The following is a 111,806-nucleotide window of genomic DNA, read 5'->3' as shown; positions in this document are numbered from 1 at the left end:
ACCGGAATGGTTGGCTGTAAAAGCAACTCATGCGTGGCCCGGGTTTTGACCGCGAGTTGCTCTGTTGCCGTACCGGATGCTGACCCGATACGCGTGCCGTATTCGGCAAACTCACTGATCTTCAGGCCAGGCTGGCCCGCGGTGGATTCCAGTCGCTGGCCCTGACTAAGCAAGGCGAAGCGCTCGTCGGCGCGTACTTCAAGTCGCGCACTGCGTGCGGATGTTACCGATTCCTTGGTGCCGCTGTTGGCTGCGATGAAAATGTTGTTTCCCGCTTGGGTGTCTGGACTGTCCTTGTCGATAAAGAACACCCGGCTGCCGTTGGCTGATTCCTGAAACTCGCCCGGCGCAATACGGTCAACGTCGCTGCGTTGCTCGTAACGCGTCTTGAGCTCCTGAATCTGTGCGTTGGCCCATGGCCAAACCCCCAATGACAGGACAGCAATAACCGCCATCACAGGCCACGCAAAGCGCAACAGGGGACGCAGAAGGCTCACAAGTCCCTGGCCACCGGAGAACCAAATAACCATTTCGCTGTCGCGGTACATGCGCGAGAGGACGCTCACCACGGCCACGAAGAGACTCAAGCTGAGGATGGTTGGGAGTTGTCCCAACACCGTGAAGCCCATGACCAGCATGACATCAGAGGGGCTTACGCTGCCGCGCGACGCTTGACCGAGGGTGCGGATCAGCATCATGGTCATGACCACTGTGACCAGCACCACAAGCGTCGCGCCAAAGCTGCGCGCCAGCTCTTTGCGAATGGATGAATCGAATAACATTGGCTCGAAGGAAAGCACCGATTATGAACTTTGATCTGAAGACTCTGGAGTTGCCGGCAGCGGCTACTGAAAAATGCGACCTACTGGTCGTTCTGGTGCCCGAGGGCTTCAAACCGGGGCAGGATGCCTTGTCGGTGCTCGTGGCCCATGCGCTCAAATGCGGCGACCTGGAATCCAAAGCCGGTAAGCACCTTCAACTCTATCTGGCACCCGCTGTCAGCGCGCGGCGCGTGGTTCTTGTGGGTGCGGGCAATGGTTCTGCCCGGGCCATCCGTCAGGCCGTGCAGGCTATTGCAGCAACCTTCAAGCTGTCGCAGGTCAAACGTGCGGTGGTTTGCTTTGCCGGCGAAACCACGGCCGATGGCGTTTGCGCCGCTATACAAGCAGTCGCTGATGCCAGTTATGTTTACACGACTACCAAGCCCAAGGCGGATGCGCGCACCTTGAATCGGGTGGTGATCGGGGTCGCTCATGTGGAAGCGGTGCGAGAGGCGTTCGCGCAAGGGGTGGGCCTTGTGGAGGGCGTAGAGTTCGCCCGAGAGTGGGGTAACCGTCCGGCCAACCACGCTACTCCGAATCTTTTGGGCGAAGCCGCCAAGTCCCTTGGCAGGCACCCTCGCGTCCAGTGCAAAGTGCATGGCCCCGCCGAAGTGGCTCGTCTTGGCATGGGCGCATTCATGGCTGTTGCGCGAGGCTCCGAGGAGCCGCTGAGGCTGATCGAACTGCGATACAGCGGCGCAGGCAAGTCAGAGACCCCGGTAGTGCTGATAGGGAAGGGCATCACTTTCGATACTGGCGGAATTTCCATCAAGCCTGCTGCCGAGATGGATGAAATGAAGTTCGACATGTGCGGTGCAGCCAGCGTCCTGGGGGTGTTTCGTGCTCTTGGAGAATTGCAACCCGCTATCAATGTGGTGGGCCTCATCCCGGCCTGTGAAAATATGCCTGATGGTCGGGCCGTGAAGCCCGGTGACGTTGTTACCAGCATGAGCGGTCAGACCATCGAGATATTGAACACCGATGCGGAAGGTCGACTGGTCCTTTGTGACGTATTGACCTATGCCGCGCGCTTCAAACCTGCCGCGGTGGTGGACATCGCCACCTTGACTGGTGCCTGCGTGATTGCTTTGGGCGCAGTCCGCAGCGGACTATTTTCAAACAACGATGCGCTGGCCTCTGCCCTGTCTGCGGCAGGGGATGTGGCTCAGGACTTTTGCTGGCGCATGCCGCTGGACGAGGACTATGCCGAGGGATTGAAGAGCAATTTTGCAGACATTGGCAATGTGGCAGGGCGAGCGGGCGGCTCCATCACGGCGGCCAAGTTCCTGCAGCGATTCGTGGGCGCGTTTCCTTGGGCGCACCTCGACATTGCCGGTACTGCCTGGAAAGGTGGAGCGGTCAAGGGGGCTACCGGCCGACCGGTAGGCCTGCTGGTGCATTACCTGCTGAGCCGTGTTCAGCCGTTATCGGCAAAAGATGCGGTGAAGAAGTCTTCTCCCGCAGTGTCGGCAAGGCCCAACACTCGTTCAAAACCGGCCTGAATTCGTCATGACTGAAGTCGCTTTCCACTTCAATGCACCGGACAAAATGGCCTATGCCTGCCGGTTTGCCCGCAAGGCGCAACGCAGCGGCGCACGGCTCGTCATTACGGGTTCTGCGGACACTCTGGCAGAGCTGGACGGAATGCTTTGGAGCATGCTGCCGCAGGATTTCGTTGCCCATTGCCGTAGCGATGCTGAGGATGAACTCTTGCAATTTTCATCGGTGGTGCTTGCTGTAGACGTGTGGCAAGCGCCCCACCAAGAAATGCTGCTGAATATGGGGAGCGTTGTGCCTGAGGGGTTTGGCAGTTTTGGCCGCTTGGTGGAGGTGGTGAGTGCCACAGATGAGGTAGACCGCAATGAAGCGCGTGTCCGCTGGCGTCACTATGCATCGCAGGGCTATGCCATCACGCGCCATGATCTGGTCTTGAAAGCCGACTGATGTCCCTTTCGCCCAAGTTGATCCCCCGTTTTGTGCCGACCCTCACTGAAGTGGTGCAGGAGCCCGATGTGCTCCCGTTTTCAGTGCCTCAGGCGCAATCTGGACCGTCGTTTGGGGGAGGATGCTCCACCAGCATCGCGCAAACTGAGCCATCGCTTCAGGCAGGGGTCTCAATTCCTGCTGCGTCCGTCCGAGGCACTTCCGACACAAAGCCCGTCCTAACATCGCCCAACCCGCGACGCCCTTTGCCGCAGGGCATTGAAGAGTACATGGTGCACCGAGTGATGCAGCGCGTGGATGTGGTGCTGGATCAGCGTTTGCGCGAGGCGATTGCACTGGTGATACAGGAGCAGACCCGCTCCGTGCTGCCCCGTCTGCGTGAAGAAATTGAGTCAGTGGTGCGGCATGCGGTCTATGAGGCCGTGGCCGACGAATTGGCGAACGAAAATTCCCCTGAGCCAGGAAGATGACAGGGTATTTCCCCGTGGTTTCCTTCGGATTTACGCGTGTTCCCTAATGATCTGGCCCGTAAATTGCGATAAGTTCGCCTGCGTTGAGACACAATAATTATTCTCAGCGTTTATCTTTACTGGAGATTGATATGCAATTGAAGTTGAAACTGACCGTGGTTGCTGCTATCGCGGCTGTTGCTGGTATGGCCTCTGCACAAGAGCAAGTGGTCAAGATCGGTCATGTGGCTCCGGTTTCCGGTGCCCAAGCCCACTACGGCAAGGACAACGAAAATGGTGCGCGCATGGCCATTGAAGAGTTGAATGCTCAGGGCATCACCATCGGTGGCAAAAAGATCAAGTTCGAGTTGCAAGCCGAAGACGATGCTGCAGATCCCAAGCAGGGCACCGCTGCTGCGCAAAAGCTGTGCGACGCCAAAGTGGCGGGCGTCGTGGGGCACCTCAACTCCGGCACGACCATTCCCGCCTCCAAGGTCTATAACGACTGCGGTATTCCCCATGTCACGGGGGCAGCTACCAACCCCAACCTGACGAAGCCTGGCTACAAGACCACCTTCCGTATCATCGCCAACGACAACGCCCTGGGTGCTGGCCTGGCTTTCTACGCTGCTGACACGCTCAAGCTCAAGACGGTTGCCATCGTCGATGACCGTACGGCCTATGGCCAGGGTGTGGCTAACGTGTTCAAAAGAGTTGCTGCCGAAAAGGGCATGAAGGTGGTGGACGAGCAGTTCACGACCGATAAGGCCACTGACTTTATGGCCATCCTGACGGCTATCAAGTCCAAGAATCCAGATGCTATCTTCTTCGGAGGCATGGATCCTCAAGGCGGCCCGATGCTGCGCCAGATGGAGCAACTGGGCATGGGCAACGTCAAGTACTTTGGCGGTGACGGTATCTGCACTTCCGAAATCGCCAAGCTGGCTGCCGGTGCCAAGACGCTTTCTAACGTGGTGTGTGCTGAAGGTGGTGCATCGCTTGACAAAATGCCAGGCGGCAAGGCATGGAGGGCCAAGTACGATGCCAAGTACCCAGGTCAGTTCCAGGTTTATAGCCCCTATACCTACGACGCTACGCACCTGATTGTGGACGCCATGAAGCGTGCCAATTCGGTGGATCCCAAGGTCTATACCCCCGAGTTGCTGAAATCGCAGTTCAAGGGCGTGACCTCCACGATCGCATTTGAGTCCAATGGCGAAATGAAGAACCCCGCTATCACTCTGTATGTATACAAGGATGGCAAGAAGACGCCTCTGAACTAAATTCAGAGCGACCTTTGGCTGCATTCGTGGATGCAGCCCCCATAAAAAATGGCTTCCTACAGGAAGCCATTTTTTATGGGGGCGTCGCTCAATGCACAGTTGCGGGAGTGGTGCTCCGCGCCAAAGCTCAGCGGCGGACCTGCAATGCGCCCGGGTTCACGATATTCGTGGGCGTGCCCTTGATGTAGTTCACCACGTTGTCAAAGGCGGCGCCAAAGTACAACTCGTAGCTGTCCTGCTCAACATAACCGATGTGGGGCGTGCAGATGCAGTTTTCCAGGCGCAGCAGGGCGTGGCCTTGCAGGATGGGTTCGCTTTCAAACACGTCCACGGCGGCCAGACCGGGGCGTCCACGGTTCAGGGCCGCGATCAGGGCGTCGGGCTCAATCAATTCGGCGCGCGAGGTGTTGACCAGCAGCGCGGTGGGTTTCATGCACGAAAGATCTTCCAGTGAAATCATGCCTCGGGTCTCGTCATTGAGCCGCAGGTGAAGAGACAGTACATCGCATTGCGAGAAGAACTCTTCCCGGTTGGTGGCAGCCTGGTATCCATCGGCCAGTGCCTGGGCGCGGGAGGCCTCACGACCCCAGACGCGCACGCTCATGCCAAATGCGCGGCCGTAACCCGCCACCAGTTGCCCGATGCGGCCGTAGCCCCAAATGCCCAGTGTTTTTCCCCGCAACACGCTTCCGAGGCAGAAGTTTGGTGGCATGGAAGCCGCCTTCAGGCCGGACTGTTGCCAGGCGCCGTGCTTGAGGTTGGCGATGTATTGCGGCAGTCGCCGCATGGCGGCCATCACCAGTGCCCAGGTAAGTTCGGCCGGGGCCACTGGCGAACCCACTCCCTCGGCCACCGCAATGCCGCGTTCGGTGCAGGCGGTCACATCAATGTGGCTTCCGATCTTGCCGGTTTGGGCAATCAGTTTTAGCCGGGGCAGCTTTTCAACCAGCTGGCGCGTGATCTGGGTGCGTTCACGCACCAGCACGATGATGTCTGCATCCTTCAGGCGCACAGCCAGTTGCCCCTGACCTTTCACCGTGTTGGTGTACACCTTTGCCGAATAGGGGTCGAGCCGGCTCGCGCAATGGAGTTTGCGCACCGCATCCTGATAGTCATCCAGAATCACAATGTTCATCCCGCCATTGTGCCTTGGCGAGAGCTGGGCGGCGACTGCGCAGCTCTGACGGCCTTGAGCAGAATGCAACGCTTTGTGGCACCTGTGGCACCACAGCCAGGGGCGCAGCCATCAATGGCGCCATGTCTCGCATGCCGTCATTCGCTCCAGCTCTGCGCAGACATCGGCCATGCGGCCCGAGATGACCATGCGCCCGACCTCTGTGCGTGATGTCGCATGCAGAACGCGCACCGGGCGCCGGGCGCTATGGCGGCTGCCAGTGGCCGGCCCGCTGAAGCCGGAAGGTGCACTTTGCACGCGACCAGCAGCGTGGCGGTGGGTGCCGGCAGCCAAGGCCGGTGGTTGGAAATGTGGCCTCGATGTCGCGGCGGTGCTGGGCACCGCGCAAGATGAAAGCCCTTCGGGGGCGCTGCCGGCGATGCGGGCCGCAGGCACAGCACTGCGCGAATCATCCGTGTATCGCCCGGGTTGCAGCCAGTGCACCAAGGCGTGAAGGGGTTGGGAAAAGGCAGAAAGAGCGAACAAGGCAAGTCCCATGTGAAAACTCCGTGTATCAGGGGTTGAGCACAGGCAGGATTGCAACGCGATGCGCACTCTCAGGGCTGGAAAACCGTTACCGATTTGCCAAACGCCCGCCACCTGAGGTGCGCAACTGAGATCGCAATTACATGAGGATGGTGTTTCGGATCAAGCCCACTGCCAGGCCTTCGATCTCGAACGGCTCGCCCGGTTGGACAACGATCACGGGGTAATCGGGGTTCTCGGGAAGCAACTCGATGGTGCCGGCTGTTCGGCGCAGACGTTTGACGGTGACATCATCACCTAGCCTTGCCACGACGATCTGGCCGTTACGCGCTTCGCGTGTGGATTGCACGGCGAGCAGATCGCCGTCCATGATGCCGGCGTCGCGCATGGACATGCCGCGCACCTTGAGCAGGTAGTCGGGCTTGTGTTGAAACAGGCTGTTTTCCACGCTGTAGGTCTGGTCCACGTGTTCCTGCGCGAGAATGGGCGAGCCAGCCGCCACGCGACCGATCAAGGGCAAGACCAGTTGCGACAACCCTGGCATGGGCAGACTGAACTGGGTGCCGCGCGCTGCATTAATGGAGCGCACTGTGTCGCTGCGCAGGCGGATGCCGCGGGATGTACCGCTGACCAGTTCGATAACGCCTTTGCGCGCAAGGGCTTGCAGGTGTTCTTCGGCCGCGTTGGCTGATTTGAAGCCCAGTTCCGCGGCGATTTCAGCCCGTGTCGGTGGCGCACCCGTGCGGGAAATGGCCATCTGGATCAGGTCCAGGATTTGTTGCTGGCGTGCAGTGAGCTTGGGGTTGTCGAGCATGGCATTTCCAGTGTGTGTCACCAGGGTGGCGGGTAACCGTGTATTTACTGTGTATTAATCCAGTAGCTGTATTTTTCACCAGTTTTTCAAAGGATGCAAGTGAGCGCGCAAAAAATTGTCGTATTGGGAACGGGTGGAACCATCGCTGGCAAGGCTGCAACGCAGGGAGACAACATTGGCTACACCGCCGCGCAAGTGGGCGTGGAGCAGTTGTTGCACGCTGTGCCCGGCTTGCAGGCGGTAGCCCGTGGCGGTCTGGTGGCTGAGCAGATCGCGCAGTTGGACAGCAAGGACATGGAGTTCAGTGTGTGGCGCTCGCTTGCGCAGCGTTGTGCCAGAGCGCTCGCTGATCCCCTGGTGCGCGGACTGGTCATCACCCATGGCACCGATACGCTGGAAGAGACTGCCTGGTTTTTGCACTCGGTGCTGGATGCCCACAAGCCCGTGGTGCTGACCTGTGCGATGCGCCCTGCAACGGCTTTGACGCCCGATGGTCCGCAAAACCTGCTCGACGCCGTCGCCGTGGCGATGACAGCGGGGGCGCGGGGCGTTGTGGTGGTGGCTGCCGGCGTGGTGCACGGCGCACAGCGTGTCCAGAAAGTGCACCCCTATCGGGTGGATGCATTCAGCTCCGGTGATGCCGGACCGTTGGGCTGGGTGGAGGAGGGAGCGGTGCGTTTGGCACAAAATTGGCCTTTAGCGCAAGCAGGGCAAGCGCAATGCGCTATTGAAAATATAGTGAATTGCGCGCAATGGCCGCGCGTCGAGGTGGTCATGAGCTATGCGGGTGCCACGGGAGCTCTGGTGGACTCGCTGGTGCGCGATGGTGTGCAGGGCATCGTGGTGGCCGCAACGGGCAATGGCACGATTCACCAGGCCCTCGAATCGGCACTGCTGCGCGCGCAGGCGGCTGGTGTGAAAGTGGTGCGTGCCACGCGCTGCCCGGAGGGTCAGGTGCTGCCCAAGCCCGGCGATGCTCTACGGGACTCCCGGGGCCTGTCTGCGGTGAAGGCACGCATTGCGCTGATGCTGGAGCTGCTGCCTTGATTAAACGGTGGCCGAGTGGTAGTGGTGGGCGGCCACGGGCCGTTGCTGGCCCATGCCGCCACGCTTAGCTGGACAGGGCCTGTAGTGCGCGCGCAGTGATCTCCTCGACGCTGCCCGTGCCGCTGATGGCGCGGTACTTGGGGGCTGCGCCAGGCTCGGTCTTGGCCCAGTTGCTGTAGTAGTCCACCAGGGGGCGCGTCTGGTCGCTGTACACCTGCAGGCGCTTCTTGACGGTTTCTTCCTTGTCGTCTTCGCGCTGGATCAGTTCTTCGCCCGTCACATCGTCCTTGCCTTCCACCTTGGGCGGGTTGAACTTGACGTGGTAGGTGCGGCCGCTGGCGGGGTGCGAGCGGCGGCCGCTCATGCGTTCGATGATGGCGTCGAAGGGCACATCGATTTCCAGCACATAGTCGAGCTTGACGCCGGCTTCCTTCATGGCATCGGCCTGGGGGATGGTGCGGGGGAAACCGTCAAACAGGAAGCCGTTGGCGCAGTCGGGCTGCGTGATGCGTTCCTTGACGAGGCCGATGATGATGTCATCGCTGACCAGGGCACCCGAATCCATCACGGCCTTGGCCTGCAGGCCCAGCGGCGTGCCGGCCTTGACAGCTGCGCGCAGCATGTCGCCGGTGGAAATTTGCGGGATGCCGTATTTCTGGCAGATGAACGTGGCTTGCGTGCCCTTTCCGGCACCGGGGGCGCCCAACAGAATCAGTCTCATGGAAATCCTCGAAGGTTAGAAATCAGCTGGCACTGCTGGCAAGGGGGCGCAGCCAGGCGCCTGTGACGCAGTGCTCTCTTTGCGGTCAAGGATAGCATGTGCATGCCTTGCCCAGGCTTACGACGGCGCCCGCGAATGGGGCGGCCACGCGCTGGTTTTCAGGCCAGCAGCGCCCGCACCCGGTCCAGGTCTGCCGGGGTGTCCACGCCTGGGCCGGGGGCCTCGTCGGCAATGTGCACGGCGATGCGGTGGCCATGCCAGAGTGCCCGCAATTGCTCCAGCGCCTCCACCGCCTCGGTGGGCGCCTGGGCCAGGCCAGGAAACTGGCGCAGAAAACCTGCGCGATAGCTGTAGATGCCGATATGGCGCAGCGGCGCAAATCCGTGCAGGGCGGCCACGCCGGGTGCAGCCTGCGCCGCGGCACCTTGCCACCAGGACTGGCCAGCGTGGTCGCGGGCGTGCGGAATGGGCGCACGGCTGAAATAGTGGGCCAGGCCGCGCGCGTCCAGCACCACCTTGACGACGTTGGGGTTCTCGTAGTCTGCCAATGTGTGAATGGCATGGGCTGCCGTGCCCATACTGGCTTCGGGGCGCGCAGGCAGCAGGGCTGCCACGGCGTTGATGAGGGCCGGGTCCATCAGGGGTTCGTCGCCCTGCACGTTGACCACTACGGCGTCGCCGTCCAGGCCCAGCTGCGTGCAGGCCTCTGCCAGCCGGTCGCTGCCGCTGGCGTGGTCGGTGCGCGTGAGCAGGGCCTGCACTCCGTGGGCCTGGCAGGCGTGCAGGATGCGCGGGTCGTCGGCGGCCACCACCACGCGGGCTGCGGCGCTTTGCGCGGCGCGGCGGGCCACATGCACCACCATGGGCAGGCCGGCGATGTCGGCCAGGGGCTTGTCGGGCAGGCGGCTCGATGCCATGCGTGCCGGGATCAGCACCGTGAAGCCCGCTGCCGTGGCTGGGCTCACGCCTGCAGCTCCTCGTCGGTCAGGGTGCGCGCCTCATTTTCCAGCAGCACCGGAATGCCGTCGCGCACGGGGTAGGCCAGGCGCGCGCTGCGCGACACCAGCTCCTGGCGCTCGCGGTCATAAGTCAAGGGGCCTTTGGTGACAGGGCAGACCAGCAATTCAAGCAGTTTGGGATCCATGGCGGCGTTTTCCGGAAATCAGGCAGGGGGGGGATGATAGCGGCGTGGCCTGCCACGGCGCGAGCCGGGCATCCAGTGCGGCGAAGAAGGCGGGATCGACCTCCAGCGCCAGCGGCACCGCCAGCGCATCGGGGTGCAGCGGCCAGAGCTTTACGGCGTCTTTTTCCGTGCAAACCAGCGTGATGCGCTTGTCTGACGGGCGCTTCCAGCTATTAAAATCATAGTGATCTGGCAGGGCCTCGGTGTTCGACAGCTGCAGGCCTTGGGCCCGCAGCATGGCAAAGAACTCTGCGGGCCGGGCGACGGCCGCTACGGCATGCACGGGGCCGCCACGCAGGGACGCCAGAGGCACTTGCCGGCCGTCCGCGCGCAGCGCATGGGGCGCCAGCCGGCGCTGAAGCGCAAAACTGGGGTTGCGCCCGGCGGGGCGCGTGCCGGCGTGCAACACCCAGTCCACAGGGCGCGGCCAGGGCTCGCGCAGGGGGCCTGCGGGCAGCAAAAAGCCGTTGCCCACGCCGTCGCTGTTGAAGACGCAGATTTCCAGGTCGCGCGCCAGCGCCAGGTGCTGCAGGCCGTCGTCGCACACCAGGACGTTGGTGCCAGGGTGCGCGGCCAGCAGCGCGCGTGCCGCGGTGATGCGCTGTAGCGCCACAAAAACGGGCGCATGGGTGGCGCGGGCGATCAGGGCGGGCTCGTCCCCCACTTCCAGGGCGGGGCTGTCTGGCAGCACTGCGCGGCAGTCATGGGTGCTGCGGCCATAGCCGCGCGAGATGACGCCCGGTTGCCAGCCCTGCGCCTGCAAATGCCGCACCAGCGCAATCACCACGGGGGTTTTGCCCGCGCCACCAGCAATCACATTGCCCACCACGATGACGGGCGGGCCGGGGTGTTCGCTGCGCAGCACCCGCAGCCGGTAAAGCCTGCGCCGCAATGCCACCAAGGCACCGTAGGCCAGAGACAGCGGCCACAAGGCCCATGCCGCAGGCCCGCGGGAGCGCCAGATGCGGGCCAGGCCGGTGGTCTGATGGCTGCCGGAAGCCGGGGTGGTGGCAGAAGGCGAGGGCGGCTGCGGCCCGGCGGCAGCCATTGCGTCTAGCGGCCGTTGCCCGCGCGGGCCGATGCCGACGACTGCGTGGCAAACGTGATCTGGTTCAGGCCCACGCGCCGCGCAGCCTCCATCACGGTAATCACCGACTGGTGCGGCGCTGTGGCATCCGCACTGATGATGACCACGCTGCCCTGGCCCGCATTTGCCGCCTGGCCCAGCGCACGGGCCACGGCGTCCACGCTTTTGCCGTCCACGGCGGTCTTGTTGATGGCATAGCGGCCATCGGCCGCCACGGCCACGATCACCTCCTTGGGGTGGTCGCGCTGCTGCTCGGCGTCGGCCACGGGCAGCGTCAGTTGCAGTTCGGTGAACTTGCTGTAGGTGGTGGTCAGCATCATGAAGATGAGGATCACCAGCAGCACATCGATGAACGGGATCAGGTTGATCTCGGGCTCGTCCTTGGCACGGGGGCGGAAATTCATGCGATCCGTCTTTCAAACAGNATCAGGTTGATCTCGGGCTCGTCCTTGGCACGGGGGCGGAAATTCATGCGATCCGTCTTTCAAACAGAGGGAGCCACGCGCAGCGGGCCGACCGTGGGGGCCATCATTTTGCCGCCGGGCCGCCCCAAGGCAAAATGCGACCCCCTTGGGGGGCAGGGAGCCACGCGCAGCGGGCCGACCGTGGGGGCGCTCATTTTGCCGCCGGGCCGCCCCAAGGCGAAATGCGGCCCCCTTGGGGGGCAGGGAGCCACGCGCAGCGGGCCGACCGTGGGGGCCATCATTTCAGCTTGCGCAGCCGCAGGATGTGGCGCACAAACTGCTCGGAGGCCAGCTCCAGCGTCAGCAGGTAGGCGTCCACGCGGCTGCGGAAATAGCGCCAGAAGATCAGCGCCGGAATCGCCACGATGAGGCCAAACGCCGTGTTGTACAGCGCCACCGAGATGCCGTGCGCCAGCTGCGCCGGGTTGCCGCCGCCCATGGCCTGGCTGGCGCCGCCGGTGCCCACCTGTGAGCCAAAGATTTCGATCATGCCGATCACGGTGCCCAGCAGGCCCAGCAGCGGCGCCGCCGAGGCGATGGTGGCCAGCGCGTTGAGGTATTTTTCGAGCCGGTGCGCCACCGTGCGGCCCGCGCCTTCCATGGTGGCGCGCAAATCGGCCTCGGTGCACAGGGGGTTGTTGTTGAAGGCGCGCAGGCCGCTGGCCAGCACCTCGCCCAGCGCCGAGTTTTGGGCCAGCTGGTTCACCACGTCGGGCGTGGGAAGGGTCTTGGTCGAGACGGTGATGGCTTCATCCAGCAGCTTGGGGGGGGCGACGCGTGCTGTTTTCAGGGCCACGAAGCGCTCGAAAATCAGCGCCAGTGCCAGGACGGAGCAGGCAATCAGTGGCCAGATGGGCCAGCCTGCGGCTTGTATGATGGACAGCAATTCTCTCTCCGCACGGGTGAAGGCAATGGGCGATTATGGCCCAGGTGCTCCGGCATTCCATGACACAAAAGTTGGCGTGAATGTACCGGCTGTTTGCCTTTTTCTCACCCACAAAATCTGTGGATAACTTTGTGGGCAACTGGGCTGCAGGGCCTCGCAAAGTGGCGCCACACCGTGGGTTCAACAGATTGATGAAAAATTAATCAGTGAAAAATCGTTATAAATCAAGAGGTTGCACGAACTTTCGTGTTTTCCGGCCGGTTTTGGCCTCATGCATGGGCCGGTCTGCCGCTCCCGCTGCGCTGTGGAATAGTCGCCTGGCGCATGGCCTGCAAACGCTGATGCTGTCTCATGCCTGAGCCCACAACCATCGGCGCGACGCCGCGTATCTGGGAAGTCGGCGCGCTGTGCCGCGCCATTGCTGATGCGCTGGAGGCGCGGTTCAACCCCGTGGCCGTGCGCGGCGAGATCACGGGCTTTTCGCGCGCATCCAGCGGGCATTGCTACTTCTCGGTGAAAGATGCGAACGGCCAGTTGCGTTGCGCCATGTTCCGCCGCGCGGCCAGCCTGCTGGATTTTTCGCCGCGCGATGGCGAACTGGTGGAGCTGCGCGGGCGCATCGGCGTGTACGAGGCCCGGGGCGACCTGCAGTTCATTGTTGAGAGCATGCAGCGCGCGGGGCAGGGCGCGCTGTTCGAGCAGTTCTTGCGGCTGAAGGCGCAGCTGGAGGGCGAAGGCCTTTTTGATGCCGCGCGCAAGCGGCCCCTGCCGCTGCAGCCACGGGGCATCGGACTGGTCACATCGCCCGGCGCGGCGGCGCTGCACGATGTGGTGACGGCCCTGCGCCGCCGCGTGCCGCACATCCCGGTGGTGCTGGTGCCAGCGCAGGTGCAAGGGGCTGCGGCACCGCAGGCCCTGGTTGCAGCGCTATCAAAACTATATCTACTCGCGCAAGCTGGACAAGCGCCAGGGGCTGATTTGGCTCAAAACCCTGAGATCGATGTGATCTTGCTGGTGCGCGGCGGCGGGTCTATCGAAGACCTCTGGGCGTTCAACGACGAACAGCTTGCGCGCACCATCGTGCAAAGCCCGGTGCCGCTGGTCTGCGGCGTGGGACACGAAACCGATTTCACCATCGCCGATTTCTGCGCCGACCTGCGCGCGCCCACGCCCACGGCGGCGGCCGAGCTGGTGGCACAGCCGCGCGAGGTGTGGCTGGGTGCGCTCGGCCTGCTGGCCGGCCGCCTGGCCGACGGCGTGCAGCGCCAGCTCGATGCCCGCCACCAGCGGCTGGACCAGGCCGCCGCCCGCCTGGGGCGCCCCTCGGGCATCGTGGCGCGCCAGCAGATGCAGCTGGCGCGCCTGGCCCAGCGCATGCGGCACGGGGTGCTATTGAAAATGCAGCAGCTTGCGCAGACGCAGAAAGCGCTGGAGGCCGAAATGCCGCTCAAGCTGCAACGCCGGCTGGCGCTGCACGCCGAGCGGCTGGACCGCGCCGCCTTGCGGCTGGAGCTGCTCGACCCGCGCCTGGTGCTGCAGCGCGGCTATGCGCTGCTGACCGACACCGCCGGCCAGGCCATCACCAGCGTGCGCCAGGCGCAACCGGGCGATGCCCTGCGCGCCACGCTGGCCGATGGCGCGGTCGATGTCACCGTGGTGCAGCCGCGCCTGCTGTAGGACCAACGCGCCTTCGCGGCATGAAGGCGGCTGTTCGCACGCCCATGCAGCACAGGTCATCTGATGTTCCTACAATGCCGGCTCACCCGTGTCCGATTGCGCTGCAGTCGGGTACCCGGGCATCCCAGAATTTCAACCCACGAGGAAACACCATGGAACACACCCTTCCCCCGCTGCCCTACGCCATCGACGCACTGGCCCCGCATTACAGCCAGGAAACGCTGGAATACCACCACGGCAAGCACCACAACGCCTACGTGGTGAACCTCAACAACCTGCAAAAGGGCACCGAGTTTGAAGCCATGGCGCTCGAAGAGATCGTCAAAAAATCGTCCGGCGGCATCTACAACAACGCCGCACAGATCTGGAACCACACCTTCTTCTGGAGCTGCATGAAGCCCCAGGGCGGTGGCGAGCCCACGGGCGCGCTGGCTGCGGCCATCAACGCCAAGTTCGGTTCGTACGCGGCTTTCAAGGAAGCCTTCGTCAAGTCGGCCGTGGGCAACTTCGGCTCGGGCTGGACCTGGCTGGTGAAGAAGGCCGACGGAAGCGTGGACATCGTCAACACCGGCGCCGCCGGCACGCCGCTGACCACCGCCGACAAGGCGCTGCTGACGGTGGACGTGTGGGAACACGCCTATTACATCGACTACCGCAACCAGCGCCCCAAGTTTGTTGAAACCTTCTTGAGCAACCTGGTGAACTGGAGCTTTGCCGAAGCCAACTTCGCCTGAAGCACGCAGCAGGGGCGGGCGCTTCGCCCCATTCGCCCTTGCAAAACAAAACGGCCCGTGCGGGCCGTTTTGTGCTTTCTGGGCTGCAGCGCTTTGTGGTAAAGCGCTTGTAGCTATATCAATAATAGCGATTCGTGGCGCATCAACGCTTCGCGAACGGGGTGCCGCCGAGCTTGAAACCGGCCTTGATGCCCTTCTTGCCAAACCATCCCTGGTTCATCTCCAGCACATAGCGCACGGGCCTGGCCGAACAATGCGAATCGGTGGTCTGCGGCTTCATGTCGGCCAGGTTGACGATGGTGCCGTCATCGGCCACAAACGCCGCCGTCAGCGGCAGCAAGGTGTTCTTCATCCAGAAGCATTGCACGCCGGGCTGCTCAAAAATGAACAGCATGCCCTCTTGTGCCGGCATCTCCCGGCGATGCATCAGGCCGGTCTGGCGCTCTTGCGGGGTCTGCGCCACCTGGGCGTCAATGCGGTGCATGCCGGCCGTCAGTTCAACGCGCTGCAGCGCCAGCTGTGGGCCCTCCTGCGCGGGTGCGGCGGTGCTCCACAACGCCAGCACGGCGGCCACCAGCGGTGCCAGCGCCGGGGTGGCGCGTCGGGAAAAGCGGCGGGGCAAAAATCTGAAAGTGAAGGGCATCGGTGTCATGGGCAGGTTTTCAGTGGTTGCGAACTGGAGCCAGGGGCAAACCATAGCGCTTCACGGGCATTGACAGGTAAACCCGCAGGGGCTGGCGCAAAAAATTGCGCTGTTTCATGGTTCCAATTTCGCATTGCGATATTCTGTTGCAAAATAGCCGGGCTGGGCAGGGCGCAAGAAAGCACAATGGTGCGGTTCGATCACTGCTACCGGCTGGGCCACCATCCGGTGGTTTTTTTCAGTCATTTCTTGAAGTAAGCGATGAGTACCCAGCAACCCACCATCATCTACACCCTGACCGACGAGGCACCTCGCCTGGCCACTGCTTCTTTCTTGCCCATCGTGCGCGCCTTTGCTGCGCCTGCGGGCGTCAACGTGACCGAAAGCGACATCTCGGTGGCGGCCCGCGTGCTGGGTGAGTTCCCCGAGTTCTTGCGTGACGACCAGAAGGTGCCCAACACGCTCGCCGCTTTAGGCAAAAAGACGCTGGAGCCTGATGCCAACATCATCAAGCTGCCCAACATCAGCGCGTCGGTGGGCCAGCTGATCACCTGCATCAAGGAACTGCAAGGCAAGGGCTATGCGATCCCTGACTACCCTGAAGATCCCAAGACCGACGAAGACAAGGCGATCCGCGCGCGCTATGCCAAGTGCATCGGCAGCGCAGTGAACCCCGTGCTGCGCGAAGGCAACTCCGACCGCCGTGCGCCCCGGGCCGTCAAGGAATACGCCCGCAAGAACCCGCACAGCATGGCCGAGTGGAGCCAGGCTTCGCGCTCGCATGTCTCGCACATGCACGCGGGCGACTTCTACCACGGCGAAAAGTCCATGACGCTGGACCGCGCTCGCGATGTGAAGATGGAGCTGCTCACCCCAAGCGGCAAGACCATCGTCCTCAAGCCCAAGGTGTCGCTGCTGGACCGCGAAATCATCGACAGCATGTTCATGAGCAAGAAGGCGCTGCTCGCGTTCTATGAAAAAGAAATCGAAGACGCGCACAAGACCGGCGTGATGTTCTCGCTGCACGTCAAGGCCACGATGATGAAGGTGTCGCACCCCATCGTGTTCGGCCACTGCGTGAAGATTTTCTACAAGGACGCGTTTGCCAAGCACGGCAAGCTGTTTGACGAGCTGGGCGTGAACGTGAACAACGGCATGGCCAACCTCTATGAAAAAGTGGCCACCCTGCCCACCGCCCAGCGTGAAGAAGTCATGCGCGACCTGCACGCCTGCCACGCCACCCGCCCCGAGCTGGCCATGGTCGATTCGGCCAAGGGCATCACCAATTTCCACTCGCCCAACGACATCATCGTCGATGCCTCCATGCCCGCGATGATCCGCAACGGCGGCAAGATGTGGGGCGCAGACGGCCGCCTGAAGGACGTCAAGGCTGTGATGCCCGAATCGACCTTTGCGCGCATCTACCAGGAGATCATCAACTTCTGCAAGTGGCACGGCGCGTTTGATCCCAAGACCATGGGCACGGTGCCCAACGTGGGCCTGATGGCCCAGCAGGCCGAGGAATACGGCTCGCACGACAAGACCTTCGAGATCCCCGAAGACGGCGTGGCCAACATCACCGACCTGGCCACGGGCGAAGTGCTGCTCTCCCAGAACGTGGAAGCCGGCGACATCTGGCGCATGTGCCAGGTCAAGGACGCCGCCATCCGTGACTGGGTCAAGCTGGCCGTCACGCGCGCCCGCAATTCCGGCATGCCGGTGGTGTTCTGGCTCGACGCCTACCGCCCGCACGAGGCGCAGCTGATCACCAAGGTCAAGATGTACCTGCACGAGCATGACACCACCGGCCTCGACATCCAGATCATGAGCCAGGTGCGTGCGATGCGTTACACGCTCGAGCGCGTGGTGCGCGGCCTGGACACCATCAGTGCCACCGGCAACATTCTGCGCGACTACCTGACCGACCTGTTCCCCATCATGGAGCTGGGCACCAGCGCCAAGATGCTGTCCATCGTGCCTTTGATGGCCGGTGGCGGCATGTACGAAACCGGCGCCGGCGGCTCGGCCCCCAAGCATGTGCAGCAGTTGGTGGAAGAAAACCACCTGCGCTGGGACTCACTGGGCGAGTTCCTGGCGCTGGCCGTGTCGCTGGAAGACTTGGGCCTGAAAACCGGCAACGCGCAGGCCAAGGTGCTGGCCAAGACGCTGGACGCCGCCACCGGCAAGCTGCTGGACAACAACAAGAACCCCTCGCCCAAGACCGGCCAGCTCGACAACCGCGGCAGCCAGTTCTACCTGGCCCTGTACTGGGCGCAAGAGCTGGCCGCGCAGACCGACGATGCCGACCTGGCAAAGCGCTTTGCCCCGCTGGCCCAGCAACTGGCCGCCAACGAGCAAAAGATCGTGGACGAGCTCAATGCCGTGCAGGGCAAGCCCGCCGATATCGGTGGCTACTACCTGCCCGATCTGGCCAAGCTCGATGCCGTGATGCGGCCCAGCCAGACGCTGAACACGGTGCTTGCCGCCGCTGGCGCCTGAGATCTGAGATGGCAATGGATGGCTGCCCGTGATGCACGGCAGCCATCAGCGCTAGCAGCAATGCCGTGCCGTGGGCCAACGCCCGCAGCACGGCATTTTTTTGGGCGGTGCGCATCGGTTGATCTGGATGGTTTCCATCCAGCCTGCCGCTGGTGTTCACGGGGTCCGTAGCAAAGTGGGTGCCGCTAAAATTCAGGCGTTTTACGGATTTTTCAAAACCCGCTGTAGTTCATTCCAACATCCCACCGGAGACACCCGCCATGACCAACTACCAGCACATCCAAGTGCCTGCCGAAGGCCAGAAAATCACCGTCAATGCCGACATGTCGCTGAACGTGCCGGACCAGCCGATCATTCCCTTCATCGAAGGCGATGGCACCGGTGCCGACATCACCCCCGTGATGCTCAAGGTGGTGGATGCCGCCGTGGCCAAGGCCTACGGCGGCAAGCGCAAGATCCACTGGATGGAAGTGTTTGCGGGTGAAAAATCCACCAAGGTGTACGGCCCCGATGTGTGGCTGCCCGAAGAAACGCTGCACGCCGTCAAGGACTACGTGGTGTCCATCAAGGGCCCGCTGACGACGCCCGTGGGTGGTGGCATCCGTTCGCTCAACGTGGCCCTGCGCCAGGAGCTCGACCTGTACGTCTGCCTGCGCCCCATCCAGTATTTCGACGGCGTGCCCTCGCCCGTGAAAGAGCCGCACAAGACCAATATGGTCATCTTCCGCGAGAACTCGGAAGACATCTATGCGGGCATCGAGTTTGAAGCCGAAAGTGAAAAGGCCAAGAAGCTCATCAAGATCCTGCAGGACGAGTTTGGCGTCAAGAAGATCCGCTTTCCCAACACGTCGGGCATCGGCATCAAGCCCGTGTCACGCGAAGGCACCGAGCGCCTGGTGCGCAAGGCCATCCAGTACGCCATCGACAACGACAAGCCCAGCGTGACCATCGTGCACAAGGGCAACATCATGAAGTTCACCGAAGGGGGCTTTCGCGACTGGGCCTACGGCCTGGCGGCCAAAGAGTTTGGCGCCGAGCTGATCGACGGCGGCCCCTGGATGAAGTTCAAGAACCCCAGGACCGGCAAGGACATCGTCATCAAGGACAGCATTGCCGACGCCTTCTTGCAGCAAATCTTGCTGCGCCCCGCCGAATACTCGGTGATCGCCACGCTCAACCTGAACGGCGACTACGTGTCGGACGCCCTGGCCGCGCAAGTGGGCGGCATCGGCATCGCCCCCGGCGCCAACATGTCCGACACCATCGCCATGTTCGAAGCCACGCACGGCACGGCGCCCAAATATGCGGGCAAGGACTACGTCAACCCCGGCTCCGAAATCCTCTCGGCCGAGATGATGCTGCGCCACATGGGCTGGGTGGAAGCCGCCGACCTCATCATCAGCGCGATGAAAAAGTCAATTGCCAGCAAGAACGTGACCTATGACTTTGCCCGCCTGATGGAGGGCGCCAAGCAGGTGAGCTGCTCGGGCTTTGGGCAGGTGATGATCGACCACATGTGAAGTAGTCCGCATGCGGACGCATGCGTCCAAATCAAAACCCCAGTGCCTTGAAAGCATTGGGGTTTTTTTGTCCCCATGTGTCCGCAGGCCGTGTCGGGCCTGCGGGTCGGCACCGGCTACACGGGCCGCAGCGACGACGGTGCGCTGCTGGGGCAGAACTTTCTGCGGCATTTTGATGTGGAAATGGGTCGGGACCGTATGGAGCTGCGAAATAGAGAAGGTTAACTTGTTGTTTTGTAATGATTTTCGGTGTAAAAAAGAAAAATATATAAAAGTGCCGAAATGCAAGAACTCAGCCCCTCTATCGCACGCCAGTACATCGACGCCGTGGCCGCCTTCGAAGCCTGGGAAGAAGCCGTGCAGGAAGCGCAGCAGGTGCGTGGCGGAATGTATTGGCACGCGGGACCGCCCTCGGCCCCTGAAGCGCGCTACCTCGTGCGCACCACGCCGACCGGCGCCGAAACCAGCCTGGGGCCCCGCACGCCCGAGAATGAGGCCATCTACGAACGTTTCATGCGCCGCAAGCAGGAAAGTGCCGAACGCATGGCAGGCCTCAAGGCCGCATTGGACCTGCACCGCCGCCTGAACCGCGCCCTGCGTGTGGGGCGCGTGGAGCCACTCATCGTGGATTTGCTGGCCCGCCTGGCGAGCACGCAACTCGCGCCGCACTTCCGTGTCGTGGGCACCAACGCGCTGTATGCGTACGAAGCCGCAGCCGGTGTTCGCCTGGATGCCGACGCCCTGGCCACGCGCGATATCGACCTGCTGTGGGACACGCGCAAGCGCATCCAGTTCGCTACCCAGCTGGCGCGGGTGGACAGTTCCATGCTGGGCGTGCTGAAAAAGGTGGACAGCACCTTCCGCATCCGCAAAAGCCAGAAATACACCGCCGTGAACAAGGACGGCTTCGAGGTGGACATCATCCGGCGCGAGCGCGCGGGGGACGACCCTCACCCCATCAAGCTCAGCGATGACGACGAAGATTTCTGGGTCGCCCAGGCCCGCCGCGCCAACGTACTTCTCGATTCGCCGCAGTTTTCAGCCGTCATCGTGGCGACCAACGGCACCATGGCGCGGATTAATACCGTGCATCCAGCCACCTTTGTGTCATTCAAGCGCTGGCTGGCGAATCAGCGGGATCGGGATGCGATCAAGCGGCGGCGGGATGGGTTGCAGGCCGATGTGGTGCAGAAGCTGGTCGATGAATACCTGCCGCTGCCCGTGAAGGCTCTTTGATTCTGCGGAAATGAGAGCCTGCCCCATTTTTGTCAAAAAGGATAGCTGCTAATGCTTTCTGCATAAGCGCTAGAGGCCAAAAAGGCTTGAAATCGGTGAAGCGCCTCAGGCGGACGTTAACGGGCCACCAATTGCACGACCACAGGGCGATGGTCAGAGCCTAAATCTGGCCCATGGCCAGAGTCCACAAGCTGCCACCCGCTGGATGCCAGAACATGGTCGAGCGGCAAAACCGACAACCAGCCAAAAGCGTTGGGCCAGCTCCCCGCCAAAGCATTGGCGCGCTTGAGCTGCGAATCAATGGCAAACAGTCCTTTTGCCCAGGGCGTGGTGTTGAAATCCCCCGCCATCAAGGCCAGCCCGCCCGATTGCGACAAACGGTGCGCCTCCTCAACCAAGGCTTGATCCCGGAGTTGCGCGTACACCGCGTTGAGTGGTGGCATGGGGTGGATCGCACTGAGGCTAACGGGGCCGCCTGCCCAAATCACCGTGGCCCGCAGTCGCAGGGTGGCTTGCATGTCTGCCGGCTCAACCTTCTGTACCTCTGACAACGGGTAGCGGGACAGAATGGCCAGCCCAAACTGGTCTGGTTGCGGTGCCTCCACGCGGTGCGGGTAGCGCTGGGCAAGCTCGGGCGACTGGAGGGTTTGCTGTGCCTGCCCCGTGAACTCTTGCAGAAACACCACATCCGGCGCTTCGCCTGACACCAGCCAGCCCACCAAGGCACTGAAATCTGTGGTGTCGAAATTCAGATTGGCGGTGCCCACCTGCAGCACGGGCTTGGAACCCATGGGTTCGGTGCTGCGATCCAGTGTGGCTGATTGAACAAAAAAAGAAGCGCCCAGAACAAGCGAAGGTATGAGCGGCCACCAAGCGCGCTTGGCAATGACCAGCACTGTGAAACATGTGATCCCCACCACCAGATAAATCCAGTGCCAATGCGAGATCAGCTCCAGCGCCCATTGCACATCTTCCCAACCATTGATGGGGATGATTCGAAGAATGGGTGCGCTCAGGCTGAAAAGTGCGCACAACCAAATAATCCACTTCGTTCTGGGAAGAATGAAACTTGCGATCGGAGAGGGAGACATGAATTGGATACTGATCGTTCCACGTTTTTGCGGACTAGAACCTTGCAGCTAACGCACGAAAGTAAGCCGCCCGCCGAAGGCGGGTCGGCTTGACTGCACAGTTAGACCCAGAAGCCAAAACGGGAAACCTCAACTTGACGACGAGCGCGAACTACGAAAAAGCACAGCGCTACGGAGGCGGCGCAATCTTGAAAAATGATAGCTGGTGGCGCTTGCTCCTGCGCGCTGGATGCCAAAAAGGCTTAAAACAAGCGCAGCGCCCCAAGGCGAAGCCCGACACACGGCAAAAACCCCAGCGGATAAACGCTTGAGAAGGTCGATGACGGTGAATAAAGCATGGGCTTAAATAATGCAGGTTTTGCGCATACTAAGGGCGAAGTGCCGCCGCCGCCGCAGTCTGTCGGTTGCGACGAATAATTAAAATCTAGTACTAGAAAATATTAACGACGACCATTGTCGCCAAAGCCATTATAAATTCCGCCACCGCGTTGGCCGGAATTCCTATCCATATCCGTTCTAGGGTCTGCGTTCATCTGATCTCTGCGTTGTGCATCTAGATCAGTGGAATAACGATTTTTGTCGGTAGGCTTGTTGAGATCATACTGGTAACTCGCACCGGAATTGCTTTGATAACCTGAATTGCTACCAGAGTCGTAGCTGGGAATGCTCGTTCCAGATAAGCATTGTCCGTTTACTACTGGGCCGACGCATCCAGCATAAGCAGATGCATTTAAGCCGATAAATACTGCTGCTAAAAAGATATTTTTTTTCTGAAAAAGGCGCATGATTTGTTTTCTTTCCATATGTAAATTGATAAGGCTAACGTTTGACATGAGAGTTCGACCCCGCTCGCCGGGGTGAGTCCTCTCGATGGAAGGGTTAGGCCGCACTTGAACGATGCGGCCATGTATCTCCGGTATTCATTTCTGTCCCCTTGCCATTAGCTTGTTTGTTTGTCGCTCCGCTTCTTCTGTCAAGCCGCGTTGCATGGTTGCTGGCATACCCTTGAACATCATCGCCGCGTGTCTCACACAGTATGTGGCTTGCTCGCGGATTTGCTCTGAGCTTAGCGCCTCCACGCGCCGTCCCCACTCTAGCGTCTCTTCTTGCGAAGCTTGTTCGCGCGCAGCCTCACGCTTCCATACGAGCGCAAACTTCACTAAATCAATTGCATTTGATCGGCTCGAGTCATTGATGCTTTGCGCAGATGTTGTCGCCAGAAATGTGGTGTGTACCGTACATGCAAGCGTGAGGTCACGAGCGCTCAACAGCGTGAACTCCCGCGGAAGTTCCTGGGCTGAGACGAACGGAATGAAGGTCGTCATGAGCATCGCTGCTACTGATTTTCTCAATACATCTAAGGGAGGCACAGACGGCGAGACGCGTCGAGTTGGAAATTTCATGCAATGCAATCCGTCTGGTTTATGTAAGGTTGGTTTGAGAACCCTGGCGGGCCATCTTCCCGCGCGCAGTACATAGTATGAGTTGTGCGGGCTAACGAACAAGGTAAGCCGCCCGCAGAATGCGGGTCGGCTTGAGCGTAGGGTTAGACGGTATGTTTTCTCGCTTTGGCATTTCAAAGAATAAACGGCTTAAAAATCCAGCTTGCTTACCCCGAAGGCTGCACAAAAGATTGCAAACCCAATGAATGCAATATATCCAAGTAGTTCGAAGAGCTTTTGCAATATTGACTGTTTGAACTGCTCTCTACGTTTGGGTTGATCATTTTTCGGAACCAAGGAATTCTCCAAATAGGCTGTAACAGCCAGTTTTTTAGTCGATCGGATTCAGCATCGATAGGCCAAGCCACGTGCCAAAGGCGACACCTACAAGATCGGCAACAATAAAAGCAGGGTTGCCAGATGCAATTGCTACCGCGCAGGCAATTCCTGAACCGATGAAAACGGCAACCTTCGACTTACCTATGATCGCTCCGGCTATGGGTGGAAGGGCGTGCCCCGCAGCAATCATCAGAACAAAAAGACTCACGAAATTTCCTCCGCAGACTCACGACTCTGTTGACGCCTAACGGCTAAGTTCAGCCGCCGCCGTAGGCGGTCGGCTGCGACGGAGGGTTAGGCTGAAACGATGTGGATTAAAAACCGCTAAACCATGCATTAAGTATATTGAAGCAATCATTCCGATCCGTTCTGCCTGAGCTCCATCGTTTTTGCTCCTCGTCGTTTAATTTTCCAGATAGCTGATAGGCAAATTTAAATAGCAAGTCATTCGATAATCTGACTGCCGCAAAGTGTGCGGGCTGAATGTCAATGTTCAAGTCTACAGGGTAGGACGTTTGGCCAGTCGTCCCGCAGGCTCCATGATTTGCACCCAGAATAATTTTCCTGATTGGTATTCTTGGATGGTTATTCGATATGATCATGTAAATATAGTCATCTTCATACCACCAAAGAAATCCAATCTTTAGAACTTCTTCTTCAGGCCACTCTTTATCGCCTTCCTTTAGGTACATGGTGGGGGTAGAGTCGAAAACATGAATCTCACCCGACTTTATTTGCTCCCTATATTTTGCAACCGTTCCCTCGTACTCCGTTCTTGAACTGATGCCAAACCCATATTCTTCGGATGACTTCGGTGATGTGCTTGAACCAATGGAGCTGCGCTTTTTATAGTCTTGATATGCAGGTAATGCAACAGCTAGCATTGTCCCAAGCACTAAGCATACAGGCGTTATGAGTACGGCGATTTTCGCAAGAATTGCCCATACTTTGGCGCCTTGGTATTGAGATGCTGCACGCCAAATTCCGACATGCACCATCACGTAGTACACGACCAAAGCCAGTACTGCAAGGATTGCAGGAGCGCTGCCGGGCGTGACCAGAGATAGTGCTATGCCCCACGGAATACCGGACAAAACACCCCATAGCCAGTAAGTTCGTGCCAATCCGGAACGACCTCTCCATAAATCGGAAATGGTATTCACGCTTCAATTCCCATCGGATTATCTGATTTATTTTTCGATAGCAAAACCGATGCCGTTGCTCAGTTCCATTATCCATTCTTGGTTTGATTGAACTTCTTTATCTCCCATGATCGGATATCTACTGCACCAAGGCGCGGGTTCAACTCCCATGAGTCGGCACAAATCGGTTGCTTTAGACTTGAGCTCGCTTGGATCATCGGAAATCATCTCCACTACATTGGTGTAGTTGTTCTCTCCATCATCCCCTTTCGTCGAAATGCATTTGAGTAGCTTCATTTGAGTTCCTAACGGGCAAGGTAAGCGGCCCGCAGAATGCGGGTCCGCTTGAGCGCAGAGTTAGACACTGCGCTACAGAAAAAAGAGCTACTTGCGCCCGGTGCATAAGCGCCAGAGCCCAAAAAGCCCAAAACTCCCCGCAGCGCCGAAAGGCGAAGCCCGCCACAGCGACCGCGCCCCAGCGTAGGAGCGCTTGAACAGGCGTCGGCGGAGTGCAAAAGCATTGGCTGTGAAGGCCAGGATTTAAACAGGCTAACGAACGAAAGTAAGCCGCCCGCCGAAGGCGGGTCGGCTTGACTGCACAGTTAGACCCAGAAGCCAAAACGGGAAACCCCAACTTGACGACGGGCGCAAACTGCGAAAAAGCACTGCGCCACCGAGGCGACGCACTGCTTGAAAAATGATAGCTGGAGGCGCTTGCTGCACAAGGGCTAGAGGCCAAAAAGACTTGAATTGGCGCAGCACCAAAAGGCGAAGCCCGGCAAGAAACCCAAAACCCAACGAATAAACGCTTGAGAAAGTAAATGCCGGTGAATAAAACATGGGCTTCAATATTGCGGGTTTTTCGCAGGCTAACGTAGAGCTAACCGGCGCTGCGCGGCTTTATCGCGCAGCGTCCAGCGACCGAAGGGAGCGAGGTTGAGCGCCATGTTAGGTAATGGGGTGGCCGCCATCACTTTGCTGCTGCGCTCTTGGCTTTGAGGTGGCGAAGTGGCAGCAATAGCAGAAAGCACGCACACCCCACGAACAGGACGAGATAGTCAGCTACACCAAGAGCAAACCCAACCGAACGTACTTGGGTTGGTTTTGCTGGATTGGCGTGAATTTGTACTTCTTTACCTCTAGGCCAATCGCCTGCGGTCTGTCTTGCTGAATTTTCAGAACGGCTGCAAACAAACCCTGATGTTTGAAGTTCGGCTGTATGAGGTGTGCCATTCAATTGAAAGCGGACAATGCTTTTAGGGCAATAGGTAACCCCTTTGCTTCTCTCTTCCCTTGTGACGGTTGTTTCCTCTACCACGGCAGATACTTGAGGCCACTTTTGTGTCTCTGAAACGTTCCAGTACGCTACGTAAAAGTAGAGGAAGCTGAACACGCCGACGAGAACAGAAAACGCTCCAAGCCCCCATTTAATGATGGTGAATATCTTCATGGCGATGATTACCTAACGGCCAAGGTAAGCGGCTGGCTGAAAGCCAGTCCGCTTGAGCGCAGAGTTAGACCCGAAGGCCAAAAGGGGGCGCCCAGCGTTGAAGACGTGCGCGGCCCATGAAAAAGCGCTGGGCCACGGAAGCGGCGCAGCGCTGCAAGAATGATAGCTAGCAGCGCTTGCTACACAAGCGCCAGAGGCCAAAAAGACTTGAAACCTGCGCAGAGAATGCAGGCGAAGCCCGGCGCAGCGCCAAAACCCCAAAGGAGAAACCTCTGGTAAAGGCGAACCGTTGGAATAAATGCTGGCCTGCATAAAGCGGAATATGAAGGGACTAACGGCCAAAGTAAGCGGCTGGCCGTAGGCCAGTCCGCTTGACTGCAGAGTTAGACCCGAAGGCCAAAAGGGAGCGCCCAGCCTTGACGACGTGCGCAGCCCAAGAAAAACCGCTGGGCCACGGAAGCGGCGCAGCGCTGCAAGAATGATAGCTGGTGGCGCTTGGCTGGCAAGCGCTGGAGGCCAAAAAGGCTAGAAAGCCTTTGGAACAGGGCCGAGCGCTGAAATAAGTGGCTGCGCGCATAGAGCGGGTGATGGGACTAACGCCCTGAGTTCAGCCGCCGCCGTAGGCGGTCGGCTGCGACGAATGGTTAGGCTAATTTAATACGCCACATTCCACGATAGCCTTCTTCGAGCCAACTCCCCTCCAAAATAGATGAGTCAGGAAACATATGGAGGGAAGCGTGCCCCTGAAATCCGACGCCATGCAATTCAAAATGGCCTACTCCGTTCGTTATTCCTTTGTATTGCACCCGTCCTTCATCCTCATATTCAACGAGGATTTGGTTATTTTCTAGCTTGACTACGCACGGGGAATCTTCTGATGCATCATTAGAGTGATAAAGCGTTGTCATGGTGCAATTGTTGTAGATTTGCATTCTTCCATCCTTTTTAATGACCTAACTAGAATTAGACGACTGCATTTCAAATCGCAATCGTCGGATAAAAACAATGCCCATCGGAATTTCCTTGTGGACTTACAGGTTGCCGTCGTTTAGGCAAACCTAAAAATCTCCGGTCGAAAAATGAGAAAAGGTGCTGTAACTACATGATACAGCACTCGTTTTGCGGTTGGCTTACAGAAAAATCCGCTTTACCCCTTCTTCTGCAGCATCTTGATCACGCTGGAAAAATCTTCCCCGCCGTGCCCCGCAATGCTGTGCGCCGCGTAGATCGCGCGCGCCATGCCGCCCAGCGGGGTGCTGGCCTTCACGGCGGTGGCGTTTTCCTGGGATAGCCCCAAGTCCTTGAGCATCAAGTCGGTGCCGAAGCCGCCCGCATAGCCCTTTGAGGCGGGTGCGTTTTCGTGCACGCCGGGGTAGGGGTTGTACTTTTCCAGCGCCCAGTTGCCGCCCGAGCTGCGGCGCATGATTTCGGACAGCACTTTGGGGTCGAGGCCGTTGGCCACGCCCAGGGCGATGGCCTCGCTGGTGCCCACCATCAAAATGCCCAGCAGCATGTTGTTGCAGATCTTGGCGGTCTGGCCTGCGCCCACGGCGCCGGCGTGGAAGATGTTGGCGCCCATTTTTTCGAGCAGGGGGCGGGCGCGTTCGAGCTGGGCGGTGCTGCCGCCGACCATGAAGGTGAGGGTGCCTGCAATGGCGCCGCCGGTGCCGCCGGAGACGGGGGCGTCGATGAAGTCGATGCCTGCGGCTTCAGCGGCCTGGGCCACTTTCTGGCTGGTGGCGGCGGCTATTGTTGAGCTGTCAATCACCAGCGCCCCCTTGGCGATATGGGCCAGCAGGCCGCTCTGGCCGTTGCTGCCCAAAAACAGCGCTTCCACATGCTGGCTGGCGGGCAGCATGGTGATGATGGCCTCGGCCCCCTGCGCGGCGGCGGTGGCGCTGGCGGCAATGGCCACGCCGTCGGCCGCCAGCTTGTCGCAGGCGGGTTGGGACAGGTCGAACGCCTGGACTTCGTGGCCGGCCTTGTGCAGGTTCAGGGCCATGGGGCCGCCCATGTTGCCGAGGCCAATGAATGCGATTTTCATGCGGTGTCTCCTGGTGGTGATGTGGGTGGTTGATTGGGTTTTGGTATCAATTTGATAGCTACTCACGCTTGTTGCATAAGCGCTAGAGGCCAAAAATGCTTGAAATCATGGCGCATCGTCGTCAAAGATGCTGTGGCGCTGGCCCTTGCGGGTTTTCGGTGCTGAGGGCGGCTGCGGGGCTGCTGCCGCCCGTTTACGCGCTGGCGTGGCCTTGGCTTGCGGGTTGTAGGCCAGGGCTTCGCGCAGCCAGAAATTCCACTGCGCACGCGTGGCGTAGCCGTTGGGCTCAATCCAGAAGTAGCCCTGCATCTTGCCTTCGGGCGACAGCTCGCGCGTGTTCTGCATTTCCTGAAACTCGGCGTGCCGCCCCGGTGGCAGGCGCACCAGCAGTTCGTCGCCTTTGACGCCGATGCACAGCTTGCCGTCCACAAAAAAGCAGTAGCTGCCAAACAATGTGCGCTCCTGCACATCGCTGCGCTGCGCCAGCGCGGCGCGCACGGCGTCGATCAGGTGCAGGGTTTCGTCGCTGAGGGGGCGGGCGGGCATGGTTTACATGAAATGGGCCGCTGGCGCTTTATGGATAAGCGCTAGCAGCTACGAAAACGCTAGCGAATGGCGTCGGGCGCATCGCCTTCCAGCATGCGCCGCGCAATGATGACGCGCATGATTTCGTTCGTGCCTTCCAGGATCTGGTGCACGCGCGCGTCGCGCAGCAGGCGCTCCAGCGGGTATTCGCGGATGTAGCCGTAGCCGCCGTGCAGTTGCAGGGCCTCGTTGACCACGTTGAAGCCCGCATCGGTGGCGAAGCGCTTGGCCATGGCGCAGTAGGTGGATGCATCACGCGCACCGGCGTCGAGTTTGCTGGCGGCCAGGCGCACCATCTGGCGGGCGGCGACCAGCTCGGTGGCCATGTCGGCCAGCTTGAACTGCAGCGCCTGGAAGCTGGCGATGGGTTTGCCGAACTGTTTGCGGTCTTGCATGTATTGCTGGGCGGCGTTGAGCGCGCCTTGCGCTGCGCCCACCGAGCAGGTGGCGATGTTGATGCGCCCGCCGTCCAGGCCTTTCATGGCGATCTTGAAGCCTTCGCCCTCGCGGCCCAGCAGGTGGTCGGCGGGGATGCGCACATTGTCAAAGCTGATGGTGCGCGTGGGCTGGCTGTTCCAGCCCATCTTGTGTTCTTTTTTGCCGTAGGTGATGCCAGCGCTGTCTGCGGGCACCACAAAGGCGCTGATGCCGCCCGCGCCGGATGCCGCGTCACCGGTGCGCGCCATCAGCACCAGCACATCGGTGGCGCCTGCGCCGCTGATGAAGGCCTTGCTGCCGTTGAGGATGTATTCGTGGCCCACCAGCTCGGCCCGGGTCTTGAGCGAGGCCGCGTCCGAGCCCGCGCCGGGCTCGGTGAGGCAATAGGAGGCAAGTTTTTCGCCCGTGGTCAGCAGCGGCCCCCAGTGGTTTCGCACGGTGGGCTGGGCCCAGGTGCCCAGCATCCAGGTGGCCATGTTGTGGATGGTGATGAAGGCCGTGGTGCTGGGGTCGATGGCGGCCATTTCCTCAAACACCAGCGTGGCGTCCAGCCGGGGCAGGGCCAGGCCGCCAGCGTTTTCTGGCGCATACAGGCCGCAAAAACCCAGCTCGCCCGCCTTGGCAATGGCTTCGCGCGGGAAGATGCCCTCGGCATCCCACTGTGCCGCGCAGGGCGCCAGCTCGGCCTGGGCAAAGTCGCGCGCGGTTTGGGCAAAGGCGCGTTGTTCTTCGGTCAGCTCGAAGTCCATGCGGGCGGCCTCCTGATACTCTTGTTTTAATAGCTGCTAGCGCTTGCTGGATAAGCGCTGCAGGCACTTTTGGCTGTTATTCGTTTACGCGCCCGCGCTGGCGTAGGCGCGGGGTAGCGTCTTACTTCAAGCTGATGGTGGTGTTCACGCCCTGGCTGGTGGTGCTGTCGTCAAACCAGCGGGCCGTCACCGTTTTGGTCTGGGTGTAGAACATGATGACCTGCTTGCCGTAAGGGCCCAGGTCACCCAGCTTGGACGCGCGCGAACCCGTGAACGAGAACAGCGGCACGGGCACGGGGATTGGCACGTTGATGCCGACCTGGCCCACGTCGATCTCTTCCTGGAACTTGCGCGCTGCAGCGCCGCTTTGCGTGAAGATGGCGGTGCCGTTGCCGTTGGGGTTTGCGTTGATGAACTCGATGGCTTCATCCATGTCCTTGGCGGGCACCAGCGCCAGCACGGGGCCAAAGATCTCCTGGTCGTAAATGGCCATGCCGGGCTTCACGTTCGAGAAGATCGTCGGGCCCACGAAGTTGCCCTTTTCATAGCCGGGCACCACGGGCTTGCGGCCATCGAGCTCTAGCGTGGCGCCGTCGGCAATGCCGCGTTCGATCAGGCCTTCCACGCGGGCGAGGGCGGCGCAGGACACCAGTGGGCCCACATCGGTGCCCTTGTCGGTGCCGCCGCTCACCTTGAGCGTCTTGGCCTTGGCCACCAGATCGGGAATCCACTTTTGCGCTTCGCCCACCAGCACCACCACGGGCAGCGCCATGCAGCGCTGGCCAGCGGCGCCAAATGATGCGCCGGCAATCGCGTTGAGCGTTTGCTCCTTGTTCGCGTCGGGCAGGATGATGGCGTGGTTCTTGGCGCCCATCATGCATTGCGCACGCTTGCCAGCCAGCGTGGCGCGGTTGTACACATGCGTGCCCACCTTGGTGGAGCCGACGAACGACACGGCCTTGATGTCCTTGTGGTCGCAGATCGCGTTCACGGCCATTTCGCCGCCGTGGATCACGTTGAGCACGCCGGGTGGAATGCCCGCTTCGAGCGCCAGCTCGACCAGGCGCATGGTCACCATCGGGTCTTGCTCGGAGGGCTTGAGCACGAAGGTGTTGCCCGTGGCAATCGCCATGGGGAACATCCACAGCGGGATCATGGCCGGGAAGTTGAACGGCGTGATGCCTGCGCACACACCCAGGGGCTGCAACAGGGTGTAGGTGTCCACGCCACCGGCCACGTTGTTGGCCAGCTCACCGAGCTGCAGGTTGCCGATGCTGGCAGCGTGTTCGACCACTTCGAGGCCGCGGAACACATCACCTTCGGCATCCGGCAGGGTCTTGCCTTGTTCGGCCGTGAGGATGGCGGCCAGCTCGGCCATGTTTTCACGGATCAGCTGCTGCAGTTTCAGGAAGATGCGGGCGCGCGCGCCGATGGGTGTTTTCTTCCAGGTCTTGAACGCTTCCTTGGCCGAGGCCACAGCGGCGTCGATTTCTTCGGCCGTGGCAAACGGCACACGGGCCAGCACCTCTTGCGTGGCGGGGTTGACCACGTCGCGCCACTCGGTGGTCTTGGACTCGACAAACTGGCCGCCGATCAGCAGCTTGACGGTGGGGGCCTTGACGGCGACGGTGGTGGATGCGTCCATGGGTTTGTCTCCTGGGTGAAAAGTAGGGGCTGGGTGCCCAAAACTTCGCCATGGTAGCTGTGCAAAATTACCAGTGCAATAGATAAAGTTGCACTTCAACTTTGCATATTTGCACAATGCTGCCGCCGGCGCGCGGGCCCCATGCAAAAGAGCCTGACTGCGATCTTCCCGGCATCACCGGGGAAAGACCGAAGGCAGGCTCTGTGTCCGGCCCGTTCCGGCTCCGTCAGTCCAGGCTGATGTTGGACTTCTGGATCAGCAGCTTGTACTGCTCCGACTTCACGCCGGCCTGGCGCTGGATCTCTTCCACCGACCAGGACAGAGGCTCGAACGCAAAGGTGTGGAATTTTTCGCGCACGTCGGTCTCCTGCAGCACCTTGAGAACGTCGGCGTGGATCTGGGCACGCACGGCGGCGGGCACGCCCTTGGGGGCCAGCAGCGAGACAAACGAGTTCACGTCCACCTGAGCGGGGCCGCCGGCTTCGGCCAGCGTGGGCACGTCGGGCATCTGGGAGATGCGGCGCGGACCGGCCACCGCCAGGTAGCGGATCTTGCCCGCCTTGTAAATGCCCTGGCTCGATGGAATGCTGGCCAGGCTCCAGGCGGGGTCGCCGTTGGCCACCGAGGTGAAGAGCTGGCTCACTTCGCGAAAAGGCACATGGGTCATCTGCGTGCTTGCCTCCAGGTCCAGCCATTCACCGCCCAGATGGCCTGGGCTGCCCACGCCCCATGAGCCATAACTCACCGTGCCCTTCTTGGCGGCTGCAATCAGGTCGCCCACATTCTTCCAGGGGGACTGCGTGGGCACTGCGACCAGGAACGGTGTGCGGAACAGGGGCGCCACGGGGTCGAAGGCCTGCAGGGTCTGGAAGTTGCGCTTCTTGTAGAGGTGCGGCAGTGCCGACAGGTGCTCGCTGTCGAGCTGCAGCAGGGTATGGCCGTCGGGCGCGGCGCGGCGGGCGGCCTCGATGGCGATGAAGCCGCCGCCGCCGGGGCGGTTATCTACCGTGACGCCTTGCTTCCAGTTTAGCGACAGCTTTTGGGCCACAAGGCGCAGCACGGAATCTGGGCCGCTGCCCACGGCAAAGGCCGTGATCAGCGTGACGGGCTTGGTGGGGTAGGCGGCTGGGCTGCTTTGGGCCCAGGCCATGCCAGTGATGCCGGCGCCGCACAGCAGCAGGGCTGCCGTGGCGAAGGCGCGGCGACGCAGGCTGGGCGCGAGAACGCGGTGGGTAAGGGATGCTTGCACAGTTTGTCTCCTGTTAAAAATCGTTGTTTACTGCTGGCATTGGCAAGCCCCGGGTCTCGTGGCGATTCCAGGGGCTTTGCCGGTGAGTGCGGGGGGCGTCTTCTTTGTCGGGCTTATGTGTCGGGGTGTTATGCGTCGGGTTGGGCGGCGGGCGCCGCCTTGGCAAACGCCGGCAATGTGGCGCAGGCTGCGTCTACGGCGCTGATCAGTGGCCATTGGCCCAGGTTCACGCCAAAGCGGCGGGCGCTTTCGACTTGCGGGATCAGGTACACATCGGCCAGCGAGGGCGCGCCGCCAAAGCAGAAGTCGCCGCGCGCCTGGTCCTTGGCCAGCATGGCTTCGATAGCATCGAAGCCAGCCGTGATCCAGGTGCCGCACCAGGCGTTGACAGCCGCTTCATCAGCGCCAAACTGCTTGCGCAGGTATTGCAGGATGCGGCGGTTGTTGATGGGGTGCACATCGCAGCCCACGATGGCGGCCAGGGCGCGCACATGGGCGCGGGCTTCGGGGTCGGCCGGCAGCAGGGCGGGCGTGGGGTGGCGTTCTTCCAGCCATTCGATGATGGCGGGCGACTGGATCAGCACCCGGCCGTCGTCCATCTCCAGCGCGGGCACCAGGCCTTGCGGGTTGATGGCCTTGAAGGGCGCTTCGGCTTGCTCATCCACGCGCAGGTCCACGGGAATGTAGTCGGGCGCAAGGCCCTTCAGGTTGAGCGCGATGCGCAGGCGGTGCGAGGTGCCGCTGCGAAAAAAACTGTAGAGCTTCATGTGTGGCCTCTGCGTCTTATTCGGGCTGGCCCACGGTCAGGGCGATATCGCCCACGCCTTCAACGCGGCCGGTGATCTTGTCGCCGGGCAGCACGGCACCCACGCCTTCGGGCGTGCCCGTGTAGATCAGGTCGCCGGGTTGCAGGTGGTAGAACAAAGACAGGTCGGCAATGATTTCGCGGATGTTCCAGATCAGCTTGTCCACGTTGGACTGCTGCTTGACGTCGCCGTTGACCGACAGCTCGATCACGCCGGATTCGATCACCTTGCCGGGCATGGGCACGACTTCGGAGGCCACCGACGATTGCTCCACGTCCTTGCCCAGGTCCCAGGGGCGGCCCTTGTCGCGCGCCACCAGCTGCAGGTCGCGACGGGTCATGTCCAGGCCGCAGGCGTAGCCGTAGATGTATTCATGGGCCTGCTCGGCCGGAATGCGAAAGCCCGCCTTGCCGATGGCCACGACCAGCTCCATTTCGAAGTGGTAGTTCTTGGTTTCGGGCGGGTAGACCACGGTCGCGCCCGACTCGGTCAGCGTCTGCGGCGCCTTGGTGAAGTAGAACGGGCGCTCCACCGACTTGTCCACCGGGCGGCCCATTTCGACGGCGTGGGCGTGGTAGTTGCGGCCCACGAAGAACAGGCGGTGGATGGGCAGGCGCTGCTCGCTGCCGCGCACGGGCAGGGATTGAACGGGGGCGGGGGTCCAGAGGTAGTTGGCTTGGGTCATGGGGCTTCCAGTGAGAAATGGAGAAAAACAAGTGAGCGCCGGGCCTGCAGCGCAGGTCGCGCGCAGGCCCGGCAAGGGGATCCATCGCGGCGGGCTTTAAGCCGGCTCCACCTGTTCGCGCCAGGCATGCACGGCTTCAAAAATCGGCGTGTCGCTGAAGCGGAACAGGTCCAGCGAGGGCTGGCCGGCATCGCACTGGGCGGTGAATGGCTGCCAGGACGGCACCACAAACATGTCGCCGCGGCGCACCTGCCATTGGCGGTCACCCACCTTCACGGTGCCCTGGCCGTCAAACACCTGGAACACCGACGAGCCGACCTCACGGCGCGTGCGGGTGGTGGCGCCGCTGCGCAGGCGGTGCATTTCGCAGCGGATGGTGGGCAGCACGTCGCGTCCGTTGGTGGGGTTGGTGTAGCGCACGGCGGCGTGGCCGGGGCTCAGCGTGGCGGCGTGGCCTTCGGCTTCCAGGGCCAGCTGTTCATTGAGCGCCTTGTCGGTATTCACCCAGCGGTAGGCCAGCAGCGGCGAGGTGGGCTGGTCCTGCACCTGCGAGACCGGGCGCAGGCCGGGATGGCCCCACAGCCGCTCAGACCGCGAAAACTCGGGCGAGATGCGCTCGGCCGGGCTGATGGCATCGCGCCCAAACTCGAAGAACTGCGACTCGGTGTTGTACGCGAAGGGGATGTCCAGCCCGTCGATCCAGGCCATGGGTTTGCTGGCCGCGTTGTGGTGGGCGTGCCAGTTCCAGCCGCCCTGGGGCAAAAAGTCGCCCCGCGACATGCGCACCGAATCGCCATTCACCACGGTCCACACGCCTTCGCCTTCGACGACGAAGCGAAAGGCGTGCTGGGTGTGGCGGTGCTCGGGCGCATCCTCGCCGGGCATCAAATACTGGATGGCGGCCCACAGCGTGGGCGTGGCAAAGGGGCGGCCTCCGAGCGAAGGGTTGGCCAGGGCAATGGCACGGCGTTCGCCGCCGCGCCCCACGGGTACGATGCGTCCGGCTTCGCCCGCCAGCTCGACCAAGCGGTCCCAGCGCCACAGGTGCGCGCTGGCCTTGCTTTGGGGGTGGGCGGGCATCAGGTCGCCGATCTGCGTCCACAGCGGCACCAGCATTTCCTGCTCGAAACCGCGGTAAAGCTGCTCCAGCGCCGGCGTGGGTTCGGGCTGGCCGTGGCCGGCCACGGCGGAAAGTTTTACCGGGGAGGAGATGGCGTTTTCAGTGGTCATTTTTTCTTTCGCTCCAAGTTGTGTCTATGGCGCTTACGCCCCCACACGCCATGAAACTGGCGCTGTACGGGCCAGAGACATCGAGCAAGGGCCGCCCCGCAGCGAGGATGTCGTCCCCCCTTCAAGGGGGAAGCGGCGCAGCCGCTCAGGGGGTTATTCGTTTTATTCAGCCAGGCAGTTGTCCACCTTCCAGCCATAGAGCCATTCCATGGCGTCGTAGAAACGTTCGGGGCTGCGGCCCTTCCACAGGTCGTTGCGCACCAGGCGCTCCACGCCCTTGGCATGGAAGATGCGCCCCATTTCACGCGCCGAGAGCACCACCCGCGCCGTGCGGGCAATGCGCGAGCGCTCATAAAGTTGCAGCGCCTTGGGAAAGTCCTGGTCGCAGCGCTGCAGGGCCTCGCCCAGCGTCACCGCGTCTTCCAGCGCCATGCAGGCGCCCTGGGCGATGTATTGCAGCGTGGGGTGGGCCGCATCGCCCAGCAAGGTGGCGCGGCCAAAGCTCCACTGGCCAATCGGCTCGCGGTCGGCTGTGGCCCAGCGCTTCCAGCTTTTGGGCATGTCGATCAGCTGGTGGGCGCGCGGGCAGCAGTCGCCAAAATAGCTTTGCACCTCTTCGCGGCTGCCTTCGCGCACGCCCCATTCTTCCTGCTCGCGGCTGTGGAAGGTGACGACCACGTTGTATTGCTCGCCGCCGCGCAGCGGGTAATGCACCAGGTGGTAGTTGGGGCCCACCCAGATGCTGGCGGCGTTCCAGCGCAGGTCTTCGGGGAAATCGTTCTTTTCGACCACGGCGCGGTACACCACATGGCCCGAGACGCGGGCCGGATCGCCCACGTACTGCTGGCGCACCACGGACTTCACGCCGTCGGCACCGATCAGCGCCGCGCCCTGGTGCGCCTGGCCATGCTGGTCAAACACCGTGACGGTATCGCCGTCCTGCTCCACGCGCTCGATGCGGGTGCCGGTCACGGTTTCGATATTGCCGTGGGCCTGCGCGCCTTCGAGCAGCGAGGTGTGGATGTCGGCGCGGTGGATCACGGCGTAGGGATTGCCAAAGCGCTGGCGAAAGGCCGCGTCGGTGGGAATGCGGCCTACCAGGCGCTCGTCCAGCGCGTCATGCATGACCATCTCGTCGGTATAGACGGCCCGGCCGCGCGCCAGCTCGCCGATGCCCAGGGCATCGAAGGCCGCAAACGCATTGGGGCCCAGCTGGATGCCGGCGCCGATCTCGCCGAGCTGCGGCGCCTGCTCCAGCACCTTGACCGCGTAGCCTTGGCGCGCCAAGGCCAGCGCTGCGGCCACACCGCCGATGCCGCCACCGGCCACCAAGACCTGTTGCGTGGATGTATTGAAAGCTGTCATTGCCTCTGTCTCCGTAGGAAGTGCCGCTGATTTGGATCAATAAACCGCATGCATATTAAAAGCACACTGACGATTAGTGTAGAACCTAAAATGATCTGAATCAAGATGAGTAAAAACCCTTAAATCCGTCATGTCCGTAGAAATTGACAACCTTCCCGGCTACCACATTCGCCGCCTGCAGCAGATTGCGGTGGCGGTTTTTATGGAGGAAACGCATGGCTTTGGCATCACGCCGGTGCAATACGCGGCCCTGCAGGCCGTAGGGCGCGAGCCCAGGATCGACCAGCGCACGCTGGCGCGCACCATCGGGTTTGACACTTCCACCATCGGCAGCGTGATTGATCGCCTCGAATCGCGCGGCCTGATGCAGCGCAACGCGCACCCCGAAGACCGCCGCGTGCGTCTGCTGACCATCACACCCGACGGTCAGCAACTGCTGGACGAGGTCGAGCCCAGCGTGATGCGCGCGCAAGAGCGCATGTTGCAACCCCTGGCACCCGAGCAACGCCCGGTGTTCATGGACATGCTGCACACGCTGGTGAGGGGCAACAACGCCTTGAGCCGGGCCCCCAGCTTGATAGCCGAGGAGCGGGGGCAGCGGCCCGCCCGGTAACGCCATGGACTGGGACAACCTGCGCTACTTTCTGGAACTGGCCCGCGCCGGCACGCTGGTGGGCGCGGCGCGGCGCCTGGCGGTGGACCACACCACCGTGGCGCGGCGCATTCAGGCGCTGGAAAAGCAGGTGGGTTCGGCCCTGTTTGCGCGCGAAGCCGGCGGCCACCGGCTGACCGAGGCCGGGCGCGCGCTGCTGCCCCAGGTCGAGGCCATGGAGGCCGCCTTTCTGGCCGTGGAAAATGCCGCGCCCGGCGTGCGCCAAGGCCTGCACGGCCTGGTGCGCATCGGCACCACGGAGGGTTTTGGTAACCTGATCCTGGCGCCGCAGCTGGCCCGGTTTGCACTGGACCACCCGGGGCTGGTGGTGGACCTGCTGGCGCTGCCGCGCCTGGTGCACCTGTCGCGGCGCGAGGCGGACATCGTCATCTCGCTGGAGCGCCCGGCGCGCGGCGCGGTGCTGGTGGTCAAGCTCACCGACTACGTGCTACAGCTCTACGGCGCGCGCAGCTACCTGGAGCGCCATGCCCCCATCCGCACGGCCGACGACCTGCGCGGCCACACCTTCATCAGCTATGTGGACGACCTGCTGTTCAGCAAAGAGCTGCAGATATTGGACGAGCTGCACCGCCCCGCGCACTTTGCGCTGCGCAGCACCAGCATCCTGGCGCAGTACGAGGCCGCGCGCGCTGGCGCGGGCCTGGCGGTGCTGCCAGCGTTTGTGGCGGCGCAAGACCCGGCGTTGATCCCGGTGCTGCCGGGGGTGGCGCGGTTTCAGCGCACGTTCTGGATGTCGATGCCGGGCGACAACAAGCATGTGGCGCGCATGCAGGCGACCTGGGTTTTCCTGCGCGAAGCGGTGGCGGCGCAGCAGGGGGTGCTTATGCCAGACACGAGTGCTACATAATTAATAGCTATTGGCGCTTGATGCTGTTGCGCTCAAGGCGTTTTTCATTGGGTTCCGGCCATCCATGGCGTCTTTGCCGGATTGGGCAACCGTTCGTACGATCTGCACCCTGGCTCGCAGCGCAACTCGCGCTGCGGTCTGCAACGATGCAATGGAGGTGAGCCTCACCTACATCAAGGGCCTGCGGCTATGCCCAGTGGGCGCAGCCACTCATGAATGTCCTGATGGATGGCGTGGCGGGCATCTCGGATTACCAGGCGCAGCAACTGCTGGACGACCGCTATCACTGCTTGCAGATCGTGTTCGACCCGAGTGAGACGATCGCGCTCGACGCTGTGGACAAGCTCGACCGCATGGACGAGATTGCGAAGGCGCACCCACTGGATGCCGTGGCGCCGCACGCCAACGCCAACAACCCCGTCAGCACGGTAGAGTGGATTCGCACCGTGTGGCAGTGAAAGTTGGCCCGCCATCCGCCAGTGACCCTGCGCACAGTCATTGCAAGCGCGCAAGCGGCGAAGGCATCGCCAATGCGACGGTGTGACAAAGACAGGGCGGCGTGCGCCCACGGTTCACCTGGCTTGCGTCAGATCTTGCCCATCAGCAGCAGGATCACCAGGATCAGCACCACCAGCCCGATGCCACCGCTGGGCCCGTAGCCCCACGAGCGGCTGTGACCCCAGGTAGGCAGCGCGCCCACCAGAATGAGGATCAGGACGATGAGAAGAATCATTGAAATGGACATGGCAGTTCCTTATGGGGTGGATGTCTGCATTCTTCTCAGGTTTGGGCCCCACCCAAGCAGGCCCATGGCCTGAGGGCGCGTCAGCCATTGCCGATAGCGCGTGTGGGAGCGCCTCGCTGGTGGTCAACTGCGCCAACCATGGCGGCTTAGCGACGGGTGTGTGGCGGGTGCTATTAAATATAGAGCTGCTGGCGCTTGCCAAGTAAGCGCTGGCAGCTGTTTTTGCTGAAATTCACGGCGACTCTGCGCCATGGACCCACTGCATCAGTGCGCGCCACCCGCATCCACCTCCGCCCCACCCGTCGCGCGGGTGGGGCGTTTGGTCAGCCAGGCGTGAGCAGGATGGCAAACACCCTCACCGGTGCCAGTGCCATGCCGGCCGAGGTGGTCAGCGCAGCAAGGCCACCGAACCCGCGCTGGAATGCCTGGCGACGGCAGCGTGAACCCGTTGGCCCCCCTGTGTTGGAAGCCCGCGTTTCAGGCCTCTGGCCTACCCCAGCAGCGCCACCGCCACCGTCAGCACGCCCAGCATGAGGTTGATGCCCACCCAGGTGCGGATGCTGGCCAGCGCTTTGCCGCCAGCGGGCCAGTCGGATGCGGCCACGGACCGCTGCAGGCGCTTGAACAGTGCGAAACGAATGTGGCCGAAGATGGCCATCATCACCAGCCCGATCGTGGCCATCATGGTCCAGCCCAGTGGCATGGCAAAGCGGCCACCCGATTGCGCTGCCTCGTGCGCCGACTGGCCAATCATCCACAGGCCGCTGGCCAGCACCAGCACTACCGCCACCAGCACGGCGGCCAAAAAACGCTGCAGCACGTCATGCATGAGCTGCACGCGCGCGGCGGGCTCCAGCGCCTGGGCTGCGGGGCGCAGGAAAAAGTGGGCAAACACCATGCCGCCGATCCAGACGATGAGGGATAGCAGGTGGACGAGTTTCAGGCTGGCGTAAAGCATGGTGTGGATCTTTGGACGGGAATGAGTGGGCAGCTGCCTGTGGCCTGGCGACGCGCATAGGGCGTGATGCCCTTGTGCGACGGCTCAGTGCTACGCACCTGACTGCGCGTGGCCGGGAACGCTGGCCATGTGCACCTGGTTGCCGCCGCCTTTCTTGGAAAGGTACATCGCAGCATCGGCATGGCTGAGCAGCAGGCTTTCGTCACCACCATCGTCCGGATAGATGGCAATGCCGATGCTGGGCCACATGGGCACTTGCTGGCCATCCAGATCAAAGGGCTGGGTGAATGTGGCCAGGATTTTCTCGGCCACCGCCGTCGCCTGCTCGGCCGCATGGCCGCTTTCCAGCAGCACGACAAACTCGTCACCGCCCAGCCGCGCCACGGTGTCCGAGGCGCGCACGCATTCCAGCAGGCGCTGCGCTACGCGCTGCAGCAGCAAATCTCCCATTGCGTGGCCCAGCGTGTCGTTCACCTGCTTGAAGCGGTCCAGGTCGATGAACAGCAGCGATAGCAGTGTCTGGTCGCGCTGGGCCCGGGCCAGGGCGGTTTTCAGGCGATCCAGAAACAGCTGCCGGTTGGGCAGGTGGGTAAGCTGGTCGTATTGCGCCATCTGCTGCAGCCGTTTGCGCATTTGTGTGCGTTCTATGGCAGATGCCACCTGGGTTGAGACAAATTGCAGCAGTTCCTTGTCCCGGTCGCCATAGCGGGCCTCCTCGGAATAGCCTTGCAGCACCAGCGCGCCCACCACGCCGGCCTGGGCGTGCAGCGGCACACCCAGCCAGTAAAGCGGCCTGGGCGCGGTGGCCATATGCGGCGCCGTGGGGGGCAGGCTGTCGGGCGTGAGCAGCAGGGTCTGCCCGCTGCGGATGACGTGGGAGCACAGCGCGTCCGCATCCAGGGAGCGCGGTGCGGGGGCCGGGTGGCGCTCGTTCACATGGTAGGGAAAGCTCACCGTGTCGTGCAGGCGGTCGTGCAGCGCGACGGAAAAATTGGAGGCGGGCAGCAGCGTGCCGATGGTCTGGTGGATCTGTGCGAACAGCGTGACCAGGTCTTCTGCCGCCTGCGCGGCCTCGGAGATGGAATAGATGGCCGCGTGCAGCGCTTCGGTGTGCTTGCGCTCGGTGATGTCGTGTGCCACCGCCAGCCGGACCTGCCGGTCAGCCACCCAGCGTGCCGTCCAGCGGATATGGGCGATTTGCCCATCCTTGCGCACATAGTGGTTCTCAAAATGCAACTGGAGCTGACCTTCGGTCACGTGTTGCGCCTGGCGCTCGGTGGCGGCGAGATCGTCCGGGTGCACCATGTCCAGCATGCGCCTGCCAATGACCTCTTCGGGGGCATAGCCAAAGATTCGCTCGAATGCCGGACTGACATACACGATGGAACTGTCGGCCTTGACGATGCACACAGCGTCCAGAATCAGGTCCACGATGTTCGGGTGGGCAAGGGGCGTCATCGCAGGAGTGGGAAAGTCTGGCAGGCCGGAATGAAGGCGGGTGTGGGGCGTTTTGCGAAGCGAGTGACGGCCCCATTGTGCCAGTGCAAAGCATCAATGTGGCGCTAGCCAGAAGATGTGGGCCTTGAATGCCGCTATTCTTCGGGGTGACTTTTCTGGCTTTCCTTCACTGTCCGTCTGTAGTTTTGCAAAGCCCCGATTCTTGATGGTATTTCCTACAAATCTGACCCGCCACCGGCATTGGCTGTTGGGCATTGCCGTGGCTGTGCTGGGACTTTTGACCACGGCGTGGGTGACGCAGCAGCAGGCGCGCTCAGTGGCCACGATCTCCGAGGCTCGCTTTCTGCACGAAGCGCAGGCTTTTTCGGATGCCCTGGCGCAGCGCATGGCCACGAACACCGAAATCGTCCATGGCCTGCGGGGCCTGTTCACGGTCAACCCCTTGCTCAGCCACGCCGAGTTTGCGCGCGTTGCCCGCGAACTGGACGTGCGCCAGCGCTTCCCCGGCGTGCGCAATCTGGCCTTTACGCGCTACGTGACTGCTGCCCAGCGCCCTGCGTTTGAGGCGCGGGTGCGGGCTGACACGTCGTTGAGCCCAGCGGGGTTGCCGGACTTTGCCATCCACCCCTTGGGCGCGCGCCCCGAGTATTTTGTGGCCGAGTACCTGTGGCCCGAAGAGGGCAGCAAGGGTGTGCTGGGGCTGGATATCAGTGCGCAGCCGGCCAATCTGGCAGCCATGCGTTACAGCCGTGACACCGGCAAAACGGTGGTGTCGGCCCCGTTCGATCTGCTGCAGGAGCAGGACCATCGCACCGCATTTGTGCTGCGGGTACCTGTTTTTGGCCCGGCCCGACCGGGCGAGGCACCGCCGTTTCTGGGGGCGGTGGCGTCCACCATCCGCGTGCATGACCTGGTCGGAAGTCTGCGCAAGCTGGGCTACATGCATGGCATTGCGGTATCGATCACCGACCATGGCCCGGTGCATGGCGGCAAAGAGGGCAAAGAGGGTGAAAAGGGGCTTCCCCTGCTGGCGCTGACGGGCGTTCCGCTGGCCACGGCCGCGCTGCATACGGTGGATCTGGATGTGCACGATCGCCGCTGGCGCCTGGGCTTTTTACCCACGCAAGACTTCCTGTCGCCCGCCGAGCGGCGCCTGCCGATGCTTGCCGGCCTGGCGGGTGCACTGGTTTCGGTGCTGCTGGCAGCGCTGGTGGTGCTGCTGGGCCGGCAGCGCACCCTGGCATTGGTGCAGGCGCAGGTGTCTGACGACGCCCGGCGCCAGAGCGAGGAGCGCTTCAGCGCCGTCTTCAAACAGGCGGCCGTGGGAATGGCGCAGATTGATTCGCAGACCGGGCGTTTTGTTCGCGTCAACCAGAAATATGCTGACATCGTCGGTTATTCGATTGCACAAATGTGCCAGACCGATTTTCAGGCCATCACTCACCCCGATGACTTGGCCGAGGACCTGGCCCATATGGAGCGCCTGAAAGTGGGCGAAATCGCTGAATTTCACATGGAAAAGCGCTATTTCCACCGCGATGGCCACACCCTGTGGGTGGATCTGACGGTGTCTCCGATGTGGGCGCCGGGGGCGCAGCCCGACTTTCACATCGCCGTGGTGCAGGACATTACCGCCCGCAAGCAGATGGAAAACACCCTGCGCGGCAGCGAATTGCGCCTGCGCGGCATTTTGCAGCGCCTGCCGGTGGGCGTGTGCCTGGTGCAGCAGGACGGGCACATGGCGTTTCGCAACGAGCGGTTTGTGCAGATTTGCGGCTACACCGAGGCCGATGTGCCCACGGGCCAGGAGTGGTGGAACGCGGCGTACCCCGACGCGCAATACCGCGAGCGCGCCCGCGCCGAATGGACCGCCGCGCGTGCCAGAGCGATCGAAGGCGACGGAACCATTGAATCGGGCGAATACACCATCCAGTGCAAGAACGGCCAGCAGCGCACCGTGGAAATTGCCGGTGTGATGGTGGATGGCGGCCACCTTTTCACCCTGGTGGATCTGAGCCAGCGCAAGGCCGACGAAGAAGAGATCCGCTACCTGGCCTTCTACGACCCGCTCACGCGCCTGCCCAATCGCCGTCTGCTCATGGACCGCTTGCAGCAGGCGCTGGCCGCCAGCGCCAGACACCGGCGCAGTGGCGCCTTGCTGCTGCTGGACCTCGACAACTTCAAAACTCTGAATGAAACCCAGGGCCACGAGCGCGGCGACCTGTTGCTGCAGCAGGTGGCCCAGCGGCTGCGCGGCTGCGTGCTGGAGGACGATACCGTGGCGCGCCAGGGGGGCGATGAGTTCGTGGTGGTGCTGGAAGACCTGGGCGACAACCCCGAAGTCGCCGCAGCGCGCAGCGAGGAAATCGGCCAGAAAATCCTCTCGGCGCTGCGCGAACCCTACCAGCTCGATGGCGAGGCCCACCACAGCTCGCAGAGCATGGGCATCACCGTTTTCAGCGGCATGCGCGAAACCGTGGACGAACTGCTCAAGCGGGCGGACCTGGCCATGTACCAGGCCAAGGCAGCGGGACGGGACACGCTGCGCTTTTACGACCCGCGGATGCAGGCCGCCGTGAGCACCCGAGCGGCCATGGAGCTGGACCTTCGAGCCGGGCTGGCTCTGGGCCAGTTCGAGCTGTATTACCAGCCGCAAATGGAGCATGGCCGCATCACCGGCGCCGAGGCGCTGCTGCGCTGGCGGCACCCGCACAACGGCTTCATCTCGCCGGCACAGTTCATTCCGCTGGCCGAGGAGTCGGGCCTGATCCTGCCGCTGGGCGAATGGGTGCTCAAGGCAGCCTGCGAGCGCCTGGCGCTGTGGGCCGATCAGCCGGGCCTTGCCGCGCTGGACCTGGCCGTCAACGTGAGCCCACGGCAGTTTCACCAGGGCGGTTTTGTGCCCCAGGTGCTGGCGGCACTGGCGGGCTCGGGCGCTGATGGTCGTCGCCTCAAGCTCGAATTGACCGAAGGCCTGCTGCTGGAGGACGTGGAAGACACCATCGAAAAAATGGGTCAGCTCAGGGGTTACGGCGTGGGTTTTTCGCTCGACGACTTTGGCACCGGGTATTCATCGCTGGCCTACCTCAAGCGCCTGCCGCTGGACCAGCTCAAGATCGACCAGGGCTTTGTGCGCGACGTGCTCACCGACCCCAACGACGCAGCCATCGCCCGCACCGTGGTGGCGCTGGCCACCAGCCTGGGCCTGCGCGTGATTGCCGAGGGCGTGGAAACCGAAGCACAGCGCGAGTTCCTGGCCCGCAACCATTGCCACGCCTGGCAGGGTTATCTGTTGAGCCCACCGGTGCCGGCGGCCGCGTTCGAAGCGCTGGTGCTGCAGACCAATGGCCCGGCCCGGCCGCGGGCTGCGTAACCTGTGCCTGCAAAATCACTGGGTTTTATTATCAAAATTGATAGCTGTTTGCGCTTGTTTCATAAGCGCTAGCGGTCAATTTGATCAAATATCCAGGGCGCGCTGCCGGCGTTCGCCTGCCAGGTGCATGCAGGGCAGGGGCGAGTGGGCGGCGCGGTATCATTCCGGTCCGGCTCCAGCCTTCGGGTATTCCCCGTGGATGCATGCGGCCCCGGTTTTTTCCTGGCGTGTCCCCCATTTTTTGCCTGAACCCCTGACCCGTGCGTCTTACCTCCATCAAGCTCTCCGGCTTCAAGTCGTTCGCTGACCCCACCAACTTCATGCTGCCCGGGCAACTGGTGGGCGTGGTGGGCCCGAACGGCTGCGGCAAGTCCAACATCATGGACGCGGTGCGCTGGGTGCTGGGCGAGAGCAAGGCCAGCGAGCTGCGCGGCGAGTCGATGCAGGACGTGATCTTCAGCGGCACCACCACCCGCAAGCAGGCCAGCCGCGCCAGTGTTGAGCTGGTGTTCGACAACTCTGATCACCGCGCGGGCGGGCAGTGGGGCCAGTATGGTGAGGTGGCCGTGCGCCGCGTGCTCACGCGCGACGGCACCAGCAGCTACTACCTCAACAACCAGCCCGTGCGCCGCCGCGACGTGCAGGACGTGTTCCTGGGCACCGGCCTGGGCCCCCGCGCCTACGCCATCATTGGCCAGGGCACCATCAGCCGCATCATTGAATCGCGCCCCGAGGAATTGCGCCTGTTCCTCGAAGAGGCTGCCGGTGTCTCCAAGTACAAAGAGCGCCGCCGCGAGACGGAAAACCGCCTGTCGGACACGCGCGAGAACCTGACGCGGGTCGAAGACATCCTGCGCGAGCTCAACGCCAACCTCGAAAAGCTCGAAAAGCAGGCCGAGGTGGCCGCCAAATACAACACGCTGCAGGCCGATGCCACGCTCAAGCAGCACCAGCTGTGGTTTTTGAAGCGCGCTGACGCGCAAGACCAGCAGACCAAGGTGCGCCTGGAAGGCCTGCAGGCGGTGAACGACCTCGAATCGCGCATGGCCGACCTGCGCGCGGTCGAGTCCGACCTTGAAACCATTCGCCAGGCGCACTACGCGGCCGGCGACCAGGTGAACCAGGCCCAAGGCAAGCTCTATGAAGCCACGGCCGAAGTCGGCAAGCTCGAAGCCGAGATCCGCTACGTGGTCGAAGGCCGCCAGCGCGTGGAGCAGCGCCTGGTGACGCTGGCCGAGCAGATCGCCCAGTGGCAGGCCCGCAAGGAAGAGGCGGACATTGAGCTGGAGAACCTGGCCGGTGCCGGTGTGGACGCCGAAGAGCGCGCCGAGATGCTGGCCGCCCAGGTTGAAGAGCAGGCCCTGCAGTTGCCCGACCTGGAAGAAGCCCTGCGCCAGGCGCAAAGCCGCACGGCCGAGCAGCGCAGCAGCGTGGTGCAGGTGCAGCAGCAGATTGGCGTGCTGGCCGCCGAGCAGCGCAGCATCGACGAACAAAGCCGCCAGCTCGACACCCGCTTCGAGCGCCTGCGCACCGACCGCAACGCCCTGGCCGCGCCCGACGAGGCCCGCTTGGCCAACCTGCGCGAACAGCTCGAAGAAGCGCAGGAGATTGCCGAAACCACCGAGGCCCGGCTGCACGAGCTGCAGGAATCCGTGCCCCAGCTCGACGACGACCGCCGTGCGCGCCAGCAGGCGGTGAACCGTGAAAGCGCACGCCAGGCCGAGTTGTCGGCCCGCATGGAAGCGCTCAAGGCGCTGCAGGAAAAGGTCAAGACCGACGGCAAGCTGCGGCCCTGGCTGGCCAAGCACGGCCTCGACGGCCTGCAAGGTCTGTGGAGCCGCATCCACATCGAGCCCGGCTGGGAAAACGCGCTCGAAGCCGCGCTGCGCGAGCGACTGGGCGCGCTGGAAGTAGGGCGCCTGGACATGGTGCGAGGCTTCCTCGGCTCTGGCGGCAACGACGCGCCGCCCGCGCGCCTGGCCTTCTACAGCGCACCCGCTGCGGGCCACCCTGAAACATCATCGCAGCACGCCCGCCTGTCGGACCTGCTGCGCCTTCATGATTCCGGCCTGCGTGCCGTGCTCATCGACTGGCTGCAAGGCTGCTACACCGCGCCCACGCTGGATGAAGCGCTGGCCCGCCGCAGCCAGCTGCAACCCGGCGAAGTGGTGTTCGTGCCCACGGGCCATGCCGTCAGCGCCCACAGCGTGAGCTTTTATGCGCAGGACTCCGAGCAGTCCGGCCTGCTGGCCCGCGCGCAGGAGATCGAGCACCTCGAAAAGGAATTGCGCGCCCAGGCCTTGATCGCCGAAGAATCGCGCACCGCCCTGGTCCGCGCCGAGGCAGCCTATGCCGATGCCTCCCAGCGCCTTGTGGCGGCACGCCGCGAAGCCACCGAAACGCAAAGCCGCGCCCATGAGCTGCAGGTCGAAACCCTGCGCCTCACGCAACTGGCCGAGCAGACCCGCGCCCGCAGCGAGCAGATCGACGCCGATCTGGCCGAGGTGGAGGCCCAGCTGGCCGACCTGCAGGAACGCCGCGTGGCCGCCGAGGCGCGCTTTGAAGAACTCGACATGCAGCTGGCCGACAGCCAGGAGCGCGAGGCCCAGCTGGGCGACCGCGTGATCGAGGCCGAGCGCAAGCTCACCGCCTGCCGCGAACAGCAGCGCACGCTGGAGCGCCAGGCGCAGGAGGCCACGTTCTCGCAGCGTAGCCTGGAGGCGCGCCGCGCCGAACTGTCCCGCTCCATCGAAACCGCCACGCACCAGGCCACTTCGTTGGCCGACGAGCAGCAGCGCGCGCGTGACGAGCTGGCCCGTCTGTCCGACGCAGCCGCGCAAGGTGGCCTGCAGCAGGCGCTGGAGGCGAAGATGGAGCGCGAAAAAGCCCTGTCGGCCCAGCGCAGCGCATACGACGACCTCACCGCCAAGCTGCGCGCCAGCGACGAGCGCCGCATGCAGCTCGAACGCGCGCTCGACCCGCTGCGCGCCCGCATCACCGAATTCCAGCTCAAGGAGCAGGCCGCGCGCCTGGGCCTGGAGCAATACACCACGCTGCTGACCGACGCGCAGGCCGACCTCGAAGCCGTGGCCCAGTCGATTGCCGAGGGCAATGTGCGCGTGGGCGGCCTGCAAAGCGAAATCGACCGCCTGCACCGCGAGATCGCCGCCCTGGGCGCCGTCAACCTGGCTGCGCTCGACGAGCTGAAACTCGCCAGCGAGCGCAAAATCTTCCTCGACGCACAGACGGCCGACCTGACCGAGGCCATGAACACGCTGGAAGACGCAATCCGCAAGATCGACGGCGAAACGCGCCAGCTGCTGTCGGGCACGTTCGACACCGTCAACGGCCACTTCGGGCGCATGTTCCCCGAGCTGTTTGGCGGCGGGCAGGCCCGGCTCATCATTACCGGCGACGAAATCCTGGATTCCGGCGTGCAGGTGATGGCGCAGCCGCCGGGCAAGAAGAACCAGACCATTCACCTGCTGTCGGGTGGCGAAAAGGCCCTGACGGCCATCGCGCTGGTGTTCGCCATCTTCCAGCTCAACCCCGCGCCGTTTTGCCTGCTGGACGAGGTGGACGCGCCGCTGGACGACGCCAACACCGAGCGCTACGCCAAGCTGGTCTCCAGCATGAGCAAGGAAACCCAGTTCCTGTTCATCAGCCACAACAAGATCGCCATGGAAATGGCCGAGCAACTGATCGGCGTGACCATGCAGGAGCAGGGCGTGTCGCGCATTGTGGCCGTCGATATGGAGTCGGCCCTCTCCATGGCAGAGATATGAAATCCCCCCTGAGTCGCTTCGCGCCTTCCCCCGCGGGGGACAACGCCAGTGGCCCGGCAAAGCCGGTTCCACGGCGTTTCTCGCCTGGGCCGCGCCAGTTGCGCGGGACGGCGGCTTGCGGCGCAACGGATCGCTGAGAACGTATTGATATGAGCACATTGCAACTGAGTCTGGCCATCATCGGTGGCCTGGTGCTGGCCCTCATCGTGGCCTACAACGCCTGGACCTCGCGCCGCAACGCGCCCAAGCGCGCTGTGCCGCAAGAGCCGGAGCGCACGGCAGAGCCCACGCTGCGCCAGGAACCCGCGTTCGATCTCGATGCGGCGGCGCCGGTGGATGGTGGCGCGTTTCATGGCCTTGACCGAGGCCCCGAGCCCGCCAGCCACACGGTGGATGCCGACGACGCCATGGAGCTGCCCGTGCCGCCCCTGCTGCACGAGCGCCGTCTGGGGCTGGACCCGCTGATCGACATCATCGCCTCGCTGCAGCCCGAGCAATCGGTGTCGGGCGATGCGGCGCTGGCCGCTTTGCCCCCCACGCGGCGTGCGGGCAGCAAGCCCTTTGCCATCGAAGGCCTCAACGAGGCGACGCAGCAGTGGGAGACGCCCGCGCCCGGCCAGCGCTACCAGAGCTTTCAGGCGGGAGTGCAGCTGGCCAACCGCACGGGCGCGCTCAACGAGATCGAGTTTTCAGAGTTTGTGGTGAAGGCCCAGGCGTTTGCCGACGCCATCAACGCGGCGCCCGATTTTCCCGACATGCTGCAGGAAGTGGCCCGCGCCCGCGAGCTCGACCAGTTTGCCAGCGACCACGATGCGCAGCTGTCTTTCATGCTGCGCGCCCGCCAGGCGGCCTGGAGCCCCGGCTATGTGCAGCAGAATGCCGCGCGCCTGGGCTTTGTGGTGGGCGCCATGCCCGGCCGGCTGGTGCTGCCCGCCAGCAGCGCAGGCCTGCCGCCCGTGCTGACGCTGGGCTATGACACGCAGGCCGCCCTGGCCGAAGACCCCGACCAGTCCGCCATCCGCGACATCACGCTGAGCCTGGATGTCGCCCAGGTGCACCGCAGCGAGCAGCCCTTCGCCCGCCTGCGCGAAGTGGCCGCCGCCCTGTGCGAGGCCATGGACGGCGTGCTGTGCGACCAAAACGGCACCCCGCTGCCCGCCATGGCCATGGACCCGATCGCCACCGATCTGGAACTGCTGTACGACCAGTTGGATGGGCGCGATTTGTCGGCGGGCTCGGTGCTGGCGCGGCGCCTGTTCAGCTGAGCCCTTGTGCGGTCATGACGGAAAATTTAGACCTTTTTTCGGCACCAGCGCCCGTGGATAAAGCGCAAGCAGCTATCAAAATAAAAGCGCTTCGCGACCAGCTCAACCACTGGGCGCACCAGTATTACGTGCTGGACGCGCCCACCGTGCCCGACGCCGAATACGACCATGCCTACCGCGAACTGCAGGCCCTGGAGGCCGCGCACCCCGATCTCATCACCCCCGACTCGCCCACGCAGCGCGTGCTGGGCGCGGTGATGGACGGCCTGGCCCCCGTGCACCACGCGGTTCCCATGCTCAGCATCCACACCGAAACCGACACCGAGGCCACCGGCGCGCAGGCGTTTGATGCCCGGGTGCGGCGCGAGCTGGGCCTGGCGGAATCCGACCCGCCCATCGAATACGTGGCCGAACCCAAGTTTGACGGCCTGGCCATGAGCCTGCGCTACGAACATGGCCGCCTGGTGCAGGCCGCCACGCGCGGCGATGGCGAGGTGGGGGAGGACGTGACGCACAACATCCGCACCATCCGGCAAATCCCTTTGACCCTGCCAGAAGGCGTGCCGCCGCTGCTCGAAGTGCGTGGCGAGGTCTATATGCGCCGGGCCGACTTCGACGCGCTCAACGAACGCCAGCGCGAGCAGGGAGGCAAGACCTTTGTCAACCCACGCAATGCGGCGGCGGGCGCGGTGCGCCAGCTCGATTCCGGCATCACTGCCCAGCGGCCCCTGAGCTTTTTTGCCTATGGCCTGGGCGCCATCACGCCGCCCGCCGAAGGCGGCCCGGTGTTCCGCACGCACTACGAGATGCTGCAAACCCTCAAATCATGGGGTTTTCCGGTCGCAGCCCAGGTGGCTATTGCGCTAGGCGCTACGGAATTGGTAGCATTTCACCAGCAAGTGGGCGCCAGCCGCGATGCGCTGCCCTACGACATCGACGGCGTGGTTTACAAGGTGAATGCACTGCAATTGCAGCGCGACCTGGGTTTCAAGACCCGTGAGCCGCGCTGGGCCGTGGCGCACAAATATCCGGCGCAGGAGATGGCCACCAAGATCGAAGGCATCGACGTGCAGGTGGGCCGCACGGGCAAGATCACACCCGTGGCGCGGCTGGCGCCGGTGTTTGTGGGCGGGGTCACCGTCACCAACGCCACGCTGCACAACCTGTTCGAGATCCGCAAGAAGGGCGTGCGCGTGGGCGACACCGTCATCGTGCGCCGCGCAGGGGATGTGATTCCCGAGGTGGTGGGTGTGATTCCGGGCAACCGGGCTGGCTACGTGCCCAATTTCAGGATGCCCGCGCAATGCCCGGTCTGCGGCAGCGCTGTGGTGCGCGAAAAAGGCGAGGCCAACCACCGCTGCACCGGCGGCCTGTTCTGCGCCGCCCAGCGCAAGGAAGCCATCCTGCACTTTGCCGCGCGCCGCGCCATGGACATTGAAGGGCTGGGCGACAAGCTGGTGGACCAGCTGGTGGATGGCAATGTGATCCGCACGCTGCCCGACCTGTACCGCCTGGGCCTCACATCCCTCATCGCGCTGGAGCGCATGGCCGAGAAATCGGCCCAGAACGTGCTGGCCGCGCTCGAAAAATCCAAGCAGACCACCTTGCCGCGTTTTTTGTTCGGCCTGGGCCTGCGCCATGTGGGCGAGGCCACGGCCAAAGACCTGGCGCGCCACTTTGGCACGCTCGACGCCATCATGGATGCGAGCGTTGAGCAGTTGCTGCAGGTGCCCGACGTGGGCCCCGTGGTGGCGCAGAGCCTGCACACCTTCTTTCAGCAGCCGCACAACCGCGAGGTGGTGGAGCAGTTGCGCGCCTGCGGCGTGATCTGGCCCGAGGGCGCCCCGGCCGAGCGCGCGCCCCAGGTGCTGGCGGGCAAGACCGTGGTGCTGACGGGCACCTTGCCCACCCTGAGCCGCGACGCCGCCAAGGATCTGCTCGAAGCCGCCGGCGCCAAGGTGGCCGGCTCGGTCAGCAAAAAAACCAGTTACGTGGTGGCGGGCGAAGAGGCTGGCAGCAAGCTCGCCAAAGCCCAGGAGCTGGGCGTGCCCGTGCTCGACGAGGCCGGCATGCTGGCGCTGCTGCAGCCGGCTGGTGGCGCCCCGGCGCAGGAAGGCGCCGCCTGATGGCGCTGACCCGGCGTGTCCCCCGGCTGGGCCTGGCCCTCGGCAGCGGCTCGGCGCGTGGCTGGGCGCATATCGGGGTGCTGCAGGTGCTCGACGAGGAGGGCGTGCGGCCCGACATTGTCTGTGGCTCGTCGATTGGCGCGCTGGTGGGGGCCGCCTACGCTGCGGGTGAGCTGAATCGTTTTGCCGACTGGGTGCAGGGCCTGGGCATGCGCGATGTGTTTGGCTTCATGGACTTCAACCTCTCGGGCGGCATGCTCAAGGGCGAAAAGCTGATCGCTTTCTGGCGCCGCAATTTCGCGGACTTTGACATCGAATCGTCGCCCATGCTGTTTGGCGCCGTGGCCACCGATCTGCATTCGGGCGCCGAAGTGTGGCTGCGCCATGGCTCCATCGCCGACGCGGTGCGCGCCTCGATCGCGCTGCCCGGCCTGTTCACGCCCGTGGCGCGAGAGGACGGGCGGCTGCTGGTGGATGGCGGCCTGGTCAACCCCGTGCCCACGTCGCTGGCGCGTGCCATGGGGGCGGACATCGTGATTGGCGTGGACCTGAACTCCGACATCCTGCACCGCCACATGCAGCCGCTGGCCGTGGTGCAGGCGCCCGCGCCCGATGCCGAGGCGGCGCCCGAATCAGCGCCCGAGCCTGTGCCATCCAAGAGCGTTGGCTGGATGCAGCGCCTCACCCCCTGGCGCGCCGACGGCCCCGCAGTGCCCGCGCCGCAGCGCGTGCCGTCGGTGCTGGACGTGGTGATGACCAGCGTCGCCATCATGCAGATGCGCATCACCCGCAGCCGCATGGCCGGCGATCCGCCCGAGATGGTGGTGGCGCCCGCGCTGTCCAGCCTGGGGCTGCTCGACTTTCACCGCGCCAGCGAGGCCATCGAAGAGGGCCGGCGCGCCGCCAAGGCCAGCCTGCCGCAGCTGCAGCGCTTTATGCGGTGATACTCCTTATTTAATAGCTAGTACCGCTTTGTACATAAGCGCTATCGGCCATTTTTATACTGTTTTTCATGTCTGTTTTTGAACCCCCGCGCACCCGCTGGGCTGCGCTGCGTTCGGCGCTGGACCGCTTGCTGCGCCGGCCCGAGCGGCTGGTTTCGCTGCACAGTCTGGCGTGGCTGCTGGCCGCCTTGCCGCTGGCGCTGCTGCTGTATGCGGTGGCGCTGGTGCCCTTTACGCCGGGTATCAGCGACATCCGCAAGGCCAAGAGCGAGCTGCCCGCGCAACTCATGTCGGCCGACGGCAAGCTGCTGGCCGAATACCGCTGGGCCAACCGCGAGTGGGTGGCGCTCGAGCAGATTTCACCGCATGTGGTCAATGCGCTCATCGCCACCGAAGACCACCGCTTCTACAGCCACTGGGGCCTGGACTGGCGGCGCACGGCGTCGTCGGTGGTGTTCACGCTGCGGGGCGACACGCAGGGCGGCTCGACCATCACGCAGCAGCTGGCGCGCAATCTTTTCCCTGAGGAAATCGGCCGCTCGCGCACCCTCACGCGCAAGCTCAAGGAGGCGATCACCGCCTTCAAGATCGAGGCGTCTTACACCAAGCCCGAGATTCTGGAGACCTACCTCAACACCGTGCCGTTTCTGTACAACGCCTACGGAATCGAGATGGCCGCGCGCACGTATTTCGACAAGTCGGCCGACCAGCTCAACGTGCTGGAAAGCGCCACGCTGATCGGCATGCTCAAGGGCACGGCCTACTACAACCCGGTGCTCAACCCCGAGCGCGCCAAGGCGCGGCGCAACACCGTGCTGTCGCAAATGCTCAAGCGCGGCAAGCTGGAGCAAAAGCAGTTCGATGCGCTGCAAAAGCGCCCGCTGCGCGTCAACTTCGAGCGCCAGACCGAGGTGATGGGGCCCGCGCCGCACTTTGCGGTGCAGTTGCGCAAGCAGCTGATCGAATGGGCCGACAGCAAGGGCTACAGCCTGTATTCCGACGGCCTGGTGATTCGCACCACCATCGATTCGCGCCTGCAGGCCTATGCCAACCAGGCCGTGGCGCGCCAGGGCCGCCAGCTGCAGGGCGTGGCCGATGCGGCCTGGGCCCGGCGCGATGGCTGGACGGCGCGCAACCCGCTGGTGCCAAGCCTGGTGCGCGAGTCGCCCGAGTACCGCGCTGCTGCGGCCAGGCAAGACGCCCCGCCGCCCGACGAAATCCTCGAAGGCCTGCTGGCCGACGCCGCCTTCATGCGCAAACTGCGCAACGAGAAAACACGGGTGCAGGCCGGCTTTCTGGCGCTGGACCCGCGCAACGGCCATGTCCGCGCCTGGGTGGGCAGCCGCGACTTTGCCCAAGACCCTTTCGATCATGTGCAGGCGGCACGCCGCCAGCCCGGCTCCACCTTCAAGCCCTTTGTGTATGGCGCGGCCTTTGCGCAGGGTGCGCTGCCCACCGATACGCTGATGGACCAGGCGGTCGAGATTGCGTTGGGGGGCGGTAATGTGTGGCGCCCCAGCGATGGCGGCCCGCCCAGTGACGAGCCCATGACGCTGCGCGATGGCCTGGCCTATTCGAAGAACACCATCACGGCGCAACTCATGCAACGGGTGGGGCCGGCCAAGGTGGCCGAGCTGGCCCGCGCCATGGGCGTGCGCCAGAGCGCGCTCGACGAAGTGCCCGCGCTGGCCTTGGGCACCAGTCCCGTGACCTTGAAGGAAATGGTGGCCGCCTACGGCACCATCGCCAGTGCCGGCCAATACCACGCGCCAGTGCTGGTCACCCGCATCGAAGACCGCCATGGCAATCTGCTGGAGGCCTTTGCCGACACCGCGCCCGAGCAGGTGCTGCCCCTGGATGCCGCGCAAACCCTGCGCGATGCCCTGCGCGGCGTGATCGACAAAGGCACGGGTGCGGCCATCCGTGCGCGCTACGGCATCCGTGCCGACGTGGCGGGCAAGACCGGCACCACCCAGGACAACGCCGACGGCTGGTTCATCCTGATGCACCCGCAACTGGTGGCGGGTGCCTGGGCCGGCTTCAACGACGGCCGCATCACGCTGCGCAGCGACTACTGGGGCCAGGGCGCGCACAGCGCGCTGCCGATGGTGGGCGACTTTGTACAGCAGGCGCTGCGCAGCCGGATCATCGATGCCGGCGAGCGTTTCACGGACCAAGAGCAGGTCAGCCCGCTGGGCCGTGCGCTGGAGGGAGTGCGCGGCTGGTGGAACGGCCTGTTCGGTCCCGACGCGGCACCACCCACGCCGGCCCCGCCAGAGCCGCGCCGCGCGCCCGCGCCGCCGCCCCAGATGGCGGAGCCCCCCGAACTGACGCCACTGCCCGACGCCAGCCCCCAGGCGCCGGAGCTGCGCATACCCGATGTGGTGCTTACGCCTACGCCCCCGCCATCGGACCCGGTGGAGCCGGGCAGGGGGGTGGACCGGCCCGGTCCCATGGGAGGCAACCCGCCGCTGGTGATGGAAAGCCCGCCCTGAACCTGCTTGCTTGTGCGATGCGGCGGTGAACTCGTCCGAGGTCCGCCGCCACCGCGTGGTGCTGGTCCAGTCATGGCCAGCGACAGGCCAACTTCCTCATGCCGCCTGGCGTTGCAGGTTTTCCGGGCTATTGGTTCCGCTGCGCAACAACGCCATCAAGTGCCCTGCGTCCATGCACTGCACCAGCGTCTGACTCTGGTTGGCCCGGATCAGATGGGTGATGAGTTGACCTTGCTGTCCAGGCATGGCGGGGGCTTTAATGATTTGGTCGCGTGCAAAGGCGGTGACACCATGCAGCTCGCTCACCAGCAGGCCTGTGCGGCGGCCACCGTGCTGCAGCACGATGACCTGGCTTTCCTGCGTGATTTCGGAGGGTTGGCCGCGCAGCAGATGGCCCAGGTCGAACACCCAGACGTAACCGGTGATGCTGTCATGGGCCTTGCGTGCCAGCGCGCCAACACAATAGGGCTGGCGGCCCGCCGACACCGGGGCGATGGCGCTGGCGCTCTGCGCTTCCAGCACCGATCCGGCGTCCAGCGCGAACAGTGCGGAATCGACAAAGAAGGTGGCCATTTCCTGGCCATCCAACGCAGTGGACATGGATTGCAGTGCGGTGCGCTGGCGTTGCGCGGCATCGAGTGCACCGTTTTGTACGGCGCCGAGCGACTCGAAGGACAGCGCCAGCACATCGTCGCGGTAGCCGTCGCTGACCTTGAACTCGCGGTAGCCGTTGGACGCCGAGCAGCCGACGATGCAGTAATGGCCGTCGTGCACCATGGCGCGCGACACGCTCGCGCCACGGCCCTGCTGCAGCATCTCGGGGGGCAATGGCAGGGTGCTGCCGACGGCACGGTGCGGGTCGGTGCTGGCCAGCACCAGGCCTTGGCGATCGATAAACACCGTGCGGGTGCCTGGCTTGTCGGCCGTGGCGCCGCGCAGCATGGCGTCCAATTCGGCGGCTGCATTAAAGACGATGCCTATGCCGCCCACCACCGTCTGGTCGTTGCCCGGCGCGCGGATGGCTGCGTGGTAGATGTAAGTGGCCTGGCCATCGCACAGTGGCGAGGGCTGCCAGGGGGTGGCGTAGTAAGACTGGGTATCGGGCAGCGCCAGCACGGCGGCCAGCGTCGCGGCATCCACATGGCTACCCAGCACAGAGCTGCCGTCCCCGCTGCAAGGCCGGCTGGCGGCGACGATCCGGCCCTGGCAGTCATACACCACGAGGCGGGTGTACACGGTGTAGAGCGCGTTGATGTGCTCCAGAATCTGATGGATCTGCTGCCAGTCGCCCGTATCGGGCTGGGCCAGGGCGGCACGCAACTCGGGTGTGTGCGCCCACCAGCGGCAATCGTTGGCCCGCTCATACAGATTGCGGTCCAGCAGATCTACCAGCAGGCGGGTGAGGAGTTCGCTGTCGCGCATGCGTGAGCTGAGCACGGTGTCGTACAGGTCGCGGATGGACTGGGTGAATACCTCGTTGGTGCGTGCGCCGGTTTCACCAATCTGCTCCAGCACGGCCTTGAGCTGGTGCTGGCCGCCGCGCTCGCCGGCTGTCATGACCTGGCCGTTCCACACCACACGACGAATGGTGTCCGCTGCGGTGACGATTTCGTGCAATGGCGGGCAAAAGCTTTGTGCATGTGCCAGCAGGCCCTGGGCGATGGCCGGCTCCAGGTTGTCAAGAGCGCGGCCCTGCTTACGGGAAAACGCCAGTTCGATGGGCACCATGACCTGGCCCTTCCAGCCCGCCGGGCCGGGATAACCCTGGTAGCCCTGTGCCGCAACAGTCTGCACCAGGTAAGTGCGGCCGCTGCGCACCAGCAATTGCGGCGCACCTTCCTGGTTCACCGGGACCGGTGCGCCGACCGAAATCCACAGAGGGTCGCCGCTGGCAATCACGCGGTGCTCGCCATCGAGCAGCAACGCAATGCTGCGACGGTCTTCGTTGGCGCGGGAGTGGAAGATGCCTTCCATTTCGCCCTGGAAGGCAAAGCTCAGGCACAGCACGCCCACGGGTTCGCCGGTGAGCGGGTCAAGCATGCGGTGCGAGTAAATCAGGGCCCGCTCTTTGCCGGGGCGCAGGCTGGTGGGGCGGAAGGTTTCCACGTAGCCCTGGTGTTGCAGGGTTTGCGCGATCAGCGGGTCGTGGCTGCCTTCCACGGGCGAGTCTTCGTCAATCTGCGCCAGCACATTGCCGTCGCGGTCGAGCAGCAAGATTTCGTCATACACCGTGTACTTGTTGCGGTACTCGCGCAAGCGCTCCAGCACGGGGGCAGGGTCGCTGTCCAGTCCCGCCACAAAGCGGCACAGTTCCTGGTCCGTGGCCAGAAACCCCACGTCAGCCGTGCGTTCATAGAGGTTGCGCACCACGATGTCGATCACATGGCGGGCGCTGGTGCCGATTTCCGCCATGACTTCGCTGATCGATTCGTGCACCAGCGAGCTCACCAGATCGCGCTCCAACCGTTGAAATCCGGCGCGTGTGGCCGCCATCATCGGCAAGATGCTGTGGGCCTCCTCGGGGCAATTCATCTTGGCCGAAGATTCGATCAGGCGCCACATCAGGTTGAGCTCACGCAGCGAGTTTTCGCACCGCAGCACATCCCGCATGAAGGGCATGAACATATCGGTGTCGACGCTGGTGTTGGTTGCCACGCGCATTGGCAGTCCTCCTTTTTTGGCTCAAGACCGCGAGGTCAGGGCTTGGTTACTTGTTGACATAAGTCAAGCAATAACCAGGCCTGAGCGTTGCAGATTGGCAAGGAGTCATGGCCAATGAAAACGGCCGCTGTATGCACAGCGGCCGTTGGAGCACCAGAAGGCTTTGGAAGGCGTTGCCTGGCGCGGCGAAACTACTCCACGTCGATGCAGTGCAGTCCGAAGCTGCCACGGCGCCGGTCGGCAAAGTAGGCCTCCAGCGTTTCCTTCACGGTGCGAAACGCCAGCTCGTCCCAGGGCACGTCGGCTTCGGTGAACAGGCGCGCCTCGATGGTTTCATAGCCGGGGTTGAACTGGTCGCTGAGCAGCCGGGCGCGATAAAAAAGGTGCACCTGGCCCACGCGGCGCACGTTCAGCAGGCTGAACAGCGGCCCCATTTCGATCTGGGCGCCGGCCTCTTCGTCGGTTTCACGGGCTGCGCCCTGGGCGGTGGTTTCATCGAGTTCCATGAACCCGGCGGGCAGCGTCCATTTGCCCCAGCGCGGCTCGATGTTGCGTTTGCACAGCAGCACGCGGCCATCGGCGAACTCGGGCACGGTGCCCACCACGTTCAGCGGGTTCTCGTAGTGCACGGTGTGGCAGGCAGGGCACACGGCGCGCTGCTTGGTGTCGCCGTCGTCGGGCAGGCGGTAAACCACGGCCGTGCCGCATTCGCGGCAGTGTTTGATGGGGCTGCGCAAGGTCATGCAGAGAATATAGGTAAAACAGGCCGCTAGCGCTTATGGATAAAGCGCTAGCAGCTATGAAAAGTGAAGTAAATGCGGGCGCTTTCTGGCTGGCTACACCACGCTCAGGCGCAGCGTGGGCAGGCCGTCCACAGCGCCTTCCAGCGTGTCGCCGCGCACCACGGCGCCCACGCCTTCGGGGGTGCCGGTGTAGATCAGGTCGCCGGGGGCCAGCTCCCAGGCGGCCGACAGGTGCTCGATGGTTTCGGCAATGTTCCAGATGAGCTGGGACACGTTGCTGCGCTGGCGGTCGGCGCCGTTGACCTGCAGCCAGATGGCGGCTTGGGCGACGTCGCCCGCCTGCGCGGCCGGGGTGATGGGTCCGATGGGGGCGCTGGCGTCAAAGCCCTTGCCGATGCACCAGGGGCGGCCCTGCTTTTTCATGTCGTTTTGCAGGTCGCGGCGCGTCATGTCCAGGCCCACGGCGTAGCCGTAGATGTGTTGCAGCGCATCGGCGGCTTTGATGTTTTTTCCGCCCTTGCCAATGGCCACCACGAGTTCGATCTCGTGGTGCAGGTTGGCCGTGAGGCTGGGGTAGGGCAGCTGGCCGGTTTCGCCGGCGTTGACCACCACGATGGCGTCGGCCGGTTTCAGGAAGAAAAACGGTGGCTCGCGGCCGGAGAAGCCCATTTCCTTGGCGTGTTCTTCGTAGTTGCGGCCCACGCAATAGATGCGGTGCACCGGAAAACGGTCGTCGGAGCCTACAACAGGCACGCTGGCCACGGGCGCGGGAGAAAAAACATAGCTCATGTTTGGTCTTTCTTCTACAGGAGGGAGCAACGATGCGGGGGCGTTGGCGCGATGGCAGACGGTGGTGCAGTTGCACTGTGGCGCCGCCCTGCAGCAGTGTGCCACGGGGGCCGCCAGTCTGCTGGTGGGGCGCTACACTCGCGCCCATGGCACAGAGCTTCGATTTGCATCAGGCGCCAGGCCACCTTGTCCGGCGTGCGCACCAGCGCGCCGTGGCGCTTTTCATGGAAGAAACGGCCGGTTTTGACGTGACCCCGGTGCAGTTCGCCATCCTGAACGAATTGATCAACCAGCCCGGTGCGGACCAGGTGACGCTGGCCGCCCGCGTGGCACTGGATGCCGCCACATCGGGATCGGTGATCGGCCGCCTGGAGGCGCGTGGCTGGATCCGGCGGGTGCCCGACGCGCGGGATCGGCGGCGCAAGCTCTTATGGGTTACGCCGGCCGGCGCGGCAGTGGCACTGCAGTTGCGCGCCAATGCCCAGCGGGTGCAAGAGCGCCTGATGGCGCCGCTGTCGCAAGCCGAGGTGGGGCAGCTCCAGGCCCTGCTGACCAAGCTGGTGTGCGGCCCGGCAGTGCCGGGCAATGTCGGTGCCCCGCACCCGCCGCTTTCTGATTTACCTCTGCTCTCCAACCCATGAAACTCTTCAGCTATTTCCGTTCATCGGCTTCGTTTCGTGTGCGCATCGCGCTGCATTACAAGGGGCTCGACTACGACTACATCCCGGTGCACCTGGTGCGCGGCGAGCACCACGACCCGGCCTATACCGGCCGGGTGGGTGACGCGCTGGTGCCCACCTTGCTGACCGACGATGGCGTGGCGCTGTCTCAGTCCATGGCCATCATCGAATACCTCGATGAAACCCATCCCACGCCGCCCTTGCTGCCCGCCGAGCCGCTGGCCCGCGCCCATGTGCGGGCATTGGCCCAGATGGTGGCGTGCGAGATGCACCCGCTGAACAACCTGCGGGTGCTGAAATATCTGGTGCACGAGCTGAAGGTGGACGAAGCCGGCAAGAACGCCTGGTACATCCACTGGGCCCGCAGCGGGCTGGAGGCGTTCGAGCGCCAGTTGGTGGTGCTGGCGCAGCAGCGCGCCACGCAGGGGCTGGCGCCTTCGGTGTATTGCTGGGGCGATGCACCCACGCTGGCCGATTGCTGCCTGGTGCCGCATGTCTTCAATTGCCAGCGCTTCAACGTCAACCTGGAAGGGGTGCCGCTGACCATGGCGGCCTTCGCCGCCTGCATGGCGCTGCCCGCATTCCAGCAGGCACAGCCCTCGGCCTGCCCGGACCACCAGCCTTGAACAAGCCATGAACCAGCCCCCCGGCATAGGCCACGTCGACTGGCTGCAGCCGCAGTGGCCCGCGCCTGCCGGTGTGCACGCCCTGTGCACCACGCGGGCTGGCGGTGTCAGCAGCGGCCCCTATACCAGCCTGAACCTGGGCAGCCATGTGGGTGATGCGCCAGGGGCCGTGCTGGCCAATCGGCAGCGACTCCAAGCGGCGGTGCAAGGCGCCTCACCGGGCGCCCGGGCGGTGTTTCTGAACCAGGTGCATGGCACGGTGGTGGCCGATATCGACCCTGCAACGCCCGATGGCACCGAGGCCGACGCCTGTGTGGCCACGCAGCCGGGCGCGGTCTGCACCATCATGGTGGCCGATTGCCTGCCCGTGCTGCTGGCGCATGGCTCGGGCGCGATGGTGGGCGCGGCCCACGCGGGCTGGCGCGGGCTGGCGGGAATGGACGGGACGGGTGTTCTGGAAGCGGTTTTTGAGCGTTTTAAGGCTCTAGCCCATACAGATAAAGCGCTAGCAGCTATCAAAAATGAATCGACTGAAACGATAGCCGCCCACACCATGGCGTGGCTGGGGCCCTGCATCGGCCCCACTGCCTTTGAGGTGGGGGCCGAAGTGCGCGAAGCGTTTTGTCAGCACCACCCGGCGGCCCAGGCCTGCTTTGTGCCGCAAGGCCAGGGCAAGTTTCTGACCGATCTGGCGGGGTTGGCGCGGCTGCGGCTGCGTGCACTGGGTGTCACGCAGATCTTTGGCAACGACAGCACTGCGCCCTGGTGCACCGTGGGCAATGCCTCACGGTTCTTTTCGTACCGGCGCGACCAACGGGTCCTGGGCGGCAGCGGCCGCATGGCCGCCTGCATCTGGCGCGACGCAAGTAGCAGCTGACGGCAACTTGGGCAAAGGCTCCACTGGCGACGCAATGGGCGCGGGCGCTTGCTGCGCCGCCTGCTGCGCGTCGTAGGCGGCTTGCTCGGGCTGCTCGCGCGCCTTGATGGCCCGCTTGCGCCCGGGGGTGCCCAGGATGTACGCCACGATGCCCATCGGCAGCAGGCCATACAGCACAAACGTGACCAACGCACCCAGCAGGCTACCGGTGCTGCTGGTGGCTTCAGCGACGGCCATCATGAGGGTGACATACAGCCAGGCGATGATGACAAGGTACATAAGCAGAAGAGACAAAGACGCTGGTGAACGTTGCCTTGCGGCACCATGTGGGCAACAATGGTGCAAAAGCCCATGCAGTGCGACCGCCCCACCATTGAGGAGACAACATGAATTCTGAAGCACTTTGGGCCCAAGGCGCCCAGCAATTCCAGCAGATTTTCGGTGACAGCTGGACGAAAGCGTTGCAGTCTTTTCAATCTGCTGAAACGGCGGGGCGCCTTCCGGGGGGCGCCCCCGTGCAGTTTTCTTCGACCAAGCTGCAGGCGCTGCAACAGCAGTATCTTCAGGATGCCAAGGAACTGTGGGCCCAGGGCTTGCAGGCCACACCCGAAATCAAGGACCGGCGTTTCACGGGCGATGGCTGGGCCAGCAACCCGGTGGCGGCTTTTTCGGCTGCAGCTTACCTGCTCAACGCACGCACCTTGATGGGCCTGGCCGACGCCGTGGAGTCCGACGAAAAAACCAAGGCCCGCATCCGTTTTGGCGTGGAGCAATGGATGGCCGCCATGGCACCCAGCAACTTCCTGGCCTTCAACGCCGAAGCGCAAAAGAAAGCCATCGAGACCAAGGGTGAGAGCATTGCCAAAGGCATGCAAAACCTGCTGCACGACATCACCCAGGGCCATGTGTCGATGACCGACGAAAGCCTGTTCGAGGTGGGCCGCAACGTGGCCACTACCGAAGGCGCCGTGGTGTTTGAAAACGAGCTGTTTCAGCTGCTCGAATACAAGCCCCTGACCGCCAAGGTGTACGAGCGCCCGTTCCTGCTGGTGCCGCCTTGCATCAACAAGTTCTACATCCTCGACCTGCAGCCCGAGAACTCGCTGATCCGCTACGCCGTCGAACAAGGCCACCGCACCTTTGTGGTGAGCTGGCGCAACCCCGATGACAGCCTGGCCCACAAGACCTGGGACGACTATGTGGAAGACGGTGCCATGGCCGCCATCGACGTGGTGCAGAACATTACCGGCGCCGAGCAGGTCAACGCCCTGGGTTTTTGCGTGGGTGGCACCATCCTGAGCAATGCCCTGGCGGTGCTGGCCGCGCGTGGCGATGATCCTGTGGCCAGTGCCACCTTTCTCACCACGCTGATCGACTTCACCGACACCGGCATCCTCGACGTGTTCATCGACGAGGCTTTCGTGAAGTTCCGCGAAATGCAGCTGGGCAAGGGCGGGCTCATGAAGGGGCAGGACCTGGCCTCGACCTTCAGTTTTCTGCGACCCAATGATCTGGTGTGGAATTACGTGGTGGGCAACTACCTCAAGGGCGAAACGCCGCCACCATTTGACCTGCTTTACTGGAACAGCGACAGCACCAATCTGCCCGGGCCGTTCTACGCCTGGTATCTGCGCAATTTCTATCTCGAAAACAACCTGGTCAAGCCCGGCAAGCTCATCGTGTGCGGCGAGAAGATGGACCTCGCCAACCTCACGCTGCCGGTCTATATCTATGGCTCGCGCGAAGACCACATCGTGCCCATCAACGCCGCCTATGCGTCCACCCAGGTGCTTCCCGGCAAAAAGCGCTTTGTGATGGGCGCTTCGGGTCACATTGCCGGTGTTATCAACCCACCCGCTAAAAACAAGCGCAGCCACTGGATTCGCGCCGACGGCAAGCTGCCCGCCACCCTTGACCAATGGCTGGAAGGCGCCACCGAGCACCCTGGCAGCTGGTGGACCGACTGGTCCGGCTGGCTCAAGGGCCACGCTGGCAAGCAGATTGCGGCCCCCAAGGCATACGGCAAGGGCACCCGGTTCAAGGCCATCGAGCCGGCACCGGGCCGCTACGTCAAGCAAAAAGCCTGAGTTCAAGTGCAGCGAGAATTTCACAACAACAACGCCGGGGCGCAAGCTGGGTCCCGCACCGATCCACCTCGAAAGGACTTTCCATGGAAGACATCGTCATTGTTTCAGCTGCCCGCACCGCCGTGGGCAAATTTGGTGGCGCACTGGCCAAGACGCCGGCCACCGAACTGGGTTCCATCGTCATCCGCGAGGCCATCGCGCGTGCCGGGCTTTCATCCGACCAGATCGGTGAAGTCATCATGGGCCAGGTGCTGGCAGCCGGCGTGGGCCAGAACCCGGCGCGCCAGGCTTCCATGAAGGCCGGCGTGGCCAAGGAAACACCGGCCCTCACCATCAACGCCGTGTGCGGCTCGGGCCTGAAGGCGGTGATGCTGGCGGCCCAGGCTGTGGCCTGGGGCGACAGCGAGATTGTGGTGGCCGGTGGCCAGGAAAACATGAGCCTGGCGCCCCATGTGCTCAACGGCTCGCGCGACGGCCAGCGCATGGGCGACTGGAAGCTGATCGACTCGATGATCGTCGATGGCCTGTGGGACGTGTACAACCAGTACCACATGGGCATTACCGCCGAAAACGTGGCCAAGGCCTACGGCATCACCCGCGACATGCAGGACGCCCTGGCCTTGGGTAGCCAGCAAAAGGCCGCCGCCGCGCAAGACGCGGGCAAGTTTGCCGACGAGATCGTGGGTGTGAGCCTGGCCCAGAAAAAGGGCGACCCCATCCTGTTCAATGCCGACGAATACCTGAACCGCAAGACCAGTGCCGAAGTGCTGGCCGGTCTGCGCCCGGCCTTCGACAAGGCCGGCACCGTGACGGCGGGCAATGCCTCGGGCATCAACGATGGCGCCGCTGCCGTGGTGGTGATGAGCGCCAAGAAGGCCGCTGCCCTGGGCCTCAAACCCTTGGCCCGCATTGCCGCCTTTGGCACCAGCGGCCTGGACCCGGCCACCATGGGCATGGGCCCCGTGCCTGCCTCGCGCAAGGCCCTGCAGCGCGCGGGCTGGAACGCTGCCGATGTGGACCTGTTCGAACTGAACGAGGCCTTCGCCGCGCAAGCCTGCGCCGTGAACAAGGAACTGGCCATCGACCCGGCCAAGGTCAACGTGAACGGCGGCGCCATTGCCATTGGCCATCCCATCGGCGCCTCTGGTTGCCGCATCCTGGTGACGCTGCTGCACGAAATGCAACGCCGCGATGCCAAAAAGGGCCTGGCTGCACTGTGCATTGGCGGGGGCATGGGCGTTTCGCTGGCGCTGGAGCGCTGAAAGAAGTCTGGATGCCTGCGCGGTCAGCTATGTGCTGAACAGGCGCCCCCTCAAAAAGCCGCGTACCACGCGGCTTTTTTCTTTTCTGTCTTGATTGAACTCAATGGTTGCATAAATACCAAAGAGTTACAATACACACATATTGGTGCAAATCAGGAATCTATGTCGAATCTATCCCACTCCCCACAGTCCGAAAAGTCCGTATCGCAGGGTCTGGACAGCGCCATGCTGGGCGACCGCGTCATGCTGGTGGCCATTGCGCTCAGTGCCATTGCCGCGGTGGTGCTGGGGCTGAGGTTTGTGGATTCGGCGCTGGCTCTGGTGGCCTCGGGGGGGCTGGTGCTGATCGCTGGCGCTGCCTATGCCTTGGCGCGGAGCACGCTGGCATCCCGTCTGGTGCTGGCGTTAGTCCAGGTGGGCCTGGTGGCCCTGCATATCCAGCTCGCTCAGGGCATGCTGGAGTTTCACTTTGGCGTGTTCGTCACACTGGCCTTGCTGCTGGTGTATCTGGACTGGCGCCCCATTGTGTGGGCTGCACTGCTATTTGCCGTGCACCATGTGCTTTTCGACCGCCTGCAGGCGGCGGGCTTTGGTGTGTACTGCATGACCAGCCCTGACTTTGCCCGGGTGGTGCTGCACGCGGTGTATGTGGTGATACAGACGGTGCTGGAAGTTATCCTTGCGGTGAACATGGGACGCACGGCCCGCGAGTCGCTGGAGCTGCAGCGCCTTTCGGCGGCCATGGTGCGCGGCAACCAGATTGCGCTGGATGTCACCCACATTGCCGTGGAAACGCCGGGTGGGATGGCGCTCAAGCAGGCGCTGGAGCGCATGCACGAGACGGTGGCTACCGTTCAGGAGGCGGCCACCAGCATGGCGCTGGCCTGCCAGGAGATTGCCATGGGCGCGCAAGACCTTTCGGTGCGCACAGAAGACACCGCCGGCAGCCTGCAGGCAACTTCCGCCAACATGGAGCAACTCACCGGCACGGTGCGCCAGTCCGCCAACGCGTCCGAACAGGCCAATGCCCTGGCGGTTTCGGCTGCAGACGTGGCCCGGCACGGTGGCGACGTGGTGGGGCGCGTGATTCACACGATGCGCGAGATCAACGAAGGTTCGGCCCGGATTGCCGACATCACGGGCGTGATCGACTCCATCGCCTTCCAGACCAACATTCTGGCGCTCAATGCCGCCGTGGAAGCGGCCCGCGCGGGCGAACAGGGGCGCGGGTTCGCGGTGGTGGCCTCCGAGGTGCGCAGCCTGGCCCATCGCTCGGCCCAGGCGGCCCGTGAGATCAAGTCACTCATCGAGAGCTCGGTGCAAAAGGCCTCGGCCGGTGGCCAGCTGGCCGATGATGCCGGCCGCACCATGTCGCAGATTGTGGGTTCGGTGCAGCAAGTCAGTGCAATGATGGGCGAGATCCACGCGGCGGCGCGTGACCAATCAACCGGCATCGCGCAGATCAATCAGGCGGTCGGCCAGCTGGACCAGATGACGCAGCAGAACGCGGCGCTGGTAGAGCAATCCGCCGCTGCCGCGGGCACGGTGACGGAGCAGGCCCAGCGCCTGGCCCAGGTAGTGGCAGTTTTTGCTCTGGTGCGCAGCGCATGAGCAGGCACGGCCACGGGTGTTGGCCTGATATCATTGCCCAATGAAACCAACTGTATTCGCCCAACCCTTTGAGCCCTTGGGCTGCCGTGCCTGCCGTGACAAGACGCAGCTTCCGTTCGATTTCACGATGGCGTTCCAGCCCATCATGGACCTGCAGACCGACCGCCCGTTTGCCTATGAAGCGCTGGTGCGGGGTGTCGATGGACAGTCGGCAGCCACCGTGCTGTCCTGGGTGGATGACACCAACCGCTACCGGTTTGACCAGGCTTGCCGGGTGAAAGCCATCGAACTGGCATCGCGCCTGGGGCTGGCCGCCTTGCCGGGGTGTCGCCTGAGCATCAACTTTCTGCCCAACGCCGTGTACCGGGCCGAGACCTGCATCCGGGCCACCATGGAAGCGGCCAAGGAGTTTGATTTTCCGCACGACCGCATCATGTTTGAGGTAACTGAAGGTGAGCAGGTGACCAACGGTGCCCACCTCAAATCCATCTTCAACGAATACCGCCGCCAGGGCCTGATCACGGCGATCGATGATTTTGGCGCGGGCTACGCGGGGCTGAACATGCTGGTTCAGTTCCAGCCCCATGTGCTGAAGATCGATATGGAATTGATCCGCAACATTGACCAGGATCCAGTGCGCCAGGCCATCGTGTCCGGCATTGCGCTGGTCTGCGAGCGCCTGGGCATTGACATCGTGGCCGAAGGCATCGAGACGACGCAAGAGTCCGAGCACCTGCGCTCGGCGGGGATTCATTACCAGCAAGGCTATCTTTTTGCCAAGCCGGGCTGGGAGACGTTGCCGCTGGCCAGCGGCAACGCTTGAAGCGGGCGCGCCTGACTCCTGTCTCCCTGGCGCGGCTGCGGCGGATGGCTGCACTCTGCGCTCGCTCCATACCGTGAGTACAGGCGGGTATGGGTGGACCGGGGCGGTCTTGCAAAAAAATGGGCGCTTCAGTGTTTTCCTTCACTGCATTGCCTCAATTCTTGGGTAGAGTGGCACGGAGCACATTACAACCAGGAGAAATCACATGAGCAAGAAAGTAGCGTATGTCACCGGCGGCATGGGCGGCATTGGCACCGCCATCTGCCAGCGTTTGCACAAAGAGGGGTTCACCGTCATCGCCGGCTGCGGCCCCACGCGCGACTTCACCAAGTGGCTCGACGAGCAAAAGGCCCTGGGCTACACCTTCTACGCGTCGGTTGGCAATGTGGGTGACTGGAATTCGACCGTGGAAGCCTTTACCAAGACCAAGGCCGAGCATGGTCCGATCGATGTGTTGGTGAACAACGCCGGCATCACGCGCGACCGCATGTTCCTCAAGATGACCCGCGAGGACTGGGATCAGGTGATCGAAACCAACCTCAACAGCATGTTCAATGTCACCAAGCAGGTGGTGGCCGACATGGTGGAAAAGGGCTGGGGCCGCATTATCAATATCAGCAGCGTGAATGGCGAAAAGGGCCAGGCAGGCCAAACCAATTACTCTGCCGCCAAGGCCGGCATGCATGGCTTTTCGATGGCGCTGGCGCAGGAACTGGCCACCAAGGGCGTCACGGTGAACACCGTGAGCCCGGGTTACATCGGCACCGACATGGTCAAGGCCATTCGCCCCGATGTGCTGGAAAAGATCGTGGCCACCGTGCCGGTCAAGCGCCTGGGCGAGCCCAGCGAGATTGCTTCCATCATCGCCTGGCTGGCATCGGACGAGGGTGGCTACGCCACCGGCGCCGATTTTTCCGTCAATGGCGGCTTGCACATGGGCTGATTCCGACCCGAAGCAAATAACAAAAAACCCCGCAATGCGGGGTTTTTTGTTGAGAGGAACATGGATGAAGGGGCTGCCGCCGCCATTTTGTGTGGGCGGCTGCCACGCCCTCAAAGGCGGGCCGGTGCGCGCTTGCGGTCGCGTTCGTCTTCGGGCCAGGCTGTCAAGATTGCGGTGGTATTCATACTGGAAAACTCCTGTGATGTACCAACAACGCGTTCGCTGGAGGCTTGGTTGACGTTCAAACGCAAAAAAATGCAACCAGATCACCCGTTATTCCTGCAAGAATTTTTGCTTCAAAGTTAATAGCTACCAGCGTCGGCCGCTATTGGTCAGAAAGCCAAAACAATCGCAGAAAATCACAAGAATTTACGTGTCAGGCGCTGGCGCTGGCGCCCATTTCTTCCAGTTCGGCGGAAATTTCCAGCCAACGCTCTTCCAGCCGTGCAGTTTCATCGTGGCCGGCTTTCAGGCGCCGGCCAAGGTCGGCGATTTCAGCCGGTGGCAGCGGCTGGGTGAGGCGCTGCTCCAAGTCGGCCCGCTCGGCCACCAGGGCAGATAAGCGCTGGTCGATCTTTTCAATTTCGCGTTTCAGGGGCCGGGTTCGTTCTGCCAGTTGCTGGCGTGCCTGGGCATCCTGCTTGCGCTGCTCCTTGGCGTCGATAGCAGGTTTTGCATCATTTTGGCCTTTTGCGCTTGCCTGGTCTGCGCGAGCAGCTATTGAAACAGGAGCAATGGCTGTGGCTGCCACGGCCGCAACAGGCGCCTGTGCTGCACCCGCCTTGAGCGCCGCGCTGTCGGCTGCGGCCTCCAGCTTGGCCAGTTCGCGCTGGCGCTTGGCTTCGTCCAGCAGGTAGCGCTGGTAGTCGTCGAGGTCGCCGTCAAATGGCCCCACGGCGCCGCGCCCGACCATCCAGAACTCGTCGCACACGGCGCGCAGCAGGGCGCGGTCGTGGCTGACCAGCATGACCGTGCCTTCAAACTCGTTGAGCGCCATCGACAGCGCCTCGCGCGTGGCCAGGTCCAGGTGGTTGGTGGGCTCGTCAAGCAGCAGCAGATTGGGGCGCTGCCAGACGATCATGGCCAGCACCAGGCGGGCTTTTTCGCCGCCGCTCATGCTGCCCACGCTTTGCTTGACCATGTCGCCAGTGAAATTGAACGTGCCCAGGTAGCTGCGCAGGTCTTGTTCGCGGCTCGGTTCGCGGCTGTTGGGGCCCAGCTCGCGCGCCAGGCGGATCATGTGCTCCAGCGGGTTTTCGTGCGGGCGCAGCACGTCCAGTTCCTGCTGGGCAAAGTAGCCAATCGACAGGCCCTTGCCCTCGGTCACGGTGCCGGCCAGCGGCGCCATGGTGCGGGCAATGGTCTTGACCAGCGTGGACTTGCCCTGGCCGTTGGCGCCCAGAATACCGATGCGTTGGCCGGCCAGCACGCTGCGGCTGACGTTTTCCAAAATGGTGGTTTGCGCCCCGTCGTCCGAGCGGTAGCCAAACGCCGCATCGCTGATGGCCAGCATCGGGTTGGGCAGGTTGACCGGCTCCTTGAATTCGAAGGTGAATTCGGCGTCGGCCAGCACGGGCGCGATCTTTTCCATGCGGTCGAGCGCCTTGACGCGGCTTTGTGCCTGCTTGGCCTTGCTGGCCTTTGCCTTGAAGCGGTCGATGAACTTCTTGAGGTGGGCGATCTTTTCCTGCTGCTTGGAAAAGCTGGCCTGCTGCAATTCGAGCTGCTGGGCGCGCAGATCTTCAAACTTGCTGTAGTTGCCGCCGTAACGTGTGATCTGCGCGTTGTCGATGTGCATGGTGACGTTGGTCACGGCATCGAGGAACTCGCGGTCATGGCTGATGACGATCATCGTGCCTTCGTAGCGCTTAAGCCAGGCTTCGAGCCAGACCAGGGCATCGAGGTCCAGGTGGTTGGTGGGCTCGTCGAGCAGCAGCAGATCGGAGGGGCACATCAGCGCGCGGGCCAGCTGCAGGCGCATGCGCCAGCCGCCCGAGAAGCTGTTGACGGGTTTGTCGAGCTCGGACACCTTGAAGCCCAGGCCCAGGATGAGGGCCTGCGCGCGGGGCTCGGCGTCGTGCGCGCCGGCATCGGCCAGGTCGGTGTAGGCGTGGGCGATGGCCATGCCGTCGTCGTCGGCCTCGGCCTTGGCCAGCTGGGCCTGCAGGTCGGTCAGCCGCGTGTCGCCGGCCACCACGAATGCGGTGGCGGGCTCGTCGGTTTCGGGCATGTTCTGCGCTACTTGCGCCATGCGCCACTGCGTGGGGATGTAGCAATCGCCACCGTCTTCGTGCAGAGAGCCGTTGAGCAGGGCAAACAGGCTGGATTTGCCAGCGCCATTGCGCCCCACCAGCCCGACCTTTTCGCCGGGGTTGATGGTGGCGTTGACGCCATTGAGCAGCACCTTGGCGCCGCGGCGCAAGGTGACGTTTTTAAGAGTGATCATCAGGAAGAGAAAAATGCAACCAGGGCCTGGCGTGTGGCCAGCAGCACCTGGTCTTCGCCCGCGCTGGTGTCTATCCAGTACACGGGCAGCTGCCCGAAGGCGGCTTCAAAGTGGGAACGCTCGTTGCCGATTTCGAGCACGAGCACCGCATTTTCGCTCATGCGGGCGGGCGCATCGTGTAGCAGCTGGCGAATGAAGTCCATGCCATCGGCGCCGCCCGCCAGCGCCAGGGTGGGCTCGGCCCGGTATTCGGCGGGCAATTGCGCCATGCTGGCCGCGTTCACATAGGGCGGATTGCACAGAATCAGGTCCCAGGGACCGGGCAGTTGGGCCAGGCCATCCGACAACTGCAGCGTGACGCGGTCTTGCAGGCCATGCCGGTCCACATTGATGCGGGCCACGGCCAGGGCGTCGGGCGAAATGTCGGCGCCCGTGACCTCGATGTCGGGCCAAGCCATGGCCGCCAGCACGGCCAGGCTGCCGTTGCCGGTGCACAGGTCGAGCACGCGGCGCGTGTGCGCGCCCAAAAAATCGTCAATGCTGCCATCGGCCAGCAACTCGGCGATGAAGCTGCGCGGCACGATGGCGCGCTCGTCCACGTAAAACGGCACGCCTTGCAGCCAGGCCTCGCGGGTGAGGTAGGCGGCCGGCTTGCGGCTGCGAATGCGTTCATCAAAAAGTGTAGCTGCCTGCGCAAGTTCAGCGGGCGTTACAGGCCTATTTGCCATGGAATCGGGGCCGTCGCCGAGATCGCTGTCCAGCGGCAGGCCCAGGCGCCACAGGACCAGCCAGGCGGCTTCGTCGTGGGCATTGGTGGTGCCGTGCCCGAAGGCAACGCCCGCGGCGGTGAGTAGGTCGGAGCCGGACTGCACCAGCGCGGCCACGGTGCCGCCTTGCAGGGCGGGCAGGGTGGTGACGGTGCCGGTCATGCCGCGGTCGCCTGTGTGGCGTGCAGTGGGGCCGACAGTGTGGCAGCTGGCGCCGTGCCGGCCTGGCGGTTCAGGTTTTCGAGGGTGCGGCGGTAGATGTTCTTGAGGGGCTCGATGTCGGCCACCACCACATATTCGTCGATCTTGTGGATGGTGGCGTTGGGTGGGCCCAGTTCAATCACCTGCGGGCAGATCTGCGCGATGAAGCGGCCATCGCTGGTGCCGCCGGTGGTGGACAGCTCGGTGGTGATGCCGGTTTCGGCCAGGATGGCCTGCTGCACGGCCGTGACGAGCTCGCCCGGCGTGGTCAGAAAGGGCTGGCCGCCCAGCGTCCACTGCAGGTCGTATTCGAGGCTGTGGCGGTCGAGCAGGCTGTAGACGCGCTGCTTGAGCTTTTCGGCGGTGGATTCGGTGGAAAAGCGGAAATTGAAATCCACCACCACCTCGCCCGGGATCACGTTGGTGGCGCCGGTGCCGCCGTGCATGTTGCTGATCTGCCAGCTGGTGGGCGGAAAGAAGGCATTGCCCTGGTCCCATTCGGTGGCGGCCATTTCGGCCAGCGCGGGCAGGGCCTGGTGAATGGGGTTGCGGGCCAGTTGCGGGTAGGCGATGTGGCCCTGGATGCCGCGCACGGTGAGCTTGCCGCTGAGCGTGCCGCGCCGGCCGTTCTTGATCATGTCGCCCGTCTTTTCGACGGAAGTGGGCTCGCCCACGATGCAGTAGTCGAGCGGCTCGCCGCGCGCCTTGAGCTGCTCCACCACCACCTTGGTGCCGTCAATCGAAGGGCCTTCCTCGTCGCTGGTCAGCAGGAAGGCGATGGAAACCTGTGGATCGGGGTGGGCGGCCAGAAACTCTTCCACCGCCACGACGAAGGCGGCGATGGAGGTTTTCATGTCGCTGGCGCCACGGCCAAAGAGCTTGCCGTCCTTGTGCGTGGGCGTGAAGGGGTGGCTGCTCCACTGCGCCAGCGGGCCGGTGGGAACCACGTCGGTGTGCCCGGCAAATACTATGGTTTTTATAGCTTGCTGCGCAGGTGGTACAAGCGCTACAGGCCGTTTTGCCCATAAATTGCTGACGCGCAAGCCGTCGGGCCCGCTGTCCAGCCGCTCGCAGACAAAGCCCAGCGGGGCCAGGCGTGCCGCGAGCAGGTCAAGGCAGCCTGCGTCCTCCGGCGTGATGGAGGGCAGGGAGATGAGCTGTTCGGCCAGATGCAGGGTGCGGGACATCGGAAATTTCAGGAGAAACCGGGTCAGGCGGCTTTGACGTCCAGCACGATTTCGGTAAAGGAAGGTTGGTCGTCGGGGGTTTCCCGCGCCTCTTTTTGCGCCTTGGCGGCGTTGGCCGCCAGGGCGAAGTCGTTTTGCAGGCGCCACATCAGGTTGGTGGGCGAGTCGGCGTGGGCCAGGCCTTCCTTGCGGTCAACCTTGCCTTCCATGATGAGGCGGGCCAGGGCTTCCTCAAAGGTCTGCGAGCCTTCGGCCATGGATTTTTCCATGGCCTCCTTCACGCCCGAGAAGTTGCCTTTTTCGACCAGATCGGAAACCAGCTTGGTGTTGAGCATGACTTCCACTGCGGGCACGCGGCCACCGTCCACCGTGCGCACCAGGCGCTGGGACACCACCGCTTTGAGCGCCGATGCCAGGTCGCCCAGCATGGTCGGGCGCACCTCGACGGGGTAGAAGCTCAGGATGCGGTTGAGCGCGTGGTAACTGTTGTTGCCGTGCAGCGTGGCCAGGCACAGGTGGCCCGACTGCGCGTAGGCAATGGCGGCCGACATGGTTTCGCGGTCGCGGATTTCGCCGATCAGAATGACGTCTGGGGCCTGGCGCAAGGCATTTTTCAGCGCGGTCTGCAGCGACTGGGTGTCGTTGCCGATCTCGCGCTGGTTGACGATCGATTTCTTGTTCTTGAACTGGTATTCGACCGGGTCTTCGATCGTGAGGATGTGCCCGGTCAGCTGTTCGTTGCGGCTGTCGATGATGGACGCCAGCGTGGTGCTCTTGCCCGAGCCCGTGGCGCCCACCACCAGGATGAGGCCGCGCTTTTCCATGATCAGCTCGCGCAGCACGGGCGGCAGGCCCAGCGTGTCAAACACCGGAATCTGTTGCGTGATGAAGCGGATCACCACCGCGTAGCTGCCGCGCTGGCGCATGGCGCTGATACGGAACCGGCCCACACCGGTCAGTGGCACGCCCATGTTGAGCTCGCCGGTTTCTTCGAGCTCTTCGATGCGGTCTGGTGGCACCACCTCGGAGAGCAGGTTGCGCGGCGCGTCGGGCGGCAGGATCTGGTTGTTGATCGGCACGCATTCGCCATTGATCTTGATCAGCGCCGGGGCATTGGCCGACAGAAAGACATCGGAGGCCTTTTTCTCCGCCATCAGGCGAAGAATGCGTTCCATCGTGCTCATGGTGTTTCCCCCGTGCTGTTCGTATCGGTTGCGGCGCTGATCGCGCTGGCGTGCATGCGCGACCGCGCTCAGTCGCGCAGCAGGTCGTTGATGCTGGTCTTGGAGCGGGTCTGCGCATCCACCTGCTTGACGATGATGGCGGCGTACATGCTGTAGGGCGCGCCATTGGCCGCCGTCTTGGGCAGGTTGCCGCTCACCACCACCGAGCCCGACGGCACGCGGCCGTAGCTGATCTCGCCGGTGGCGCGGTTGAAGATGGGGGTGCTCTGGCCCAGATACACGCCCATGCCCAGCACCGAGTTTTCTTCGACGATCACGCCTTCAACCACTTCGGAGCGGGCGCCGATGAAGCAGTTGTCTTCAATGATGGTGGGGTTGGCCTGCAGGGGTTCCAGCACGCCGCCCAGGCCCACGCCACCGGACAGGTGCACGTTCTTGCCCACTTGCGCGCAGCTGCCCACGGTGGCCCAGGTGTCCACCATGGTGCCTTCATCGACATAGGCGCCGATGTTCACGTAGCTGGGCATCAGGATCGCGCCCTTGGCAATAAAGCTGCCGCGCCGCGCCACGGCCGGGGGCACCACGCGCACGCCGGTGGCGGCCATTTCCTGGGGTGAGAGGTGGGCAAACTTGGTGGGCACCTTGTCGTAGAAGGCCAGGTCGCCCGACTGCATGATTTCGTTGTCTTTCAGGCGGAAGGACAGCAGCACGGCCTTCTTGATCCACTGGTGCACGGTCCACTGGCCCACGCCTTCGCGGGTGGCTACGCGCAGCTTGCCATTGTTCAGTTCGGCAATCACATGCTCGACGGCATCGACGATTTCCTTGGGGGCCGCTGCGGGCGAAAGGCTGGTGCGGTTGTCCCAGGCGTTGTCGATGAGGGTTTGGAGTTGTTGGGTCATGGTGTCAGGCAGTACGGGATTGGATGAATTGGACGATGCGCAGCGCGGCTTCCACGCATTCTTCGGTGTCGGCCACCAGGGCCATGCGCACGCGCTGGGCGCCGGGGTTGCTGCCCTGGACCTCGCGGGCCAGGTAGCTGCCGGGCAGCACGGTGACATTGTATTGAGCCAGCAAGGCCCGGGCGAACTCGGTGTCGGTCATGCCCAGGGCCTCGGGCACCTTGGCCCAGAGATAAAAGCCGGCGTCGGGCAACGAGACTTCCATCACGCCAGCGAGCAAGGGCGTGACCTGCGCAAACTTCTTGCGGTACAGCGTGCGGTTTTCCACCACATGCTGCTCGTCGCCCCAGGCCGCAATGCTGGCCGCCTGCACCACCGGGCCCATGGCGCTGCCGTGGTAGGTGCGGTACAGCAAATAGGCTTTCATCAGCGCGGCATCGCCGGCCACAAAGCCGCTGCGCAGCCCCGGCACGTTGCTGCGCTTGGACAGGCTGGTGAAGGACACCAGGTTCTTGAAGTCGCCACGCCCCAGGCGGGCGGCCGCCTGCAGGCCACCCAACGGGGGCTCGTCGCGAAAGTAGATCTCGCTGTAGCACTCGTCCGACGCAATCACGAAGCCGTGGCGGTCACTCAGCTCAAACAGCTTTTGCCATTCGGACAGCGGCATCACGGCACCCGTGGGATTGCCGGGCGAGCAGACAAACAGCAGCTGGGTGCGCTGCCACACCGCATCGGGCACGCTGTCCCAGTCCACCGCAAAGTTGCGGGCCGGGTCGCTGGGAGCGTAATAGGGCGTTGCGCCGGCCAGCACAGCCGCGCCTTCATAGATTTGATAGAACGGGTTCGGGCAAACCACCACGGGCTGGCCTTTGGACGGGTCGATCACGGTCTGCGCAAAGGCAAACAGTGCTTCACGCGAGCCGTTGACAGGCAACACCTGCGTGCCGGCATCCACGGCCAGGTCGTAGCGCCGGGACAGCCAGGCCGAAAATGCCTCGCGCAGGCGCAATTCGCCCGCCGTGGCCGGATAGCTGGCCAACCCGCCCAGATTGGCGCTGATGGCATCCTTGATGAATTGCGGCGTGGGATGGCGCGGTTCGCCCATGCCCAGGCTGATGGGGCTGTAGGCCGCCGGGGGTGTGACCCCCGCAAAAAGCTGTCGCAGCCGCTCGAAAGGGTAGGGCTGCAGGTGGGAAAGCAGGGGATTCATGGGGCTGCATTATGGGCGATGACATACAGGGACACGGCCACGCCGGCCCTGTGCGCCTCAAGGGGAGGGCGGATTTCGCCGCTCTCGGGCGCGGGCCATGGCCGTGGCAATGGCTGCCTGGCGCGCCTCGGGCGCCGTGGAAGCCGGGGCGGCCCGTGCGCTGTCCGCCGCAGGAGCGGGGCGCGCATCCGGTGGCGTGTCCGTGTCCGGCCCGGCTTCGGGCGTTGCGGCGCCGTGCTGCACCAACCGTTGCTGGCGATGGGCGTAGCGCTGGCGCGCACTGTCGGCCTGCGTCTGGGTCCAGGCGGCCCAGCCGGTGGCGTTGCCACTGGCGTTTTCGAGCTGAATGCAGTCGACCGGGCACACCGGAATGCACAGCTCGCAACCGGTGCAATGGGCGGACATCACGGTGTGCATGAACTTGTTGGCGCCCACAATGGCGTCGGTCGGGCAGGCCTTGATGCACAGGGTGCAGCCAATGCACCAGTTTTCATCAATCACTGCCACTGTGCGCGGGGCTTCCAAACCATTTTCGGGATTGAGTGGCTGCACGGCCTGGCCTGTGATGGCGGCCAACCGGGCCACACCCTCCTGCCCGCCGGGCGGGCACTGGTTGATGGACGCAAGCCCCTCGGCAATGGCCTGGGCATAGCTTGCGCAGTCGGGGTAGCCGCAGCGGGTGCACTGTGTCTGGGGCAGGGCCGCGTTGATGCGCTCCGCCAACCCGGTCGCGGGCAGCAAGCCTGGCATCAGCGGCTGAGAGTTTTTTGCCCGTGCCCGAAAGGCGGGTCAAAACGCCGCTGATCGGGGGCGGCACAAGCACAGCCATAGCTCGGGCTATGGCGCGCATTGGCAACGACGAGCAGGGATGTTTTGGTGTGCAAGGCGGGCATAGGCAAAAGATTCTCAGCCTCTCAGGCCTTGCGCGTTGGTCGTTTTGGGCTCGGTGCCACCGGCGCTGAGGCCCGCGCAGTTCCGGCAGTTTTGGCTGCAGCCGCCGTGCTCGGGGCTGTGCTGGCGGCGTCAGTGCCCGCAGTTGTCACCCACCGCGTTGCCACGCTGGCGGGCGCCGGGTTCGGGCGGGCAGCCTGCGCAGCTTTGGGCTTTGCCACAGCGGCGGGAGCGGTCACGGCGGGCACGGCTGCCTTGGCCGTGCGCTTTGCCGGGCGGGCGCTGGCGATCTCAGGAACAACTTTGGCGGCTGCTTTTGCCGCAGCCCGGGGCGCTTTGGCCGCAGATGGGCCCTCAACGGAGGGCTCTACCGGGCTTGGGCTCACTGTCTGTGCGGCGTTTGCTGCGCTGGAATTCTCCGGTGCCGGGGTTGCAATCACGGGCGCACTGGGCACGGGTGTCGCGCTGACAGCGGCCAACGGTTCACTGGCGGGTGTGGCCACAGGCGTGGATGGTTTGTCTGAGGGCTTTTCGTGTTGCAGGATGAAGGCGCGCACTTCGGGATACACGATGTCGCGCCAGCGGCGGCCACTGAAAATACCGTAGTGACCCGCGCCCTTGGCTTCGAGGTGGTGCTGCTCCTTGCGCTCGATGCCCGTGCACAGGTCGTGCGCGGCCTCCGTCTGGCCCGAGCCCGAGATATCGTCGAGCTCGCCTTCCACCGTGAACAGCGCGGTGGTGGTGATGTCCTGCGGGCGCACGCGCTCGATTTTGCCCTCGGGCGAGCGCACATCCCAGGTGCCATGTACAAGTGCGTAGTCCTGGAACACGGTCTTGATGGTTTCCAGGTAATAGTCCGCATCCATGTCCAGCACGGCGTTGTATTCGTCGTAGAACTTGCGGTGGGCCTCGACGCTGGCGTCATCGCCCTTGATCAGGTCTTTGAAATAATCGTAATGGCTGGTGGCATGCCGGTCGGGGTTCATGGCCACAAAGCCGGTGTACTGCAGGAAACCGGGGTACACCCGGCGGCCCGCTCCGGGGCAGTTGTCGGGCACGCGGAAGATCACATTGTTCTCAAACCATTCGTAGCTGCGATTCGTGGCCAGATTGTTCACCGCGGTGGGTGATCTGCGCGCATCGATGGGGCCGCCCATCATGGTCATGGTGATCGGCGTGGTCTCGCCCCGGCTGGCCATCAAGGACACGGCAGCCAACACTGGCACGGTGGGCTGGCAGACGCTGATCACATGGCAGTTGCCATAGATGCCCTGCAGGTGGCGAATGAACTCCTGCACATAGTTGACATAATCATCAAGGTGGAACTCCCCCTCGGACAGCGGCACAAGGCGGGCATTGCGCCAATCGGTGATATAGACCTTGTGATCCTTGAGCATGGTGCGCACCGTGTCGCGCAGCAAGGTGGCGTAGTGGCCTGACAGCGGTGCCACGATCAGCACCACCGGCTGGCCCTTGAGCTTGGTCAGCGTGGCCGGATCGTCCGAAAAACGCTTGAAGCGGCGCAGTTCGCAAAAGGGCTTGTTGATTTCGACGCGCTCATGGATGGCGATGCCCACGCCGTCCACATCCACCGTCGGGATGTCAAAGGCGGGCTTTTCGTAGCCCTTGCCCAGGCGATACAGCAGGTCGTAGCCGGCAGAAACCCGTTGCGCGAGCGAGGTCTGGCTAAGGGGCGACGCCGGGTGGCTGTACAGCTTGGAGATGGCCTGGGAAAAGTCGGCAAAGGGCTCCATCAGGGAGCGTTGGGTTTCGTAGATCTGGTAGAGCATGGGGCGAAACTCCGTTATGTTGCAGTGCAATATAACAGCATCTGGTTACCGATGTCTGGAGTGAAACCACCAATGCGAAGTCGCTTTGGTGACAGTCTGGTGACTTTCGTGCCGGTCGGTTATTGGCTTATAAATGCTATACAAATGATAGCTTCTCGCGCAATACCATCAATCGCTACATGCCAATTTAATACCTAAAATTTTGTCATGCACCGGTCTTGCCCTGGCTCAAGTTCTGCCGTGTTCCTGTAGCCACGCCTCAAAGGCTTCCCGGGCCACGTTGCGCAGGGCTGGGCGGAACGCGATGTTGTTACTGAGATACAGGCAATGGCGGATCACGGTGTAGGCGTTGAAGCTGCCCTGCGGGTTCTGTTCTTCAAAATGCAGCTTGTAGCGCTTGACCACCGCAATGGTTTCGCGCAGCAGCGCATTGAAGCGGGCGCGGGTCATGCCGGACGACCAACCCTGGATGTCGTCCACAAAGCTGTCCACCTTGGAGGGTTCGAACTCAAAATCCTTGAAGAAGTGGTTGGCGATCTTGAGGAAGGTGAAGGCGTTGAGTTCGCTGCCCCCGGTGGGCGCCTTCTCTGGCGCCTGCACACCGGGTTCTGGCAGGGCTTCGGCCGTTTCGTCGGGGGCCTGCAGCAACTCGGCCGCGGTGGCGTCACGGATCTGGCGGAACTCGCGGTCGGCCAGCTCGAACAAGGCCGACAGCACGTTGATGCGGCGCTTGAGCTGGCCGGGAATCGACTTTTTGTACTTGATCTTGTGGTCCAGCACGCTCCACGAATCCTGGATGATGGTGCGCACCTGCAGCTCAACCGCATAGGCCGCGCACGCGGCGTGCTCGGGCAACGCCCTCTGGGCGGCGTTGAGCCTCAGGTCCAGGTGCAGGCCCTTGTAGCCAAACGAGGCCTCGGTGTTCTCCACGGCGGCCACCTTGTCGGTGACATCCATCACATCGAAATGCGAACGCACCAGCTGGGCTACCTTTTCGAGCTCGTCTTCATACAGGCAAACCACGCGCACTCCGATCAGGTCGGTGATGTAGGGCGCAATTTCATATGGCTCGTTGGCTTCCTCCAGCGCTGGCCGGTACTTGCGGGTGAACTTGCGAATGGACTCTTCCTTGTCCTTCACACGCCCCTCCACCTTGGCCACATCCACCTGCCCCGACGGGGTCAGCAATGCGGTGAGCAGGGCGACGAAGGATGCGCAAGCCTCCTGCAGGCGCGGCAGGTTCTGGTCGTGGAAGGCATGGAAACGGGCTTCCTCCCGTTCGAAGTCAAGCGAAGGCATAGGGTCGTTCTTGAATGCACCTGTGGCCTGAATCGTAAGGCCTGCGCCAGCATGTGTCGCAACCGGACGGCGGGTGCCGTGCGCAATTTTGCGAATCCATGCCGCGGGGGGCATAAATACTTAGGGCCGGCGGCCATGACCTTGTCCATAATGCTGGCAGGCCGTCTTGGCGCTCGCGCGCCGCCGGTTTTTGCAGGCTGCCTGCCGCGACCCGCAACCACCCACCTTTGTGAACCCATGAGCCAAGCCCGCCAGTATGAGGAGCTTCCCGCCCCGGAAAGCCACTGGCGTCCACTCGCACTGCTGGGCCCGGTGGTGGCATTGTTCCTGATGGGGCTGACCTTTCTGTTCTGGCAGGCTGCAGATCGGGAGGTCGAGGCCAAAAAGCGCCAGGCGTTCACCGCCTCGGCGGACCGCATCGTTGACAGCCTCAAGGACCGGATGGCCACCTTCGAGCTGGTGCTGCGGGGCGTGAAGGGGTATTACGACGGCTCCGACAGCATTGATCGCAATGAGTTTCATGCTTACGTACAAGCGCTGCGCCTGTCGGAAACCCGGCCCGGGCTGCAGGGCGTGTCGTACGCGCTGGACCTGCCGGCCGACCGGCTGGACGCCCACATGGCACAAATGCGCGCGCGGGGCTTTTCTTTCTACACCGTGCACCCGGCGGGGGTCCGCGCGCGTTACACGCCCCTTACCCATATCGAACCCCAGTCCATCGACAACCTCAAGGCGCTGGGGTTTGATATCTCCACCGTGCCGGCCGCCCGTGAAGCGCTCGACCGCGCGCGTGACACCGGACAGCTGGCGTTGACCGCGCGGCTCAGGCTGCAGCAGGACATCGGCCGCAATTCCGTCAGCGGGCTGGTGATGTACCTGCCAATCTACCAAAAAGATGCCGACCTTGACTCGGTAGAAGGCCGCCGGCGTGGCGTAGTGGGCTGGGTGTCGGCGCCTTTTCGTGTCCCTGAGTTGTTGCAGGGCCTCGCGCAGCAACTCGACGCCGACATCGACCTGGCCATTTATGACGGCAACCCAGAGGCGGGCGGCACTCTGCTGCATGGCAACACCAACCTGCCCACCGCCCCGGAAGGCGTGTCTAATGGCTTGCGCGCCACGCAGCAAATGCACCTGGGCGGGCGCACCTGGACCCTCGTGATGCAACCGCTGCCGGCTTTCACGCGGCGCTTTGACGACACCGACAACGGCCTGTTTGCCGCCATGGGTGCGGCCCTGAGCCTGCTGGTGGGCGGGCTGATCTGGGTGATGGCCACGGGCCGCGAGCGCGCAGTTGGCCTGGCCCACCGCATGACGCAGGCGCTGCGCAGCACGCGGGACGATCTGGAAAGCACGCTCAATGCCATTCCGGACCTGTTGTTCGAAGTGGGGCTGGATGGGCGCATCCACCATTGCCGCGCCGCGCGTTCGGTGCTGCTGGCCGCGCCGCCCGAGATGTTCCTGGGCCGGCTGATGGACGAATTCGTGCCGCCAGAGGCTATCGCCGGGTGGCGGGCCGCGTTGCAGGCGGCCCACGACACAGGCCATTCGATCGGCCACCAGTACCGCCTTGAACTGGGGCAAAAGACGCACTGGTTCGAGCTGTCCATCGCCCGCAAGGAAAGTGCAACGCCCGGGCAGATTCCCCGTTTCATTGCCTTGTCCCGGGACATCACTGAACGCAAGCTGGCCGAGGCCCGCACGCACCAGCTGGCCTACTTCGACGCGCTGACCGGCCTGCCCAACCGCCGCATGTTGCTGGACCGCCTGGAGCATGCCCTGGCCTCGGCGCACAACTCGGGGCAGGTGGGGGCGTTGCTGTTCATTGACCTGGACAACTTCAAGCAGATCAACGACGCCCGCGGCCATCCGCTGGGCGATGTGTTGCTCAAACAGGTGGCGCAGCGCCTCACGCAATTGCAGCGCCCCGGTGACACCGTCGCGCGAATAGGGGGCGACGAATTCGTGTTGCTCGTCAACGACATTGCCACTGACATGGAATCGGCCGGGCGTGGCGCATTGCTGGCGGCCGAAGCCGTGCGCGCGGCCCTGGAGGCGCCCTACACCATCGAAACGCACCTCTACAGCAGCACCGGCAGCATCGGCATCACCCTTTTCCCCAAGCGCAGCGAAGAGGTCGAGGACCTGCTGCGCGAGGCCGATACCGCCATGTACCGCGCCAAGGACCTGGGGCGCAACCGCATCCGTTTCTATGAAGCCGACATGCAGGCCGACGTGCAGGAGCGCCTGGCGCTGGAGCAGGACCTCAAGAAGGCCAGTGCCGATGGCCAGCTGACGGCGTTCGTGCAGTCGCAGGTGGATGCGTCCGGCACGGTGATCGGCGGTGAGCTGCTCATGCGATGGAACCACCCGGTGCGCGGCAGCGTGCCGCCCAGCCGCTTCATTCCGGTGGCGGAATCGTCGGGCCTGATCTTGCGCATGGGCGACTGGATGATCCGCCAGGCCTGTGAGACGCTGGCCCGCCTGCACGCGGTGGGGCAGGATCTGTCGATCTCGGTCAACGTGAGCGAGCGCCAGTTTCGCCAGGACGATTTTGTCGAACGCGTGCGCGACATGCTCGCGCAGACCGGCGCTCCGGCGGCCCAGCTCATCCTCGAGGTCACCGAAAGCCTGCTGATCGAAAACCTCGACGACACCATCGCCCGCATGACCGAATTGGGGCAAAGCGGCGTGCGCTTCTCTATTGACGACTTTGGCACCGGCTATTCCAGCCTGGCCTACCTCAAGCGGCTGCCGCTGTATGAGCTGAAGATCGACAAGAGCTTTGTGCAGGACACGCCCGACGACCCCAGCGACACGGCCATTGTGCAGTCCATCATTTCGGTGGCCAGGCACCTCAAGCTGCGCGTGGTGGCCGAGGGCGTGGAAACACGCGCCCAGGCCGACTTTTTGGTGGCCAGCCATTGCGACTGCCTGCAGGGCTATCTGTTTTCCCGACCCGAGCCCTTGCAAGGGTGGGTGGAGCGCCAGCTGGGCGCGGGGTGATGGTGTAACGGGCCCACAACCCCTCATTCGCCGTGGCGGTGAATCCGGATCAGGCCTCGACCGGGCTGGCGTGCGCCAGAGCCATCACTTCGTGTGGCGGCAGGCCTTTGAGGCGGTGGTCGCTCCACACCTGGCGCCAGCGGCGTGAGCCCGCCAGTCCATGGCGCAGGCCCAGCATGTGCCGCGCAATGCTGGCCCACGGCGTGCCGTGCGCAGCGGCCTCACGCGCCATGTAGTCCACCATGGCGGCTTCCACGTCCTCGCGGGTGAGCGTGCTTTGTGGGGCCCCGTAGTACAGCGCATCCCAGCTCGCCAGCCACCAGGGGTTGTGATAAGCCTCACGGCCCACCATCACGCCATCGAGCCCGGCGAGCTGCTCCTGCACGGCGACATCGGTGTTCAGGCCACCGTTGATGGCAAAGATCAGGTGCGGGAAATCGGCCTTGAGCTGGCGCACCACGTCATAGCGCAGCGGTGGCACTTCGCGGTTTTCCTTGGGTGACAGGCCCTTGAGCCAGGCATTGCGCGCATGCACGATGAACACCGCGCAGCCCGCAGCGGCCACGGTGCCCACAAAGTCGCGCACAAAGGCGTAGCTTTCGTCCTTGTCGATGCCGATGCGGTGCTTCACAGTCACGGGCACCTGCACCACGTCCACCATGGCCTTCACGCAATCGGCCACCAGCTGGGGCTCGTTCATCAGGCAGGCACCAAAGGCACCGCGCTGCACGCGCTCGCTGGGGCAGCCGCAATTGAGGCTGATCTCGTCATAGCCCCATTGCTCACCCAGCCGCGCACAGTGCGCCAGGTCGGCCGGCTCGCTGCCGCCCAGCTGCAAAGCCACAGGGTGCTCTTCGGCGTTGAAGCGCAGATGGCGCTGCACATCGCCATGCACCAGCGCGCCCGTGGTCACCATCTCGGTGTACAGCAGGGTGTGCCGGCTCAGCAGCCGGTGCAGGTAGCGGCAGTGGCGGTCAGTCCAGTCCATCATCGGGGCGACGGACATGCGCCAGGGGCTAAGTGGTTGATTGGATTGGGTAGTTTTCAAACATCAAACCTGTGCGTTGTTCAGTGGAATAGGGCGGCTGCACACGCGTTGGGCGGGGTGAACCGTGCGAAATTCGGGCAGACTGGCCATGCAAATCGATGGCGCAAATATTGCATTATCGTTTCAGGTCTTGGCAGGCAAGGGGCGCACCAGGGGCGGGAAGGCGAATCTTCAACAGAGTGCGCGTCCAAGCTGAGAGAGACGAAAAAGCAGAACTTGGTCAGATCGGCAAGGTCGTTAGAATCAAGCCGTTCCACTCAAAAAGTGTTTCAAAATTATTCCGATGGCTTATGTAACGCCCTTCTTCGGTCAATTTACAAACTCGTGGGCGTCTTCCGTACGGTTCAGGCTGGCGGTTCAAACACCATCACACCGGGTTAGAAATTAAGCACAAACAGGCTTTTCTAGCGAATGCTAGTGACGCTTTGGTTTCCCATGGCGGCGTCCAGCACCAGCGCGGGCTGCGCCCCCTTGGGGCCTGATCGGTCCAACAATCTGAACCAGCCCAGATACGAATCAAGGTATTTCGTCGCAATACCCTTGAACCGTTGCATCCAAGCGCGCGGCCTGCTGACATAGGCATTGACGTTCTGCACATGCCAAGGGCCTCGGACACGTTGGCCTTTGCTCACGTTCACCGCTTGGTGCTGCACGCCTAGAGCCCGCGCTGCGCTGGCCAGCGTGACGCTGGGGGCGCAGCGCGGCGATTAAATACTCATCACTAGCATTCGCTAGAAGAGCCAAAAAACAGCTGCCAGCGCTTTTGTACAAAGCGCTGGCAGCTATCAATTTTGAAGCTCCGCTTCAGCGTCCCGCTCCCCCCGGTTTCTGGTACATGCCCTCGATGGCCTGCACAAGGTGCGCCGTCAGGTTATTGCGCTTGATATTGAGCGTGGGCGTCAGGTGCACCGCGCGCTAGAGCCGGGTTGGTTCACCCTTGGCGGCTGTCGCGATACCCGAACCGTTGCAGCCAGTGGGTCAGGCCGCCGCCTCCAGCCCTTGCGCAAAATGCGCCTGCATGGCTTTGGCCGTGGCCTTGGCATCGCGCGCCAGCATGGCCGCCAAAATGGCACGGTGCTCGTTCAGCGAATCTTCGATGCGCCCTTGCTTGAGCAGCGAGTTGTGGCGGTTGAGCTTCATCACCTTGCGCAGGTCGGCCACCATCTGGCTGCGCCAGCGGTTGTCGGCCATCTCCAGCAGGTGCATGTGAAAGCGCTCGTTGATGGCGAAGAATTTTTCACGGTCCGCCACAGCGGTTTCTAGCTCGGCGTGCAGGTCTTGCAGCGCTTTCAACTGCGCTTCGGTGGCGTGTTCGGCCACCACGCCCGCGGCGTCGCTCTCTAGCAGGCTGAGCAGGTGGTACACGTCGCGCAGGTCTTTTTCGCTCATCTCCGTCACATAGGCGCCACGGCGCACCTTCATCGTGACCAGGCCTTCGGCGGCCAGCACCTTCAGCGCCTCGCGCAGGGGGGTGCGGCTGATGCCGAATTCCTCGGCAATCTTGAGTTCGTCAATCCAGCTGCCGGGCTCCAGCTCGCGGCGAAAAATGCGCTGGCGCAGTTGCTCAGCCACTTCAACATACAGGGCGCGGGGCGTGAGGGTGTGGGCAGACATGGGGTGGATTGTAAGCCGGCAAGAATATTTTGAATGAATAATTATGAATGATGTAAACTCGCCGCCACATCGGGATCAGCCCTTGCGCCGTTTACGCCACCACCGCCATCTTCGGAGAAGCCTTCGCCATGAGTGACAAGCCCCACAACAATGCCCCCGAGTTCGCTGCCGCTTCGCTGGAAGCCTGGACCAAGGCCGCAGCCAAATCGGCCCCCGGCGGCGATGTGAACGCCCTGAACTGGGTCACGCCCGACGGCATCACCGTCAAGCCGCTGTACACCGCTGAAGACACGGCCAGCCTGCCGTATGCCAACACCTTGCCCGGTTTCGAGCCCTACCTGCGCGGTCCGCAGGCCACCATGTATGCGGTGCGACCCTGGACGATTCGCCAATACGCGGGTTTTTCGACGGCTGAAGAATCGAACGCCTTCTACCGCAAGGCCCTGGCAGCAGGCGGGCAGGGCGTGAGCGTGGCGTTCGACCTGGCCACCCACCGTGGCTATGACAGCGACCATCCGCGCGTGACGGGCGACGTGGGCAAGGCCGGTGTGGCGATTGATTCGGTCGAGGACATGAAGATCCTGTTCGACCAGATTCCGCTCGACAAGGTGTCGGTATCGATGACCATGAACGGCGCCGTGCTGCCGGTGCTGGCGGGCTACGTGGTGGCGGCAGAAGAGCAGGGCGTCTCGCAAGACCAACTCTCAGGAACCATTCAGAACGACATTCTGAAAGAGTTCATGGTGCGCAACACCTACATCTACCCGCCCAAGCCCTCGATGCGCATCATTGGCGACATCATTGGCTACACGGCACGCAACATGCCCAAGTTCAACTCGATCTCGATCTCGGGCTACCACATGCAAGAGGCTGGGGCCAACCAGGCGCTGGAACTGGCCTTCACCTTGGCCGACGGCAAGGAGTATGTGAAGACCGCCATCGCCTCGGGCCTGGACGTGGACGAATTCGCCGGGCGCCTGAGCTTCTTCTGGGCCATCGGCATGAACTTCTACCTCGAAGTCGCCAAGATGCGCGCGGCGCGCCTGCTGTGGTGCCGCATCATGAAGGAGACCGGCGCCAAGAACCCCAAGAGCCTGATGCTGCGCACGCACTGCCAAACTTCGGGTTGGTCGCTCACCGAACAAGACCCTTACAACAACATCGTGCGCACCACCATCGAGGCCATGGCGGCCGTGTTTGGCGGCACGCAGAGCCTGCACACCAACGCGCTCGACGAGGCCATTGCGCTGCCCACCGAGTTCAGCGCTCGCATCGCACGCAACACGCAGCTCATCATTCAGGAAGAAACGCACATCACCAACGTGGTGGACCCCTGGGCTGGCAGCTACATGATGGAAAAGCTGACGCAGGACATGATGGACGCCGCCTGGAAGATCATCGAAGAGGTCGAAGCCATGGGCGGCATGACCGCAGCCGTGGACAGCGGCTGGGCCAAGCTCAAGATCGAGGCCGCCGCTGCTGAAAAGCAGGCACGCATCGACTCTGGCCGCGACGTGATCGTGGGCGTCAACAAATACAAGCTCGCCAAGGAAGACCCGGTCGACATCCTGCAGATCGACAACGTGAAGGTGCGCGATGGCCAGATCGAGCGGTTGAAAAAAATCAAGGCAAATCGCGATGCAGCCCAGGTGCAGCAAGCGCTGGATGCTCTTACTTCTGCAGCAGCAGACGGCAGCGGCAACCTGCTGGACCTGGCCATCAAGGCGGTGCGCCTGCGCGCCACGGTGGGCGAGGTGTCTGACGCGCTGGAGAAGGTTTTTGGGCGCCACCGCGCCGATACGCAAAAGGTGACCGGTGTGTACGCAGCTGCCTATGACTCGGCCGAAGGCTGGGACCAACTCAAGACCGAAATCAACGCCTTTGCCGAAGATCAAGGCCGCCGCCCCCGGGTCATGATCGCCAAGCTGGGTCAGGACGGCCACGACCGGGGCGCCAAGGTGGTGGCCACTGCTTTTGCCGACCTGGGGTTTGACGTGGACATGGGCCCGCTGTTCCAGACGCCCGAAGAATGCGCCCGCCAGGCGATTGAAAACGACGTGCACGCCGTGGGCGTGAGCACGCTGGCCGCTGGCCACAAGACACTGGTGCCCGCCATCATCCAGTCGCTCAAGGACCAGGGCGCGGACGACATCATCGTGTTTGTGGGCGGCGTGATTCCGGTGCAAGACTATGAGCACCTGTACGAAGCGGGCGTGAAGGGCATTTATGGCCCCGGCACGCCGATTCCGGCCAGCGCCAAGGATGTGCTGGAGCAGATTCGCAAGGCGGTGGGTACTGCCGATACTGCGAAGTGATACAGTAATACGGTATTTCTCTGGAGAAACGCCATGGCTGTATCCGTCCGCATGGACCCCTTGCTCGAAAAGGAGCTGGAGCTTGCCGCCAAGCGGCAGGGCATCACCAAATCGCAATTCATCGTCGAAGCGGTGGAGCGCGCGCTGGGCCGCAAGGACCCGGCGGCGCTGTACCACAAGGTGATGGACCAAGCCGCGCGCTACGACATTGGCACCGGCACGCCTGACGAAGACCTGCCGCCCCACCAGTCGGCCCTGCGCCAAAGCCTGCGCGAAAACTACGCACGGCAGCAGGACGACTACGCGGCCTACCTGGCGCAGCGCGCTTTGGCCCAGGAGAAGCCAGATTGAAAGTCTGCCTGATCGACGCCGGACCCCTGGTGGCCCTGTTCCATCCGGGCGACCGCTTCCATGCGCGCTTTCGGCAGCTCATCGTGGAGAGCGAGGCACCCGTGCAACTGCACACCACCTGGCCCTGCATCACCGAAGCCAGCCATCTGCTGGGGCCGCGCTACCGGGTGGCCATGCTGCAGTGGATCGGCGCCGGCGCGGTGCAGATCTTTCCCTTCGACGCCGCCGACCTGCCCGACATGTGCGGCTGGATCGAGCAATACACCCAGCAGCCGCGCACGGAGATGGACCTGGCCGATGCCTCCCTGTACTGGCTGGCCTGCGAGTCGGGCGTGGCGCAGATTTTTACCGTCGATGTGCGCGACTTCTCCCGCTACCGGCTGCCCGACGGGCGCGGTTTCGACATCCTGTGATCCGCCGTCCATGAGCATTCTGCTTTCCCCTTCCTGGCTCGACGGCATCCTGCATGGAGCGCCGGCCATCCAGCGCCGCGCCATGTCCAAAGCCATCACGCTGCTCGAATCCACCCGCGCCGACCACCGCGCCCAGGGCGACGCGTTGCTCACCCAGCTGCTGCCCCACACGGGCAAGGCCTTTCGCCTGGGCATCAGCGGCGTGCCCGGCGTGGGCAAGTCCACGTTTATCGAGGCGCTGGGGCTGTACCTGATTGGCCTGGGCCACCGCGTGGCCGTGCTCACCATTGACCCATCCAGCACCGTCTCGGGCGGCTCCATTCTGGGCGACAAGACGCGCATGGAACACCTGTCGGTGCACGAAAAAGCCTACATCCGCCCCAGCCCGAGCAGCGGCACTTTGGGCGGCGTGGCCGAGAAGACGCGCGAGGCGATGCTGGTCTGCGAGGCCGCAGGCTACGACGTGGTGATCGTCGAAACCGTGGGCGTGGGCCAGAGCGAAATCGCCGTGGCGGGCATGACCGACATGTTCGTGCTGCTGCAGCTGCCCAATGCGGGCGACGACCTGCAGGCCATCAAGAAGGGCGTGATGGAGATTGCCGACCTGGTGGTCATCAACAAGGCCGACATCGACAAGAACGCCGCCACGCGGGCCGAGGCGCAGATCACATCAAGCCTGCGCCTGCTGGGCATGCACGGCAACCCCGACCATGCCACGCATGGCGCGCTGTGGCAGCCGCGCGTGCTGCAGATCAGCGCGCTGCTGGGGCAGGGCGTGGATGCCTTCTGGGCCGCCGTCACGCTGTTTCGCGAGATGCAAACCACCAACGGCCGCCTGGCCGCGCGCCGCGAAAAGCAGGCGCTGGCCTGGATGTGGGAGCGCATTGACGCAGGCCTCAAGCTGGCGTTTCGCCAGCATCCGCAGGTCAAGGAACTGCTGCCCCAGCTGCAGGCCGATGTGGCAGCAGGTCGCATCGCGGCATCCACTGCAGCACGAAATCTGCTGCTAGCGCAATCCAGTCAAGCGCAAGCAGCTATCAAATAAATAGTAAACACAAACCCATTTCACCAAAGGACGACCATGCAAGACATCCTGGATCAACTGGAGAAAAAGCGTGCGCTGGCACGCCTGGGCGGCGGGCAAAAGCGCATTGATGCGCAGCACGCCAAGGGCAAGCTCACGGCGCGCGAGCGCATCGAGCTGCTGCTGGACGACGGCACGTTCGAGGAATGGGACATGTTTGTCGAGCACCGCTGCACCGACTTTGGCATGGAAGACAACAAGATTCCCGGCGACGGTGTGGTGACCGGCTACGGCATGATCAACGGCCGCCTGGTGTTCGTCTTCAGCCAGGACTTCACCGTGTTCGGCGGCGCGCTCAGCGAAACCCATGCCGAGAAAATCTGCAAGGTGATGGATCAGGCGATGAAGGTGGGCGCACCCGTCATCGGCCTCAATGACTCGGGCGGCGCGCGCATCCAGGAAGGCGTGGCCAGCTTGGGCGGCTATGCAGACGTGTTCCAGAAGAACGTGCTGGCCAGCGGCGTGGTGCCGCAGATCAGCATGATCATGGGCCCCAGCGCCGGCGGCGCCGTGTATTCGCCCGCCATGACCGACTTCATCTTCATGGTCAAGGATTCGAGCTACATGTTCGTCACCGGCCCCGAAGTGGTGAAGACCGTGACGCATGAGGAAGTCACCGCCGAAGAGCTGGGCGGCGCCGTCACCCACACCACCAAGAGCGGCGTGGCCGACATGGCGTTCGAGAACGACGTGGAGGCGCTGATGATGCTGCGCCGCCTGTACAACTACCTGCCGCTCAACAACCGCGAAAAGGCCCCGGTGCGCCCGAGCAACGACCCGGCCGACCGCATGGACCTGAGCCTGGACACCCTGGTGCCGGTCAATGCCAACCAGCCCTACGACATGAAGGAGCTGATTGTCAAGACCGTGGACGACGGCGACTTCTTCGAGCTGCAGCCCGAGTACGCCAAGAACATCGTCATCGGCTTTGCGCGTATGGAGGGGCAGAGCGTGGGCATCGTGGCCAACCAGCCGCTGGTGCTGGCGGGCTGCCTGGACATCAAGTCGAGCATCAAGGCCGCGCGTTTTGTGCGCTTTTGCGATGCCTTCAATATCCCGGTCGTCACCTTTGTGGACGTGCCCGGCTTCATGCCCGGCACTTCGCAAGAGTACGGCGGCATCATCAAGCATGGCGCCAAGCTGCTCTACGCATACGCCGAGTGCACCGTGCCCAAGATCACCGTCATCACGCGCAAGGCCTACGGCGGCGCGTACGACGTGATGAGCAGCAAGCACCTGCGCGGCGACGTGAACCTGGCCTGGCCCAACGCCGAGATCGCGGTGATGGGCGCCAAGGGCGCGGTGGAAATCATCTTCCGCGAAGACAAGAACGACCCGGTGAAGCTGGCTGCGCGTGAGGCCGAATACAAAGAGCGTTTTGCCAACCCGTTTGTGGCGGGGGCGCGTGGCTTTATCGACGACGTGATCCTGCCGCACGAAACGCGCAAGCGCATCTGCCGCTCGCTGGTGATGCTGCGCGACAAGAAACTCGAAAATCCGTGGCGCAAGCACGGCAACATCCCACTCTGAGCGGACTAGGAGCATAAAAACATGTTTACGAAAATCCTGATCGCCAACCGTGGCGAAATCGCCTGCCGCGTCATCGCCACTGCCCGCAAGATGGGCATCCAAACCGTGGCGGTGTACTCCGATGCCGACAAGGAAGCCCGCCACGTCAAGCTGGCCGACGAGGCCGTGCACATTGGCGCCGCGCCCAGCCGCGAGTCGTACCTGCTGGCCGACAAGATCATTGCCGCCTGCAAGCAGACCGGCGCGCAGGCCGTGCACCCCGGCTACGGCTTCCTCTCTGAAAACGAAGCCTTCGCCAAGCGCTGCGAAGACGAGGGCATTGCCTTCATCGGCCCCAAGGCGCATTCGATTGCGGCCATGGGCGACAAAATTGCCTCCAAGAAGCTGGCCAATGAGGCGAAGGTCAACACCATCCCCGGCTACAACGACGCGATCAGCGGCCCCGAGCAGGCGGTAGAGATCGCCAAGGGCATCGGCTACCCCGTGATGATCAAGGCCAGCGCCGGCGGCGGTGGCAAGGGCTTGCGCGTGGCCTTCAACGACAAGGAAGCGTTTGAAGGCTTTGCCAGCTGCCAGAACGAGGCCCGCAACAGCTTTGGCGACGACCGCATCTTCATCGAGAAGTTCGTGCAGGAGCCGCGCCATATCGAGATCCAGGTACTGGGCGACAGCCACGGCAACGTGATCTACCTGAACGAGCGCGAATGCTCCATCCAGCGCCGCCACCAGAAGGTGATCGAAGAGGCGCCGTCGCCCTTCATCTCTGACGCCACGCGCAAGGCCATGGGCGAGCAGGCCGTGCAGCTGGCCAAGGCCGTGAAGTATCAGAGTGCGGGCACGGTGGAGTTTGTGGTCGGCAAGGACCAGGACTTCTACTTCCTGGAGATGAACACCCGCCTGCAGGTGGAGCACCCGGTGACGGAATGCATCACCGGCCTGGACCTGGTGGAACTGATGATCCGCGTGGCGGCGGGCGAAAAGCTGCCTTTGACGCAAGCCGACGTGAAGCGCGACGGCTGGGCCATCGAGTGCCGCATCAACGCCGAAGACCCGTTCCGCAACTTTTTGCCGTCCACCGGCCGTCTGGTGCGCTTTCAGCCGCCGGAGGAATCCATGTTCCAGTCCGATACGACCAAAAAATTGGGCGTGCGGGTGGACACGGGCGTGTACGAGGGCGGCGAGATCCCCATGTATTACGACTCGATGATCGCCAAGCTCATCGTGCACGGCACGGACCGCAACGACGCAATTGCCAAGATGCGCGCGGCGCTCAACGGCTTTGTGATTCGTGGCATCAGCAGCAACATCCCGTTCCAGGCGGCGCTGCTGGCGCATCCGAAGTTTGTGACCGGCGACTTCAACACCGGTTTCATTGCCGAAAACTACGCCAAGGGCTTTCACGCCGAAGACGTGCCGCACAGCGACCCGCTGTTCCTGGTGGCGCTGGCCGCCTACATGAACCGCCGCTACCGCGCCCGCGCCTCGGGCATCAGCGGCCAGCTGGCCGGGCACGAGGTGAAGGTGGGCGAAGCGTTCGTGGTGGTCACGCTGGGCGCCGAGGGCCAGAACCAGCACCACGACGTTGCGGTGACCGATTTCGAAATCAAAGGAAAACTGCGCTCCAGCGCAGTATCCGTGGGCGGCAATAGCTATCAGATCAGTAGCACAGCCACGCTGGGGCAGATTCGCGTGCAGGGCCAGTGCAATGGCATGGGCTTCACGGCCCAGGTAGAGCGCGGCACGGCCAAGAACCCGCTGGCGCTGCGCATCAGCCACAACGGCACGCAGATTGACGCGCTGGTGCTGTCGCCGCTGGGCGCGCGCCTGCACCAACTGATGCCCTTCAAGGCGCCGCCGGATCTGTCCAGGTTCCTGCTCTCGCCCATGCCCGGCCTGTTGGTCGATGTGGCGGTGCAGTCCGGCCAGAAGGTGCAGGCCGGCGAAAAGCTGGCAGTGATCGAAGCCATGAAGATGGAAAACATCCTTTTCGCCGCGCAGGACGGCGTGGTGGGCAAGATCACGGCGGGCAAGGGCGAGTCGCTGGCGGTGGACCAGGTGATTCTGGAGTTTCAATAAAAAAGTGCCTTCAGCGCTTGTCTGGCAAGCGCTGATAGCTATCAATAAAGGAGTAACTCGCATGACCCGCCCCTTCAAAGTGCTGGGCATCCAGCAGGTCGCCATTGGCGGCACTGACAAACAGCGCATGAAAACCCTGTGGGTGGACATGCTGGGCCTCACGCAGACGGGCACCTTCCAGAGCGAGCGCGAAAACGTGGACGAAGACATCCTGGCCATGGGGCAGGGCGCGTTCAAGGTCGAGGTGGACATCATGCAGCCGCTCGATATCGACAAAAAACCCGCCGTGCACACCACGCCGCTCAACCACATCGGCCTGTGGATCGACGACCTGGCCGCCGCCGTCGAGTGGCTCACCGCCAAGGGCGTGCGCTTTGCGCCGGGCGGTATCCGCAAGGGCGCGGCGGGCTACGATATCTGCTTTCTGCACCCCAAGAGCAATGATGAGTTTCCCATCGCGGGCGAGGGCGTGCTGATCGAACTGGTGCAGGCCCCGCCCGAGGTGATTGCCGCGCTCGGCTAAGAAAGTGTTCACAATCTCAGCCTCTTTGGCATGGCCCGGTTGCGCTGCCGCAAGCGGGGGGCCAGGCTGGAGAAGCACTTTGGGATGAATTGGAAATATGAATCGACGACAGAAAGATGAGCGCCGCAGCGGACAAGACCGGCGGCAAGAAGAGCAAGGCCCGCCCACCAGCTATGAGCGGCGCCGCAGCGTCGAGCCACGCCAGCCCGAATTGACCGAGCTGGAGCTGAGCGAGGAAGAGCTCAAAGACCTGGGCTTTTTCCCCGATCAGCCCGACCCGCCCAAGTAGTGCCTGGCCGCACCGGCTTTTGCCTTATTGCCTTATTGCCTTTTTGTCTTCTCGCGCATTCGCTGCCCAACACCCTGAAAGCCCCCCATGTCCCTTACCGCCACCCCGTCCGCCAGCCAACCCCTGCAGTTGCACCGCCGCGTTGCACCTGCTGCAGTGCAAGGCCCGTGGACGGTTGATGCCATCCAGGCCCTGCTCGACAAGCCATTGATGGACCTGCTGTTTGAGGCGCAGACCGTGCACCGCCAGCACTGGCCCGCCGGCGACATCGAGCTGGCCACGCTGCTGTCGGTCAAAACCGGTGGCTGCCCCGAAAACTGCGGTTATTGCCCGCAGGCCGCCGAGTTCGACACCGGCGTGAAGGCCGAGAAGCTCATGGAAGTGGATGAGGTGGTGCGCGCCGCCCAGGCCGCCAAGGACGCCGGAGCCACCCGCTTTTGCATGGGCGCCGCCTGGCGCGCGCCCAAGGACCGCGACATCGAAAAGGTCAGCGCCCTGATCGGCGCCGTGAAAGGCCTGGGCCTGCAAACCTGCGCCACGCTGGGCATGCTCGAATCGCACCAGGCGCAGGCGCTCAAGGATGCAGGGCTCGATTACTACAACCACAACCTGGACACCGCCCCCGAGTACTACACCGACGTGGTCAGCACCCGCGCCTACCAGGACCGGCTGGACACCCTGCAGCATGTGCGCAGCGCGGGCATCAGCGTGTGCTGCGGCGGCATTGTGGGCATGGGCGAGGCGCCCGTGCACCGCGCGGGCCTGATTGCCCAGTTGGCCAACCTGCAGCCCTACCCGGAATCGGTGCCCATCAACAGTCTGGTGCGCGTGCCCGGCACCCCGCTGGCCGACAGCGAGCCGGTGGACCCGTTTGACTTTGTGCGCGTGATTGCGGTGGCCCGCATCACCATGCCCAAGGCCCGCGTGCGCCTGTCAGCCGGGCGCCAGCAGATGGGCGAAGCGGTGCAGGCACTGTGCTTCATGGCCGGGGCCAACTCGATTTTTTATGGCGACAAGCTGCTGGTGACTGGCAACCCCGACGTGCAAGCCGATGTGCAGCTGCTGGCCAAACTGGGCTTGAACGGCCACCGCACCACCACGACCGAATCGGACGACCTGCATGCGCATGCGCAACCGCAAGAGGTGTGCGCCTGATCCCTGCACACCTGCGGTGTTGCGTTGTCAGGCGGCGTGGCCTTCTGCCATGGTGTCCCAGGCCTTGAGGGCTTCGGCGGCGTACATCAACGAGGGTCCGCCGCCCATGTAAACGCACACGGCCAGCATCTCTTCGAGTTCGGCGCGTGTGGCGCCCAGTTTCAGCAGCGCCTTGACGTGAAAGCCGATGCACCCCGAGCAGTGCTGGCTCACGCCAATGGCCAGGGCAATCAGTTCCTTGTGCTTGGCGCTGATCGCGCCCTCGGCCATGGACGCCTGGGCGAGCTGGCCAAACCCCCGCATGGCTTCGGGCTGGGCTTTGCGAAAAGTGGCCAGGCTCTCATTGATGTTGTGTATCAGGCCTGCGTGGTCAAAGGTGCTCATGACTGGATGTCCATCAAAAAAGGATTCAATACAGACGGGTCGGAAAAAGCGCGGCCGGGGCCGCTGGCTGGCGCGGCCCGATCCATGGCGTCTGCGCCGGTTGCTTGTTATTTGCTCAGGGAGCAGGTGTTGATGCCCAGCAGGGTGTAGGCCGGGCAGAAACGAAACAGGCCAGTGGCCAGAGGCACCACGCCCAGCCAGCCCCACCAGCCCACGGTGCCAGTGGCTGCCAGGGCAATCAGCACCAGACCGGCCACGATGCGCAAGACACGGTCAATGGTTCCAACGTTGACTTTCATGATTTCTCCTTTGCTTTGGGTGCTTGCAGCCCTTGTGCGGGCCACTTTGCGAAAAGGCAGAGCGGCCCTGGAGCCGCTTCACCCGGTTACTCGAACGAGGGCGTCACGGGCTTGACCACGGGCTTGCCAGCGGCCAGCCAGGCGTCGAAGCCACCGGCAATCGACTGCACCTGCAGATATCCCATGTCCTGCATGGCGCACGCGGCCAGCGCAGCGCGGCCACTGGTCTTGCAATAGACGACGACCTTGAGGTCGCGCGACGTGAGCGCCGGCGTGCTGCTGAGCTTGAACTCCAGCAGACCGCGCGAGGCATGGATGGCGCCGGGCAGGTGCCCAGCCTGGTATTCATCGGCCTCGCGCACATCGATCAGCACATCGGCTTCGCGGATGGCCTGCTCGGCCTGTTCCACGGGGATTTCCTGGACCCGGGCTTTGGCGGTGGTAACGAGGTCGTGGGCGGTTTTCATGGGCATTTTCCAGAAGGGGAGGGAAGGTAGGCGCTCGGTATCGTCATTTCAGGACCACGTTGTCTGAGTCCAGCACTTTCAGGTCGACGGGGATGCCCTGGCCCACGCTCTGGGTCACGGTGCAATAGCTCTCGAACTGGCTGAGCACTCGGTCCAGGTGCTCCAGCCGCGCTGCGGGCACACCCAGGCGCAAGGTGGCTTCAATGCGCAACACGCGCAGGCGGCCCTCGGGGTTGCGCCCCACTTCAGCCTGTATTGTGGTGCGCAAGGGTTCGGGTGTCTGCTTGAATTTGCGCAGTGCAAACAGCAGCGAATCGCTCAGGCAATTGCCCACCGCCGCACACAGCAACTGCACGGGTGATGGCCCCACGCCCGTACCCAAAGGGGCTGGTTCGTCGGCGATCAGGTGGGGAATGGCGCCACCGAACTGGATGTCAAAGCGGTAGTCCTCTTGCTGGACGAGTTCAACGGTGACCTGTTCATTGCTCATGAAAATCTCCGGGATTGCACAGATGGGTCGGGTGGATGAATGAGGGTGTCACAGTGCGTTGACCGGAATCTTGAGATAGGTCACACCGTTATCCTCAGGCGGTGGCATGGCTCCTGCTCTGATGTTGACTTGCACCGAGGGCAGGATCAGCACAGGCATCTCCAGCGTCGCGTCGCGCCGGGTACGCAACTCCACAAAGGCCTCTTCGGTCACGCCATCATGCACATGAATGTTGTGGGCGCGCTGGTCGGCCACGGTGGTCTGCCATGCGGCGGCGCGCCCTGCGGGCGGGTAGTCGTGGCACATGAAGAGGCGGGTTTCATCGGGCAGGCTCAGCAGCTTTCGCACTGACTGGTAAAGCGTATGCGCATTACCACCCGGGAAGTCGCAGCGCGCGGTGCCCACATCGGGCATGAACAGGGTGTCGCCCACAAACACGGCATCGGCTACCTGGTAAGCCATGCACGCCGGGGTGTGGCCTGGCACCGCCAACGCCCTGGCTTCAAGCTGGCCAATGTGGAACACCTCTTCGTCGTGCAACAGATGGTTGAACTGGCTGCCGTCCGGATGGAACTCGGGCTCCAGATGGAAGATCGCCTTGAACACATCCTGCACCCGGGTGATGGCGGCGCCGATGGCAATCTTGCCCCCCAGTTTCTTGCGCAGGTAGTGCGCGGCTGACAGGTGGTCGGCATGGGCATGGGTTTCCAGAATCCACTGCACGGTCAAACCCTGGTTTTGCACAAACTCCACCAGCCGGTCGGCAGAGTGCGTTCGGGTGCGTCCTGACTTGGGGTCGTAGTCGAGCACCGAATCCACCAAAGCGCAGTGGCCTCCGGTCTTGTCAAAGACCACATAACTCACGGTCCAGGTGGCGTCGTCAAAGAAGGCTTGGATCTGGGGCTTCATGGGAGAACTCCTGGGATTTCACGTTGAATGACAACAGTCTATTGATTTATAGATTGTTGGTCAATATAATATCAACATTGAATTTGAAATGGAGCGCGCCACCATGCTCACAGAGACACCGATAGACCTTGATACCCTGCGCCGTTCGGCAGACAGCGCCTGCCGCCTCATGAAAGTGCTGTCCAACCCCGACCGCCTGTTGCTGCTGTGCCAGCTCAGCCAGGGCGAGAAGAGGGTGGGGGAGCTGGAGGAGCTGGTGGGCATCTCCCAGCCCACGTTGTCACAGCAACTGGGGGTGTTGCGCGAGGAGGGCCTTGTCAACACCCGCCGCGAAGGCAAGAACATCTATTACGAGATCGCCAGCGCCCAGGCTCTGGCGGTGATGAACGTTTTGTTTGAACAATTTTGTGACCCCGCCAAGGAGAACATTCCATGCTGATCGACTGGACCCATTTCACCCCCTGGATTGCACTTGCAGGCGGCATTCTGCTGGGCTTGGCAGCAGCGCTTTTTGTTCTGCTCAACGGCCGCGTTCTGGGCATCAGCGGCATCGTGGGCGGTTTGCTGCGCCCGCGCAGGGGCGACATCGCCTGGCGCGTGACTTTTTTGCTGGGCATGTTGGTGGCCCCGTGGCTGTATGGGTTGCTGACCGGCCCCGCACAGCCGCGCATTGATGCGGGCTGGGGCATGGTGGTCCTGGCAGGCCTGCTGGTTGGCGTGGGTACGCGCTATGGATCTGGCTGCACCAGTGGCCATGGGGTGTGCGGGCTGTCGCGCATGTCACCCCGGTCCCTGGTCGCCACCCTGGCCTTCATGGGCGCCGGATTTGTCACCGTCTTTCTCATCCGGCATGCGCTGGCCTGATCGCACACCCAACGCATCGGAGCATTGATTGCTATGAAAAATCGTATTTCGGAGTTTGTGGTGGGCCTGATCTTCGGGCTGGGCCTCATCGTTTCGGGTATGACCGACCCCGGCAAGGTGCTGGGTTTTCTGGATCTGGCCGGCCTGTGGGACCCATCGCTGGCGTTTGTGATGGGTGGCGCCATTGCGGTGGGCGTTTTTGCGTTTGCCTTGGCCAAGAAGCGAGCGACCAGCTTTTTGGGCGGCGCCATGCACTTGCCCACCTCGCGCGACATTGATCGCCGACTGGTGGTCGGGAGCCTGATCTTTGGCGCCGGTTGGGGCATTGCGGGCTTTTGCCCGGGGCCGGCCATCGTCTCTGCCGGTGCTGGCCAGCCCAAGGCCATCGTGTTTGTGTTGGCCATGCTGGTGGGCATGTGGCTGTTCGAGCTGGCCGAGGGTCGCACACGCCGTGCCCCGCGCACCAAGGCTGGAGCGCATTGACATGATCGCAAAAAAGAACCCGCCATGAACATCGTGCCCGGCTGGATACGCAGCTACCAGAAACCCTGGCTATCGGGCGATGCGATCGCTGGGGTGATCGTCACGGTCATGCTCATTCCGCAGAGCCTGGCGTATGCATTGCTTGCGGGGCTGCCGCCGCAGGTGGGGTTGTACGCCAGCATTCTTCCCATCCTTGCTTATGCATTGCTGGGTTCCAGCATGACGCTGGCGGTGGGCCCGGTGGCGGTGGCGTCGCTCATGACGGCCAGCGCATTGCAACCGCTGGCGGTGGCGGGCTCTGCAGACTACGTGGCGCTGGCCATGCTGTTGTCGCTGCTATCGGGTGGCATGTTGCTGCTGTTTGGCGCACTGAGGCTGGGTTTTATGGCCCACTTTCTGAGCCATCCGGTCATCAGCGGCTTTATCTCGGGCTCGGCCATCCTGATTGCGGTGGGGCAGGTCAAACACCTGCTGGGCGTGAAAGCAGGCGGCACCAATGTGCTGGACACCCTGATCCAGCTGGCACAGGCCGTGCCGCACACCCACGGCGTGACCCTGGGCATCGGGGCAGGGAGTGTGCTTTTTCTGTGGTTGGCGCGCAAATACCTTGCGCCATGGCTGGTCCGCGCAGGTGTCAGTCCCAAGCTGGCAGATATCGCCTCCAGGCTTGCCCCCATGCTGGCGGTGGTGGTGTCCACGGCGCTGGTGGCGGCATTGCGCTGGGATCAAACCGCTGGTGTCAGCATTGTTGGCGCCGTGCCGCAAGGCCTTCCCACGCTGGCGCTGCCCAAGTTGTCGTTGCCTGCCATCGAGCAACTGTGGCTGCCGGCGTTGCTCATCTCTCTGGTGGGCTTTGTCGAGAGTGTTTCGGTGGCGCAGTCTCTGGCCCTTCAACGCCAGCAGCGCATCAACCCCAACCGCGAGCTTCTGGGCTTGGGCGCGGCCAATGTCGCCAGCGCGTTGTCTGGTGGGTTTCCTGTCACCGGGGGGTTTGCGCGGTCGGTGGTCAACTTTGCGGCGGGTGCCAATACTCCCCTGGCTGGCGTGATTTCTGCTGTGCTGATGGGCGTGGTGATTGCCTCGTTGACCGGCCTGTTTCACTATTTGCCCCAAGTCGTGCTCGCGGCCACCATCATCGTGGCGGTGGTATCGCTGATTGACATACAGACCCTGCGTGAGGCCTGGCGCTACGACAAGGCCGACGCCATGTCGCTGCTGGCCACCGCAGGGGGCGTGATCGCGTTGGGGGTGGAAGTCGGCATCTTGATGGGGGTAGCGTTGTCGCTGGGCACTTTGGTCTGGCGCAGCAGCCATCCGCACATTGCGGTGGTCGGGCGCGTGCCGGGCACCGAACACTTTCGCAACGTGGCCCGCCATGCAGTCACCACCGAGCCCGGCCTGATCGCCGTTCGGGTGGATGAAAGCCTGTATTTCGCCAACTCGGATGCTTTGCTGGACCGTGTGGAGCAATTGGTGGCGGCCCAACCGGATACGCGCCATGTGCTTCTTGTGTGCTCAGCCATCAACCAGATCGACACGACCGCATTGGGCGTATTGACCGATCTGGAGCGCAGTCTGGCTCAGCGAGGGACTGCGTTGCTTCTCGCTGAAGTCAAGGGTCCTGTACTGGACCGGTTGCAGGGCACGGCATTGGGCCAGCGGCTGGAGGGGCGAATCTTCTTGAGCACCCATGCTGCCTTTGAACATGCTCGACAGGCTGCCAGCACCGTTTAGAGGCTTTGGATGCAGGTTTGTAATTTTACATAATATACATCGTATCTAGTCACACGAGGGCTAAACCTGGCCCGCCACGACCCGTTTCGGGACAATAAAATTCTGGCATCTGGTCATCCAATCCCGCTGAATTTGCCAACCACGGTAGCGCAACCGCCTGCGCCCGCACCACCGATCCGTATGAAACTCCTTAAACCGACGACCTCATCTTCGATCCACTTCGGGCACAAAGACAAGGTTTGCATCATCACCGGAGGTGCCCAAGGCATTGGCGAGGCCTGTGTCCGCCGCTTTGCGGCTGAAGGTGCCAAACTGGTGATCGTCGATGTGGACGATGTACGCGGCCAGGCCCTGGCGCAGGAACTGGGCGCGCTGTATGTGCGCTGCGATGTGGGCGATAAATCGCAGGTGGATGCACTGGTGGCCCAGACCCTGGCGGCCTACGGGCGCATCGATGTGCTGGTGAACAACGCGGGCATCTTCCGCGCTGCAGACTTTCTGGACGTGACCGAGGCAGACTTTGACGCCGTACTGCGGGTCAACCTCAAAGGCTCGTTCCTGGTCGGCCAGGCGGTGGCGCGGGCCATGGCGGCGCACCATGGCGGTCGTGGTGGCGGCGCCATCGTCAACATGAGTTCGGTTAACGGCGTGCTGACCATTCCCAACATCGCGAGCTACAACGTGAGCAAAGGCGGCGTGAACCAGCTCACGCGGGTGATGGCGCTGGCGCTGGCCGACAAGAACATCCGTGTCAACGCTGTGGCCCCCGGCACCATCGCCACCGAGCTGGCCGCCAAGGCCGTGCTGACCAGCGACGAGGCCAAGCACAAGATCATGAGCCGCACCCCCATGAAGCGGCTGGGCGAGCCGTCGGAGATTGCCGATGTGGTGGCCTGGCTGGCCAGCGATGCTGCCAGCTATGTGACCGGCGAAATCGTGACCGTGGATGGCGGGCGCATGACGTTGAACTACACGGTCCCCGTCTGATTCAGTCTGCAGAATACTACTGAATTGATAGCTGCTAGCGCTTGCTGCATAAGCGCTAGCGGCCATTTTTGCCAAATTTTTATGCCTGCGGCATGCGCCGCAGCAAACCCGCCATGCTGCGCGGCCAGCCGACCGGGCCAAACCAGGCACCGCCTGCAATCGCCCAGGCGTTGACAGCGCCGTAGAGCACCAGGGCCACGCCCTGTGCGGCAAACACCGCTGCCAAACCACCGCCCCAGCGCAGCGCCAGCCAACCACCGGTCACCGCAATGGCAAGCCGCACGATGTTGCCGATCACCGGCCAGAGCAGGCGCCCTGCCCCTTGCGAGGCAAAGTACAGCACCAGGCCCAGGCCGAAAAAGCCGTACACGGGGCCGACGGTGCGCAGATACAGCGCGCCCGCCTCCAGCATGGCGGGGTCGCTGTTGAACAGCGACAGCCACGCGTTGGGAAAGGCCGCCGCCCACAAGCCAATCGCCTCGGCCATCACAAACGCCATGGCCGCGCCGATCCAGGTGGCGCGCAAGGCGCGTTCGCGCTGGCCCGCGCCGATGCAGGTGCCCACCATGGCCACCAGCGGCGCGCCCAGGCCAAAGACCAGCGGCACCAGCAGATATTCGAGCCGCGACGCCGTGCCATAGCCCGCGATGGCTGCCGTGCCAAAGCCGCCCACCAGCGCGGTGGTGACGCCAATCGCCAGGTTGGTGGCCACGGTAGAGACGGTGCCCACCAGCCCCACCCGCAAAATGTCCTTGAACAACACCCACCGAAAACGGATGTGCGTCAACGACGGCCGCAGCAGGCTGCGCGGCGACCACAAATACGCCGCCAGCACCGCGCTGCCGACCAGGTAATACGCCATCAACGCAATGGCCCCGCCGGCAATGCCCAGGCCGGGCATGGGGCCCCAGCCAAAGATGAGCAGTGGCGACAACGGTACCAGCACGAAGGCGCCCAGCACCGTCACATACGCCGGCACCGCCATGTTGCCCGTGCCCCGGATCACGGCCGACAGCGTGTTGAACAGCCACACCAAAAACGCGCTCGCAAACACCCAGTTGGAATAGACCAGCGCCGCGTCCAGCGCGCCGCCAGTGCCGCCCATGCGGGTGTAAAGCCAGCGCCCTCCTCCCACCACGCCCACGGTAAAGACCAGCGAAAACACCGCCGCAATCACCAACGCGTGTAGCACCAGCGCATCGGCATCGTCCCGCCGTCGGGCCCCCAAAGCACGGGCGATGGCCGATGCGATGCCGCCGCCCATGGCGCCCGCAGAGGTCATCTGCATCAGCATGACCACCGGGAAGACAAGTGCCATGCCCGCCAGCGCATCGGTGCCCAGCTGGCCGACAAAGTAGGTCTCGATCAGCCCGACGCCTGCTTGCGCCAGCATCACCAGCACATTGGGCGCGGCCAGCCGCACCAGCGTGGGCGCGATGGGCGCCTCCAGCAGCATGCGGGTGCGTGGGTTCAGTGCATCGGTCATGCAGTCACCGCCGCTGCCCCAGGCCTGCGCGGCACCACGATGCGCACGGTGGATATTTGCAGTACATCACCGTGCTGGTTGCGGGTTTCGCTGCGCACGGTGACCATGCCACGGTCGGGCTTGGATTTGGAGGGCTGGATCTGCACCACCTCGCTCACCACATGCAGCACGTCGGTGGCGCGCGTGGGCCGGGGCCAGCTCAGCTCGCCCCCGGCTCCGATGATGCCGCCCGCAATCGGCAGACCGCTGGTCACCTGCAGGCGCATGGTCACGGCCGCCGTGTGCCAGCCGCTGGCGGCCAGGCCTCCAAACAGGGTGGCGCGGGCTGCGCCGTCGTCCAGATGGAACGGCTGTGGGTCGAACTGTGCAGCAAAGGAGATGATCTGCGCCTCGTCCATGGCGTACTCGCCACTTTTGAATCGGTCGCCCACCGTCAGGTCGTCCAGATAAATCAGCGGGTTGCCTGTCGTTGAGGTGCAGCTGGCGTGGGTATCCGTCATGTCATCGGCTTTCATTCAATGGGATGGATGGCGTTGCGAGCTCAGGCGGCAGAGGCTGCGGGTCGCACCAACCGCGCCTCGCGGATGGGCAGGTGGACCAGCGCTGCGCCAACGGCCAGCACGATGTCGATGTACCAGACCCAGTCATAGCTGCCCGTGGCCTGGAACACGGTTCCGCCCAGATAGGCACCAAAAAAGCCGCCAATCTGGTGCGCCAGCATCACGATGCCGAACAACATGGCCATGTTGGCCGTGCCAAACATTTTGGCAACCAGGCCGACCGTGGGCGGCACGGTAGACAGGAACGTCACGCCCATGACCGCCGCAAAGACCAGCACCACGGCGGGTGTCTTGGGCGCAAACAAGAAAACGAGCACCGCCAGGCCGCGCGTGGCGTACAGCAGCGACAACAGCGACTTCATGCGCCAGCGGCCCACAGCCCAGCCCATGGCCAGGCTACCGACGATGTTGAACAAACCGATCATGGCCAGTGACCACCCACCAATCTCGGGCGGCAGACCACACGCGGCGATGACACCCGGAAGGTGCGTGGCCAAAAACGCCACGTGAAAGCCGCACACCAAAAAACCCGCTGCCAGATAACGGTAGCTGGGCATGGCCAGCGCCTGGGCAATGGCTTCGCGCGCCGTCAGCGCCTTCTGGCCCGATGCGGCGGCAGCCTGCGCGGCCATGGCATTGGAGTTGCCCTTGAGCACCCACACCGAAGGCAGCGCCAGCAGCACCAGCACCCCCAGCCACTGCATCGCACTGGCCCAGCCCACTGCGGCTGTCAGGCCAATGGCGATGGGCGCCATCGCAAACTGCCCGAACGACCCGCCTGCGTTGACGATGCCGCTGGCCAAACCGCGCTTGCTCGCAGGCACCAGCCGCGCCGTGGCCGCCATCAACACCGACGGTCCGGCCATGCCCGCACCGCCAGCAGCCAGCACACCGATGGCAAAAATCAGGCCCGCCGTTGTGGTCATGTAAGGCGTTATGAACGTGCCCAAAGCCACCAGCGCAACGCCCAGCAGGATTACACGCCCCGTGCCAATGCGGTCGGCCACGGCGCCCGCAAAGGGCTGCGTCAGGCCCCACCAAAGCTGACCAAACGCAAAGGCCAGGCTGATGCTGCCAATGCCCAGCCCGGTGGAGGTGTTGAGCGACGACAGGAACAGACCCATCGTCTGGCGCGTGCCCATCGTCAGTGCAAACGCGCCTGCGGCGGCCAACAGCACGAGCCACAAGGTCCACGGTGCGCTGGATTTGGCTGCCGCTTGAGGGGTGTTGTCAGTCGTCATGGCCAGCGTCCTGCGCGGGCAATGCCGCCAGCAAGGCGAGCGAATCATCCACCAAGGCGTGCAAGGCCATCACGCGCCCCACGCCCAGCGTTTCGTTCAGCGCCAGCTGGGCCGCCTTCCAGTGGCGCTGCGCCTCGGCACGCTTGTCGCGACCCGCGTCGGTGATGTGCACCAGGCGGCTGCGGGCATCAGCGCCCGCATCCAGCGTCACCCAGCCCGCATCGACCAAGGGGCGCAGGTTGCGGGTCAGCGTGGAGGCATCCATTTTCATGGCCACCGCCAAGTCGCCGGGGCGGATCGGCCCTAGCTTGAGCACATGCGACAGCAGCGAATACTGCGTGGTCTTGAGCCCGCACTGCACCATTTCGGCGTCGTAGTGGGTCGCCACACGGCGCATCAGCTGGCGCAGCTTGAAGTTGGTGCAGCCCTGCGGCAGCGCCTGGGTGGCGGTCGGTACGCCAGAGTCCATGGTGGAGATGTTGGCTTGCATGGATTTGATTGTATCTGCAACAATTGCATGTGCAACATATCCATTTCAACCACAACTGTGACCAGGACACCCCATGACCCAACACAACCACCTCGAACACTGGCTGGCGCAGGAGCGCGACATCCTCGCCACCCTGGACGCAGGCCCCGGCCCGGGCGTGGCCAGCCGCGAGCAGATTGCGCATCTGAGCGGCCTGCAGCAAATGCAGGCCATGCTGCGTGGCGAGCTGCCCTATGCCGCTATTGCCAAGACGCTGGATTTTTTGATCGTCGAAGTGGGCGAAGGCACCGCCATCTTCCAGGGCACGCCCCGCGCCGAGCACCTCAACCCCATGGGCACCGTGCACGGCGGCTGGTTTGCCACCCTGCTCGACTCGGCCCTGGGCTGCGCCGTGCACACGCGCATGGAGCCGGGGCGTGGCTACACCACGGCCGAGCTGGGCATCAACCTGGTCAAGGCCATTACGCCCAAGGTGCAGCGCGTGCGCGCCGAAGGCCGCGTGATCCACAGCGGGCGCCAACTGGCCACGGCCGAGGCGCGCCTGGTGGGGCCGGACGGCACGCTGTATGCCCACGCCACCACCACCTGCCTGGTTTTCGACTTGCCGGCACAATCGAAGGGATGAAATTCCTCCACACGATGCTGCGCGTTGGCAACCTTCAACGCTCGATTGATTTCTACACCCAGGTGCTGGGCATGCAACTGCTGCGCCAGTCCGAGAACCCCGAGTACAAATACTCGTTGGCGTTTCTGGGATTCGAGGGCGGCAACCCCGGCCAGGCCGAGATCGAGCTGACCTACAACTGGGGCACCGAGAGCTACGACCACGGCAATGCCTATGGCCATATTGCGCTGGGCGTGCCTGATGCCTACGCCGCGTGTGAAAAGATCCGGGCCGCCGGCGGTAACGTGACGCGCGAAGCAGGCCCGGTCAAGGGCGGCACCACGGTGATCGCGTTCGTGACCGACCCGGATGGCTACAAGATCGAGCTGATCCAGCGCGCCGAGGGCGCTGCCAGTGCGGGGCTGCGGTAACTGGTTACTATTAATTAGATAGCTGCTCGCGCTTTATGGATAAGCGCTAACAGCGTATTTGACCAATAAAAAACCCGGCAATGCCGGGTTTTTTGGTAAAGGCAGGTTCGCGATCACTGGGCGCTCAAGGCCACTTCCACGCGGCGGGCTTCGGCGTTGCTGCCGCTGGCCGTGGTTTCTTCGGGCTTCTTGAGTTCGATCTTGTCTTCGGCCACGCCCAGCGCTGTCAGGGCATCGCGCACGGCAAAGGCGCGCTGCTTGGCCAGTTCGGCGTTCAGGGCCGCATCACCGGTGGCGTCATGAAAGCCTGAGACGACTGCCTTTTTGCCTTCGGCCACACCCTTGACAACGTCGGCCAGGGCTTCGTTGGCGCCTGCAGCCAGGTCGGCCTTGGCGCTGGCAAAGTAGAACTTCACCACGCCGTTTTCCACGCGCACGCTGGCGCCGTCGGTGACCACTGCGTCAGCGACGGGTGCTGCTGGCGCGTTGCTTGCTTCAGCGGTTGCGGCCAGCTTGGGCGCTGCGGGGCCGCGCACCTGCTTGACCACCGCGGTGCCCACCACCACAGAGATCACCAACGCAATCAGTGCAAACAGAAAACCGAGGGCAAAACGTTGCTGGCTGTCGTTGTCCGAGCTCTTGAAAGACATGGTGCAGAACTCCGTAAATAATGGTTTGCTGGATAAGACCGCGATTCTAAAGTGTTGCCATGACGATGCACCCCGCACCCCACCGTGACCCGGCACCCATGCTTGAGCGCGCCCTGCAGGAATGGGGCGACCGCAGCGATCTGTGGGTGTTCGGCTATGCCTCGCTGATCTGGCGGCCCGATTTTGACTACGCCGAGCGCCGCCCCGCCACGGTCCACGGCTGGCACCGGGCGCTGAAAATGTGGAGCCGCATTAACCGCGGCACGCCCGAGTGCCCTGGCCTGGTGTTTGGCATGCTGTCGGGCGGCAGCTGCCGTGGCATGGTGTTCCGCGTGGACAAGGCACATGCCCGACAGGTGATGATCAACCTGTGGCAGCGCGAGATGGTCACCGCCGTGTACGACCCGCGCTGGCTGGTGTGCCACACGCCCCATGGCCCGGTGCAGGCGCTGGCCTTCACCCTGTCGCGCAAAAGCCCCAACCACACGGGCGAGCTGCCCGACCACGAGGTCTGCCGCATTTTTGAGCAGGCCAGCGGGCGGTATGGCACGACGCGGGACTACGCCCAGGCCACGTACGACGAGTTGCGCAAGCACGGCATTCACGACCGGGCTCTGGCCCGGTTGATCGCATTGGCAAAAAAAGACGCGTAATTCGCGCCCGCCCCCGATACGATGGCGGTCACCGCTGGCAGGCGCCGTCAACGATGCCCACGCCGCGCGGTGTTCTTCGGCATCTGTTCAAAGGAGTGTGGGTCATGAATCCTCGTTTCACCCTGTCGATTCTGTCGTCGCTGGTGGCTGCTGTCGCCCTGGCAGGCTGCGCATCGTACCCCGCGGGCAACCGCGCCGCAGCCAAACTGGAGCCCACCCGCGGCAGCACGACCACCGGTACCGTGACCTTTGTCCAGACCGGCGGTGGCGTGCAAGTGTCCGGGGAAATCCGCGGCCTCAAGCCCGGTGCCGAGCATGGCTTTCATATCCACGAAAAAGGCGATTGCTCCAGCGGCGACGGCATGAGCACGGGCGGCCACTTCAACCCCGGCGGCAAAGCCCACGGCCACCACGGCATGGGCGACCACCACACCGGCGACCTGCCCAGCCTCAAGGCCGACGCCAACGGCGTGGCCACGTTCCACTTTGAATCCAGCACCATCCGCGTGGGCGGCACCGACAACAACATCGTTGGCCGTGGCCTCATCGTGCACCGCGACCCCGACGACTACAAAACCCAGCCCACCGGCAATGCAGGCCCACGCCTGGCCTGCGCGGTGATTGCGGCCCAGTAAGCCAAACGCCCCTACCAAGCCGCTGCACCGTGCGGCGGCTTTTTTCATGGGCAGGATGAAAGAAGGCGTGCAGCCAACAACGCCTCAGCCCGCTCCAACGCCTGTACGGTGTCAATGTCGGTCACCGCACCCTCGTCCTGCACCGGCACAGCCAGCCCCCGCCCCTGCCCCGCCCACTTGCGCACCACAGGCGCAGCGCCTTTTTCGCCCTGCAGGGCCAGCAGGTCGTCCAGGCAATCCCGCGCAAACGCCACCGGGTGCCCACGCTCGCCCGCAAACTCCGGCCACGCCACCACGGCCCGCTGATCCTGCAGCACCTGCGCCATGGCCTGCAGCGTGGCGGGTTGCACCAGCGGCAAATCGCCCGGCAACACCAGCCAACCCGCCGCATCCGCTGATCGGGCCGTGTGGCGCACAGCGGCGGCAATCGAATCGCCCATGCCCGGGTGCCCCACATCCTCCACATGCCACGGCAAGCCACTGGCGCGCACGGCATCCAGCGTGTGCTGCAGCACAGGTTTGTCCGCCAGCAAGGCTTGCAGCTTGTGCACCGTACCGCCGGATGCTTTAAAGCGTTCGCCCCGGCCAGAGGCGAGGATGAGGACGGTGGGTGATGTCAGTGGCATGGGTGTGGATGGGTAAATCGAAAGGCTTGGTGCTGAAGCCAGCCGCATCATGGCATCCCTACGCAGCAACGGCTGGACCGTGACCGGCAAGCTGCGCCGCGACCAGCCCGACATCTTTGCGCCTGAATTCGGACCTGTGCTCAACCACCATTGGCGGGCAGTTTTCGGCCCGAAACGGTCTGTTTGCCGTGCAATATGGAACTGCCATTGGCTGCCCTTCAGTTAAAGTCCTCGCCCTCCGGGTGATTTTTTCCCGCATCGCGCACCTCACATCCCAAGGGGCATTGACTCCCCGATGACGGGGTTTGAAAACAAAATCTGCGACTTTGGGTGGCACGCTGGCTGATGTGGCCGTGCAAACTGCAGCTCGCAAAGCGAGAAGAACAATATGCTGTTAACCGATATAGCCGTCGAGCACACATTGGTGTCCAAAAAGGATGGCGTTCGCCAGACTTTCTTGCTGCATCCTTTTACCGATACACAGCGCGATTCACTGGGCAAATTCGAGCTCGTTCGCGACGTCAGCCAACCCGGACTCAAAGACGCAAAACGCTCCACCTTCGTATCGTTTCACCAATTGGCGGAGCTGTATGCAAAAGGCCTGCTCGAAGAATTCGGGTTTTCCGTTCGCATGTGTCCGGGTAAAGGCACCTACCCTGCCAAGCTGCCAGCCAAAAAGATACTGCCCACCAGCATCAAGCCAGGCTCTTCGTTCGACCTGGCGGTTCAAAAAGTGGATATTGCCAAACCTGCCACTCGCGAATTGAGAACAGCCTTGCTTCGCACCAACGTCCAAATTTAAGCGTGACGGCGCTGATCGATAAGGGAGCCGATGTGAATCCAACCATTGCGCATGCTGAACTGATTGCCACATTCAAGCGGGCCGAGGCAGATGCCGCCCACAAGTTCGGGCTGATCAAAGCGGCTGCCAATAAAGGCCCCAAGGCCATCCAAGCCGCCACCGAAACAGCGGCAAAGGCAGCAAAACGCAGGGACTCGTTTGCGAAAAAGCTGGAAATTCTGGGGGTGAACCTTAAGGATTGAGCGCTGCCACGCCTACGGCGTGACACCCACCATTGGCGGCTGTGCACAACGGGAACTGATTGTCAAAATAATCTCTGTAATCTCAAAAAATAATCGGTATGGGCTTACACCGATTTGCATTATTTCCAAGCACAGCAGTTAAAGAATATTAATTTTCGGGTCGTGAAGGTGTGGAGAAAGATGAATATTCGCCTCAGGCTGGTTGCCTGACATCTAGTTTTTTCGAACCAACGACCGCTAACGCCATTACCGGTCATCGGACTTTGCTTAGGCTAGCCGACCGTTGCACCGCTAAAACCTGCAATCCAGCGGGACTCTAGCGTACGCGACGATCAAATTCTTTGGTGGCATGCACGCTTCCTGCTCAAGTATGAGGACGGGAATAGGCAGCTTAGTTTCGTCCAGGGGCGATACCCAATCATCTCCGTGCGACGCGAAGCAGTCGTAAATCCTAGAAGCACTTACCCCTTGGCTCACCTCAGCCGCTGGCCAAGCTCCGCTGCCTGCGCCAGCCCAGGAACCCCTGCACGGCCGACAGCAGCCCCGCGCCCACGGTGCATCCACCGATAGGCCAACCGCATTGGCCCCGAGAGTACCTGCTGCAAATGCAAATGGATCGCTGATTTGCCCGGGGCCCCGTTCAGGGCAGTAAGCTACATCCTCCCCAGTAAGTGCCTGGTAATAGAACCAAAGACACGATGAGCTCTTCACAAACCCTTGTAAGAGCTCATGCAAAAACTCCAACTCCCCGCTGACCTTGCCCCTGTTTCGTGTAGCTCTTAACCCACGGTT

At 63.3% G+C, this 111,806-nt stretch carries 109 protein-coding genes and 2 pseudogenes (1 of these 111 running past the window's edge); 50 read left to right on the top strand and 61 right to left on the bottom strand.

The annotated features are described in order from the left end of the window. A protein-coding gene (gene lptF, locus J8G26_RS12285) for an LPS export ABC transporter permease LptF (protein ID WP_087745613.1) crosses the window boundary here: on the bottom strand, positions 1-782 show its 5' portion. It extends 316 nt beyond the left edge of the window; 782 of the gene's 1,098 nt are visible here — the first part of the coding sequence; the start codon lies at positions 780-782; the stop codon falls past the left edge of the window. A 23-nt stretch (positions 783-805) separates the two neighbouring features. Between lptF and J8G26_RS12280 the strand changes: the two genes are divergently transcribed. The 4 genes from J8G26_RS12280 (at position 806) to J8G26_RS12265 (ending at position 4,497) form a co-directional block, all read left to right on the top strand. Beyond that, the gene (locus tag J8G26_RS12280; RefSeq protein WP_210569183.1) at positions 806-2,323 is read left to right on the top strand and encodes a leucyl aminopeptidase; all 1,518 of its coding nucleotides are present in this window, start codon (positions 806-808) and stop codon (positions 2,321-2,323) included. Between the two features lie 7 nt (positions 2,324-2,330). Next, the gene (locus J8G26_RS12275; RefSeq protein WP_087745616.1) at positions 2,331-2,765 is read left to right on the top strand and encodes a DNA polymerase III subunit chi; all 435 of its coding nucleotides are present in this window, start codon (positions 2,331-2,333) and stop codon (positions 2,763-2,765) included. A gap of 269 nt (positions 2,766-3,034) precedes the next feature. Next, on the top strand, positions 3,035-3,235 hold the full coding sequence (locus J8G26_RS19640; RefSeq protein WP_198314791.1) for a hypothetical protein: 201 nt from the start codon (positions 3,035-3,037) through the stop codon (positions 3,233-3,235). 131 nt (positions 3,236-3,366) lie between these two features. After that, positions 3,367-4,497, top strand: coding sequence for a branched-chain amino acid ABC transporter substrate-binding protein (locus J8G26_RS12265; protein ID WP_087745620.1), 1,131 nt, complete (start codon positions 3,367-3,369; stop codon positions 4,495-4,497). Positions 4,498-4,624: 127 nt separating this feature from the next. Here J8G26_RS12265 and J8G26_RS12260 read toward each other — a convergent pair whose 3' ends face one another. After that, positions 4,625-5,632: a D-2-hydroxyacid dehydrogenase family protein gene (locus tag J8G26_RS12260; RefSeq protein ID WP_210569182.1), complete on the bottom strand. Its 1,008-nt coding sequence runs from the start codon at positions 5,630-5,632 to the stop codon at positions 4,625-4,627. A gap of 664 nt (positions 5,633-6,296) precedes the next feature. Continuing rightward, a complete protein-coding gene (lexA, locus tag J8G26_RS12255; protein WP_087745655.1) occupies positions 6,297-6,971 on the bottom strand; it encodes a transcriptional repressor LexA in 675 nt (224 codons plus the stop codon). 93 nt (positions 6,972-7,064) lie between these two features. Between lexA and J8G26_RS12250 the strand changes: the two genes are divergently transcribed. Continuing rightward, on the top strand, positions 7,065-8,018 hold the full coding sequence (locus tag J8G26_RS12250) for an asparaginase (protein ID WP_087745657.1): 954 nt from the start codon (positions 7,065-7,067) through the stop codon (positions 8,016-8,018). A gap of 64 nt (positions 8,019-8,082) precedes the next feature. On the opposite strand, the gene adk is transcribed toward J8G26_RS12250, so the two are convergent. The 6 genes from adk to J8G26_RS12220 all read right to left on the bottom strand — a co-directional run bounded on the left by adk (position 8,083) and on the right by J8G26_RS12220 (position 12,359). Beyond that, positions 8,083-8,739, bottom strand: a complete 657-nt coding sequence (gene adk, locus J8G26_RS12245) for an adenylate kinase (RefSeq protein ID WP_210569180.1) — start codon at positions 8,737-8,739, stop codon at positions 8,083-8,085. A 158-nt stretch (positions 8,740-8,897) separates the two neighbouring features. Then, positions 8,898-9,704, bottom strand: a complete 807-nt coding sequence (gene kdsB / locus J8G26_RS12240; protein WP_087745661.1) for a 3-deoxy-manno-octulosonate cytidylyltransferase — start codon at positions 9,702-9,704, stop codon at positions 8,898-8,900. Continuing rightward, entirely contained in the window at positions 9,701-9,883 is a 183-nt protein-coding gene (locus J8G26_RS12235) for a Trm112 family protein (RefSeq protein ID WP_087745663.1), read from the bottom strand. Before J8G26_RS12235 ends, kdsB begins: the two co-directional genes overlap by 4 nt. Next, entirely contained in the window at positions 9,864-10,970 is a 1,107-nt protein-coding gene (lpxK, locus tag J8G26_RS12230; protein WP_210569178.1) for a tetraacyldisaccharide 4'-kinase, read from the bottom strand. Before lpxK ends, J8G26_RS12235 begins: the two co-directional genes overlap by 20 nt. Positions 10,971-10,975: 5 nt before the next feature. Further along, complete coding sequence (locus J8G26_RS12225; protein WP_210569176.1) at positions 10,976-11,413, bottom strand: biopolymer transporter ExbD; 438 nt, start codon at positions 11,411-11,413, stop codon at positions 10,976-10,978. 298 nt (positions 11,414-11,711) lie between these two features. Beyond that, the gene (locus J8G26_RS12220) at positions 11,712-12,359 is read right to left on the bottom strand and encodes a MotA/TolQ/ExbB proton channel family protein (protein ID WP_087745669.1); all 648 of its coding nucleotides are present in this window, start codon (positions 12,357-12,359) and stop codon (positions 11,712-11,714) included. Positions 12,360-12,710: 351 nt separating this feature from the next. Here J8G26_RS12220 and xseA point away from each other — a divergent pair, with 351 nt between their 5' ends. Both xseA and J8G26_RS12210 read left to right on the top strand, forming a co-directional pair. After that, positions 12,711-14,036 carry an exodeoxyribonuclease VII large subunit gene (gene xseA / locus J8G26_RS12215; protein ID WP_210569174.1) on the top strand — a complete coding sequence of 442 codons (1,326 nt, stop codon included), beginning with the start codon at positions 12,711-12,713 and terminating at the stop codon, positions 14,034-14,036. A 152-nt stretch (positions 14,037-14,188) separates the two neighbouring features. Next, entirely contained in the window at positions 14,189-14,770 is a 582-nt protein-coding gene (locus tag J8G26_RS12210) for a Fe-Mn family superoxide dismutase (protein WP_210569172.1), read from the top strand. 142 nt (positions 14,771-14,912) lie between these two features. Here the strand turns inward: J8G26_RS12210 and J8G26_RS12205 are convergent, their stop codons facing one another. Further along, positions 14,913-15,413, bottom strand: coding sequence for a DUF192 domain-containing protein (locus J8G26_RS12205; protein ID WP_246881382.1), 501 nt, complete (start codon positions 15,411-15,413; stop codon positions 14,913-14,915). Between the two features lie 114 nt (positions 15,414-15,527). After that, positions 15,528-15,659, bottom strand: a complete 132-nt coding sequence (locus J8G26_RS19560) for a hypothetical protein (protein ID WP_257789739.1) — start codon at positions 15,657-15,659, stop codon at positions 15,528-15,530. Between the two features lie 15 nt (positions 15,660-15,674). Here J8G26_RS19560 and J8G26_RS12200 point away from each other — a divergent pair, with 15 nt between their 5' ends. From J8G26_RS12200 to J8G26_RS12185, 4 genes and pseudogenes are all read left to right on the top strand, one after another. Next, positions 15,675-17,912, top strand: a complete 2,238-nt coding sequence (locus J8G26_RS12200; protein ID WP_210569168.1) for an NADP-dependent isocitrate dehydrogenase — start codon at positions 15,675-15,677, stop codon at positions 17,910-17,912. A 260-nt stretch (positions 17,913-18,172) separates the two neighbouring features. After that, positions 18,173-19,432 (top strand): NADP-dependent isocitrate dehydrogenase, encoded by a 1,260-nt coding sequence (icd, locus tag J8G26_RS12195; RefSeq protein WP_210569167.1) that lies wholly within the window; start codon positions 18,173-18,175, stop codon positions 19,430-19,432. Between the two features lie 90 nt (positions 19,433-19,522). Beyond that, a pseudogene (locus J8G26_RS12190) lies at positions 19,523-19,657 on the top strand (TIGR02281 family clan AA aspartic protease); the annotation flags it as partial. Between the two features lie 57 nt (positions 19,658-19,714). Further along, positions 19,715-20,668 carry a GSU2403 family nucleotidyltransferase fold protein gene (locus tag J8G26_RS12185; RefSeq protein ID WP_210569165.1) on the top strand — a complete coding sequence of 318 codons (954 nt, stop codon included), beginning with the start codon at positions 19,715-19,717 and terminating at the stop codon, positions 20,666-20,668. Between the two features lie 116 nt (positions 20,669-20,784). Here the strand turns inward: J8G26_RS12185 and J8G26_RS12180 are convergent, their stop codons facing one another. After that, positions 20,785-21,459, bottom strand: a complete 675-nt coding sequence (locus J8G26_RS12180; RefSeq protein WP_246881377.1) for an endonuclease/exonuclease/phosphatase family protein — start codon at positions 21,457-21,459, stop codon at positions 20,785-20,787. A 389-nt stretch (positions 21,460-21,848) separates the two neighbouring features. On the opposite strand from J8G26_RS12180, the gene J8G26_RS12175 reads away from it, so the two are divergent. Next, positions 21,849-22,070 (top strand): hypothetical protein, encoded by a 222-nt coding sequence (locus tag J8G26_RS12175; RefSeq protein ID WP_210569163.1) that lies wholly within the window; start codon positions 21,849-21,851, stop codon positions 22,068-22,070. Between the two features lie 129 nt (positions 22,071-22,199). Here the strand turns inward: J8G26_RS12175 and J8G26_RS12170 are convergent, their stop codons facing one another. From J8G26_RS12170 to J8G26_RS12080, 19 genes are all read right to left on the bottom strand, one after another. Next, positions 22,200-22,562: a hypothetical protein gene (locus J8G26_RS12170; protein ID WP_210569160.1), complete on the bottom strand. Its 363-nt coding sequence runs from the start codon at positions 22,560-22,562 to the stop codon at positions 22,200-22,202. Between the two features lie 117 nt (positions 22,563-22,679). After that, positions 22,680-23,162: a hypothetical protein gene (locus J8G26_RS12165; RefSeq protein WP_210569158.1), complete on the bottom strand. Its 483-nt coding sequence runs from the start codon at positions 23,160-23,162 to the stop codon at positions 22,680-22,682. A gap of 370 nt (positions 23,163-23,532) precedes the next feature. Further along, positions 23,533-23,748 carry a hypothetical protein gene (locus J8G26_RS12160; protein ID WP_210569156.1) on the bottom strand — a complete coding sequence of 72 codons (216 nt, stop codon included), beginning with the start codon at positions 23,746-23,748 and terminating at the stop codon, positions 23,533-23,535. Positions 23,749-23,854: 106 nt separating this feature from the next. Beyond that, positions 23,855-24,703 carry a hypothetical protein gene (locus J8G26_RS12155; protein ID WP_210569154.1) on the bottom strand — a complete coding sequence of 283 codons (849 nt, stop codon included), beginning with the start codon at positions 24,701-24,703 and terminating at the stop codon, positions 23,855-23,857. Positions 24,704-24,730: 27 nt separating this feature from the next. After that, complete coding sequence (locus tag J8G26_RS12150) at positions 24,731-24,979, bottom strand: hypothetical protein (protein ID WP_210569151.1); 249 nt, start codon at positions 24,977-24,979, stop codon at positions 24,731-24,733. Then, on the bottom strand, positions 24,942-25,421 hold the full coding sequence (locus J8G26_RS12145) for a DUF1010 domain-containing protein (protein ID WP_246881376.1): 480 nt from the start codon (positions 25,419-25,421) through the stop codon (positions 24,942-24,944). Before J8G26_RS12145 ends, J8G26_RS12150 begins: the two co-directional genes overlap by 38 nt. Positions 25,422-25,652: 231 nt before the next feature. Then, positions 25,653-26,132 (bottom strand): DUF3592 domain-containing protein, encoded by a 480-nt coding sequence (locus J8G26_RS12140; RefSeq protein ID WP_210569149.1) that lies wholly within the window; start codon positions 26,130-26,132, stop codon positions 25,653-25,655. A gap of 12 nt (positions 26,133-26,144) precedes the next feature. Next, positions 26,145-26,444: a DUF1010 domain-containing protein gene (locus tag J8G26_RS12135; RefSeq protein WP_210569147.1), complete on the bottom strand. Its 300-nt coding sequence runs from the start codon at positions 26,442-26,444 to the stop codon at positions 26,145-26,147. Between the two features lie 19 nt (positions 26,445-26,463). Then, a complete protein-coding gene (locus J8G26_RS12130) occupies positions 26,464-26,709 on the bottom strand; it encodes a DUF1010 domain-containing protein (RefSeq protein WP_011806488.1) in 246 nt (81 codons plus the stop codon). A gap of 67 nt (positions 26,710-26,776) precedes the next feature. After that, positions 26,777-27,064, bottom strand: a complete 288-nt coding sequence (locus tag J8G26_RS12125) for a hypothetical protein (RefSeq protein WP_210569145.1) — start codon at positions 27,062-27,064, stop codon at positions 26,777-26,779. Positions 27,065-27,279: 215 nt separating this feature from the next. Continuing rightward, positions 27,280-28,176 carry a 3-hydroxyisobutyrate dehydrogenase gene (mmsB, locus tag J8G26_RS12120; RefSeq protein ID WP_210569143.1) on the bottom strand — a complete coding sequence of 299 codons (897 nt, stop codon included), beginning with the start codon at positions 28,174-28,176 and terminating at the stop codon, positions 27,280-27,282. A 105-nt stretch (positions 28,177-28,281) separates the two neighbouring features. Next, positions 28,282-28,722, bottom strand: a complete 441-nt coding sequence (locus J8G26_RS12115) for a TfoX/Sxy family protein (protein WP_087745689.1) — start codon at positions 28,720-28,722, stop codon at positions 28,282-28,284. A 59-nt stretch (positions 28,723-28,781) separates the two neighbouring features. Next, a complete protein-coding gene (locus J8G26_RS12110; RefSeq protein ID WP_210569141.1) occupies positions 28,782-29,948 on the bottom strand; it encodes an acyl-CoA dehydrogenase family protein in 1,167 nt (388 codons plus the stop codon). Between the two features lie 121 nt (positions 29,949-30,069). After that, a complete protein-coding gene (locus tag J8G26_RS12105) occupies positions 30,070-31,593 on the bottom strand; it encodes a CoA-acylating methylmalonate-semialdehyde dehydrogenase (RefSeq protein WP_210569139.1) in 1,524 nt (507 codons plus the stop codon). Between the two features lie 226 nt (positions 31,594-31,819). Then, positions 31,820-32,842: a tripartite tricarboxylate transporter substrate binding protein gene (locus J8G26_RS12100; protein ID WP_210569137.1), complete on the bottom strand. Its 1,023-nt coding sequence runs from the start codon at positions 32,840-32,842 to the stop codon at positions 31,820-31,822. A gap of 128 nt (positions 32,843-32,970) precedes the next feature. Beyond that, on the bottom strand, positions 32,971-33,609 hold the full coding sequence (gene maiA / locus J8G26_RS12095) for a maleylacetoacetate isomerase (RefSeq protein ID WP_210569135.1): 639 nt from the start codon (positions 33,607-33,609) through the stop codon (positions 32,971-32,973). A gap of 16 nt (positions 33,610-33,625) precedes the next feature. Beyond that, on the bottom strand, positions 33,626-34,333 hold the full coding sequence (locus tag J8G26_RS12090) for a fumarylacetoacetate hydrolase family protein (protein ID WP_210569134.1): 708 nt from the start codon (positions 34,331-34,333) through the stop codon (positions 33,626-33,628). A gap of 96 nt (positions 34,334-34,429) precedes the next feature. Then, positions 34,430-35,563: a cupin domain-containing protein gene (locus J8G26_RS12085; protein WP_210569132.1), complete on the bottom strand. Its 1,134-nt coding sequence runs from the start codon at positions 35,561-35,563 to the stop codon at positions 34,430-34,432. Positions 35,564-35,725: 162 nt separating this feature from the next. Next, complete coding sequence (locus J8G26_RS12080) at positions 35,726-36,928, bottom strand: 3-hydroxybenzoate 6-monooxygenase (RefSeq protein WP_210569130.1); 1,203 nt, start codon at positions 36,926-36,928, stop codon at positions 35,726-35,728. A gap of 130 nt (positions 36,929-37,058) precedes the next feature. Here J8G26_RS12080 and J8G26_RS12075 point away from each other — a divergent pair, with 130 nt between their 5' ends. The 3 genes from J8G26_RS12075 to J8G26_RS12065 all read left to right on the top strand — a co-directional run bounded on the left by J8G26_RS12075 (position 37,059) and on the right by J8G26_RS12065 (position 38,906). Beyond that, positions 37,059-37,541 carry a MarR family transcriptional regulator gene (locus J8G26_RS12075; protein ID WP_210569128.1) on the top strand — a complete coding sequence of 161 codons (483 nt, stop codon included), beginning with the start codon at positions 37,059-37,061 and terminating at the stop codon, positions 37,539-37,541. Positions 37,542-37,545: 4 nt separating this feature from the next. After that, positions 37,546-38,448 carry a LysR family transcriptional regulator gene (locus J8G26_RS12070; protein WP_210569126.1) on the top strand — a complete coding sequence of 301 codons (903 nt, stop codon included), beginning with the start codon at positions 37,546-37,548 and terminating at the stop codon, positions 38,446-38,448. Positions 38,449-38,660: 212 nt separating this feature from the next. Beyond that, a complete protein-coding gene (locus tag J8G26_RS12065; RefSeq protein WP_087745696.1) occupies positions 38,661-38,906 on the top strand; it encodes a hypothetical protein in 246 nt (81 codons plus the stop codon). A 128-nt stretch (positions 38,907-39,034) separates the two neighbouring features. Here J8G26_RS12065 and J8G26_RS12060 read toward each other — a convergent pair whose 3' ends face one another. The 3 genes from J8G26_RS12060 to J8G26_RS12050 form a co-directional block, all read right to left on the bottom strand. Beyond that, positions 39,035-39,193, bottom strand: a complete 159-nt coding sequence (locus J8G26_RS12060; RefSeq protein ID WP_087745698.1) for a DUF3309 family protein — start codon at positions 39,191-39,193, stop codon at positions 39,035-39,037. A gap of 490 nt (positions 39,194-39,683) precedes the next feature. Continuing rightward, complete coding sequence (locus J8G26_RS12055) at positions 39,684-40,151, bottom strand: CopD family protein (protein WP_210569124.1); 468 nt, start codon at positions 40,149-40,151, stop codon at positions 39,684-39,686. A gap of 90 nt (positions 40,152-40,241) precedes the next feature. Beyond that, entirely contained in the window at positions 40,242-41,609 is a 1,368-nt protein-coding gene (locus tag J8G26_RS12050) for a GGDEF domain-containing protein (protein ID WP_210569122.1), read from the bottom strand. Positions 41,610-41,814: 205 nt separating this feature from the next. On the opposite strand from J8G26_RS12050, the gene J8G26_RS12045 reads away from it, so the two are divergent. The 6 genes from J8G26_RS12045 to J8G26_RS12020 all read left to right on the top strand — a co-directional run bounded on the left by J8G26_RS12045 (position 41,815) and on the right by J8G26_RS12020 (position 55,597). Next, positions 41,815-44,982, top strand: a complete 3,168-nt coding sequence (locus J8G26_RS12045; RefSeq protein ID WP_210569120.1) for an EAL domain-containing protein — start codon at positions 41,815-41,817, stop codon at positions 44,980-44,982. Between the two features lie 260 nt (positions 44,983-45,242). After that, a complete protein-coding gene (gene smc, locus J8G26_RS12040) occupies positions 45,243-48,767 on the top strand; it encodes a chromosome segregation protein SMC (protein ID WP_210569118.1) in 3,525 nt (1,174 codons plus the stop codon). 149 nt (positions 48,768-48,916) lie between these two features. Beyond that, entirely contained in the window at positions 48,917-50,032 is a 1,116-nt protein-coding gene (locus J8G26_RS12035; RefSeq protein WP_087745707.1) for a cell division protein FtsZ, read from the top strand. A 14-nt stretch (positions 50,033-50,046) separates the two neighbouring features. Next, complete coding sequence (gene ligA, locus J8G26_RS12030) at positions 50,047-52,158, top strand: NAD-dependent DNA ligase LigA (RefSeq protein WP_210569117.1); 2,112 nt, start codon at positions 50,047-50,049, stop codon at positions 52,156-52,158. Then, positions 52,158-53,102, top strand: a complete 945-nt coding sequence (locus tag J8G26_RS12025; RefSeq protein ID WP_087745711.1) for a patatin-like phospholipase family protein — start codon at positions 52,158-52,160, stop codon at positions 53,100-53,102. The genes ligA and J8G26_RS12025 overlap by 1 nt, the downstream gene beginning before the upstream one ends. A gap of 68 nt (positions 53,103-53,170) precedes the next feature. Then, the gene (locus tag J8G26_RS12020; protein WP_210569115.1) at positions 53,171-55,597 is read left to right on the top strand and encodes a transglycosylase domain-containing protein; all 2,427 of its coding nucleotides are present in this window, start codon (positions 53,171-53,173) and stop codon (positions 55,595-55,597) included. Positions 55,598-55,693: 96 nt separating this feature from the next. On the opposite strand, the gene J8G26_RS12015 is transcribed toward J8G26_RS12020, so the two are convergent. From J8G26_RS12015 to J8G26_RS12005, 3 genes are all read right to left on the bottom strand, one after another. Next, a complete protein-coding gene (locus tag J8G26_RS12015; RefSeq protein WP_210569113.1) occupies positions 55,694-58,258 on the bottom strand; it encodes a chemotaxis protein CheW in 2,565 nt (854 codons plus the stop codon). A 191-nt stretch (positions 58,259-58,449) separates the two neighbouring features. Next, positions 58,450-59,001 carry an NUDIX hydrolase gene (locus tag J8G26_RS12010; protein ID WP_210569111.1) on the bottom strand — a complete coding sequence of 184 codons (552 nt, stop codon included), beginning with the start codon at positions 58,999-59,001 and terminating at the stop codon, positions 58,450-58,452. 93 nt (positions 59,002-59,094) lie between these two features. Continuing rightward, positions 59,095-59,790, bottom strand: coding sequence for a fumarylacetoacetate hydrolase family protein (locus J8G26_RS12005; protein ID WP_210569109.1), 696 nt, complete (start codon positions 59,788-59,790; stop codon positions 59,095-59,097). Positions 59,791-59,936: 146 nt separating this feature from the next. On the opposite strand from J8G26_RS12005, the gene J8G26_RS12000 reads away from it, so the two are divergent. From J8G26_RS12000 to pgeF, 3 genes are read left to right on the top strand one after another with little or no spacing between them, the layout of a single operon-like run. After that, on the top strand, positions 59,937-60,431 hold the full coding sequence (locus tag J8G26_RS12000; RefSeq protein ID WP_087745722.1) for a MarR family winged helix-turn-helix transcriptional regulator: 495 nt from the start codon (positions 59,937-59,939) through the stop codon (positions 60,429-60,431). Beyond that, positions 60,428-61,096, top strand: coding sequence for a maleylacetoacetate isomerase (maiA, locus tag J8G26_RS11995; RefSeq protein ID WP_087745724.1), 669 nt, complete (start codon positions 60,428-60,430; stop codon positions 61,094-61,096). The genes J8G26_RS12000 and maiA (J8G26_RS11995) overlap by 4 nt, the downstream gene beginning before the upstream one ends. Positions 61,097-61,103: 7 nt before the next feature. Continuing rightward, positions 61,104-61,973 (top strand): peptidoglycan editing factor PgeF, encoded by an 870-nt coding sequence (gene pgeF / locus J8G26_RS11990; protein WP_087745726.1) that lies wholly within the window; start codon positions 61,104-61,106, stop codon positions 61,971-61,973. Here pgeF and J8G26_RS11985 read toward each other — a convergent pair. Next, a complete protein-coding gene (locus J8G26_RS11985) occupies positions 61,881-62,252 on the bottom strand; it encodes a hypothetical protein (RefSeq protein ID WP_087745728.1) in 372 nt (123 codons plus the stop codon). The genes pgeF and J8G26_RS11985 overlap by 93 nt on opposite strands. A 107-nt stretch (positions 62,253-62,359) precedes the next feature. On the opposite strand from J8G26_RS11985, the gene phaC reads away from it, so the two are divergent. The 5 genes from phaC to phbB all read left to right on the top strand — a co-directional run bounded on the left by phaC (position 62,360) and on the right by phbB (position 68,699). Continuing rightward, positions 62,360-64,060, top strand: a complete 1,701-nt coding sequence (phaC, locus tag J8G26_RS11980) for a class I poly(R)-hydroxyalkanoic acid synthase (protein ID WP_210569107.1) — start codon at positions 62,360-62,362, stop codon at positions 64,058-64,060. A gap of 83 nt (positions 64,061-64,143) precedes the next feature. Further along, positions 64,144-65,322, top strand: coding sequence for an acetyl-CoA C-acetyltransferase (locus J8G26_RS11975; RefSeq protein WP_210569105.1), 1,179 nt, complete (start codon positions 64,144-64,146; stop codon positions 65,320-65,322). Positions 65,323-65,484: 162 nt separating this feature from the next. Further along, entirely contained in the window at positions 65,485-66,933 is a 1,449-nt protein-coding gene (locus J8G26_RS19555) for a methyl-accepting chemotaxis protein (protein ID WP_282598171.1), read from the top strand. 40 nt (positions 66,934-66,973) lie between these two features. Further along, complete coding sequence (locus tag J8G26_RS11965) at positions 66,974-67,756, top strand: EAL domain-containing protein (RefSeq protein ID WP_210569103.1); 783 nt, start codon at positions 66,974-66,976, stop codon at positions 67,754-67,756. 205 nt (positions 67,757-67,961) lie between these two features. Beyond that, the gene (phbB, locus tag J8G26_RS11960; RefSeq protein ID WP_210569101.1) at positions 67,962-68,699 is read left to right on the top strand and encodes an acetoacetyl-CoA reductase; all 738 of its coding nucleotides are present in this window, start codon (positions 67,962-67,964) and stop codon (positions 68,697-68,699) included. A 376-nt stretch (positions 68,700-69,075) separates the two neighbouring features. On the opposite strand, the gene J8G26_RS11955 is transcribed toward phbB, so the two are convergent. The 9 genes from J8G26_RS11955 to J8G26_RS11915 form a co-directional block, all read right to left on the bottom strand. After that, a complete protein-coding gene (locus J8G26_RS11955) occupies positions 69,076-71,145 on the bottom strand; it encodes an ATP-binding cassette domain-containing protein (RefSeq protein WP_210569098.1) in 2,070 nt (689 codons plus the stop codon). After that, positions 71,145-72,074, bottom strand: coding sequence for a 50S ribosomal protein L3 N(5)-glutamine methyltransferase (gene prmB, locus J8G26_RS11950; RefSeq protein ID WP_210569096.1), 930 nt, complete (start codon positions 72,072-72,074; stop codon positions 71,145-71,147). Before prmB ends, J8G26_RS11955 begins: the two co-directional genes overlap by 1 nt. Next, complete coding sequence (gene dapE, locus J8G26_RS11945) at positions 72,071-73,300, bottom strand: succinyl-diaminopimelate desuccinylase (RefSeq protein WP_210569094.1); 1,230 nt, start codon at positions 73,298-73,300, stop codon at positions 72,071-72,073. Before dapE ends, prmB begins: the two co-directional genes overlap by 4 nt. A gap of 23 nt (positions 73,301-73,323) precedes the next feature. Continuing rightward, positions 73,324-74,484 (bottom strand): PilT/PilU family type 4a pilus ATPase, encoded by a 1,161-nt coding sequence (locus J8G26_RS11940; RefSeq protein WP_210569086.1) that lies wholly within the window; start codon positions 74,482-74,484, stop codon positions 73,324-73,326. A gap of 68 nt (positions 74,485-74,552) precedes the next feature. Then, on the bottom strand, positions 74,553-75,386 hold the full coding sequence (dapD, locus tag J8G26_RS11935) for a 2,3,4,5-tetrahydropyridine-2,6-dicarboxylate N-succinyltransferase (protein ID WP_087745749.1): 834 nt from the start codon (positions 75,384-75,386) through the stop codon (positions 74,553-74,555). 4 nt (positions 75,387-75,390) lie between these two features. Continuing rightward, the gene (dapC, locus tag J8G26_RS11930) at positions 75,391-76,596 is read right to left on the bottom strand and encodes a succinyldiaminopimelate transaminase (protein WP_210569083.1); all 1,206 of its coding nucleotides are present in this window, start codon (positions 76,594-76,596) and stop codon (positions 75,391-75,393) included. Between the two features lie 57 nt (positions 76,597-76,653). Further along, positions 76,654-77,346 carry an electron transport complex subunit RsxB gene (gene rsxB, locus J8G26_RS11925; protein WP_087745753.1) on the bottom strand — a complete coding sequence of 231 codons (693 nt, stop codon included), beginning with the start codon at positions 77,344-77,346 and terminating at the stop codon, positions 76,654-76,656. A 164-nt stretch (positions 77,347-77,510) separates the two neighbouring features. Then, positions 77,511-79,277 carry a polyhydroxyalkanoate depolymerase gene (gene phaZ, locus J8G26_RS11920; protein WP_210569081.1) on the bottom strand — a complete coding sequence of 589 codons (1,767 nt, stop codon included), beginning with the start codon at positions 79,275-79,277 and terminating at the stop codon, positions 77,511-77,513. Between the two features lie 228 nt (positions 79,278-79,505). Beyond that, a complete protein-coding gene (locus tag J8G26_RS11915; RefSeq protein WP_210569079.1) occupies positions 79,506-80,576 on the bottom strand; it encodes a (p)ppGpp synthetase in 1,071 nt (356 codons plus the stop codon). A 237-nt stretch (positions 80,577-80,813) separates the two neighbouring features. Here J8G26_RS11915 and J8G26_RS11910 point away from each other — a divergent pair, with 237 nt between their 5' ends. Then, positions 80,814-83,579 carry an EAL domain-containing protein gene (locus J8G26_RS11910; protein ID WP_210569078.1) on the top strand — a complete coding sequence of 922 codons (2,766 nt, stop codon included), beginning with the start codon at positions 80,814-80,816 and terminating at the stop codon, positions 83,577-83,579. Positions 83,580-83,628: 49 nt separating this feature from the next. Here the strand turns inward: J8G26_RS11910 and dusA are convergent, their stop codons facing one another. From dusA to J8G26_RS11895, 3 genes and pseudogenes are all read right to left on the bottom strand, one after another. Further along, on the bottom strand, positions 83,629-84,627 hold the full coding sequence (gene dusA, locus J8G26_RS11905) for a tRNA dihydrouridine(20/20a) synthase DusA (RefSeq protein WP_210569077.1): 999 nt from the start codon (positions 84,625-84,627) through the stop codon (positions 83,629-83,631). A gap of 404 nt (positions 84,628-85,031) precedes the next feature. Then, positions 85,032-85,295 (bottom strand): annotated as a pseudogene (locus tag J8G26_RS11900) (IS1595 family transposase); the annotation flags it as partial. Between the two features lie 310 nt (positions 85,296-85,605). Beyond that, positions 85,606-86,241 (bottom strand): GntR family transcriptional regulator, encoded by a 636-nt coding sequence (locus tag J8G26_RS11895; RefSeq protein ID WP_087745807.1) that lies wholly within the window; start codon positions 86,239-86,241, stop codon positions 85,606-85,608. Between the two features lie 128 nt (positions 86,242-86,369). On the opposite strand from J8G26_RS11895, the gene scpA reads away from it, so the two are divergent. From scpA to bioB, 9 genes are all read left to right on the top strand, one after another. Then, positions 86,370-88,556, top strand: coding sequence for a methylmalonyl-CoA mutase (gene scpA, locus J8G26_RS11890; RefSeq protein ID WP_210569076.1), 2,187 nt, complete (start codon positions 86,370-86,372; stop codon positions 88,554-88,556). A gap of 33 nt (positions 88,557-88,589) precedes the next feature. After that, positions 88,590-88,907 (top strand): CopG family transcriptional regulator, encoded by a 318-nt coding sequence (locus J8G26_RS11885; protein ID WP_143218388.1) that lies wholly within the window; start codon positions 88,590-88,592, stop codon positions 88,905-88,907. Continuing rightward, on the top strand, positions 88,904-89,320 hold the full coding sequence (locus J8G26_RS11880; RefSeq protein WP_087745812.1) for a VapC toxin family PIN domain ribonuclease: 417 nt from the start codon (positions 88,904-88,906) through the stop codon (positions 89,318-89,320). The genes J8G26_RS11885 and J8G26_RS11880 overlap by 4 nt, the downstream gene beginning before the upstream one ends. 10 nt (positions 89,321-89,330) lie before the next feature. Beyond that, the gene (meaB, locus tag J8G26_RS11875; protein ID WP_210569075.1) at positions 89,331-90,365 is read left to right on the top strand and encodes a methylmalonyl Co-A mutase-associated GTPase MeaB; all 1,035 of its coding nucleotides are present in this window, start codon (positions 89,331-89,333) and stop codon (positions 90,363-90,365) included. Between the two features lie 36 nt (positions 90,366-90,401). Beyond that, positions 90,402-91,934, top strand: a complete 1,533-nt coding sequence (locus J8G26_RS11870; RefSeq protein ID WP_210569073.1) for an acyl-CoA carboxylase subunit beta — start codon at positions 90,402-90,404, stop codon at positions 91,932-91,934. Between the two features lie 21 nt (positions 91,935-91,955). Beyond that, positions 91,956-94,010, top strand: coding sequence for an acetyl/propionyl/methylcrotonyl-CoA carboxylase subunit alpha (locus tag J8G26_RS11865; RefSeq protein WP_210569070.1), 2,055 nt, complete (start codon positions 91,956-91,958; stop codon positions 94,008-94,010). A 61-nt stretch (positions 94,011-94,071) separates the two neighbouring features. After that, the gene (locus J8G26_RS11860) at positions 94,072-94,533 is read left to right on the top strand and encodes a VOC family protein (RefSeq protein WP_087745819.1); all 462 of its coding nucleotides are present in this window, start codon (positions 94,072-94,074) and stop codon (positions 94,531-94,533) included. 97 nt (positions 94,534-94,630) lie between these two features. Next, positions 94,631-94,822 carry a hypothetical protein gene (locus tag J8G26_RS11855; RefSeq protein WP_087745821.1) on the top strand — a complete coding sequence of 64 codons (192 nt, stop codon included), beginning with the start codon at positions 94,631-94,633 and terminating at the stop codon, positions 94,820-94,822. 87 nt (positions 94,823-94,909) lie between these two features. After that, a complete protein-coding gene (gene bioB, locus J8G26_RS11850; RefSeq protein WP_210569068.1) occupies positions 94,910-95,977 on the top strand; it encodes a biotin synthase BioB in 1,068 nt (355 codons plus the stop codon). A 27-nt stretch (positions 95,978-96,004) separates the two neighbouring features. Here bioB and J8G26_RS11845 read toward each other — a convergent pair whose 3' ends face one another. The 5 genes from J8G26_RS11845 to J8G26_RS11825 form a co-directional block, all read right to left on the bottom strand. After that, positions 96,005-96,361: a carboxymuconolactone decarboxylase family protein gene (locus J8G26_RS11845; protein ID WP_210569066.1), complete on the bottom strand. Its 357-nt coding sequence runs from the start codon at positions 96,359-96,361 to the stop codon at positions 96,005-96,007. 107 nt (positions 96,362-96,468) lie between these two features. Then, positions 96,469-96,660 (bottom strand): DUF2892 domain-containing protein, encoded by a 192-nt coding sequence (locus J8G26_RS11840; protein WP_210569065.1) that lies wholly within the window; start codon positions 96,658-96,660, stop codon positions 96,469-96,471. 86 nt (positions 96,661-96,746) lie between these two features. Beyond that, a complete protein-coding gene (locus J8G26_RS11835; protein ID WP_210569064.1) occupies positions 96,747-97,127 on the bottom strand; it encodes a rhodanese-like domain-containing protein in 381 nt (126 codons plus the stop codon). A 43-nt stretch (positions 97,128-97,170) separates the two neighbouring features. Further along, complete coding sequence (locus tag J8G26_RS11830) at positions 97,171-97,617, bottom strand: OsmC family protein (protein ID WP_210569063.1); 447 nt, start codon at positions 97,615-97,617, stop codon at positions 97,171-97,173. 48 nt (positions 97,618-97,665) lie between these two features. After that, complete coding sequence (locus J8G26_RS11825; protein WP_210569062.1) at positions 97,666-98,526, bottom strand: MBL fold metallo-hydrolase; 861 nt, start codon at positions 98,524-98,526, stop codon at positions 97,666-97,668. A gap of 103 nt (positions 98,527-98,629) precedes the next feature. On the opposite strand from J8G26_RS11825, the gene J8G26_RS11820 reads away from it, so the two are divergent. The 5 genes from J8G26_RS11820 to J8G26_RS11800 all read left to right on the top strand — a co-directional run bounded on the left by J8G26_RS11820 (position 98,630) and on the right by J8G26_RS11800 (position 102,594). Next, positions 98,630-98,965: a metalloregulator ArsR/SmtB family transcription factor gene (locus tag J8G26_RS11820; protein ID WP_210569061.1), complete on the top strand. Its 336-nt coding sequence runs from the start codon at positions 98,630-98,632 to the stop codon at positions 98,963-98,965. Next, a complete protein-coding gene (locus J8G26_RS11815; RefSeq protein ID WP_210569060.1) occupies positions 98,959-99,390 on the top strand; it encodes a YeeE/YedE family protein in 432 nt (143 codons plus the stop codon). The genes J8G26_RS11820 and J8G26_RS11815 overlap by 7 nt, the downstream gene beginning before the upstream one ends. Positions 99,391-99,423: 33 nt before the next feature. Then, positions 99,424-99,873, top strand: coding sequence for a YeeE/YedE family protein (locus J8G26_RS11810; RefSeq protein ID WP_087745829.1), 450 nt, complete (start codon positions 99,424-99,426; stop codon positions 99,871-99,873). A gap of 24 nt (positions 99,874-99,897) precedes the next feature. Continuing rightward, a complete protein-coding gene (gene sulP, locus J8G26_RS11805; RefSeq protein WP_210569059.1) occupies positions 99,898-101,607 on the top strand; it encodes a sulfate permease in 1,710 nt (569 codons plus the stop codon). Positions 101,608-101,787: 180 nt separating this feature from the next. Further along, positions 101,788-102,594 carry an SDR family oxidoreductase gene (locus J8G26_RS11800; RefSeq protein WP_210569058.1) on the top strand — a complete coding sequence of 269 codons (807 nt, stop codon included), beginning with the start codon at positions 101,788-101,790 and terminating at the stop codon, positions 102,592-102,594. Positions 102,595-102,673: 79 nt separating this feature from the next. Here the strand turns inward: J8G26_RS11800 and J8G26_RS11795 are convergent, their stop codons facing one another. Genes J8G26_RS11795 through J8G26_RS11780 form a run of 4 tightly spaced genes read right to left on the bottom strand, consistent with a single transcriptional unit; the run spans position 102,674 to position 106,371 of the window. Then, complete coding sequence (locus J8G26_RS11795; protein ID WP_210569057.1) at positions 102,674-104,080, bottom strand: MATE family efflux transporter; 1,407 nt, start codon at positions 104,078-104,080, stop codon at positions 102,674-102,676. Further along, the gene (locus tag J8G26_RS11790; RefSeq protein WP_210569056.1) at positions 104,077-104,580 is read right to left on the bottom strand and encodes a MaoC family dehydratase; all 504 of its coding nucleotides are present in this window, start codon (positions 104,578-104,580) and stop codon (positions 104,077-104,079) included. The genes J8G26_RS11795 and J8G26_RS11790 overlap by 4 nt, the downstream gene beginning before the upstream one ends. Before the next feature lie 41 nt (positions 104,581-104,621). Further along, positions 104,622-105,881 (bottom strand): MFS transporter, encoded by a 1,260-nt coding sequence (locus J8G26_RS11785; protein ID WP_210569055.1) that lies wholly within the window; start codon positions 105,879-105,881, stop codon positions 104,622-104,624. Next, positions 105,871-106,371, bottom strand: a complete 501-nt coding sequence (locus J8G26_RS11780; protein WP_210569054.1) for a MarR family winged helix-turn-helix transcriptional regulator — start codon at positions 106,369-106,371, stop codon at positions 105,871-105,873. Before J8G26_RS11780 ends, J8G26_RS11785 begins: the two co-directional genes overlap by 11 nt. Positions 106,372-106,444: 73 nt before the next feature. On the opposite strand from J8G26_RS11780, the gene J8G26_RS11775 reads away from it, so the two are divergent. Together J8G26_RS11775 and gloA are read left to right on the top strand one after the other, a co-directional pair. After that, positions 106,445-106,996, top strand: coding sequence for a PaaI family thioesterase (locus tag J8G26_RS11775; protein WP_210569053.1), 552 nt, complete (start codon positions 106,445-106,447; stop codon positions 106,994-106,996). After that, the gene (gene gloA / locus J8G26_RS11770; protein WP_210569052.1) at positions 106,993-107,406 is read left to right on the top strand and encodes a lactoylglutathione lyase; all 414 of its coding nucleotides are present in this window, start codon (positions 106,993-106,995) and stop codon (positions 107,404-107,406) included. Before J8G26_RS11775 ends, gloA begins: the two co-directional genes overlap by 4 nt. Before the next feature lie 113 nt (positions 107,407-107,519). Here gloA and J8G26_RS11765 read toward each other — a convergent pair whose 3' ends face one another. Then, the gene (locus tag J8G26_RS11765) at positions 107,520-108,056 is read right to left on the bottom strand and encodes an OmpA family protein (RefSeq protein ID WP_210569051.1); all 537 of its coding nucleotides are present in this window, start codon (positions 108,054-108,056) and stop codon (positions 107,520-107,522) included. 59 nt (positions 108,057-108,115) lie between these two features. Here J8G26_RS11765 and J8G26_RS11760 point away from each other — a divergent pair, with 59 nt between their 5' ends. After that, positions 108,116-108,709 (top strand): gamma-glutamylcyclotransferase, encoded by a 594-nt coding sequence (locus J8G26_RS11760; protein ID WP_210569050.1) that lies wholly within the window; start codon positions 108,116-108,118, stop codon positions 108,707-108,709. 104 nt (positions 108,710-108,813) lie between these two features. Next, positions 108,814-109,344: a superoxide dismutase family protein gene (locus tag J8G26_RS11755; protein WP_210569049.1), complete on the top strand. Its 531-nt coding sequence runs from the start codon at positions 108,814-108,816 to the stop codon at positions 109,342-109,344. A gap of 44 nt (positions 109,345-109,388) precedes the next feature. Here J8G26_RS11755 and J8G26_RS11750 read toward each other — a convergent pair whose 3' ends face one another. Next, positions 109,389-109,970, bottom strand: coding sequence for a nucleotidyltransferase family protein (locus J8G26_RS11750; protein ID WP_210569048.1), 582 nt, complete (start codon positions 109,968-109,970; stop codon positions 109,389-109,391). A gap of 388 nt (positions 109,971-110,358) precedes the next feature. On the opposite strand from J8G26_RS11750, the gene J8G26_RS11745 reads away from it, so the two are divergent. Next, positions 110,359-110,772, top strand: a complete 414-nt coding sequence (locus J8G26_RS11745) for a hypothetical protein (RefSeq protein ID WP_210569047.1) — start codon at positions 110,359-110,361, stop codon at positions 110,770-110,772. 2 nt (positions 110,773-110,774) lie between these two features. After that, positions 110,775-111,014 carry a hypothetical protein gene (locus J8G26_RS11740; RefSeq protein ID WP_349238321.1) on the top strand — a complete coding sequence of 80 codons (240 nt, stop codon included), beginning with the start codon at positions 110,775-110,777 and terminating at the stop codon, positions 111,012-111,014. The last annotated feature ends 792 nt before the right edge of the window (positions 111,015-111,806 follow it).

Origin of the sequence: Acidovorax sp. JG5 (assembly GCF_017939685.1) — a bacterium.
In the GTDB taxonomy this organism is placed as follows: domain Bacteria; phylum Pseudomonadota; class Gammaproteobacteria; order Burkholderiales; family Burkholderiaceae_C; genus Acidovorax.
Note: the sequence above shows the minus strand (reverse complement) of the source record. Positions and strands in the feature narration are given on the sequence as shown.

Excerpts from the sequence above, each read along its gene's own strand:
- J8G26_RS11810 (WP_087745829.1), top strand. The coding sequence starts at position 99,424 with ATGAAAAATCGTATTTCGGAGTTTGTGGTGGGCCTGATCTTCGGGCTG.
- J8G26_RS12135 (WP_210569147.1), bottom strand. The coding sequence starts at position 26,444 with ATGCAGGCCAGCATTTATTCCAACGGTTCGCCTTTACCAGAGGTTTCT.
- J8G26_RS12080 (WP_210569130.1), bottom strand. The coding sequence starts at position 36,928 with ATGACAGCTTTCAATACATCCACGCAACAGGTCTTGGTGGCCGGTGGC.
- J8G26_RS11855 (WP_087745821.1), top strand. The coding sequence starts at position 94,631 with ATGAATCGACGACAGAAAGATGAGCGCCGCAGCGGACAAGACCGGCGG.
- J8G26_RS12105 (WP_210569139.1), bottom strand. The coding sequence starts at position 31,593 with ATGGACGCATCCACCACCGTCGCCGTCAAGGCCCCCACCGTCAAGCTG.
- J8G26_RS12140 (WP_210569149.1), bottom strand. The coding sequence starts at position 26,132 with ATGAAGATATTCACCATCATTAAATGGGGGCTTGGAGCGTTTTCTGTT.
- J8G26_RS11765 (WP_210569051.1), bottom strand. The coding sequence starts at position 108,056 with ATGTCTTTCAAGAGCTCGGACAACGACAGCCAGCAACGTTTTGCCCTC.
- J8G26_RS11815 (WP_210569060.1), top strand. The coding sequence starts at position 98,959 with ATGCTGATCGACTGGACCCATTTCACCCCCTGGATTGCACTTGCAGGC.
- J8G26_RS11825 (WP_210569062.1), bottom strand. The coding sequence starts at position 98,526 with ATGAAGCCCCAGATCCAAGCCTTCTTTGACGACGCCACCTGGACCGTG.
- J8G26_RS11985 (WP_087745728.1), bottom strand. The coding sequence starts at position 62,252 with ATGTACCTTGTCATCATCGCCTGGCTGTATGTCACCCTCATGATGGCC.
- J8G26_RS12015 (WP_210569113.1), bottom strand. The coding sequence starts at position 58,258 with ATGCGCGTGGCAACCAACACCAGCGTCGACACCGATATGTTCATGCCC.
- J8G26_RS12260 (WP_210569182.1), bottom strand. The coding sequence starts at position 5,632 with ATGAACATTGTGATTCTGGATGACTATCAGGATGCGGTGCGCAAACTC.
- J8G26_RS12165 (WP_210569158.1), bottom strand. The coding sequence starts at position 23,162 with ATGAAATTTCCAACTCGACGCGTCTCGCCGTCTGTGCCTCCCTTAGAT.
- maiA (WP_210569135.1), bottom strand. The coding sequence starts at position 33,609 with ATGAAGCTCTACAGTTTTTTTCGCAGCGGCACCTCGCACCGCCTGCGC.
- J8G26_RS12225 (WP_210569176.1), bottom strand. The coding sequence starts at position 11,413 with ATGAATTTCCGCCCCCGTGCCAAGGACGAGCCCGAGATCAACCTGATC.
- J8G26_RS12110 (WP_210569141.1), bottom strand. The coding sequence starts at position 29,948 with ATGGACTTCGAGCTGACCGAAGAACAACGCGCCTTTGCCCAAACCGCG.
- J8G26_RS12235 (WP_087745663.1), bottom strand. The coding sequence starts at position 9,883 with ATGGATCCCAAACTGCTTGAATTGCTGGTCTGCCCTGTCACCAAAGGC.
- dapE (WP_210569094.1), bottom strand. The coding sequence starts at position 73,300 with ATGTCCCGCACCCTGCATCTGGCCGAACAGCTCATCTCCCTGCCCTCC.
- icd (WP_210569167.1), top strand. The coding sequence starts at position 18,173 with ATGACCAACTACCAGCACATCCAAGTGCCTGCCGAAGGCCAGAAAATC.
- J8G26_RS12070 (WP_210569126.1), top strand. The coding sequence starts at position 37,546 with ATGGACTGGGACAACCTGCGCTACTTTCTGGAACTGGCCCGCGCCGGC.
- J8G26_RS12205 (WP_246881382.1), bottom strand. The coding sequence starts at position 15,413 with ATGCCCTTCACTTTCAGATTTTTGCCCCGCCGCTTTTCCCGACGCGCC.
- J8G26_RS11870 (WP_210569073.1), top strand. The coding sequence starts at position 90,402 with ATGCAAGACATCCTGGATCAACTGGAGAAAAAGCGTGCGCTGGCACGC.
- meaB (WP_210569075.1), top strand. The coding sequence starts at position 89,331 with ATGAGCATTCTGCTTTCCCCTTCCTGGCTCGACGGCATCCTGCATGGA.
- J8G26_RS11835 (WP_210569064.1), bottom strand. The coding sequence starts at position 97,127 with ATGAAAACCGCCCACGACCTCGTTACCACCGCCAAAGCCCGGGTCCAG.
- J8G26_RS11895 (WP_087745807.1), bottom strand. The coding sequence starts at position 86,241 with ATGTCTGCCCACACCCTCACGCCCCGCGCCCTGTATGTTGAAGTGGCT.
- J8G26_RS19555 (WP_282598171.1), top strand. The coding sequence starts at position 65,485 with ATGTCGAATCTATCCCACTCCCCACAGTCCGAAAAGTCCGTATCGCAG.
- J8G26_RS12090 (WP_210569134.1), bottom strand. The coding sequence starts at position 34,333 with ATGACCCAAGCCAACTACCTCTGGACCCCCGCCCCCGTTCAATCCCTG.
- J8G26_RS12150 (WP_210569151.1), bottom strand. The coding sequence starts at position 24,979 with ATGAAGCTACTCAAATGCATTTCGACGAAAGGGGATGATGGAGAGAAC.
- gloA (WP_210569052.1), top strand. The coding sequence starts at position 106,993 with ATGAAATTCCTCCACACGATGCTGCGCGTTGGCAACCTTCAACGCTCG.
- J8G26_RS11830 (WP_210569063.1), bottom strand. The coding sequence starts at position 97,617 with ATGAGCAATGAACAGGTCACCGTTGAACTCGTCCAGCAAGAGGACTAC.
- J8G26_RS12200 (WP_210569168.1), top strand. The coding sequence starts at position 15,675 with ATGAGTACCCAGCAACCCACCATCATCTACACCCTGACCGACGAGGCA.
- J8G26_RS12075 (WP_210569128.1), top strand. The coding sequence starts at position 37,059 with ATGTCCGTAGAAATTGACAACCTTCCCGGCTACCACATTCGCCGCCTG.
- J8G26_RS11820 (WP_210569061.1), top strand. The coding sequence starts at position 98,630 with ATGCTCACAGAGACACCGATAGACCTTGATACCCTGCGCCGTTCGGCA.
- J8G26_RS11860 (WP_087745819.1), top strand. The coding sequence starts at position 94,072 with ATGACCCGCCCCTTCAAAGTGCTGGGCATCCAGCAGGTCGCCATTGGC.
- bioB (WP_210569068.1), top strand. The coding sequence starts at position 94,910 with ATGTCCCTTACCGCCACCCCGTCCGCCAGCCAACCCCTGCAGTTGCAC.
- xseA (WP_210569174.1), top strand. The coding sequence starts at position 12,711 with ATGCCTGAGCCCACAACCATCGGCGCGACGCCGCGTATCTGGGAAGTC.
- dapD (WP_087745749.1), bottom strand. The coding sequence starts at position 75,386 with ATGACCCAACAACTCCAAACCCTCATCGACAACGCCTGGGACAACCGC.
- J8G26_RS11845 (WP_210569066.1), bottom strand. The coding sequence starts at position 96,361 with ATGAGCACCTTTGACCACGCAGGCCTGATACACAACATCAATGAGAGC.
- phaZ (WP_210569081.1), bottom strand. The coding sequence starts at position 79,277 with ATGCTCTACCAGATCTACGAAACCCAACGCTCCCTGATGGAGCCCTTT.
- J8G26_RS12185 (WP_210569165.1), top strand. The coding sequence starts at position 19,715 with ATGCAAGAACTCAGCCCCTCTATCGCACGCCAGTACATCGACGCCGTG.
- J8G26_RS11750 (WP_210569048.1), bottom strand. The coding sequence starts at position 109,970 with ATGCCACTGACATCACCCACCGTCCTCATCCTCGCCTCTGGCCGGGGC.
- J8G26_RS12170 (WP_210569160.1), bottom strand. The coding sequence starts at position 22,562 with ATGGAAAGAAAACAAATCATGCGCCTTTTTCAGAAAAAAAATATCTTT.
- J8G26_RS12035 (WP_087745707.1), top strand. The coding sequence starts at position 48,917 with ATGAGCACATTGCAACTGAGTCTGGCCATCATCGGTGGCCTGGTGCTG.
- maiA (WP_087745724.1), top strand. The coding sequence starts at position 60,428 with ATGAAACTCTTCAGCTATTTCCGTTCATCGGCTTCGTTTCGTGTGCGC.
- J8G26_RS12010 (WP_210569111.1), bottom strand. The coding sequence starts at position 59,001 with ATGACCTTGCGCAGCCCCATCAAACACTGCCGCGAATGCGGCACGGCC.
- J8G26_RS12125 (WP_210569145.1), bottom strand. The coding sequence starts at position 27,064 with ATGCAAATCTACAACAATTGCACCATGACAACGCTTTATCACTCTAAT.
- adk (WP_210569180.1), bottom strand. The coding sequence starts at position 8,739 with ATGAGACTGATTCTGTTGGGCGCCCCCGGTGCCGGAAAGGGCACGCAA.
- J8G26_RS12180 (WP_246881377.1), bottom strand. The coding sequence starts at position 21,459 with ATGGGTTCCAAGCCCGTGCTGCAGGTGGGCACCGCCAATCTGAATTTC.
- J8G26_RS12280 (WP_210569183.1), top strand. The coding sequence starts at position 806 with ATGAACTTTGATCTGAAGACTCTGGAGTTGCCGGCAGCGGCTACTGAA.
- mmsB (WP_210569143.1), bottom strand. The coding sequence starts at position 28,176 with ATGAAAATCGCATTCATTGGCCTCGGCAACATGGGCGGCCCCATGGCC.
- J8G26_RS12060 (WP_087745698.1), bottom strand. The coding sequence starts at position 39,193 with ATGTCCATTTCAATGATTCTTCTCATCGTCCTGATCCTCATTCTGGTG.
- J8G26_RS12275 (WP_087745616.1), top strand. The coding sequence starts at position 2,331 with ATGACTGAAGTCGCTTTCCACTTCAATGCACCGGACAAAATGGCCTAT.
- J8G26_RS19640 (WP_198314791.1), top strand. The coding sequence starts at position 3,035 with ATGGTGCACCGAGTGATGCAGCGCGTGGATGTGGTGCTGGATCAGCGT.
- phbB (WP_210569101.1), top strand. The coding sequence starts at position 67,962 with ATGAGCAAGAAAGTAGCGTATGTCACCGGCGGCATGGGCGGCATTGGC.
- J8G26_RS12000 (WP_087745722.1), top strand. The coding sequence starts at position 59,937 with ATGGCACAGAGCTTCGATTTGCATCAGGCGCCAGGCCACCTTGTCCGG.
- J8G26_RS11910 (WP_210569078.1), top strand. The coding sequence starts at position 80,814 with ATGAGCCAAGCCCGCCAGTATGAGGAGCTTCCCGCCCCGGAAAGCCAC.
- J8G26_RS12130 (WP_011806488.1), bottom strand. The coding sequence starts at position 26,709 with ATGCGCGCAGCCACTTATTTCAGCGCTCGGCCCTGTTCCAAAGGCTTT.
- J8G26_RS12085 (WP_210569132.1), bottom strand. The coding sequence starts at position 35,563 with ATGACCACTGAAAACGCCATCTCCTCCCCGGTAAAACTTTCCGCCGTG.
- rsxB (WP_087745753.1), bottom strand. The coding sequence starts at position 77,346 with ATGCCAGGCTTGCTGCCCGCGACCGGGTTGGCGGAGCGCATCAACGCG.
- J8G26_RS11865 (WP_210569070.1), top strand. The coding sequence starts at position 91,956 with ATGTTTACGAAAATCCTGATCGCCAACCGTGGCGAAATCGCCTGCCGC.
- sulP (WP_210569059.1), top strand. The coding sequence starts at position 99,898 with ATGAACATCGTGCCCGGCTGGATACGCAGCTACCAGAAACCCTGGCTA.
- lexA (WP_087745655.1), bottom strand. The coding sequence starts at position 6,971 with ATGCTCGACAACCCCAAGCTCACTGCACGCCAGCAACAAATCCTGGAC.
- J8G26_RS11775 (WP_210569053.1), top strand. The coding sequence starts at position 106,445 with ATGACCCAACACAACCACCTCGAACACTGGCTGGCGCAGGAGCGCGAC.
- J8G26_RS12045 (WP_210569120.1), top strand. The coding sequence starts at position 41,815 with ATGGTATTTCCTACAAATCTGACCCGCCACCGGCATTGGCTGTTGGGC.
- J8G26_RS11780 (WP_210569054.1), bottom strand. The coding sequence starts at position 106,371 with ATGCAAGCCAACATCTCCACCATGGACTCTGGCGTACCGACCGCCACC.
- J8G26_RS11800 (WP_210569058.1), top strand. The coding sequence starts at position 101,788 with ATGAAACTCCTTAAACCGACGACCTCATCTTCGATCCACTTCGGGCAC.
- J8G26_RS11795 (WP_210569057.1), bottom strand. The coding sequence starts at position 104,080 with ATGACCGATGCACTGAACCCACGCACCCGCATGCTGCTGGAGGCGCCC.
- J8G26_RS12050 (WP_210569122.1), bottom strand. The coding sequence starts at position 41,609 with ATGACGCCCCTTGCCCACCCGAACATCGTGGACCTGATTCTGGACGCT.
- prmB (WP_210569096.1), bottom strand. The coding sequence starts at position 72,074 with ATGACCGGCACCGTCACCACCCTGCCCGCCCTGCAAGGCGGCACCGTG.
- dapC (WP_210569083.1), bottom strand. The coding sequence starts at position 76,596 with ATGAATCCCCTGCTTTCCCACCTGCAGCCCTACCCTTTCGAGCGGCTG.
- J8G26_RS12005 (WP_210569109.1), bottom strand. The coding sequence starts at position 59,790 with ATGAGCTATGTTTTTTCTCCCGCGCCCGTGGCCAGCGTGCCTGTTGTA.
- phaC (WP_210569107.1), top strand. The coding sequence starts at position 62,360 with ATGAATTCTGAAGCACTTTGGGCCCAAGGCGCCCAGCAATTCCAGCAG.
- J8G26_RS11915 (WP_210569079.1), bottom strand. The coding sequence starts at position 80,576 with ATGCCTTCGCTTGACTTCGAACGGGAGGAAGCCCGTTTCCATGCCTTC.
- J8G26_RS12210 (WP_210569172.1), top strand. The coding sequence starts at position 14,189 with ATGGAACACACCCTTCCCCCGCTGCCCTACGCCATCGACGCACTGGCC.
- J8G26_RS12055 (WP_210569124.1), bottom strand. The coding sequence starts at position 40,151 with ATGCTTTACGCCAGCCTGAAACTCGTCCACCTGCTATCCCTCATCGTC.
- J8G26_RS19560 (WP_257789739.1), bottom strand. The coding sequence starts at position 15,659 with ATGACTGAAAAAAACCACCGGATGGTGGCCCAGCCGGTAGCAGTGATC.
- J8G26_RS11965 (WP_210569103.1), top strand. The coding sequence starts at position 66,974 with ATGAAACCAACTGTATTCGCCCAACCCTTTGAGCCCTTGGGCTGCCGT.
- J8G26_RS11745 (WP_210569047.1), top strand. The coding sequence starts at position 110,359 with ATGCTGTTAACCGATATAGCCGTCGAGCACACATTGGTGTCCAAAAAG.
- J8G26_RS11975 (WP_210569105.1), top strand. The coding sequence starts at position 64,144 with ATGGAAGACATCGTCATTGTTTCAGCTGCCCGCACCGCCGTGGGCAAA.
- J8G26_RS11785 (WP_210569055.1), bottom strand. The coding sequence starts at position 105,881 with ATGACGACTGACAACACCCCTCAAGCGGCAGCCAAATCCAGCGCACCG.
- pgeF (WP_087745726.1), top strand. The coding sequence starts at position 61,104 with ATGAACCAGCCCCCCGGCATAGGCCACGTCGACTGGCTGCAGCCGCAG.
- J8G26_RS11755 (WP_210569049.1), top strand. The coding sequence starts at position 108,814 with ATGAATCCTCGTTTCACCCTGTCGATTCTGTCGTCGCTGGTGGCTGCT.
- J8G26_RS12020 (WP_210569115.1), top strand. The coding sequence starts at position 53,171 with ATGTCTGTTTTTGAACCCCCGCGCACCCGCTGGGCTGCGCTGCGTTCG.
- J8G26_RS12065 (WP_087745696.1), top strand. The coding sequence starts at position 38,661 with ATGAATGTCCTGATGGATGGCGTGGCGGGCATCTCGGATTACCAGGCG.
- J8G26_RS11955 (WP_210569098.1), bottom strand. The coding sequence starts at position 71,145 with ATGATCACTCTTAAAAACGTCACCTTGCGCCGCGGCGCCAAGGTGCTG.
- J8G26_RS12250 (WP_087745657.1), top strand. The coding sequence starts at position 7,065 with ATGCAAGTGAGCGCGCAAAAAATTGTCGTATTGGGAACGGGTGGAACC.
- J8G26_RS11790 (WP_210569056.1), bottom strand. The coding sequence starts at position 104,580 with ATGACGGATACCCACGCCAGCTGCACCTCAACGACAGGCAACCCGCTG.
- lpxK (WP_210569178.1), bottom strand. The coding sequence starts at position 10,970 with ATGGCTGCCGCCGGGCCGCAGCCGCCCTCGCCTTCTGCCACCACCCCG.
- J8G26_RS12115 (WP_087745689.1), bottom strand. The coding sequence starts at position 28,722 with ATGCCCGCCCGCCCCCTCAGCGACGAAACCCTGCACCTGATCGACGCC.
- J8G26_RS12265 (WP_087745620.1), top strand. The coding sequence starts at position 3,367 with ATGCAATTGAAGTTGAAACTGACCGTGGTTGCTGCTATCGCGGCTGTT.
- J8G26_RS11840 (WP_210569065.1), bottom strand. The coding sequence starts at position 96,660 with ATGAAAGTCAACGTTGGAACCATTGACCGTGTCTTGCGCATCGTGGCC.
- ligA (WP_210569117.1), top strand. The coding sequence starts at position 50,047 with ATGACGGAAAATTTAGACCTTTTTTCGGCACCAGCGCCCGTGGATAAA.
- J8G26_RS11760 (WP_210569050.1), top strand. The coding sequence starts at position 108,116 with ATGACGATGCACCCCGCACCCCACCGTGACCCGGCACCCATGCTTGAG.
- J8G26_RS11885 (WP_143218388.1), top strand. The coding sequence starts at position 88,590 with ATGGCTGTATCCGTCCGCATGGACCCCTTGCTCGAAAAGGAGCTGGAG.
- J8G26_RS11940 (WP_210569086.1), bottom strand. The coding sequence starts at position 74,484 with ATGAGCACGATGGAACGCATTCTTCGCCTGATGGCGGAGAAAAAGGCC.
- J8G26_RS12025 (WP_087745711.1), top strand. The coding sequence starts at position 52,158 with ATGGCGCTGACCCGGCGTGTCCCCCGGCTGGGCCTGGCCCTCGGCAGC.
- scpA (WP_210569076.1), top strand. The coding sequence starts at position 86,370 with ATGAGTGACAAGCCCCACAACAATGCCCCCGAGTTCGCTGCCGCTTCG.